Below are 115,343 nucleotides of genomic sequence, written 5' to 3'. Positions count from 1 at the left end.
GGAATTTCCTGCTGTCACCACACCGCTGTTCGGCTGGAACGACGGCGTCAGTCCGGCTAATTTCTCCATTGACGTATCTCTGCGAATTCCTTCATCTTTATCAAAAATGAACAGTCCGTCTTCCCCTTTCACCTCGATCGGGATAATTTCCCGTTGAAACCACCCTTTATCGGTCGCCTCTGCCGCTTTTTGATGGCTTTGAAGCGAAAATTCATCCAATTCCTCGCGGGAGAGGTTCCATTTTTTCGCGATCATTTCAGCGGATATCCCTTGTGGGACAATGTTGTACTTACTCGTTAAGTTTTTGCTAAATCTTCCCATATCACTTCCCATCGGTACTCTTGTCATGCTTTCCACACCGCAAGCGATTGCAATATCGATATCGCCAGCGAGAATGGCTTGTGCCGCTGTATGAATAGCTTGCTGGCTCGAGCCGCACATGCGATTTAGCGAAAAAGACGGCACTTCCACTGGAAATCCAGCCGCAAGTACGGCTTGCCGTCCAATGTTTCCGCCTTGCTCCCCCGTCATCGTGACACATCCGACGACTACATCTTCCACGGAACCCGCTTCAATTCCGTTTCGTTGTACGAGTGCCTGAAGAACTGGAACAAGCAAATCAACCGGATGCATGTTCGATAAGGAACCTTTGCGGCGGCCGATGGCCGTACGTACAGCGTCGACAATCACGACTTCTGGCATCATATCCTCCTCCTTTCTCCTGTTAAAATGTAAACAGCTCGATGCCCCCAGACACATTCAATCCAATCCCCGTGATATATTTCGCTTTGTCGGAACAGAGGAAGGTGATGGCATTGGCAATATCCTCCGGTTCTCCGGGACGCTTAAACGCCGTCCGTTGAATCATTCGTTCGTTCATTTTTGGATTGCCCATGCGGAACGCTTCTGTATTAATGATCCCGGGGACAATGGCATTGACCGTAATCCCGTAGCGCGCTCCTTCCAACGCCATACTTTTCGTAAAGCTGAGCAACGCACCTTTTGTCGCGGAATAGCTGGCTTGGCCGAATCCGCCAAGCGTTCCGGCGACCGAAGACATATTGATAATCCGGCCCCACCCCTGTTCTTTCATGTACGGCCACACCGCTTTCGTACAGTTATACGCCCCGGTTAAATTCACCTTTAAATCGCGTTCCCATAAATCATCGTTTTGCTTTTCAATTTGGGAAATATGGTCGAGTGTCCCGGCATTGTTAACAAGAATATCAATCGATCCGAACTCTTCTTTCACTCTCGCAAATACTTCTTTCACTTGTTCGCGGTCCGTCACATCCATCTTGATCGCTAAGGAACGGCGGCCCATGGCTTGAATTTCTTTTGCAGTTTTCTCGGCATACACGACTTTCGTGCTGTGCATCACTTGCGACAACGGCCCGTATTTTTGTGCCATGGCTCGGCTTTCCTCATCCGATTCAATAAGTATGTCGGTAATGACGACATCGGCTCCCGCTTCGGCTAGCGCTAAGGCGTCCGCACGGCCGATCCCGCGGGAGGCTCCCGTCACTACCGCGACTTTTCCTTTCAATAACTCAGCCCAAGAAGACATCTTCATCCCACCCCTTTTCAATGATTAGCGGAGAAATTGAGGTTTTTTCTTTTGGAAAAACGCCGCCAGCCCAATAGCGGGTTCTCCCGTCTTGAATGTTTCGGCAAAGGCACGCGCTTCCACGCTAAACCCGTCCTCAGACAGCCCTTCTGCCGCATGAATGGCCCGTTTGGCGAACCCCATGGCTTTGACTGCTCCTTCAGCGAGCTGCTCCGCAAACGCCGTCGTTTCTTCCACGAGCTTCTCTGGAGTTGTCACCTTGTTAATTAATCCGATTTGCAACGCTTCTTCAGGATCCAACCTTTTCGCCGTAAAAATGAGTTCGGTGGCTTTCGCGCGTCCTAACAATCGCGTCATTCGCTGTGTACCACCCGCTCCCGGAATCAAACCGAGCGACACTTCTGTCAGGCCAATTTTCCCTTTTGACATGATGCGGAAATCGCAAGCTAATGCCAGTTCGCAGCCTCCGCCTAACGCATGGCCGTTGATCGCAGCAATAACCGGTTTCGGCAAGGTAGCCAAACGGTCGAAACATCGTTGCATACGTGCACTTTGCTCGGCAATGCCAGCTTCATTCCCAGCGTATCGGCTACCGCTTTGGATCATCGCTTTTAAGTCCGCCCCAGCCACAAATGTCTTTTCGTGGGCAGATGTAATGACAACCACACGTACAGAAGGGTCCGCCTCAAGCTCATCTGCTGCACGTTCCAAATCGCGCATCAATTGTTCGCTGACGGCATTAGCCGGAGGATTGTCGATGACAACCCAGGCGACTCCTTTCTCTCTTCGATCAATGTGAATCGTTTCGTAAGACAACTTTTTTCCTCCTTTTCAAAATAACAGGTTCGAACAGCAAAAGCCCGGCCATCCTGCTTCAATGAATTGGTTTGCCTTCCTCTACGTTTAAACGTGCACTCCATAAGGAGCATAAAGACGGCGTGCTGTCACTAAACGTTGGATTTGCTGCGTCCCTTCGAAAATATCGAATACTTTGACGTCCCGGTACAATTTTTCCACGAGATGCCCGTCGAGACCGATCGGGCCGAGTAATTCCAGACATTTCGAACAAACATCGAGCGCCATTTTGCCAGCTACCGCCTTGCATATCGCTGCTTCCATGGCGTTCGGCTGGCCGATATCCGCTTTCCAAGCCGCCTCCCAAGTGAGAAGGCGCGCCGCATCAATATCTTGCTCCGCTTCGGCCAACAGTTCCGCCGCTTCGTAATAGAGCCGTCCTTGCTTCGGATATTCTTTTCTGACTAAATCAACGGTATATTCATACGCGGCGCGGGCAATGCCAATCGCCATCGCGGCCACGATTGGACGCGTGCTGTCAAATGTTTTCATGGCCACTTGGAACCCGGACGGCTTATTGCCGCTTGTGTTGTACAATTCTTCGCCACCGAGCAAGTTTTCCTGAGGGACAAAACAATTTTCAAACAACAATTCCGCCGTCTCATTCGCGCGCAAGCCCATTTTATGAACAAGACGGGTGCAGCTGAATCCAGGTGTGCCTTTTTCGACCACAAAGGCTCGATGTCCAGCACGTCCCATGTTGGGGTCGATCGTCGCAAACACCACGACCCAAGAGGCACGGGCACCGTTTGTAATAAAAATTTTTTGACCGTTCAACACGTACCCCCCATCCACCTTTCGGGCGGTAGTACGGATCCCCGATACGTCGGAACCGGCTTCGGGTTCCGTCAGTGCGTAAGCTCCCCAACGCGGCTCGTCTTTCGTAAATATGGACAGAAACCGCTCCTTTTGTTCGGGTGTACCGCTGCTTTGGACCGGGGGACCGCCAAGGCCTGCTCCCGGAAGAGATAACGTAATCGCCGGACATCCCCACGCCAACTCCTCAGTGGCGATGACCGCCATCCGATTTGCTTCCTTCTCCGATTTCTTTCCGTTTTTTTCTCCCGTTTTCGCCGTTCTTCCCCCGCCGCTAAAGGAAGAAGTGTTGAGATGGATCCCCATTTTGTTCACTTTATTCAACCACTCATCGGGCACCTTCCCTAACCGATCCGCTTCCATGGCGATCGGGCGAATTTCATGTTTGGCGAACCAGTGGACCAATTCTTTGATTTGCTTTTGCTGTGGCGACAGTTCGAATGAAATCATTGGGCGACCCTCTCTTTCTGTCTGTTCATGATTTGTTCACCGCGGCGGACCAACAAATCTCTTTCCCTACCATATAAAGCCACCTGCGCTTGTGCGTCCCTCATCCACTTTTCCACCGGATACTCTTGCACATACCCATGCCCGCCGAGCATTTGTACGGCACAATCGGTCACATGCCGAAGAGAACGATGAGCACGAGATAATGCTCGCAAGGCATGGCCTTCCGCGTCGCTTGCTTGTTCATCCACTTTGATCGCCGCCTGCCAGACGAGGTGCTTCGCCGCCTTAAATTCAAAAGCCATTTCGGCAATCGTGAAGGAAACCCCTTGAAATTTGGCAATTTCCTGGCCAAACGCTTGGCGTCCTGCGGTATATTCGATGGCGTAATTTAATGCCGCTTCCATTAATCCAACTTCTTTGGCGGCTTCGAGTACACGAAGGCGCTGTTGAACGTTTGCAATCAGTTCACTTGCTTCCTTTCCGCGAGCAATGACTTGTTCCGCACCAACATGGACATCAGGAAAGTGCAACCGGCCAAGTCCAGCTGCGAGTAATCCTAAACGAAAGTCTCCTTTTAACACTTCCCAATGTTTATTTTCCAACCATAAAACAACGCATTCACCTTTCGAATCGACAGCAGCAATAAGGACGTATTCAGCGGATGTGGCCAAACGAACCGGCTGCGATGTCCCTTTGACAATGTATTCGCTGCCATTTGCACGAATGTCGAGTTCCGACGCCCAAGGGGCGTCCCTATCCGTTGCATCAATGAAAGCCACACTCGGCCAACAACCGTTCCGACCGGATGATTTGTACGATTGAAGCAACGGATGATCCGGTTGAAGGCGGATAAATGACGCCGCATCTCCTGGTCCCGACAGTCCTTGAACAATCCCTAAATCCCCGTAACTCAATGCCTGTAAAATTTGCACTTGAGAAATTAACGGCAGTTCAAGTCCTCCCCAGCTTTCCGGAAGTTCAAGGGTCAAAAATCCTAATTCCCCAACCATTTTTATAATAGAAGCGCTTACAGAACGGTTCGCTTCACACTCCCTTGCCGCTGGACGAATATGTTCAACAGCGAAGTTTCTTGCTAAATCATAAAACGCTTGTTCTTCATCGGTAGGATGAAACGAGATCAAATCATTCTCCTCCTTAACTTCCGACGTTCCCGAATAATATTGTTAATATTCAGAAATTATCAGGCCAAAAATGCCTTTTTATGTTTGCGTAGCTGTCTCAAATTCCTTTGCCCATTCGCGAAGTTTCTTTTTATCGATTTTTCCGATTAAATTTTTCGGTAAGTATCCGACGATTTTGATGAATCGCGGACTTTTATGTTTCGCGACTTTCTTTTGGCAAAACTCTATTAATTCTTCTTTTGTCGTTTGTGCACCCTGGCGGAGCACGACATAAGCGGCCACTTCTTCGCCCATTCTAGGAGACGGTACGCCGACAACGCCGGCTTCGACGACGTCAGGATGAACCATGAGCAATTCCTCGAGATCGCGCGGATAAATATTAAATCCGCCGCGAATAATCACATCCTTTTTCCGGTCAACGATAAATACATAGCCTTCCTCGTCGATCCGGGCCATATCGCCGGTGTAAAGCCACCCATCCCGAAGAATTTCCCGGCTTTCTTCTTCCTTGCCGTAGTAACCTTTAAAAACATTCGGGCCGGAAACAATCAATTCCCCAACTTCATTGGGCGGAAGGCGATAGCCGTTTTCATCGACGACGGCGACTTCAATTCCCGGCAACGGCAATCCGACGGAACCGGGCTTTATCGGTTTCGATGGGTCAGTGGCTGTAACGATCGGAGCTGCCTCGGACAGCCCGTATCCTTCTAAGATGATACAGCCAAATTTTCGCTGGAAATCGTGCGCCAGCTGTTTCGGAAGAGACGCCGAACCTGAAACACAGACAATAAAGCTCGACGTATCATACTTGTCGGCATCAGGATGATGATACAAGGCGTGAAACATCGCCGGCACCATCGCTGAATGCGTCACTTTATATTTTTCAATGGCTTCTAGCACTTTCACGGGATCAAAATAAGGCAAAAGTACAATTTTATCACCTAATAAAAGCGCGACATTCATCATCGTAAAACCGAAAGCGTGGGAAAACGGCAACACCCCAAGCGCCACACGTTCTTCTCTCAATTGTAAAATTTGCGCTGTTTTCGATGCCGCTTCCGCATTGGAATACAAGTTTTTATGCGTCAACACCACCCCTTTTGGATTCCCTGTTGTCCCTGCTGTATACAGCAAGGCCGCCTCATCTTCTTCATAGATAGGTACATTTGGCGCAGCCGTCGGGGCATTTTCTATTTCCTTCCATAAAGAGTAGGGGGAATCGTGCCGATCCAATGTGAAGATTTTTGGTGGTGCCGATAAATTATAAACCGCCTCCTTCACCTTCGCCAAAAGCAGATCGGTGGTCAAAACAATTTTTGGCTGGCAATCTTGCAAAATATAATGAATTTCCTGCGCTTGCAAAAGAGGCATCACGGGAACGACTACGGCGCCTGCCTTAATAATCCCGCTAAACGCGATGACGACTTCAGGACAGTTCGGCATCGTGACAACCACGCGGTCCCCGCGTTCCACCCCCAACTCGATCAACGTATGCGCTAACTGGGAGGAAAGCTCATCGCAGTACGTATTCGTATATTCTTCACCCTCAAAAATGAGAACGGGATACATGCCGAATTTTTCGATATTATCAGACCAAATGTTTCTTAAATTCATTCCACGTCTCTCCTCAATGAGATTCATGTATAAGAAACCAGATGCCGGACATTTGATATGCTTTGAAGCTCAAGCCACCAGCTTCTTCCCGGCTTCTGGTTCTGCCCTTTCACCATTTACTGTTTGGCGTGGTTGTAGGCTGACAACACTTCTTGAAGCCGTAAAGCAAGGCCCATGTCTCCGTCGATTCTGAGCTTTCCGCTCATAAAGGCTTCTGTCCCGTTTAATTCTCCTTCCACCAATTTTTTAAAATCGTTCGAATCGATGGTGAGCGTACAATCGGACGCTTCCCGTTCGCCTTCGACAACAGAACCTGCATCAGGGCGAAGAATCACTTGGTAAACGCCAGCTTCTTCCCCGCTTAAGTTGAACTGATAGACGGCGACAATCCCATCAGCTCGAGAAGGATCCTCCTTGAGCTGCGAATCGATCATTTGAAAAATTTCTTTAACGGTTGTCATTGGATTCCCTCCTAAATTATTTAAATTATTTTCATGTTGGTTATAGTGTAAAGCATTTAGAATAATACTAGTATTCCGAAAAAAGTCGGAGTTTTTTTTCGCAAACTCCCGTTCCCCCCGATATTTATACGTATTTTCCTTTGTGGCCATGTTATCTCTTCCGCGATGAAAACAAGAGAGAAAGCAACCGTTGTTCGCCGATAAGTTCCAAGTAGCGGGGATATAAAGCAAAAGCGGGCATAATACTGTGCAGCATTTGTAACGCTTTCTTTTTCGACCCATTCACCTTTATTTTTCCCGTCATTAACGCTAGGGGGACATTTACATTTCCTCCCCAAAATTGATGCGCTATATCTCCCGTTGTTTTGACGGATACATCCAGTGATTTGATCGATTCACCAAGGTAAACCGTATAATTTCCCCCCTTTTTCGGCTGTCTGGCATCAATACAAATAAGAGCATTCGGTTGAGTAATTTCAAATTCAATGGCTATCCTAGATCTTCGAATTTTTTCGCCGATTTGATTCACTTGATCGACCTCATCACTATTTTCGTAATATGCTGGGCTATGTCCCCACCATTGCCTCAATTCCTGAATCGTTCTTGGACGGGAAGGGATCTTCATAAACTCGCCCACTACCCGATAAAAATGTTCCGCATCCTGAAAAACCGGCATGTCTTTTCCAACTCCTTCAATGGATTAAATCGTAATAGACAGTATGAAAGCATCTTTACGTACCTATTAAACTATTTTAAAAATGGTGCCTTTGCAACCCGTGGATTGAAGGGATTATCAAGATCAATTGGGATGATCCCCTCACTTTGGCGTAGTGAGACTGTGCTGCATTTGATATTTCGGTCACCGAAAATGAAGTGAGCACGTTTCGGATTGTAATCGTTTTTCTAATCTGTACGTACATACAATATTAGAATTTAGAAAATAAAGCCTTCGTTTTCTTAACCCATTTCCTAAAACAACTAAATACACAGCAAGGACAGCGGGCAGCTTTCGCTTTTGTCCTCTATTGACATGTTTTCGCTTTTTTAGTAGCAAAGAAAAAAGCAACCTTTTTTCATGTATTTTGAACATGAAAAAGGTTGCTTTAAAAATTTAGATCTTCATTAGATTTAGGTCATGTTTTTGCAAAACAAATCCATATTAAGCAATATTAGCCAATCTGACAACATCCCGCGCGATCATGACTTCTTCGTTTGTCGGGATGACCAATACTTTGACCGGGGAGTGCGGATAGCTAATGAACGCTTCCTTGCCGCGCACTTTATTCAACACTGGATCCCAATATACGCCCATAAATTCGAGGCCTCGCAGCACTTTCGCACGGATGACCTCACTGTTTTCACCGATGCCGGCGGTGAAGATGATCGCATCGACGCCGCACATGCGCGCCGCATAAGAGCCGATATATTTATGAATGCGGTTAGCGAACACTTCGAGCGCCAATTCCGCGCGTTCGTTTCCTTCGGCCGCCGCTTTTTCGAGGTCGCGCAAATCGCTCGACAGTCCGGAAATACCGAGCATGCCGCTCTTCTTATTTAACACTTCAATCACTTCTTCGGCAGTCATTCCTGTTTTTTCCATAATATATGGGATTAGGGCTGGGTCAATATTTCCGGAACGGGTACCCATCGCAACACCGGCAAGCGGCGTAAAGCCCATCGACGTATCGATCGATTTTCCGCCTTCGACCGCCGCGATGCTGGCGCCGTTGCCAAGATGGCAGGAAATGAGACGAAGCTGTTCAATCGGCCGACCAAGCAATTCAGCGGCTCGTTGTGTTACATATTTATGAGATGTGCCGTGAAATCCATATTTGCGAATACCGAACTTTGTATAGTATTCGTACGGTAGACTGTATAAAAATGATTGTTCTGGCATGGTTTGATGGAACGCCGTATCAAACACGGCCACAGCCGGCACATTTGGAAGCACTTCTTGAAACGCTTTAATGCCGACAATGTTTGCCGGATTATGAAGGGGAGCAAGCTCCGATACTTCTTCAATTTGCTTGAGCACTTCATCCGTAATCAGCACTGAATCGCTGAATTTCTCACCGCCGTGAACGACACGGTGGCCGATTCCATCAATTTCATCAAACGAACGGATAATGCCATAGCGGATGAGCTTATCAAGCAGCATCTTCACCGCTACAGCATGGTTTGGAATCGCTGTTACTTCCTGAATTTTCTCTCCGTTTATCGTAATCGTAAAAATCGCATCATTAAAGCCGATTCGTTCGACAATTCCTTTCGTTAACACCGTTTCACTCGGCATCTCAAACAATTGAAACTTTAATGACGAACTACCGGCGTTAATTGCTAACACCTTTGCCATTTTTTAACAGCTCCTTTTATACTTAACATGTTGTTACCATTAGTTTATTCGGTTTTGTATTATTTCACTATACCTTTTTCATTGTATGCTTGTTCGCCCTTTCTTTTCAAGCAAGTTCTTTGCTGTAATCGGTTGCAAATTTATGTTTTTATCTTTTGAAAATATAAATAGTTACTATCTTTCGAAAATAAAAACAGTTCCCGTCATGTACCGGGAACTGTTTTTATTTTCCTTTTTCTTCTGTAATCCATTCATCGATTTTTTTCATCATCGCCTGCATCGCCTGTTTATTGGAGAAACGAGGAAGTTCCACTAATAACGCTTTTTTCGGTGCTTTTACGTTTTCCCCTTTCTTTTGCAAAATAAAAATGCTTTTTGCCGCTTGTTCTGTTTTGAACATCGATAGCGGTAGTTGCAACAGCCCTTGAATCACCGCATGCTCTTTAATAAATTCATGCAATTTTGCCGCCTGGTCGCTTGAAAATAATGTATTTGGAATTAAGAAAAATAAGTAACCACCTTCTTTGGTATAATACAAGCTTTGCTCAATGAACAAATGGTGGGCGTATGAATGCCCTTCTTCTGCTTTTAATACAAAGCGAGAAGCGTTTTCTTTATTCGGATAATAACCAACAGGCAAATCGCACACGACTACATCAGCAAGCTCTACAAATAGCGGCTGCAAACCATCTTGATTAAAAAGCTGAATCGCGTGTTTTTGCAAATTCGCGTTCACATATGCTAGCTTAATTAATACATCATCCACATCCACACCGTAACTTTTCGTTTGCTTTCCTTTAAGGTGGTTAAGCACCGTTGTCAGCAAATTTGCGGTGCCGACTGCAGGATCAAGAATAGTAAGGGCAAGATGTTTGCGGGTAAATTGATTGACTAAATAGCTCATAAATAAACTAACCGCATCCGGGGTCATCTGATGATGCGGTTGTGTATACTCCTTCATTCCTTTTAACACCGCTAGCTGAAAAGCTTTGCGAATTTCTTCATTTGTAAAACGCTCTAACTGTATGTCTGTATATTGTTTTTTTAGACGTTTCGCGTTTACTTCGCTCACTTCTTCTTGAAGAACATCGCCGTGAAACACGTTTTCTCCCGTTTCCGCCACTGCTTCTAAATAAGTGCATTGTAATTCATCTTGCAAGATTTTGGCCGTTTCGTCGAATAATGTAAACAAGCGCTCTACTGGAGTTGCCATTGTTCCTCCACCTTTCCGTAAGTGTCCAATACTTTATTGTACGATGCGCACAATCCAATAGCAAGAAGGATATACAAACATGCGTGGATAAAACACGAAAAGACCTCGAACGAGTCGAGGTCTTTTCTTTATTTTGCTGATTTTGCCGCTTCAATTGCTGCTTCGTAATTTGGATGGTTCGTTACTTCCGGCACATACTCGACGTAAGTGACGATGTCATTGCTGTCAATGACAAATACTGCGCGCGCCAATAAACGCAATTCTTTAATGAGTACGCCGTACGCTTGTCCAAACGAAACATCGCGATGGTCAGAAAGCACTTGCACGTTTTCCACCCCGGCTGCCCCGCACCAGCGTTTTTGCGCAAACGGCAAATCCACGCTAATCGTTAATACTTTTACGTTGTCTAATTTCGCTGCTTCTTCGTTAAACCGGCGTGTTTGCGTATCACAAACTCCTGTATCGAGCGACGGCACCACGCTGATCAAGCGAACATGCCCTTTCGTATCCGCAAGCGTCACTTCGGATAAATTTTGATCCAATACGGTAAAGTCAGGTGCTTTATCTCCCACTTTTACTTCATTGCCGACCAACGTTACCGGTTTTCCTTTAAATGTCACTTGTGCCATTGGCTTTCCCCCTTAAAATATTATGTACTACTGTCATCATAAAGGGGATACCAAAAAATTTCAATGATTTTGATTTATTTAAATGTCAAGATCATTAGTTGGCGATGATCTTTCTGCACCATTTTTATTTTTCTTTAACATTGCTTGAATTTTTTCAATTGCCTGCGGCGCGACATCAAGAATTTTTTCATATAAATGCGTGCTCTCGTCAAGATGAAGCAGCTTGACCCCGGATGAGTTTACCACTAAAAATGCAATCGGAGTAATAGACACGCCGCCGCCGCTTCCGCCGCCAAACGGATGTTCATCTGTTTGATTTTGACTTGCTCCTTGTTGTGCTCTAGCGCCATTACTTTTTCCGTCGATCATAAATTCGCTTCCGCCTGCCGCAAATCCAAATCCTACTTTCGAAACGGTTAAAATAACGCTCCCGTCCGGTGTTTCCACAGGGTCGCCGATAATCGTATTGACGTCAATCATTTGTTTTAAGTTTTCCATTGCGGTTGTCATAAGCCCCTGAATCGGATGATTACTCATGCCAAATTCCTCCTAGTATCCTTCATTTGTTTGCTGGGTAGCAAACGCTTTTATTTTCGACAAACGGTTGCCACGCCAATGTTTGATCACTCGTATTCCTGCTAATATAGCATGCCCGATTCGAAAATCAATCATACATATAAATTTGGTTTCCGAAACTGCTTGATGAAAAGATGGAATAATCGTGATCATAGGAGTTGTTTTTAATTTCATATATTTACTGCATACCGCCAGCACGCTATATTTTAAAGACCATCCTAACCCGACAATCATCCCTGTCGCTGCCGCGTCCCCAATTCCGATTTTCGTCTGCCATTCGAATTTCGTGATCGATACATGGCGGAAAAAATTTTTCATAATGTCATACAGGCGTACAACCCGTTCCGTAAATTCTCTTGCTTTGCGGAAATTGTCCATGATTTCCTTTGGTGTGTATTTTTTTCGTTTTTCCTTGCTTTTCGGCGTATTTCCCATACTTGTCTTCTGGGCAATAACGATACTTGGAGAGGTTGTTTCTACTTTTACAAGCGGGATATGGATCGTATAGCGAACGATTCCGAATAACGTGCGAAACGTAATTTTCCATTCATCATCATCTTGAGCATGTTGAAAAAAAATAGTCACCGACAGTTTCATCATCGCTACCATAAACAAGAATAAACACAACACACCAATAACCGCCGCTACTATTATCAACCTTCGCACTCCCTTTCAACATACCATTGTCACCATGTGCCAAAAAAAATAAACCTGCCGCAAAGGCAGATTTATTCATGAACGACAATCGTATCAGCGAACTGGTCATGCATTCCTTTTTTCTTTTCCGAAAATGCGACAAACAAAAAACCAATAAATAAAATTGTTTTCGCAATAAACTTCCCGATTACTTCGCGAAACAGCACCGTCGACCATGTCAACGGCTTCCCCGACTCATCGGCGACCTTTAGACCAAACACCATTTTTCCCAGCGTCTGCTGAAAAAACTTTGTCATAAGTACAAAATACGTATAAAATACCACTGTCGTCACAATCGTCGCCGGCGCAAACATATTCGTTCTCTCTGTTGGAATGCCGAGCAGATGAAAAAGTGGAAACACCAAGAGACGATTAAGGCTTCCGACAACGAGCAAATCAAGCAAATACGCCCAGAGACGCATCCAAAACCCGGCATACCTTATATGAGAATGCGTGTTCGCGCGTGCCTCTTTTCTGATTTCTACAGGAACAGGCAAATATTCTCCAGTCATTTTTCCACTTCCTTTACTCCGCATATAAGTACATCAAACGCGGCGAAGACGGCTTTGAAAGCAACCGAATTAATTCACTTGCCTCATGTTTCGGCATCGCATTTCGATTTAGCGCCATTTGAAACAGGGAACCAAATGAAAAATCATTCGTATACTTCACCACTTGCGCATCCTCTAAATGATGGTCTTTTTTCAGCGCAGCGATCGTATCATCCAAATAACCAAACTCGTCAATCAAACGCAGTTGCTTGGCCTGTCTTCCGTCGTAAATCCGCCCATCGGCAATTTTCCGCACTTCGCTTTCCGGGAGATGTCGACCTTCGGAAATCACTTTCACAAACCCCTCATAAGAATTTTGAATTAGTTGCTGCAATATTTTCTTTTCTGCTTCCGTCATTTTTCTTGCCGGATTCATTATATCTTTATACGGCCCGCTTTTTATTGTAACGAGCTCGACGCCGTATTTTTTGGCAAGCCCTTCGTAGTTTAAGCTTTGCATAATGACGCCGAGCGATCCGGTAATCGTTTCCGGGCTCGCAAAAATTTTATCTCCTGCCGTTGAAATATAATATCCCCCCGAAGCAGCCATCGCTCCCATGGAAACGTAAATCGGCTTTTTTGTTTCTTTTTTCAGCTTTACCAGCTGGTCGTGTATCTCCGCACTTTCGACCACACCGCCGCCCGGAGAATTCACCCTTAGAACAATCGCTTTGACCGTATCATCCTTTTTCGCTTGCTCAATCATTCGCAAAAAAGACGGATGGTTATATCCCGATGCGGAAAATAGCGTTTCGGTATCCCCTGTATCTTGAATCACCCCGTTCACTTCAAGAACGACAATTTTTTGCAATGCATCTCCGTCTTCGATGACTTCTTCGCCAAATTCCTGCTCTGCCAGCGCCAGCCAGTTTTCCGACCATTTTTCTGCATTATTGGTTAATAGTGTAGTGATGACATTAACAAGCACAGAAATGACAAATAATGCAGCGGCAATTGCCAGAGCGATCCATCGCTTTCGGTTCATTCTTTTTCCCCCTACGAAAACAACGATATTTTTAGATTGACTGCAAAAGTGTTACACTAAATAATGTATACTTTCTTTATTGTACCATAATTACATATTCACTAAAATACACCAACAGGAGGTCTTCGCCATGGCAGACGGACGAAATCATCTTTATTTTTTTTATAAGCGGGATGAACAGCTAATCAAGCGGGTAGAGCCGCTCATTGCACTCGCCAAACAAGGTCCGTTCATCGTTGTCGACAATCATCAGGAAGCGAATATTATCATCAGCATTGGGGATGACGGCGCGTTTTTGCAGGCGGTGCGGCGGACAGGGTTTCGCAGTGATTGTTTATACGTCGGCATTTCTACGCTTCCTTCACGCGGATTTTACTGCGATTTTCAAATTGATGACATCGATCATATGGTAGAAGCAACGAAAAACTTGCAGCTCGAAGTAAGAAAATATCCGACGATTGAAATCACCATTGACGATGCGGCCTCGTTTTTCTGTTTAAATGAATGTTCGATCCGTTCGCAAATTATCAAAACAATGGCAATGGAAGTATTTATTGATGATTTGCATTTTGAAACGTTCCGAGGCGACGGAATCATCGTTTCGACTCCGACGGGAAGTACAGCATATAATAAATCGGTAAATGGAGCGGTCGTTGATCCGCTTCTTCCCTGCTTTCAAGTAAGCGAGTTGGCGTCGCTGAACAACAACCGATACCGGACGCTCGGTTCATCGTTTATTTTAAGTGGGTCGAGAAAGTTAACATTAAAAATTTTAGAAGAAACCAGCCACTTTCCAATTATCGGCCTTGATAACGAAGCATTAAGCATTCAACATATAGAGAAAATCGATATTAAACTAAGCGACCGGGTAATCAAGACCGTCCGCCTGAAAGACAATTCATTCTGGGACAAAGTCAAACGAATGTTTTTATAAGAGATTCATGCTAAGCGCGAAAAATGTGCTGCCTAAATATAAAAAGACTGTTTCGTGCACGAAACAGTCTTTTTTGTTTGATTATTGCCGCGCAAGGCGCAATTCCCGCTCGCGCAGTTCGACGCGGCGAATTTTTCCCGACGGTGTTTTTGGCAAATCGTCGACAAATTCAATTTTACGCGGGTATTTATACGGTGCGGTCAGCTGTTTGACATGCTCCTGCAACTTTGGAATCAGCGTCGGATCATTTTTGTCGACTCCTTCGCGGAGAACGACAAACGCCTTCACGACGTGACCGCGTATTTCATCTGGGCTCGCTACCACCGCACATTCTTTGACAGCCGGATGCTTGACAAGGGCATCCTCTACTTCAAACGGTCCGATCGTATAGCCGGAGCTGATGATAATATCATCCCCACGTCCTTCAAACCAAAAGTAGCCGTCTTCATCCTTTCTCGCTTTATCCCCTGTAATGTAATAATCTCCGCGGAACTGCATCGCCGTTCTTTCCGGATCTTTATAGTAATACTTAAACAGCGTTGGTGTGTCGACATGGACGGCGATATCGCCAACTTCACCGACCGCGCATGGCTCTCCGTTTTCGTTGATAATCTCAACGATGTTTCCTGGCGTCGGTTTGCCCATGGATCCTGGCTTTATCTTCATTCCTTTCATCACACCGACAAGCAATGTATTTTCCGTTTGTCCATACCCATCTCGGACTTGAATGTTGAAATATTTCTCAAACGTATCAATCACTTCACGGTTAAGCGGCTCTCCGGCTGATACGGCGCTGCGGAGATGAGGAAGCTGATAATCGCCGATGTTTGGCACTTTTGCCATCAGCCGATACTCCGTCGGCGTGCAGCAAAGCACATTTACTTCGTATTTGCTTAACAGCTGCAAATATTTTTCCGGATCAAACCGGCCATAATAGACGAATCCCGTGGCACCTGAACCGAGCGTCGATAAAAACGGGCTCCAAATCCATTTTTGCCAGCCTGGGCCGGCAGTAGCCCAAACAAGATCATTTTCTTCAATACATAACCAGTTTTTCGCAGCAATGCGCAAATGCGCATACCCCCATCCGTGCGAATGAACGACCCCTTTCGGATTTCCGGTCGTTCCCGACGTATATGATAAAAACGCCATATCATCGCGGAATGTGCCGGCTGCTGCAAGCACATCGCTTTCCGCCTGCATTGCTTTCTCTAAATTGATCCAGCCGTTTGGCTCTGTTTGTCCCACGACGAATTTCACGATATGATCGATGTTTTCGATCGGTTCAAATTGATCGACATACGGCTCATAAGCGATAATCGCTTTGGCCTCGCCGTGAGAAATGCGGTATTGCAAATCTTTGGTGCGAAGCATTTCCGAACTCGGAATGACTACCAGCCCCGCTTTTAACGTTCCTAAATATACTGCATATGCTTCGATTAAGCGCGGCATCATAACGAGCACTTTGTCGCCTTTTTCAAGGCCGCGATTTAATAAAGCGCTTCCAATTTGATTGGCGCGTTTGATTAAATCGCCATATGTAATTTCCCGTGTTTCCCCTTGCTCATTTTCCCACTTTAAAGCAAGCTTATTCGGATTAGCCACCGCATGTTTTTCGATCTCGGACGTTAAATTATAACGTTCCGGAGCGATGAAATCTTCCCGCTTCATGTGCTTTCCCCACTCCCTTTGCCATAATCGTTCAGCAATGAACAGGCGCCATCTCATTGCTTGCTATTCCAATTATACAAAAAAATTATTATATTTTGAATATTTTTTTAAAATAATAAAAGGCGGGGAAAACCCGCCTCTGTAGCCATGATATTCAATTAGAATGTTTGTTGAGTACCGCCTAATTGTTGTTGTGCCATCGCAACAAGGCGTTTTGTAATTTCACCACCAACAGAACCGTTAGCGCGAGAAGTAGTGTCAGCACCTAATTGGACACCAAATTCTTGGGCAATTTCATATTTCATTTGTTCAAGAGCTTGTTGCGCACCTGGAACAAGTAATTGATTCGAATTGTTGCTGCGTGCCATATGCTTTCACCTCCTTGTACCTATAGAATGTGTGAAAACATATGGCCTCATGCATCCATCATTTTGGTAAATTTTGAGATTTAGAATAACTGCTCAAACTCGTCTTCCGCTTCGAAATCTTCATCAATGACTATCGTTTCCGTATTGGCAATCGCCTTTTCTATCAATGGGTCTAAGTCGACAGCACTTTCATAACGAAGCACTTTCTCTTTTTTCGGTTTGGTTTTTGGCGATTTTGGCGTAAAAATGGTGCAGCAATCTTCATATGGAAGAATGGAAATATCGTGTGTATCAATTTTTTTCGCGATCTCGATAATTTCAATTTTATCCATCGACACAAGCGGGCGGAGAATCGGAGTTGTTGTCACCTCATTGATGACAAACATGCTTTCCAGCGTTTGGCTTGCCACTTGGCCAAGGCTTTCCCCTGTGACAATCGCTAGCGCTCGCTGGCGCCGACGCAAAGCATCCGTAATTTTTAACATCGCCCTTCTTGTCGAAATAAGTGAATATTCATCTGGCACTTGTTTGTAAATTTCCTGCTGCACTTCGGTAAATGGGACGATATGAAGTTTGATTTTCCCGCCGTACGTCGTTAATTTTTTTACTAAATCAATCACTTTTTGTTTTGCCCGCTCGCTTGTAAACGGAGGACTGAAAAAGTGAACCGCTTCAATCTCAAGGCCGCGCTTCATCGCCAAGTATCCGGCAACAGGGCTATCAATTCCGCCAGAAAGCATCAGCATCGCCTTGCCGCTTGTCCCGACCGGCAAACCGCCGGCGCCGAAAATATCGCGGCATGTCACATAAGTACCATCTTGGCGAACCTCGACGCGGACGTTAATATCGGGATTATGGACATCAACGGTTAATCCATCTGTATTACGTAAAATATAAGCGCCGATTTCATGATTTAATTCGTCACTTCCATATGGAAATCGTTTGTCTACTCTTCGCGCGCTTACTTTAAACGTTTTTCCTTCGTATGGAAGCTGTTTCACTGCTGCCAGCGCTGTTTCTTTTATTTCGTTTAATTCATTATGGCACTTCATCGCCAAACTAAAGGAATGAATGCCAAATACAGTTTTTAGCTTTTCAATAATTGGTTCGTGCGGTTCTCCGTTTAATAAAATGTACATGCGATCTCGCATGTATTCGATTTGAATATTAGGAAACATATGAAGCTTTTTAGAAACATTATTTTTTAGACGGCGAACAAACACGTTGCGATTTCGGCCTTTTGTCGTCATTTCACCATAGCGGATTAAAATGCGGTCATATTTCATAGCAATTACCTCGTTACCTCACTTAATTTTTCAATAGCTTTTTTTATCGCAGCAACGGCAAGCGGAATTTCCTCGAGCGTATTTTCAAAAGAAAGGCTGATGCGAATTCCGCTTTCTGCCCGTTCTTCCCCCACTCCCATCGCCAACAATGTTTTGCTTGGCGCTTTCTTTTTTGAGGAACATGCCGATGTCGTCGAAACAAAAATATCGCTTTTCGCTAACTCATGGACAAACACTTCCGGCTTCATGCCGTGTTTTAACGAAAAATTAATGATATGAGGAGCGGAGTGCTCCACCGGGGTATTGATTTGAATCTCTGGAATTGCTTTTAGTTCATTCAGCCATGCTTGCTTTACTTCATGCAGATAATCGATTTGTTTATCGTATTTTTCCAGCGCGATTCGCAGCGCTTTTGCCATGGCCACGATAGCCGGGACATTTTCCGTTCCAGAGCGGAGCTGCATTTCCTGCCCCCCGCCGGCGAGCAACGGCGAGAGCCGGATGCCTTGACGAACATATAAAATGCCTGCTCCACGCAATCCATGAAACTTATGGGCTGACATCGTGCACAGATCAATCCGTGCTTTTTTCATATCAAGCGGCACTTTGCTAATGCCTTGCACACGGTCGACATGGAAAATCGTTTTCGGATAATGCGCCAGCAGCGTGCCGATTTCTTCAACAGGCTGAATCGCGCCAACCTCGTTGTTGACATGCATGACGGAAACGAGAATCGTATCTTCGCGAAGCGCCTTTTTCACTTGCTCGGCCGTGACCATCCCATGTTCGTTTACCGGCAAATACGTCACTTCAAATCCTAGTTGTTCCAGCTGCTGACAAGGCTCCGATACGGATGGGTGCTCTATGGCCGTCGTGATAATATGCTTGCCGCGATGGCGATATTGAAACGCCACCCCTTTGATTGCAAAGTTATTCGCTTCTGTTCCTCCAGATGTAAAAACAATTTCACTAGGCTTTACCTTTAAAGCGGCGGCAATTTGTTCGCGCGCCTGCGTTAAGAGGCGCTCCGACTTCATCCCTAACTCATGCAGCGAGGACGGATTGCCAAAATATTTTGTTGCGACAGTGACAAACGAATCGATCACCTCAGGAAACGGTTTTGTTGTTGCGCTATTATCTAAATAAATCATCACGTCCATCCTCCGATTATCGTCCACCATGATACATTAGTAAATATAATAAAGAAAGCAATAAAACATCAACCAAAATATATTTTATTTACATTATTCACAAAAAAACCGATAAATATCTATTTGCATACAGCGATATTCATCGGTTCTCTTTACTATTTCTCACTCGAGCGCTCTTCCTGAAGCATTTGCTGAACACGTTGAAATGCGCCAGGCTCCACCTTTTCTAAAGTGGCTACCGCTTGCTCTAACGCCTGCTCATAATCGTAATGGCGAAATAAAGATTCTGCTTCCTCCAGCCCCTCCTGCACAGCCGGGTAACGGCGACGATAACGATTTCCGTACTGAATTACTTTTTCCACGAGCGAAGCTTGCTCAATCATTTCCTCCGTCCATTCGTATAGGCGCTGAACAGTTGTTTTTGCCTCTTCGAGCGCTTCGTTGACAGCAGGCATGTCGAGCGGTTTCTCTTCAAGCCGCAACATCACTTCTTCCAAACGGCCTTTTGCCTCGGACAACTGCAGCGTATACGACTCCGGAAGCCCTGGCAATCGGCTTTTTTGCACAAGCCGCAGCGCCTCGGACAATTTTTTCTTCATTTCCTCTAATTTTTCGCGGGCAACCAACTCATCTTTGCGCAACGCTTGCAACGTTTCACGAAACTGTTCATGCTCCTCTTTCATTATTTCTATTTGCGCTACAAGCTGTTCCAGTTCTTCTTTTAAAAGCGAATATGCCGTTTTCGCTTCGAAAATGCGGGTCTGAATGATGTCAAACCGCTTTCTTAACTGGTGTATTTGCTTTTCAATGCTGCGATATTTTTCTATATCTTTTGCAGGTAAACAGTAGCTTTGCTGCACAAATAGCGTTTCTTCACTCGTTTCCTTCGCTTCTTCATTCAGCATATGTAACATTTCTTCGATACGGGGCACTTCTGTCTTTATATATTGATGAGCAAGCACTTCTTTTTCCAGCAAATCATATAAAGCATCAATTTCTTCTTTTAATTCAGTAATCCCTTGTTTTGCTTCTTCAATCCGCAAATCGCGAATCATCTGTACGTATTGTTCGACTTTTTCCCGCTTTTCTTTGATTTGTTGCTCCATTTGTAAATGGTCAAGAATATAGCCTCCTTGCTCCATTTCCTGATATCCGTCAAAAAGCTCTTCCAGCTGTGCCGGAATCGTTGTCTGGCACTCTGTCAGCAATTCTGGAATCTCGTTCATCATCGCTTTCATTTCACTTAGCTCTTTTTTTAAGGAATGAACCACTTCCCTTGCAGCCAAATAGTTTCCCGTTGCGGTTAATTCTTCAAATTTTTTAAATAAAGTCTCCGCTTCTTCCAATTTTTCATCGAGCTTTGCTGCTGCAACGCCAAACGTATACCGGTAAGCGAGCAGCGTTTTCTTCGCTTCCCGATACATCGCCCGCAATTCTTCTATTTCAACCCGGTTTTGTTCTTTACTGCCAATTAATTCATGTACTTTATCAATCATCAATTGCACTTCTTCTTCGATCTGACGCAGCCATTGGTCGATGTCACGCAGCAGCGCTTTCGCCTGCGTATAGCGGTATTTATCAAGCAGCGTCTCCGCATCGAATAATTTTTCTTCCACATCCGGCAGTTGAACAGCGACGATATCATCCCATTTTTGCCGCCACTGTTCAAACAGGCGCTCTGTTTCCCCTGTCATGTTCAGCTGCTTCATTTTCGAAAGCTCATCGGGCACCGGCCGGTTCATCAGCGCTATTTTCCATGCTTCCAAGCGGTCAATTTCGCGATACATTTTTTTTCGATACATATGGTTATATATTATTGCTCCCGCAAGAAGGAGCAAAACAATAACTATAATTTTCATCAAACCACAAGCCTCCTTGCACTCGAGTTACTCATAAGCGAAAAATGAGATGAATCGAGCAGGCAAACATATTTACATAATGTTTTTTCAATGTTTTTATGATACCATGTTATCGACATTTTTTTGACCAAAATTTTTATTTTTTTTACAGAAATCTTCATTTTTCTTTCTATTATACAATTTAGGAGGGAGCCGTTGTGCGCGACGGACACATTCATACTCCATTTTGTCCGCATGGAAGCAGCGATCCACTAGAACGCTATGTGGAAAGGGCCATTGCGCTTGGTTACAAAGAAATTTCCTTCACCGAACATGCACCGCTTCCAGAAGGATTTACCGATCCGACGCCATATCAAGATAGCGCGATGCGCCGCGAACAGCTCGATCAATATTTCACAGCACTTGACGATATAAAAGCCCGTTATCGAAATGATATTATCATTCATACCGGACTTGAAGTCGACTTTATCCCTGGATTTGAAGAAAAAACAGCACGGTTTTTAGAAGAGGTCGGTTCTTTCTTAGATGACAGCATTTTGTCTGTCCATTTTCTTTACTGTAAAGGTCAGTATGTCTGCATCGATTACAGTCCGGAAATGTTTGGCGATATCATCCGGTTATTTAGCACCATCGACAACGTATATAAAACATATTACCATACTGTTTTACAGTCCATCCGCGCCAATCTTGGCCGATATAAGCCGAAACGCATTGGCCATCTTACACTCGTCCGCAAGTTCCAAAGACAGTTTCCATGCCCGATTTCGACGGACGGGCTAGTGTTGCAGATCCTCGATGAAATAAAAGAACGTGGCTATGAAATCGACTACAACGGTGCGGGAGTCACAAAACCGCTCTGTTTACAGCCTTATCCGCCAAATGAATTTATTCGTGAGGCAATGAAGCGAAACATCCGCATCATTTATGGTTCAGACGCGCACCGTGCGGATGATTTGCACCAAGGTACAGACGAGATGATCAAAGAAGCGTTTTCGTTTGACAAGTTTTCATCATCGCCATAAAATTAACTCCATAAAACAAAGGAGGCGGAACAATATTGTTTCACGTTACTGCTTACAACGGAACCCGGGAAGAAAATTATGAGTTGGTTATTCAGCAGCTGCGCTCATTAATCGACGGAGAAACAAACTTCATCGCCAATTTGGCCAATGCTGCGGCCTTATTGAATCATTTTTTGCACGAAATTAATTGGGTCGGCTTTTATTTGACCGAAGGCGACGAGCTTGTGCTAGGACCGTTCCAAGGACTTCCCGCCTGCGTGCGTATTCCGTTCGGCAAAGGTGTATGCGGCACTGCTGCCAAAAACAAAAAAACCATCATCGTTCCAGATGTTCACCTTTTTCCAGGGCATATCGCGTGCGACGCCGCATCCCAGTCAGAGATCGTCGTACCAATGACGAAAGATGGAAACGTCATCGGCGTTCTGGATATTGACAGCCCGATCAAAAACCGCTTTGATGAAACAGATGGGCAATATTTAGAGAAATTCGTTGAGACAATTATTTCCACGTTATAGACGAGGAAACAACAAGTGTGAAGAAAGGAATCCGCCTATTCGGATTCCTTTCTATGCTCTATATTGATGGACATAATCCTTGACGAAGATGCAGTTTTTTCCTGTCCTTTTTGCCATATAAAGCGCCTCATCCGCCCGTTTAAATAAATCGTCTACTTCTTCCAGGCGATTTTTTTTCCAATAGGAAATACCGCACGAAATCGTTACGGGAGGATGTGTCCCCGTCCTTACCTTTTCGGCAAGACGATGGGCGACTGAAATGCCGGTAGCCAATGACACTTTCGGCAAATAAACGGCGAGCTCTTCCCCGCCCCAGCGGGCGCCGATGTCGCTCGAACGAATATTGGTGCGAATAATATTGGCCACTTGCACGAGCACCTCATCTCCCGCTTGATGCCCGTATGTGTCATTAATTTGCTTAAAATTGTCAATATCCACTAAAATAAGCGTGCCAAATGTATGATGGCGCATCGATTTTTTTAGTTGTTCATCTAAGTACCGCCGTGTATATAACTTCGTCAAATAATCGGTGACCACCAGCTTTTCCAGCTCTTCTCTTAAAATCGCATTCATAAATGCAAGGGTAGAATGTTGAATAAGGGACTGCAGCAATTTAAACATTTCAAATGTAAAATGGTACGGTTTATGATGCAACACAATACAAATCCCTTTCATCGCCCCATTTTGCACCATCGGCACAGCCATTAAAGAGCGATAAACAGGAACAGCCGGAGAAGCTTGAACATCCGCATCCCCAACAAAAATAATATCCATTTCTGCTTTCAGTTTTCTTTCGACAAATTCCACATATTTCTTCGCTTGCCGAGACCGAAAAAATGGAGTGCTTCCAGGCAGCAGTTTGCGCTTTTTTCCCTCAAACAAGAAAAAACCGACTTCATCGGCGCAAAAAGACTGCTTAATTTGCTGTACCATAAATTCAATTGCATCTTGCAGACGCAAATTCGTATTAAGCCGATGCATCGATTCGTTAATCAGTTGCAAATCAGCAACAAGACGGCGCGACTGTTCATACAGCCTGGCATTTTCGAGAGCGCTTCCAGCTGTATTCGCTAACAGCGAAATAAAATTAATTTCCTTTTTTGGAAATTTCATAATGTACGGAGCCGTAATTTGAATCACACCGTAAACACCTTGTCCTCCTTTAATTGGTGCATATAAAATGGAGCGACGCGGCGAAATGGAGTCTTCAAGCTGAATTCTTCCTGTTAAAAATGCTTGCAATGCCGCCATATTTTCCGTACTTTCATCAAATTCAAGTGTTTTGATCGGCAAATAATCGCAGTGCTGATTATCGTGCGACAAAAGCAAGCGGTATGTAAAAGATGGATATACTTGCTTAAGCGTATTGACAATTTCTTCTAATACGTTATCAATTTGCATGGAAGAATGAATTTTTGCCGCAAACTGATGCAACCGTTCATAACGTTTTTCATTACTAAGTCCTTGGGAGATGATGCGAAGTTTTTGGAACAGCATAGAAAAATCTTGCCTGATTTTCTTTAATAGTTGCTCACTTATAGGTAAGTGGCGAGGGTACACAAATTGCAACATTCCGATTGTTTCTTCCGAAAGGTGAAGAAAAATGCGCGCGGTGGTATATTCTCCATCCTCACAAAATTGAATTGCTCGTTGTTCATCATCTGCGATCGCCGCTATATCAACCGGCAAGTCAGAGGGAACGAAAGGAGAGCGGATTGTTTCCAGCTCTGTCATCGCTTCCGGATAAAATGTTTTGCTTAAAGGATCAAACATAAAAAAAGAGACTTGTTCCATCATAAGTTCTCGTTTCAGCAGCAGCAACAACTCTTTTATCATGCTGGAAAAATTATCATAGCCCTCATATGTTAAAAACCAATGAAAAAATTTTTGCCTAAAGGCCTCATATACTTTCTCTTCTTCTAGTTTCATCGCCCTTTTCACCTAGACTGACGTTCTCATTCCAGTTAGAATGGAGTGATAACAAGACTTTTCTAAAAATTACATCTTTTATTATAGCATATTATCTCGAAATAAGGGAAATAAAATGTTGACTTTATCTGATAAAAATCATATAATACCCTTTGTGTAAAATATAGCAGCCTTAGTGCTCACCTTTATGGTTCCATTTTGTTCCTCGAATATCGAGGTGTATCGTGTAACTCTTAGCTGCTAGAGCGAGGATACATGAAAACAAAATGGCCATAATTGTTGATGCACGTCTGCTTTTATTTTACCCGAATAAAAGCAAAAGGAGGAGCAATAAATGGCTCGTTATACAGGTCCAACGTGGAAAATTTCCCGCCGCCTTGGAATCTCGTTAAGCGGTACAGGTAAAGAGTTGCAAAAACGTCCTTATCCGCCAGGCCAGCATGGCCCAGGTCAACGCAGAAAGCTTTCCGAATATGGTCTGCAATTGCAAGAAAAACAAAAACTTCGTCATATGTATGGCGTAAACGAACGCCAATTCCGCAAAACGTTTGAGGAAGCTGGCAAAATGCCTGGTAAACACGGGGAAAACTTTATGATTTTGTTAGAGTCCCGCTTAGATAACCTCGTTTACCGTTTAGGCTTTGCGCGCACTCGCCGTCAAGCACGCCAGCTTGTCACGCACGGTCACATTTTAGTCGATGGAAATCGTGTTGACATCCCGTCCTATCGCGTAAAACCTGGCCAAACGATTGCGGTTCGTGAAAAATCGCGCAACCTTCAAGTCATTAAAGAAGCATTGGAAACAAACAACTTTGTTCCTGATTATTTAACATTAGATGCAGACAAAATGGAAGGCACGTATACTCGTTTACCTGAACGCTCCGAATTACCGGCGGAAATTAACGAAGCATTAATCGTTGAGTTCTACTCTCGTTAATGAACGATATCCCTTCAGAGAAGGCTCTGAAGGGATATTTTTTTCACAAATAAATCCTGGCATTGCCAGGATTTATTTGTAACGGATTAAGTAATATTTTTTCTTTCCGCGGCGAATGACCGTAAAGCGTCCTTCGATGCGGTTTTCTTTGGCAATGACGGCATTGATGTCTTGCACGCGCTTGCCGTTGACATAAATCGCGCCATTGGCAATGTCTTCCCGCGCTTGCCGTTTCGATGGCACAATTTTCGCCATGACAAGCAGTTCTACTAACGGAACTTCTTCCCCTTCATATTCAAAAGAAGGGACATCTTTAAACCCTTGTTCAATTTCCTCTGCGGACAACTCCGACACACTGCCGCTAAAGAGCGCCTCGGAAATACGAATCGCTTGCTTAAGCGCATCTTCGCCATGGACTAGTTTTGTCATTTCTTCCGCGAGCGCTTTTTGCGCTGCCCGCTGTTCAGGAGCTTCCTGTAGTTTTCGCTCAAGTTCCTCGATTTCGTCTTTGGATAAGAAAGTAAAATACTTCAAGTATTTAATGACATCGCGGTCATCGGTGTTAATCCAAAATTGGTAAAACTCATATGGGGATGTTTTTTCTTTATCAAGCCAAATCGTTCCGCTCTCTGTTTTTCCGAATTTCGTCCCGTCGGCTTTCGTCACGAGCGGAATTGTCAATCCGAACGCTTTTGCCTCTCCTTCGGTTTTGCGAATCAATTCCAACCCGGCCGTAATATTTCCCCATTGGTCACTGCCGCCGATTTGCAAGCGGCAATTTTCTGTTTGATACAATTTAAGGAAATCAAAAGCTTGTAAAATCATATAGCTAAATTCGGTGAACGAAATACCAGTTTCGATGCGCGATTGTACTGATTCTTTGGCCAGCATGTAGTTTAGCCCGAAGTTCTTTCCAACATCGCGCAAAAAAGTAATCACATCGAGCGAGCCAATCCAGTCATAGTTGTTGGCGATTTTCGCCGGATTTTCTTTCGCATCAAAATCTAAAAATCTTGCCAATTGCTCTTTAATCCGATTGCTCCACTGTTGCACCGTTTCTTTTGGATTTAATGTACGCTCGCTTTTTTTTCCGCTTGGGTCTCCTATTAATCCCGTTGCACCGCCCACAAGCGCAATTGGACGGTGACCAGCTAGCTGAAATCGCCGCAGCGTCAAAATCGGTAATAAACTCCCGATATGCAAACTGTCAGCCGTTGGATCAAATCCACAATATAATGTTACCTTTCCCTCATTTAACAACTGGCGCAGCCCTTCCATATCGGTAGCTTGGTTAATGAGTCCGCGCCACTCAAGCTCTTGCAGTAAATCCATCTTTACCCCACCTCTTTTTTATAAAATAAAAAACTCGCCCCAAAGTGAAGGGACGAGTGACAACCGCGGTACCACCCTACTTAGAAAGCTTCGCGCTTTCTCATCTCATTTGGATAACGGCGCACACCGTCTTTTGCTACTTGGCTACTGCCGTTCGCAAAAGCTGCTCGAGGAGGTAATTCGCGTTTATCTATGTGCTAGTTCGCACCGACCACTAGCTCTCTGAAACAGGGAGATAAACACTACTTGTTCCTGTCATCGCTTTGTCCTATGTCATTTATGCTATACACTTTTTTACCACAACTTTTCTTGGTTTGTCAAATCGAGTTTTTCTCGTATACAAAATAGACGGAAAAATGACAAAATGCCGCAATATTCAACAAAAATATGATATAATTATTTATATTATTCGTTGTATAGGGGGGTGCTCATGGAGCATAAAAAGCAAACATTTTCCCTAGAGAAGGCATGGCGCTATTTTTTTATTACATATGAAGTCGTTTGGAATCTTTTCCTTATTTTTTTCATTCTTATTCTTTGCCTCATATGCTTTGCCGTCGGTCTTGGCGCTGGGTATTTCGCTTCTTTGGTAAAAGACATGCCCATCCCTTCCTATAAGGAGATGAAAAGGGATATTTACGACTACGAAGAAACGTCGCATATTTACTTTGCCAATAACGTTTATCTCGGCAATTTCCGCTCTGATCTAGAAAGGGAGGAAGTCAAATTACAAGATGTTTCTCCGTATGTAATTAAAGCGATTACAGCAACGGAAGACGAATACTTTTACGAACATCACGGGGTTGTTCCAAAAGCGATCATTCGCGCGCTGTTTCAGGAAGCGACGAACTCGCCGCTACAAACAGGCGGAAGCACGCTGACACAGCAGCTTGTCAAAAATCAAATATTGACGAATGAAGTATCATTTGAACGAAAGGCAAAAGAAATATTGCTCGCCCTTCGCCTTGAAAAGTTTTTTAGTAAAAATGAAATCTTAGAAGCCTATTTAAATGTCGTCCCATTCGGCCGAAACGCATCAGGCCGCAATATTGCCGGCATCCAGGCGGCTGCTCAGGGAGTATTTGGCGTAGACGCCAAAGATTTAAATCTAGCCCAAGCAGCATTCTTAGCCGGCCTCCCACAAAGCCCGTTTGTGTATACTCCGTTTACAAGCGACGGCAATGTGAAAAAAGACTTATCTCCGGCGCTGCACCGGATGAAGAAGGTATTGAATCGAATGAAGCAGGCGGGATATATTTCCGAAAAACAATATCAAGAAGCGTTGCAATACGATATCGCCAAACATTTTGCACCGCCAAAACCGTCACCATTTGAAAAATACCCGTGGCTGACGATGGAAATCGAAAAACGCGCTAAAGAAGTATTGGCCGAGGTATTAGCCAAAAAAGATGGGTATACAAAAGAGCAGCTGTTGCAAAATTCATCCCTTCACGAACGATATGCAGCAAAAGCGGAAAAACAACTGCGCCAAAACGGATACAATATTTACACAACGATCGACAAAACGATTTACGACCGCATGCAAAAAGTAGTGGCCGATTACCGCTATTACGGCGATGACAAAATTCAATATGTAAAAGACAAAGAGACGGGAAAAATGGTTGCCAAGCGCGAGCCTGTCGAAGTCGGTGCGATTTTGATTGAAAATTCAACTGGAAAAATCATTAGCTTTGTCGGCGGCAGAGATTACAAACGGGAGCAACTCAATCACGCGACACAAGCATATCGGTCGAATGGCTCGACGATGAAGCCGCTGCTTGTATACGCACCGGCAATGGAGATGGGCATCGTCCAGCCCGGTTCCGTCATTCCAGATATGCCATTGAGGGTTAATGGTTATACACCAAAAAATGCAGATGGAAAAACGCACGGCCTCGTTTCGGCGCGGCGCGCTTTACAGTATTCCTATAACATCCCTGCGATCCGCACTTATATGAAGATCATGAACCAACATCCAGTAGAATATCTGCATAAAATGGGCATTACCAGCGTGGCAAAAACAGAGGAAAACCACATCGCCTTAGCAATTGGCGGAACTTCCACAGGGGTAACCGTCGAGGAAAATGTCAACGCCTATGTTACTTTTGCTAATTACGGAACGTTTGTAGACGCTTATTTAATCGAAAAAATCGTATCAAATGATGGACAAGTCATTTATGAACATCAGAGCGATCCCGTTCCTGTTTTTTCTCCGCAGACGTCCTATTTAATGATTGATATGATGAGGGATGTCATTCGCGGCGGTACAGCATCTTCTCTCCGGTCTTATTTAAAATTCCAAGCGGATTGGGCTGGAAAAACAGGGACAAGCGAAAATCAACAAGACTCATGGTTTGTGGCAACAAACCCAAACGTGACATTTGGAGTGTGGATGGGATACGATACACCTGCACCATTGCAATCTACGTACAGAGGACTATCTTATAGCAAACGAACTCAGCTGTTATGGGCGCAATTAATGAATTCCGCCTACGATGTTAATCCGCAGCTCATCGCGCCAAACAATCGCTTCAACATGCCCGGCGGCATCGTGCGGAGAGCCTATTGTACCGTTTCAGGACTTACTCCGTCCAATGCGTGCCAAAAAGCTGGATTAGTTAGCTATGACTTGTACAACACAAAATTTACGCCAAAACAAGGAAAAGAACAGTATTTGATTGAAGGACGCTTCGTTGAGGTAAACGGCAAGCGGTACGCCGCGCTTGATACAACACCGAGCGAGTTTGTTTCCAGTGGAGTTATTTTAAATAGGGAAGTATTGAAAAGATGGGGGATGAATCGTTCAAGCGCTAGTGAATGGAATGGGATGCTGTTTGTTAATGAGTTAAAAGAAAATGGAAAAATCCCGGCACCACCGGCCATCCATCTGGCAAATGGAACCACCATCACTTGGCAGCCGCATTCGGAACACGATGTGATTGGCTATCGCGTATATCGCACTGGACAAGGCGGCGCGCCGTCCCAAGTTGTCGCGGTCGTCAAAGCTGGAAAAACACTATCCTTTGCCAAGCTGCAACCTGGAGCAACCTATTACGTCACAGCTGTGGATATCAGCGGCAAGGAGTCGGCGCCGTCCAATACGGTTGCAGCTCCATTGCCTAGCGCCGCGAACCAAGCCAAAGAAAAAACACAAACGCCTGAAAAACAAAAACATTAAAATAGCGAAAAAGCTGATCGAAACCGATCAGCTTTTTCTTAATCTTCCATCGTCGATAAATCGCCTGTCGGCAAGTTAAGCTCCCACGCTTTTAAAACGCGGCGCATAATTTTCCCGCTTCGCGTTTTTGGAAGTTTGTCGCGGAATTCAATTTCCCGCGGCGCTGCATGTGCCGCCAATCCTTTTTTGACAAACTGGCGAATGTCTTCTTTCAATTCCTCGGATGGTTCATATCCTTCCCGAAGCGAAATAAATGCTTTAATGATTTCCCCGCGCACTGGATCCGGCTTACCGATGACACCTGCTTCCGCTACCGCTGGATGTTCGACTAGCTTGCTTTCGACTTCAAACGGACCGACGCGTTCCCCTGACGTATTAATAACGTCATCGACACGTCCTTGGAACCAGAAGTAGCCGTCTTCGTCCATATAAGCGGAGTCGCCGGAAACATACCAGTCGCCGATGAAATACGATTCATATTTTTGCGGGTTGTTCCAAATCGTTTTCATCATCGACGGCCAGCCTTTTTTGATCGCTAAGTTCCCCATCCGGTATGGCGGCAGTTCGTTTCCTTGATCATCAATGATAGCTGCTTTGACACCAGGAATCGGTTTGCCCATCGAACCTGGCTTGATTTCCATACATGGATAGTTACAGATAAGATGCGCGCCCGTTTCCGTCATCCACCATGTATCATGAATGCGGCGCTGGAATACTTTCATTCCCCAGCGAATCACCTCTGGGTTTAACGGCTCACCAACGCTAAGGATGTGGCGAAGAGAGCTTAAATCATATTTTTTAACAATTTCATCCCCCGCTCCCATTAACATGCGAAACGCCGTCGGTGCACTATACCATACTGTCACGCCAAAATCTTGAATCGTCTGATACCAGGCATCCGGACTGAAACGGCCACCGACAATCACATTCGATGCTCCGCATAACCATGGACCGAAAATACCGTAAGAAGTGCCTGTCACCCATCCTGGATCTGCTGTGCACCAATAAATATCGTCTTCTTTTAAATCCAGCACCCATTTTGCCGTTTGATAGTGCTGAATCATCGCGTTATGAACGTGCAAAACTCCTTTTGGCTTTCCGGTAGAGCCGGAAGTATAATGCAAAATCAAGCCGTCTTGGCGGTCGACCCATTCGATATCAAAGTGCTTGCTCGCCTCATTCATCCGTTTCTTTAAGTCGATATACGGACCTTCTTCAACAATGTTATCCCCGACGAGGAAAACATATTTTAATTCCGGAAGATCGTTGACTGGAACGCGCGGCAGCAGTTCCGGCGTCGTGACGATTGCCTTTGCCCCGCTATCTTCGAGGCGGTCGCGCACCGCTCCTTCCATAAACGCCTCAAACAGCGGACCGACAATGGCTCCTGTCTTAATGATTCCGAGTACGGCGAAGTACAATTCCGGAGAACGCGGCATAAATACAAATACACGGTCTCCTTTTTCAATTTCCGCCACTTGTTTCAGCACGTTGGCCACTTTATTGGACATTTCCTTCATTTCTTTAAAGGTATATTTTTCGTTTCTCGATGCATCGCGGTAATAAAGCGCTACTTTATTTTTGCGGAACGATTCCGCATGGCGGTCAATGGCTTCATACGCCATATTGACTCTGCCGGTTTCAAACCAGGAAAACTCTTTCTCTACTTCTTTCCAATCAAAATGTTTATATGTGTCCTCGTAACTTTTTAAATTATAATCCCCTTGTACGACCGGTAGCACTTCTGTTTTCATTCTCCTAATCCCCCTTATGTAAGTGGTTACAATTTTATTATAGTATACAAAATCCGAATTCTCAATTTTTTAAATATTTGCATGACATTTTTTTTGAAATTTTTTTGAAATCCGTTTATCCATTTACTTTTTATGTATAATGAAAGAAGAAAGACCTATCCAGGTGGTGACCGAATGGAACATAAAAAAACGTATAATGCCAAAGAATTAAAAACACCAAAAGGAACGCTGATTATCGAAGGCCCGATATCAGCTGAGAAACTAGCAAGTTATGAATTTCACCATGACCTGACATCCTTCCGCCAGCCTCCTCAGCAGCATCAAGCATTGATCGAAATTGCGAAGCTGCCAGAAGGAAGAATCATTATCGCTCGTCATCATCACACGATTATTGGCTACGTAACGTTTCTATACCCCGATCCGCTTGAACGTTGGTCAGAAGGAAACATGGAAAATTTAATCGAGCTGGGCGCGATTGAAGTCATTCCGGAGTTCCGCGGTTATGGAGTAGGGAAAAATTTACTGATGGTATCGATGATGGATGACGCAATGGAAGATTATATTATCATTACTACCGAATATTACTGGCATTGGGATTTAAAAGGGACAGGGCTAACCGTATGGGAATACCGGAAAGTGATGGAGAAAATGATGAATGCCGGCGGGCTTGTTTGGTATGCTACCGATGATCCAGAAATTTGTTCCCATCCAGCCAACTGCTTAATGGCCCGCATCGGCAAACGGGTCGATCAAGAGTCTATTCAAAAATTCGACCGCCTTCGTTTTATGAATCGGTATATGTATTAAAAATCGTTCTTGACAACAAAGGGGAGAGGAATAAATGATTGTCGAACAAATTATGAAAACGCCTGTCATCACTCTGCAGCCGGCTAATACGATTGCCGAAGCGATTCAGTTAGTACGGCAACTCCGCATTCGTCATATTCCGATTGTGGATGCCGAAAACCATGTTGTTGGCATTGTGACCGATCGCGATATCCGCGATGCAAGCCCTTCCATTTTTCAAATTCATGAACACCTCGAAGACTTACAAAAACCAGTTAGCATGATTATGAAAACAGACGTTATCGTCGGACATCCCCTCGATTTTGTCGAGGAAGTGGCGGCGTTGTTTTACGAGCATAAAATCAGCTGTCTGCCGATCGTCAAAGACCGCAAACTCGTCGGCATCGTGACGGAAACCGATTTATTATACACTCTCATTCAGCTCACAGGCGCTCATCAGCCGGGCTCGCACATTGAAATTAAAGTGCCCAATGAAAGCGGGATGTTAAGCAAAGTAGCAGCGATTATCGCCAAGCGGCATATCAATATCGCCAGCGTTCTTTTATATCCCGATCAAGATGAAAATTACAAAATCCTTGTGTTTCGCGTGCAAACAATGAACCCAATCGGAATTATCAACGATTTAAGAAATGCCGGCTACACGGTATTATGGCCGAACTTGCCGGGGGTTTCATCATGAAAAAAGACTGTGTATTTATTTACAGCGACGATTTTCTTCAATATAAATTTCATGACGAGCATCCATTTAACCAACTGCGGGTTAAACTTACGTACGATTTGTTGCGCGCGATGAACGCTTTAGACGATGGACAAATTGTGGCGCCTAGAATCGCAATGGACGAAGAACTCGCTTTAATTCATGACCACTCCTATATCGAAGCGGTCAAGGCTGCCGGCAGAGGAGAGCTTTCTGAACAAATTGCCCTAAACTATGGGCTAGGGACAGAAGATACCCCCATTTTTCCGAATATGCATGAAGCAAGCGCTCTATTAGTCGGGAGCACCTTAACGGCGGTCGACTTTGTGTTATCAGGAAAAGCAACACATGCGCTAAACCTCGGCGGCGGGCTTCACCACGGCTTCCGCGGCAAAGCATCGGGCTTTTGCATTTACAATGACAGTGCTGTCGCAATCAAATACATTCAAGAAAAGTATGGGCTGCGTGTGCTGTATGTTGACACCGATGCCCATCATGGAGACGGTGTCCAATGGGCTTTTTATGACGACCCAAATGTGTGTACATTTTCGATTCACGAAACGGGGCGCTACTTATTTCCAGGGACGGGAAATGTAAATGAGCGCGGACACGGGGCAGGATATGGGTATTCGTTTAACATTCCCGTTGACGCATTCACCGAAGATGAATCTTGGATTGACGCCTATACGCAAGCGTTGCGGGAAATTGCCGACTTTTTTCGCCCTGATGTCATTTTGACGCAAAATGGCGCGGACGCCCATTATTACGATCCACTTACCCATTTATCCGTAACGATGAAAACGTACCGCGTGATTCCAAAGCTTGCTCACCAAATCGCCCATGAATATTGCGACGGGCGTTGGATTGCAGTTGGCGGCGGCGGTTATGATATTTGGCGCGTCGTTCCGCGGGCATGGGCGCTTATTTGGCTGGAAATGACAGAACAATCAAACGTTTCCGGCAACTTACCAAAATCATGGCTTGACAAATGGCAAGTGCTTTCGCCAGTCCCACTGCCGCAACAATGGGATGATCCAGAATCCCTATACCCGCCAATTCCGCGTAAAGCAGAAATTACGGAAAAAAATGCACAAACGGTGGAAAAGGCATTATATCCGATTCGAAGCCAGAGGCAAAAAGCGAATCAGTCCACATAAAGAAAAGGGGCTTGACCAATTTGGTTGAGCCCCTTTTCTTTATTTTGTGGATTCACGATATTCGATGCGATGTGGCAACACGACAATATGGTTTTCCACCTGTTCTTTGTTCATGTATTTGGTCAATAACCGCATCGCTACTGCACCGATATCATACATCGGCTGCACTACCGTTGTTAAACGAGGGCGCACCATCGTCGCCAGCCGCGTATTGTCAAAACCAACTACCTCTAATTGATCAGGAACGCGCACGCCATGGTCTTGTGCGCTATGGATAATGCCAAGCGCCATCTCGTCGGTTCCGGCGAACACAGCGGTTGGCTTCTCCGCTAACTCGGCGATTTTTTCATATGCTTCAATGCCGGAATCATAAGAGTTATCGCCTTCAATTACAAGCTCTTCGTCATAGGCTATTCCATGCGTTTCTAGAGCGCGCCGGTATCCTGCCAGTTTCTTTTGGTTAATCGGATCATCCGTCGGTCCTGTCACATAGGCGACCCGTTTGTTGCCTTTTTCTACAAGATAAGCAACCGCTTCAAAGGCAGCTTGTTCATAATCGATGTTCACTGATGGAATCGTATTGTTCGATTCAATCGTAGCCGCCAGCACGATTGGCACCGGCGATTTTTGAAATTCATTGACATGCTCTTCCGTAATCGTTCCGCCCATAAACAAAATGCCATCGACTTGTTTGGCCAACATCGTATTAAGCAAATGCAGCTCTTTTTCCTTATTTTGATCGGAGTTGCTTAAAATGATGTTGTATTTGTACATCGTTGCAATATCTTCGATGCCGCGCGCCAGTTCAGCAAAAAAGATGCTAGAAATATCAGGAATAATCACTCCGACTGTTGTCGTTTTTTTGCTGGCCAGCCCGCGCGCCACCGCATTTGGACGATAGCCTAAACGTTCGATCGCTTCCAATACCTTTTTTCTTGTGGATGGCTTTACGTTTGGGTTTCCGTTTACGACACGGGAAACCGTCGCCATCGATACGTTTGCTTCCCGCGCCACATCGTAAATCGTTACGTTCATTGGTTTCACTCCTCTTTTTTATAAATCAACATCCACATCGATTGGTATTTTCCCACCGTATGTAAAAATATCATACGATACATTATCGCTAAATCGCAACGAATTGGCAACTATTTTGCTACTCTGTTCACAAACAATTCATGAATGATACTATGTATATGTTACCCTCTGCCTGCTTTCTATTTTCATATGCAGCTCAATTTTTTCTGAAAGCAAAAAACTTCCCCCTCCGGCAGATTGCCGGAGGGGGGACCAATATTACGCTCTTACCATTTGCTGCTGGAACGTTCTTACCTCTTCCATAAATTCGTTAAATTGGGCAATATCCATTTGCTGCGCCGAGTCGGACAGCGCCACCGCCGGGTCTGGATGCACTTCGGCCATCACCCCGTCGGCACCGATCGCCAATGCAGCTTTAGCACAAGGGATGAGCAAGTCGCGGCGTCCCGTCGAATGTGTAACATCGACAAATACAGGCAAGTGGGTTTCTTTCTTCAAGATCGGCACCGCCGAAATGTCCAGCGTATTTCTTGTTGCCCGTTCATACGTGCGAATGCCACGCTCACATAGGATAATTTGCCCGTTTCCTTGCGACATAATGTATTCCGCCGCATTAATGAACTCTTCGATGGTCGCTGCCAGCCCGCGTTTTAATAAAATCGGCTTATTCACTTGACCAGCCGCTTTTAACAGTTCAAAGTTTTGCATGTTGCGCGCGCCGATTTGAATGACATCAATATAGTCAAGCGCGATTTCGATATCGGCGGGGGTGACAATTTCGCTGATCACTGCCAAGTCAAACTCATCGGCAATACGTTTTAAAATTTTTAGTCCTTCGACGCCTAGCCCTTGGAAATCATATGGCGATGTTCTCGGTTTGTAGGCGCCGCCGCGGAGCAGTTTTAGTCCTTGTTTTTTCACCGCTTCTGCAACCGCCGCAACTTGTTCATAGCTTTCCACCGCGCACGGTCCCATAACAAAATATTGTTTGCCGTCGCCGATTCTTTCTCCTTTTACCTCGACAATCGTGTTTTCCGGATGTTTTTTGCGCGATACAAGCAAGGCTTTACGGTGATCATCTTCTTGCAGTTCAAGGCCGGCTTTAAAAATTTCTTTAAAAATATGCTGCAGCGTTGATGTTTCAAACGGTCCGTCGTTATGCTCGGAAATTAAATCAAGCATCTTCCGTTCACGCACAGGATCGTAACGATAGGTCCCTTGCGTTTCCTTGATTTTCCCAATCTCTTGAACCAGTCTCCCGCGTTCATTAATTAATTTTAAAATTTGTAAGTTAATCTCATCTACCTTTGCCCGTAGCTCATCTAATCTCTCATTGCTCATGCTTTCTCATCCTTTCGTCAAATGTAGTACAGTTTTTGTAATTAGTCATTATTATAATGGATAGAGGAGCAATTGTCATCAAAAATTGCTTTATTTATTAAACGCTTTTAAGCGATAAAGTATTTTATGAGAAACGCTGTGGGAAAGTGAAGCGACCGGGGAATGGATGTCTAATTGCGCAGAAACACATAAAAAAAAGCACGAACCTCTCCCACCTTTATTCCATGAAGAGGTGAGAGTTTCTTACCATCTCCACCAAAGAAGCTTCTGCGCAGAAGAAGGCGGTCTCCTTCCACTCAATGAATGCAAAAGAGGCATTTTTCGTTGATGTTGCCACAGCTCTTTCCAATCCCCCAGCATTCCAGGACATAAAAGGAACAACATGGCGATGCCAACCACCATTAACGATATTCCTAACGCCACCACCGCTCTTTCCTTTAGTTTGCCGAAAACTACTATAAAGCAGGCATCCCGCCATGGAATGCCTGCTTATGATGCTTGAATTACTTGTTCTTTCAATGCATCATACGTAATATTCCAGTGTGATGTATGCCATACGACAGTTCCATTTTCAAACAATAGCGCTTGTGGCGATTCGTGTTTGACGCCAAACGTTTCGGCAATATAGTTCGAAAGTGGGCGCGCTTCTTGCACATACAAATAATAGGTATCCACTTCTGGATGATTGGAAACAAACTTCTCATATTCCCGAAACGCCGCCTGGCTGATTGGACAGGTGAGGCTATGCTTGATGAATAAAAACCGTTTCCCCGCTTTCATCACTTTTTCGAATTGCTCAATCGTCTCCAGTTTCTCCATTCCCATGGCCATCACTCCGCATCGTTTTGTTTTTGCATTTTTTGTTCAGCATCATTAAAAGCTTCCTCTGCCTCTTTCAGCAGCTTCTCGATATTTTCTTTATCCTTTTCACTTGCCGATGGCGGAATTGGAATCGACGGTGCTTCCGTCGTCGTTTCTGCGGTTGTCGAAGACATCTTTTCGTCTGTCTTTCCAAGCGGAATAAATTTTGTTACCTCTTTGGTTTTTTCCTTTGCTACTTCGAGCCACTCCGTCGCCGTCGTTTTCACCGGCTCCAGTTTTCCTGTTTCATTCATTTCCGCAAGCCATTGCTTTCCTTTTTCACTTGTTAAAAACATCGCCGTCATCGCACCGGCAATCCCGCCGACAATTGCACCTAGCCAAAATCCTCCATTATTCTTTGCCATCCAGTACAACCTCCTTCGTCTTTTTTTGTTTCCTTTCTCTCCATTTTTCCCATATTTCGATAAAAGCATTTCCCCACTGCATAACTTTTACCATTTTTTCGCGATGGGTTTCTACTTTCGTCGTCACCGCGGACGAAAATTGCCGCAGGGAACGGTTGAACGACTGGACGGTGGCACTGACATCACTGACGGCATGGACAAGCGAATCCAATCCCTCTACTTTTTTCTGCACATCATCAGCAAGTGCGTTCGTTTTCTTCAAAAGCTGCGTTGTCTCCGTCGTAATGCCCTGCACTTCCTTGTCTAAATGGTCGATAGTCGCCGTCAAACGGCGAATTGTTTCTTGCAATACCGTCAATGTTCTGGCAATATAAATGACTAATATGAAAAAAGAGACGGCAATAAGCGCGATGCTGGCGTATAAAATAATTTTCACCAAACTTCCTCCTTGCTAGTTTCGCTTTATCTCCCTACATCTGCATTCTTTTCAAACGTTCGACGCTAATGCGGTAAATTCCTGCAAATTCGACATCAATGTGGACAAAAAACGAGCCGGCCGATAGAATGCCTAGCTCGCTTGTTCTTTTTCCAGTCATCCTTGCCATATTATAAATGAACCGTGCGCTCATACGCTTCCTGAAACTTTTGAATATCTCCCGCACCCATAAAAATAAGCACAGCGTTGGCATGTTGCTTTAATACGGATGTATCATCCTCTTGAAGGAGGCGGGAGTTTGGAATTTGCGCCTGCAAGTCGTGAATCGACAGTTTGCCGTGATGCTCACGCGCTGAGCCGAATATGTCGCATAAATACACTTGATCGGCCCGTTGCAAGCTTTCGGCAAACTCTCGCAAAAACGCTTGCGTCCGCGTGTACGTATGCGGTTGAAAAATCGCCACGATTTCGCGGCCTGGATATTTTTGTCTTGCCGCCTCAATCGTTGCGATAATTTCCCGCGGGTGATGGGCATAGTCATCAATTAAAATTTGGTCGCCAAACACCTTTTCAGTAAAACGCCGCTTAACTCCTTGAAACGTTTTTAGCTTTTCTTGAATAATGCGGACGTCTATCTCTTCATAATGGCAAAGGGCAATGACAGCAAGCGCGTTTAAGACGTTATGGTCGCCAAAACGCGGAATTTCGAACGAAGCAAAAAACGTATTGCGGACAAACACGTCAAACGATGTACCTTTTGTCGTTTTCACCACGTTACGCGCTTGGAAATCATTATCATCGCCAAATCCGTAAAACAGAACAGGCACTTTCGCTTGGATTTTTTGTAAGTATTCATCATCCCCACAGGCGATAATTCCTTTTTTTACTTGCAAGGCCATTTCTTGAAACGCTGAAAATACATCGTCGATATTGGCAAAATAGTCGGGATGATCAAAATCAATGTTTGTCATAATTGCATAATCTGGAAAGTAGGATAAGAAATGGCGGCGATATTCGCACGCCTCAAATACAAAATATTTGCTTCCTTCTATCCCTTTTCCCGTTCCATCCCCAATTAAATACGACGTTGGATGCGCACCTTGCATCACATGGGCAAGTAAACCGGTCGTTGTTGTTTTTCCGTGTGAACCGGTAACTGCAACGCTGGTAAACTTTCGAATAAATTCTCCTAAAAAACGATGGTACCGGATGACAGGCACCCCTAATTCATGCGCAGCTTGTATTTCCTCATGTGTATCCGGAAAGGCGTTGCCTGCAATCACCGTATAGCCTGGCTTAATATTTTCCTTGCTAAAGGGCAAAATGGGAATTCCCCGCTCCTCTAATGCTTTTTGCGTAAAAAAGCGCTTCTCAACATCCGAACCTTGTACCGTATAATTCATATCGTGAAGAATTTGCGCCAACGCGCTCATTCCCGTTCCTTTAATGCCAACAAAATGATAAACTGTCATCGCTAAGCCCTCCAACAATCGTCTATCTGTAAGACAGTATATGATATTCATCTAGTTTTGCCATTTATTTCATTTTACGATATGCATGCTCACATTACACCATTATAACATGGCCCGTTCCTAAAAACTATCGCGTATCGGAAGCGAGGCGAAACTTTCCTTCTATATTGTACACAATAGGATCAATCCATTAATGATCATATCATACTATTTTCTTGCCAATTCGCCAATTCGTCTTCACTAATTAACACCTCTCGCGGTTTGCTGCCGCGCGCTTCGGAAATAATGCCTTGTTGCTCCATCATTTCAATTAAACGGGCGGCGCGGTTGTAGCCGATGCGGAAATGCCGCTGCAAACTGGACGTGGAAGCTCCACCTTGCTGAACGACAAATTGGCATGCTTCATAAAAAAGTTCGTCTTCTTCCTGTCCGATCGCCGTCTTTTTTACAAAATCGTCCTGTTGAAACAAATAGGAAGGCCCCATCTGCGCTTTTACATGGGCGACGACCCGTTCAATTTCCTCATCTGATACGAAACTTCCTTGCAGCCGAACTGCTTTGGATGAGCCGTTTTCTAAAAACAGCATATCGCCGCGCCCAAGCAATTTTTCCGCGCCGTTTGTGTCAATAATCGTACGCGAATCCACTTGCGAAGAAACAGAAAAAGCGATTCGCGTCGGAATATTTGCTTTAATTAAACCAGTAATCACATCGACGGACGGACGCTGGGTGGCGACGATTAAATGAATGCCGCACGCCCTTGCTTTTTGAGCGAGGCGGCAAATCGCCTCCTCGACATCAGCCGGGGCCACCATCATTAAATCAGCCAGTTCATCGATGATAATGACGATATACGGAAGATGGTGCTCTAGGCTGCCTTTTTGTTTCACGAGCTCGTTGTATTTTTCAATATCCCTGACGCCTGCATGTGCAAACAGCTCATAGCGCCGCTCCATTTCTTCCACTGCCCATTTTAATGCTCCTGTCGCCGCTTTGGCATCGGTAATGACCGGGCTGACAAGATGTGGAATGCCGTTATACGGGGCAAGCTCGACCATTTTCGGATCAATCAGCAGCAATTTCACTTCATGTGGGACGGCTTTGTACAGCAAACTGACAATGATCGCATTGATGCACACACTTTTCCCTGAACCGGTCGCTCCAGCAATTAATCCGTGCGGCATCTTTTTTAAATCGGTGACTGCCGGCTCCCCTGATATATCGAGTCCAAGCGCAACCGTCAGCGGCGATGGATTATTGCGGAACGCCCCGCTTTCTAAAATCTCGCGAATCAGAACGGGACGGCTTTTTACGTTTGGAACTTCAATGCCGATCGTACGCTTTCCCGGAATCGGGGCTTCGATGCGAATATCTTTTGCCGCCAAGTTCAATTTAATATCATCGGCTAAATTTGTAATTTTGCTCACTTTCACTCCTAAATCGGGCTGCACTTCAAAGCGCGTCACCGTCGGCCCTTGTGTCGTATTGACGACTTTCGCGCCGATATGAAAACTGGCAAACGTCCGGTTCAGCCGCTCACATTGCTCGCGAATCCATTGCTCATCGCTTTCGTGGCGCTGTTGTGGACTCTCTAGCAACGATAAATACGGAAACTGATATCCGCTGCTAACAGATTTCCTTTTTTCTTCCCGCTTTTTCCGGTCTTGCTTTAGCATGATGACATTGTAAGGAATGCGGGAACGCGACGGAGAAGGTCGCTGTTTTGTTTCATCGCCGTGTTTTGGCTCAGTTTCTTCCTCTGCCTTTTTAGGCTGCTCTGCTTCTTGGATAGAAGCTTCTTTTTCCCCATCTATCGTTTCTTGTTGTTCGTCGCTGCTGTTTGGCAAATCCGTTTCTTCTTTCTCTTCTTGAACCGCACCAGCGCTTATCTCCTTTTCATTGTTTAAACATTCCGGCGACAGCAAATGCCCACCTGTTTCCGCTTTTTCCGATACAGATGAATCTACTAGATCCATCGCATCATCTTTGGAATGAGATGGCAGCTCCCATTCAACGACAGGATCGTTCTTTTTCGCTGTTTTTCTATTATATCCATAAACAGGCGACAACACCTCGGAAGGACGGAACGTTTTTTTGTCATTGTCCCGCTCGCTTTGGTCGTATTTCGGTACATTGCGGCGGCGCGAAACAGCTTGACCGTTTTCCTCATATTCCTGCTCAAATGATGAAAAACCTCGTCTTGCTGGCCGCTCATCCGGAATAAGCGGAAAACGAAAGTTTCCTTTTGGGTATTGATACACTACTTTCGCATTCAGTTGTGAAGCCGCCGGCCGGTCACGGTGCTGCTGACCGGAGGAAGCTGTTGGTTCTTCGTCTGAATCCAGCCAGTAGCGAATCATCCGTTTAAGCCATTTCATTGTTAAATCACTCTTTCTGTTCCATTCGTTTTCGGAAAAAAAGTCACTAGAAACCAGTCTAGTGACTATCGTATTATTGCCAAGTAAATGGTTGTCCTACTTCGTACTCATCGGATAATACTAAAATGCCTTTTTCTTGTGGAGCGTTTGGCAATTCCAATTCCCTGGCCGAACAAATCATTCCGTATGACGGGACTCCACGCAATTCCGTTTCCTGAATGATCAGCCCGCTCGGCATGACGGCGCCAATTTTGGCGACCACAACTTTTTGCCCTTCTGCCACATTTGGCGCCCCGCATACAATTTGCAATGCTTCTGTTCCGACATCCACTTGGCATATACTCAGTTTATCGGCATTTGGATGTTTCTTTTTCTCTTTGACATAACCGACGACAAACTTTGGCGAAAGATCGGCTTCGATCGTTTCGTTCCACCCATTTTTTTTCAATATCTCGTTAATGACAGCAACAAGCTCTTCATTCAGCTCCAACAAGCCGTTGCCGGCAAAAGGATGATAGGTGGAAGCCCGGAAAATATTATAGCCTGCCGTTTCTCCCGTTTGTTCATCAAAGATGCGGACAACATCGCCCTTTTTTTCAAACGCCCTCTGCTCCGGCTGAATCGGTTTTACAGAAACAAGCAATACATCGCCGACACCTTCTCGATTGTAAAATACATTCACTGTAAGCCACCCTCTTTCTATTATTTTTTGCGATAATTTTTCCCTAAAATAAAAATCGGCTCTAATTTTCCTTCTTCATATAGAAATGATAATGCAGTAATCGGCACTCGCCCGTTGGCAAAAAAGCTCATCGTCATTTGCGCCAGCACATCATATCCGACTTCATTTCGCAAATCGGCAATAATGAGCACATCTTGATGAGGCACAGCGAGCGCCATTGTTCCTGTAATTTTCTTGCTCATTTTCGCCAAAAAAGCATCATTCAAAATCCGGCTTGCGTCATAGCCGTCATTGGTATTTACAAAATAAAACGTGTTTCCGGCAACTTTGTCTTCTTTGACGCTTACATCGAGCGAACGAACGTTAAAACGGGCGATTTGTTTTATTTGTTCCTTGTCCCATTGTTCCTGTTCCACCATCTTTTCATCAATGAGACGATAAGTATTGCCTAAATCAAGCGCATAATAAATGCGCGTTTCCGCCGTATGGTCGTCATAAAGAAGGGAAATTCCTTCTTTCGTTTTCGTCGGAAACGAAGTGGAACGAATCACCGGATAAATATCTTTTTCTTTGCCGGAAAGCGTATGCTCCTCATGCATCGTATTTAACGTTTGTTCTACATAATATACAATTTCGTTAATCGCTTCCTCTTTTTGTTCGTGCCATTTCGCAATGACGCCGGGAAGCGAAATGGTGACTCCTTTTTTCGTTTCTTTTGCTTCAATGCGGAGCGTATCGTTTTTCCGGTCCAATTGGAAAACCCAATTGTGATGATGGGCAAGCCGTTTTTTGATTTCCTCATACATTTGTTTGCTGTCCATCACTGCGCCCCCTAGCTATGACAGGCTGCGGATAAACTGCTCGACTTCCTCTTTCGTTTTGCGGTCTTTGCTGACAAATCTGCCGAGTTCTTTTCCATGGTCATAGGCAATAAAGCTTGGAATACCAAATACATTTTCTTGCTGGCATACTTCGAGCAATTGGTCACGATCGACATAATAAAACTCATAATTGGAAAACGTTTTTTCGATTTCCGGCAGAAACGGCTGAATAAAGCGGCAATCCGGACACCAATCCGCCGAAAATACAAAAATCGCTTTCGCTGTATTTTTCACCTTTTCATATTGTGCTGCTGTTTCAATGGTTTTCATCCGTGAAACCCCCTTCTGTACCCTTTTATCATATCGCGAATCAGCGGTTTTGACAAAAAAATTCATATTGACCGGCAAGAAGCTGGACAATGTGGCGAAACATGCCGGCTCTGTCGACATGGCCATTCGTAAACACGCCGATGGCTCCTTCCTGATGGCGAATGTTGCATTTTCCTGTATATTCCGCCATGACGTCGCCAAGCTCTCTGCCGCTGCGAATTCCTTTTGCCACTTCGGCAGGGAGGAGAATGCGCGCCCCGCTGGCGGCAATGACAGCACCGTCTCGGTCGACAAGCGCTCCCCAATTGCACAGCCATAGCTCTCCATCGATCTCCATTACACCGCCCTCCAACCCGATGCCGATATCGGCCTGCTCTTTTTCGAGCGCATGTTTGGCGCGATTGATTGCACCTTGACGCGTTTCCTCATCGGAGAGTGGTTGGGCGGAAACACCCGATGGCACATTCGTTGGGATGAGCGTATAACGATCTGGATCAAAAACTTCTCGAACCGCTGCTACTTTCGCTTGATTGGTTGTGCCGATTGCAATGGTTTGCAACGCATTTCACTCCTTTGCACGGAAAAAGAGAAGTCTTGTCGCGCAAGACTTCTCATCATGTTTAGCTATTTTTCTTAATCGCATTCACCGTCGCCCGATCGCAGCGCTTGACCAGTTCGACCAGCAGTTTTTTTGCGGCTGCATAGTCATCCACATGAATAATGGACGCATGTGTATGAATATAGCGGGAACAAATGCCGATGACAGCCGATGGCACGCCGCTGTTTGCGATATGTACGCGTCCGGCGTCCGTTCCGCCTCCTGGTGAAACGAAAAATTGATATGGAATGCCATGCGTTTCTGCTGTATCTAGCACAAATTCGCGCATGCCGCGATGGGTGACCATCGAACGGTCATAAATGCGGACAAGCGCCCCTTTGCCAAGGTGGCCAAATCCCTTTTCATCACCCGTCATATCGTTGGCAGGGCTTGCATCCAGCGCAAAAAAGATATCTGGCTGAATCATTGCTGCTGCCGTCTGCGCCCCGCGAAGTCCGACTTCTTCCTGAACCGTAGCCCCGGAGTATAATACGTTTGGCAGCTTCTCGTTTTTTAGCTCTTTCAGCAATTCAATGGCCAGCCCGCATCCGTAGCGGTTGTCCCACGCTTTGGCCAAAATTTTTTTTGGATTGGCCATTGGGGTGAACGGACAAATCGGCACGATTTGCTGTCCTGGTTTAATGCCCATTTTTTTCGCGTCTTCGCGATCGTCAGCGCCGACGTCAATCAGCATGTTTTTGATCTCCATCGGTTTGTTGCGCTGTTCTTCGTTTAGCAAATGCGGCGGAATCGAACTGATGACACCGATGACCGGGCCGTGGCTGGTAATAATTTGTACACGTTGCGCCAATAATACTTGATTCCACCAGCCGCCGAGCGGTTGAAAGCGGATCATGCCATTATCGGTAATGGCGGTGACCATAAATCCGACTTCATCCATATGCCCTGCCACCATCACGGTAGGGCCGTTTTCATCGCCGCGCTTAACGCCAAAAATGCTGCCAAGCCGGTCCTGCACCACTTCATCAGCGTATTTTTCCAGTTCCTTCCGCATAAAGTGGCGCACGGCATGTTCATTTCCCGACGCTCCCGGCAATTCCGTCAGTGTTTGAAACAATTGAAGTGTCTCCACATTCATCTCCACTAACCCCTTTTTCTTCTTGATTTTATTGTAGCGAATCGTGAAATGGTTTTCCACTTTTCTTACATTTTCCGCCAAAATGCGATATACTAAACGGTATCAAATGCACAGAGGAGGTTTTACGTCATGAGTTGGAAAAAGTTTATCACCGGCGCCGCTCTTGGATTTGCCGCCGCCTACGTCATCAAGGCACAATTGGACCGGCAGATGATTTCTGCAAAAAAAGCACTTTCTTTAGCAAAGGCGGCATTTGGGCAATCTGCGCCGATCAGCGGCTCCTGGATTCAAATCACACCAGAAACGTACGAAAAAAACAACATCCGCTATACTATTTATAAAGGCGGTATTTGCTGCGATGGCGCGCAGTATGAATTTGTCATCGACGCCTATACAGGAACGATGATCGACGTAAAACAGCTGTAGATGAGCGGATGCTTTTGGCAAGGCATCCGCCTACACAAGCCTTACGGACTAGTTACGCTTTACATGTTCGACGATGTTCCCGTTTTCATCCCATTTTAAGGCGCGATAGTACGCATCATGATAAAACGTAAACCAAGCCTGCTTTTCAATAGCATACGGAATCCATTTTTGTTTGGCAAAAATAGATGTCATCGGATAATCGTCGTATGCCATCACCCATAGTACGTTTTGGTGGGCGTGTGTCCCTAACAAATCAGCCATATGAATTGCCATTTCCCCGTCCGACTCCATCACGATAATCGAATGTCCGTCGCTATGCCCGCCTGTATGTATCATTTTGATGCCATCAACGACTTCCTTTTCTTTTTCAAACGGAACAACTTGCTCGGCAATCGGCTCCCAGTTTTCCTTCCAATATGTATTACGTGAGCGGATGTTTGGCTGTCTCATTTCATCCCATTCTACTTGAGACGTAATAATTTGCGCGCGCGGAAACGTCGAAACGAGCCGGTCTCCTTCCCATTTGGTCAAACCGCATGCGTGGTCAAAATGCATGTGTGTCATCATCACGATATCAATATCATCGGTTGTTAAACCGAGCTGGTCAAGTGATTGCTCGAGCGATGATTCTTCCGTAACGCCGAAATTGCGCTTTTGTTTATCCGACAATTTGCCATTGCCGATGCCGGACTCAATCAACATATTTTTTCCATCCGCTTGCACAAGAATAGGATCGGTGCGCAATTCAATTTGATTGTTGTCGTTGCACGGATATTTTTTCGACCAAAGCGGCTTGGGAACGACTCCGAACATCGCGCCGCCATCTAAATGAGTTACCCCTCCGTTTAACCATGTCAATGTGATTTTTCCTACTTTTAGTTGCTCCATTTCCCATCACCTCACCATTTAGTGTAACACTTCCGCAAATATTTCGAAAACAAAAAATAAAAGGCTTAGACAGCCTTTTACGCAAAGCGATGTTTCGGCGGATATTTTGCCTCACACCGATAAATTCGGTTCCCTTTTGCCGCAAATTTTTCCTCGTATTCGGTCATCACATTTCCGGCAAAATCGCTATGATGTAAATCTAAACTGACATACGTCAGCACTAAGCCATATTGGGAAAAGCTTACAAGCGAATATTCAAAAAAGCCTTGATTATCCGTTTTTAAATGAATTTCACCCTCGTCCACCAATACTTTTTCATACAGTTCCAAAAAAGCCCGATAAGTCAGGCGTCGTTTCTCATGCCGTTTTTTTGGCCACGGATCGGAAAAATTTAAATAAATGCGCTCGATTTCCCCTTCGGCAAAAAAATTGGTCAGATCTTTCGCATTGACATTTAATAACCGTACATTCGGCAGTTCATTTTCAATGAGTTTATCGAGTGCGGAGACAAGCACGCTCGGATATAGTTCAATGCCGATGTAATTAATATGGGGATGTAATTTGGCCATTTCAGTGATAAACTTCCCTTTGCCAGTACCAATTTCAATATGGATGGGATGATCATTTCCAAATACTTCTTTCCATCTTCCTTTATATTGTTCTGGATGAGGAATCACATAATGTGGATAAGAAGCAATTTTTTCTTTGGCCCATGGTTTGTTACGTAGACGCATACTGACACCTCTGTTTTTTGTTCATCGTTGTCAACAATACCACGAATACACATTCCTATGCAAGTCAATAATCGCAAAGCATAAAAAAACACAGCCGCACATACGACTGCAAAAGGTGGCAATCATAAACTCTGCTGTATAAGTGCATATTATAAAATGTACCGCATATTTTTTAAAGGATGGTGGTACCAATTGCCACTAGATCATCATCATCAAATCACCATATTAAAAGACATCTTATCGGAACACCAAGCCGACTGCTGCGGCACCGTTTCCGAATGCGAACAAATTGAGCGGCTTGTCAAATCATTGCTGGGAAATGAACAAGTGCATCCACAAGTCAAAAGCATTCTTCCCGATATCTACGCATATGGGCAGAACGGGAAATACAGCGCTGATTTAAACTCGCACATTTTATCCCACCAGCAGCAATTATCAGACTGGGTCAACCAGCTTACGTAGGAAATGCAGCGATTGTTGCATTTCCTTTTTTGCATTTTTTTTCTTTTGCCATACAAGCGAATAAAGCGTTTGTGCGATCGTATACCATTTCATGCGCAGACGTAGGCTGTCGGTTAGTTCCACCCCGTAAAGTTCCAGCCATTCTTCCCATTTTTCTTCCGGAATATAGGAGTAAAGAAGCATGCCTATATCAATGGCGGGATCGGCGATCATTGCACCGTCCCAATCAATTAAATACAGTTTGCCGTCTTCAGCAAGCAACCAATTGTTATGGTTAATATCGCAGTGACAGACAACATGCTCATCACATTGCAAGGAAGATAGGTGCTGTTCGAGCCAGTGGAACGCTTGATCGATGAATGGACTGGCCAACGCATAACGAGCAAAGGATCCCTTGAGTGTTTGCAACATCATTTCTGGCCGCAACGGAGTTTTGCCGAGCCGCTTCAGCATGATCACTAAGTCTTTGGAACGGTGAATTTTGCTCAGTAAACTCGCCACTTGTTCACTTCCCATCTCATGCGGCTTTAATTCTCTCCCGTTCAGCCACTGTTGAGCGGTAAATACATCCCCATTTTCCAATCGTTTCGTCCAAACTAATTTCGGGACAATTCCCTCCGCTGACAAAACCGCAAGAAATGGGGAAGAATTCCGTTTTAAAAACAACTTTCTCCCTTCATATTCCGCAAAATATGCATCTCCTGTTGCGCCGCCAGCCGGAGTGATGTCCCACTCCTTCCCTAGTAACTGTTCCAAAGCATGTTCACCTTCGACTTAAAAAAATAAGAGACAGCGATCACCTGATTCCGTATTTCAGACAATAGCTGTCCTACTAGTTTTCATACAGTTTCTGTAAATAAAAAGGACGGCTGAATCACGTCCTTATCCGTTCATTTTACTTGTATTATACTGAAATATGGTCACTTCTTGCAAATATTTTATGCCAATTGTAAAAAACAGGAAAATCACATTTGTTTTACAAGCACCCACGTTCCGATTCCATCGACGCTTATTTTTTTCTGCACAGAAAACAGCGGTGCCGTTCCGCTGCGAACCTCGTCGCAAAGCACATACCATTTATCTTCATCGGGAAGAAACACATCTTGCCTTTCCTCTTGATTATGGTGAATGACGACAATATCACGCCACGGCCCATATTGCTCCACACCGCGAAGATGATAAGCGATTATAGATGGAGGCATTGGTTCAAGAAAAAAAAGGTAATGATTTATTTCCTCGTCAGTAGAAAATCGAAAAGCACGATGGGATTTCCGCAGTTCAATCAGCCCTTGAATGTAGCGGATATCATCTTCATGCTCGCTTTTTCGGACCCAGTCAATTTGATTAATCGAATCAGGAGCATTATAGCTGTTGTCTATTCCTTGTTTTGTTCGGTAAAACTCCTGCCCGCTATGCAAAAATGGAATTCCTTGCGAGAGCAGAACGATCGCCGTTGCTAATTTTTGCCGTTTCTTCCGCGTTTGTTCATTTTCATGACCGTTTGCTGCCTCCATTTTATCCCAAAATGTATGGTTATCATGACATTCGACATAATTAACGGTTTGCAGCGGATGAAGAAACATTCCTCCTTTTTTGCGGATGCTTCCGCTAATTGCCACTTTCACCTTTTCCCGATGATCGCAATTGCCAAGGGCGAATCCTCTGTCAAGCAGCTGAAATGTGCTTCCTTTGACACTATCGCGAAAATAATCGTTAAAATAGCCGATGCGCGGCAGCTGTTCGGCATTATGCATTGTTGCTTTTTGCTTGGACGGAAGCGGTGTCGGCAAATCCCATCCTTCTCCAAATACAAGAATGAACGGGTCTAGCGCATCGATCGTTTCGCGAACCGCTTTCATTGTTTCTATATCTAAAATTCCCATTAAATCAAAACGGAATCCATCTACATGGTACTCCTCTGCCCAAAAACGAACCGAGTCCACGATCCATTTTCGCACCATTTTCCGTTCGGAAGCAATATCATTTCCAACTCCAGTGCCATTAGCGGGATTGCCGTACTCATCATAACGGAAGTAATATCCTGGAACGATTTTCTCGAAGGAAGACTGTTCCCGTATATAAACATGGTTGTAGACCACATCCATAATGACGCGGATGCCGTATTCCTGCAGCGTATGAATCGCGCGTTTCAACTCGCAGATGCGCGCATAAGGGTCCGTTGGATCGGTCGCATAGCTTCCTTCTGGTGCATTATAATGAACCGGATTGTAGCCCCAGTTATATTGCCGTAGCGGGTCGCGTTCGTCGATTCCGGCAAAATCGTTAAATGGAAGCAGTTCGACATGCGTGATACCCAACTCTTTTAAATAAGAAAGCCCGGTTGTCGTATGATTTGGCCCCTTTGTATTGAGTTCGGTCAATCCTAAATATTTTCCTTTATGGACTACGCCGCTGTCCGGATGAATCGTAAAATCGCGGATATGCATTTCATAAATAATCGCGTCAGTCGGTGAAGAAAGCGGAGGGAGAGGCGGCTTTTCCGTTCGTGTCTTCGCTAAATCGACAATCACTCCATACTCCCCGTTGACAGAGACGGCCACCGCATACGGATCCACCGCTTCGCGCCAAATTTTGTTTACACATACGACATAAGTGTAATACATTCCTTCCAAATCGCCGCATACAGTTGCCGTCCATACCCCTTTTTCCAGCCGTTTTAGCGGTATATAATCCACTTCGTTCGTTTGCGGTTGAACCAGCTTTACTTTTGCCTCTGTCGCCGTCGGCGCCCAAACGCGAAAAGTCGTTTCCTTCTTTGTATACACGACGCCTAAATCGCCGTCATAAAAAAATTGCTCATCAAATGCCGCTGTCCGCACGACCGCGCCAATTTGCAAATCGGTCGCTTCTCCTTGATGGTCATAAAGAAGATATTCCCTTCCTATTTCAATCGGAATCGGACATAAACATTCGTATTTCACGCTTTCTCCTAAATCCACTTTTCGCTCTATGGTTAAAGGATGTCGCTCCCCGTATGGCGTTCCTAGCGTAAATGTTTGCATTTCTCCATTGAAATACGACTTCGGCACTAACACCGTCACCACATTCATCGCATCTAAATATGCAGCAAAATTCCGATTTATATGAAGCAAATCTGCTCACCTCTCTTTTGGTGCAGGCTGTGTTATTATCATACGTGAAAGAAGAAATGCGGTGCCAAGGAAACGGATGACAACTGTAGCCATCTTGTATATCGAAGAAATTGATATGTAAACAAAATATAAACAATAAATAAAAAAAGGTGTAATTAGCTTTACACCTTCTCCTCATCCGTATTCCAAGCGGTTCGGATATCATAATGGCTATAGCAGTGACTCAACAGCGAAGAAGCTGCTTTTAGCTGGACATGCTTTAGCGGGAGTGTTAATTCCCTTAATGCTGAAAACCAGCGCGCATAATTTCGTTTATCAATGTATTGGACACCGCTAAGAGAATGGCGGTCATCGATATAGCCGTAGCGATTGATTACCGCTTTCCTCACAGGGAAATCGATATGATACCGTTTATATATATCAACAACAATTTTCTCCATTCGTTGCAGTGCAATAACCGGATTGATTCTCCTTCTTTCCCCCCGCTTCGTTATCTCCGTCCAAAAGCGGTCGGAAGAAGCGATAATAATATTATCTTTTTCTCCCTCGACAAAAGTGATGCACCATGTTGTGGTCGGGCTCAGCAAAAGGATATCTAATTCGACTCGGGCGTTTTTTACTAAAAATACTGGCTTATATAAACATAGGTCCGTATCGGGAAAACGCTGTAAAAAATATTTTAATGTTTCATCGTAGTAAAATTTTGATTCTACATTGGATTCATACCAAGCGGTAGAACTTGCCCACTTTAGCTGCATATGAAATAGTTCTTCTAAAAATAACATTTTTAGCTCATCGATATTGGCGGCCTTTATTGCAATATCGTTCTTATCAGCGCTTGAAACGTCCTCATCATCTTCCGATACGGAAGAACGCCGCACCCATTTTTTCATCCTCTCCAACAACGAAGGCTTTTCCAGCAGCCATTCCCACGTTTCCTCCTGGACGGGAGCAGCATTGTTTCTTCGGCCAGTCTCCCATTGTTCTTTCGTTTGCTCCCACTGCTTTTTCTTTAGGCGAATAAATTCAGGAGCATAGTGATATACATCGGTTTCATACCGAGAAATATAATCTTGCAGCTTAATTAATTGCCCCACACTTGCACACTTCCTTTTTAAGAAGTTGCTTTTTCAGAAAACGGAAATGAAGCGATCGCCTCATACTTCGGCGTTCTGTCTAAATGGGTTTGATACAACACAATTTCACGAACAGAAAAAGTCGCCGCTATCCTTGGTTTCTGTTTCAGCTCCTCCAGACGAAATGCCTCGCTTCCTTGCCATTTGCGGGCAATGGTAATATGTGGGGTAAATGGCCGTTTGTCTAAAGAAAAGCCGATGCCGGTGCAAGCCGTATACACATCACGCCGCAGCACCCACAGTTTTTCTTCTTTTTCTACCCCTTGCCATAAAATGCGCGGTGCGGTCCGGTCGCCAAATGTACGGATTTCCGATAAAGATAAAGAAAAAGGAGTGTGGCGTACCGCCACTTCGGCCATTTTTTCCCGCACTTCTTCCACTTTGGCCTGCGGAACATGTCCTAAAAACGCTAATGTAATATGATAATCTTCTTCGTGCACCCATGTCCGAAACGGAAAAGCAAAGGCGATTTGCTCTTTCCAGTGGGCAATTTGCTTTTTTACTTCCGCAGCAATTGGAACCGCGATAAAATAATGTGTTTGTTTCATCTTTCTTCACCTGCAGAATGATTTTTTTTACTTAGCCAATGGATCGCGATTAATGACAACATGCCGATAAATGTACATACACTAAAAAATAAGTATACCGCTCCAATATGATAGCGATCAAGAAGATATCCGCCGATAAAAGTGCAAAACCAGGCTCCAAATCCGTTCCCGGCAGCAGAATAAAGAGATACGGCTGTCGCCTGCACATGCTTCGGAGCAATATCGCGTGCATATTGAAGCGCCGCTGGGATCGACAAACCGACGGAAAAACCTTGCGCAATCGTTGTGATATATACGAAAACAAGCGGTGGTTCCCAAAAATACAGGAACCAGCGCAAGCCTGATACTGCCGTGGCAAAAATGAAGAGCGGAATCAGCCCAAAGCGGCGGATCAGCCTATCCGTCATTTTCATAAACGGCGCTTCACTTCCCGCTGCCAGTAGAAAGGCAAATCCAATTCCCGTCAATGTTCCGCCAAGCTGCTTAATGAAGATGCCAAAATAAGAATTATTGGCTAAAATCGGACCAAAAATGAGAAACGTAGAGAGCAGCAATAGCAAAAAATGCGGAATGGCAAGCAGCTGTCTGACACCGCGAAGCGTTCCCGAATTCATCGTCTGGCTCTGTTTGGGAAGCCGCCAAGCAAGAAAAGCAGCTAATATGAGCATCAACGAAAACAAATAAAAAATAGTCATAAAGGCAAAATGGTCAGATAACCAGCCGCCGGCTAATACGGCGACCGCAAAACCGAGCGACCCCCATAAGCGAATCGAGCCGTAGCTGCCGCCATCTTGTTGTACGTGATGAAGGGCAATGCTGTCCGAAATCGGCACGATGGCGCTTTGCATCGCCGCAAGCAAAACCGCGATTACCATAAGCCAGCGATATTCCACGGCCAATGAATAAACAAATCCGGTGACTGCAGTGGCCCATAATGCAACGGTTAGTACGAAAACGGGTTTACGCGTATAATCGGTAACCATTCCCCAAAGCGGCTGGATCAACATCATCACTACCGGGCTAATGGACATAATTGCCCCGATCTCTGTCCCGGAAAGTCTAACCTCTTCTTGCAAATAGACAGATAAAAGCGGAAATAGCGCCCCAAAGGCGAAAAATACGAAAAAATAAAAAAGCGGAAATACACTCTTGCTGGTCGATTCCCCTCGTTTCAGCGTTACTTCCATGCCGCCTCTCCCATCCTTTTGAAAAAAAGCACCGCTCAACAAAGAGCGGTTATCTTTATCGTAACATAAATTTGGCAATTTTTCACTTTGCTAATTCATAAATAGCTTGAGCATAAATAGCCGTTGCTTTTAGCAAATCATCAATGATGATGTATTCATCTTTTTGGTGTGCTACGTCTGGACGGCCTGGAAACAGCGGCCCAAACGCGACTCCCGCTTTTAAGGAGCGGGCATAGGTGCCGCCGCCGATGGAAAGCAGCGTAGCGCGCTCACCGGTTTGTTCTTCGTATACACGCTGCAGCGTCCGTACTAATTCATGATTTTGGTCGACATAATGCGGTTTGGAGTCACTGAAATGCCCGACCGTAAAGCCATACTGTGCAGCAACGGCTTCTAGTTTTTGTTTTGTTTGTTCTATTTCATTCGTAACCGGATAGCGGATGTTTAAGCCGATTTTTGCACCGCCTTGCCGGTCATACGATAAGATGCCAACGTTCACCGTTAAATCTCCGGTAATCTCATCATGGTAGGCAATACCTAGCTTGTTTCCGCGTGAATCAGCAAAGAAATAGTCGGTCACAAAATGGATAAATGACGCTGCTGGCGCATCCAGCTCGACACTCGAAAGCCATTTCGCCAGCCATAAGCCGGCATTTTTTCCATTGTCCGGCTCCATCGCGTGCGCGGAAACACCTTCTAGTTGAAAAGTGATTGTCTCCTCTTTGACAATGGCATTTCCTTTCATGTTTGCCTCACGCAAAAAATGATGATAATGTTTCTCTATTTTTTCTTTTTGTTCATCATTTACAGCCAATACTGCTTCGGCAAAATCAGGCACCATATTGTAACGGCGGCCGGAGCGGAACGAATACAGCTGAATTCCGCCTTGTTCACTCATTTCGGTAAGCGGCTGATACAAATCGAGGTCGACAATTCCTTTTTCTGCATAAATAATCGGAAAATCAGCATCCGGAGCAAATCCCATCGCCGGCATTTCTTCATGCTTGAAATAATGATCGACACAGCGCCAGTTGCTCTCTTCATCCGTTCCGATAATCATGCGCACCCGTTTTCGAAGCGGCAAACCGAGTTCTTTTACTATTTTCATTGCATAAAACGCCGCCATTGTCGGTCCTTTATCATCAATGGCGCCGCGGGCATAGATTTTCCCATCGCGAATTTCCGCCGCAAACGGATCACTCGACCAGCCGTCCCCAGGCGGCACGACATCGACATGGCATAATATACCGATGAGCTCATCGCCTTGTCCCATTTCCAAATGTCCAGCCAGTCCATCGAGATTTTTGGCTGTAAAACCTTCCTCCTGTCCACGCCGCAACAAAAATTGCAATGCTTCATATATTCCTCGGCCAAGCGGTGCTTCCTCTGTGGCACTTTCTTCGTCAAGAACGCTCGGAATGCGTAAAAGCGCCTGCGTATCTTGAATCAACTCTTCTTTCCGCTTTAATACTTCTTCTAGCCAGTTGATGCCCACACCTACTCTTCCTTTCTTTTTCATTGCTCTTTGTTGTCAACGTAACACAAATGAATCAAGAAAGTCAAAGTTTTCTTTTTTTGCAGTGATATTGCAACTTCTTCACAAAATGTTTAAATATTTCGTTAATATCGGCAAATGGGTAGCATTTTTCATCTATTTTCGTGTAAAATGATAGTAAAAAGACAAAAAGATATAATCTCTCATCTTGGAAAAAGTGATGTTGTGCCATGCGAATTATGCAAAGATAGGGAGTGGTCTTTTGAAACCTTCAACACATCGTATGCTAACACGAATTAAATCGGTGTACATGTACATTAGCGAGAAGGGAACCGTAACGACGCAAGAACTTGTTGATGAGTTTGGCACCACCCCAAGGACGATTCAGCGCGATTTAAATGTGTTAGCGTATAACGACCTAGTTCGCAGCCCTAGCAAGGGCAAATGGACGACAACCAACAAGAAGGTGCGTATATCTTCTTAACGGATGTGGAGAAGAGAGAAAAAGGTGAGAGGTTATAGCGAGATAAGAATAAGCCTCAACATGCCAAAAGCAGAATATGTATTTAGTTTGTATATAAAAAGGAACCCAACCTCGGTTCCTTTTTTTCCTCTTTCGCATTTTCCCTGAGAAGTCTTCCTTCCTCTAAACGGAATGAAAGGGGGAAAGATTCATGCGCGAAACTGTTTCAACATTTCCACCTCTTCATCGGTTAATTCGCGATATTGCCCGACATCCAGTGAAGGATCGAGAATAAGGGGCCCCATTTGAATCCGCTTTAAGTAAACGACCCGTTTACCTACCGCCCGGAACATCCGCTTTATTTGGTGGAACTTTCCTTCTGTGATCGTTACCTCTACATCGGAACGAAATCCAGATTTTAAAATAACGAGCTCCGCTGGCTTCGTTTTGTAACCGTCATCTAACACCACACCGCGGCGGAATGCCGCCACATCTTCCGCTGTCACCTCTCCGTCAATGACAGCAAAATACGTTTTTGGCACATGTTTTTTCGGCGAAAGTAATTGGTGGGCCAGCTGTCCGTCATTCGTCAACAATAAAAGCCCTTCCGTATCTTTATCTAGCCGCCCGACCGGGAATGGCGAAAACACGCGGTCTTCCTCTTCCAGCAAGTCAACGACCGTTTCTTCTATCATATCTTCCGTTGCCGAAATGACTCCCGGCGGCTTGTTCATCATTAGATAAATAAACTCTTTATACTCCACTTCTTCTCCCCGCACTGTCACGACCTGCTCTGTCGGGTTGACTTGTGTTTGCGGATCTTTGACCACAACTCCGTCAATTTTGACGACCCCTGATTTCAGCAATTTTTTTACTTCTTTTCTTGTCCCATACCCCATGTTGGCCAGCATTTTATCAATACGCAGCCCCAATATTTTCACCACCTTAAAAAAATTTGGGTCAAATTAGGCGTTTGTCTAGTCCGCATTCTTCCTATTTCCATACACTATGAAAGAAAAAAGAAGAAAGGAGATTGACCCATAATGAATTATTATTATTATCCTTCAATGACAGATGATTATCGTCAACAACCTACTCAACCTTTTGGCCCTGGCTTCCCAGGAGGTTTCCCAGGAGGTCTCGGAAACATTCAGCAACAACTGAATCGAATCGAACGGACGTTAGAGCGTCATGAAGATCGTCTCAATCGTCTTAACCGTCGCTTGCAACGAGTCGAACGCCGGCTTGGGCTTCCTTTTGAACAATTTTAATCTTTTAGAAAAGAAGGCGGCTAGGAGACCGCCTTCTTTTCCTTTTTACGGCGCAAAAATGCAAAGCGATCGCCAAACAGTGAGGCAAGCAGACCAAATCGATCGCTGAAAAAGAAATACACTCCTGCGCCGATAATTGCACCAATCGCGACGATCACGATCGATTCCACTGTTCCGCCACGATAATGAAGCATCGATTTCAAAAGCAGCTGTACAACCGCAACAAATATGGACATAAGCGCCGTTAATATTCCAATAAAAATCGTGCGGCGTATGACAAACTGATATCGGTATTTTGTGTATTTTTTAATAATCCATAAATTAAATATAACCGAAACCAAATAACCAGACATAGTCGCAAGTATCGCGCCAATCGTCGCAAATTTTGTAATAAGAAAAGTATTGAGTAAAAGTTTCACGAAAAGTCCCATCGTTAAGCTGACGACCGAAAAACGTTGTTGATTAATGCCTTGCAGCATCGCCGCTGTCACGGAAAACAATGCGAACAAAATCGCAGTTGGCGCATACCAGCGCAACACTTGCTCTCCAAGCGGATCATAACTATAAAACGCTGCATAAACCGGCCCTGCAAGAAGCGCCATGCCGACAACAGCAGGCAATGTTAAAAACATTACTACTTGAAACGTTTGGTTTAAATATTTTCGCAATGATTGTCGGTCTCTTTCCACATACGCCTTTGTAATCGTTGGAATTAGCGTCAAACTAAATGATGTCGCCAGCGTTACCGGAATAATGACAATTTTTTGCGCCCACATATTAAAAATAGAATAAGCATGTTCAGAAATTTTCCCAAGTCCTATGTTCGCCATCGCATGGTTAAACGTAAACTGATCAACTAACTGGTAAAGCGGCATCGCTAGTCCAACAAAAACGAACGGCGCTGCATACAGAAATAATTCTTTGTACATTTCTTTCAAAGAAAGCTTAACTTGTCCACGATCTCTTGCTAATAAATCATCCAGATACTTCTTTCGCTTCCACCAATACCAAATGAGAATAGCGAGCCCACCGAGTGCGCCGACAAAAGCGGCAAACGTTGCCACGCTGACTGCTGTAACGAGAGAGCCTTCAAGTACGCGCAAAACGACGTAACAACCGATCAACAAAAAGGCGATGCGGACGATTTGTTCGACCACTTGTGATAGCGCGGTCGGCCCCATCGATTCATGTCCCTGGAAAAAACCGCGGATTAAGCTCATGACAGGAACGATAATAAGCGCAAAACTCACCGCGCGAATAACGGTTACGACGTCATTAATAGAGTTGACGTTTGCACGTTCATCAATAACAAACGGAGCAAGCCACGGAGCAATGGTATATAAAACAACGCAAGAAACGATGCCGGTAACCATCATTAATCGTAATCCCGATTGAAATAACACATAACCGACACGATACTCTTCCAAAGCATTATATTTCGACACAAACTTGGAAACCGCCAGCGGCAGTCCCCCTGTAGCGAGACTAATGAAAATTTGGTACGGCACATATCCATACCCATAAAGCGCACCGCCTTGTTCCCCTACAAGATGATAAAAAGGAATGACATAAATTAAGCCGAGAATCCGGGAAATCATAACACCAGCTGTCAGAATAAACGTTCCGCGCAATAATTTTGAGGTAGACATACGATCCCTTCCCTAATTTGATCACATTGAAAATGATAACTATGATATTTTATCATATTTTTGATCATGTCGAGAAATTTTCCCCCGCTCCATTATAATCAAGAAAGAAAGGATAGTGAAGAAAATGACATATGAAGTTGTTGTTATTGGGGGAGGGCCATCGGGATTAATGGCGGCAATTGGCGCTGCGGAACAAGGAGCAAAAGTGCTTCTTATTGAAAAAGGGAACAAGCTAGGGCGGAAACTTGCCATTTCCGGCGGCGGACGATGTAACGTAACAAACCGTCTCCCTGTCGAAGAAATTATTAAACATATTCCTGGAAACGGAAGATTTTTATACAGCGCTTTCTCTGAATTTAATAATGAAGATATTATTCGCTTTTTTGAACGGTTAGGCGTACAGCTAAAAGAAGAAGATCATGGTCGCATGTTTCCGGTGACCGATAACGCGCAATCGGTTGTACAAGCGTTAGTGAACGAGTTAAGACGGCTGCATGTAGATGTTTGGCTCAACACGCCGGTTGCTGATGTTAGGTACGAGCATGGAAAAACGATAGGCGTCACGCTAAAAACCGGCGAATTTATCGAAGCCAAGGCAGTCGTCGTCGCTGTGGGCGGCAAATCAGTCCCACAGACCGGCTCTACCGGTGACGGCTATGCTTGGGCAGAAAAAGCGGGGCATACGATTACCGAGTTGTTTCCAACCGAAGTTCCGATTACATCAAAGGAGCCGTTCATTCAAGAACGGATTTTGCAAGGCTTGTCGCTGCGCGATGTCGCTTTAAGCGTCCTGAAACCAAACGGAAAACCGATCATTACCCATCGAATGGACATGCTGTTTACCCATTTCGGCATTTCCGGCCCGGCCGCCCTTCGCTGCAGCCAATTCGTTGTCAAAGCACTGAAAAAGTATGGCAAAGATGCGGTTATGATGAGCATTGATGCGCTTCCTGACCACAATAAGGAAGAACTGTTTCAGCACATTGCCCATCTATGTAAAGAAGAGCCCAAAAAAGCGGTCAAAAACGTGTTAAAAGGATTGCTGCCGGAGCGATATGTCTTATTTTTGCTAGAACAAAGCGGCATCGACCCGCAGGCGCTGGCCGCAACAGTGTCGCACGAAATGATTCGGACGTTTGTCCATCAGTGCAAACAGTTTACCTTTCACGTTCATGGCACATTGCCGTTGGAAAAAGCGTTTGTCACCGGCGGAGGTGTTTCGGTGAAAGAAATCCAACCGAAAACGATGGCTTCCAAATTCATGGAAGGTCTTTATTTTTGCGGGGAAATTTTAGATATTCACGGCTACACAGGCGGTTATAACATCACGGCAGCATTGGTGACCGGCCGGCTCGCCGGCGTCAATGCCGCCGCATACGCCATTTCCCACCGGACCTAATAGGCAACGTTAGGTCCGGTAAATAATCATTGCCGAAAAGCAGTAAATTTGTTCTCCTTCCGACTCCATCGCCGCCACGCTGTATTTGACGTCGATTAACTGTCCGTCTTTTAATCGTGATAAAAAATCGTTGACCGCTGCTTCCAAATCCTTTTCATGCTCTTTATCGAATACTTTGACTTTGTACATTTTTCTTCTCCCCCCGGTTTTTTCTTTTATTTCATTGTTTTCACCAACTATGTAGAAATTCCTTCACGCCTTTTTTTCAAAAAATGCAAGGAATGTTTGTCCGACTCTATCCCCGTACACCGTCTGTGGACCGTTCCAAAACACGTTATGATACCCGCGGCTATAATGGATGGTGAAGCGGATCATCGCATGTTTCCACCATAACTGAGTCGGTTAGGCACGTTTTTGTAAATCATACGCACTTTCTTCATACAAGACTGATTGCCCATAAATAAAACGCTAGCTGTCCAAACAAAAAACAGCCGTCACCTAATCGCCGGCTGACTTTTTGGCTATTTTACCATAGCGGTTGGCGGTGGAAATTGATCTTTGGCGACTTCTTTCGGCGCTTGGACATGGCCGAAAAAACTGGCACTCCTAACACCATTAACAATAACACGCTGATCATCGCTCTTTTTAAAACAATTCCTCCTAAATAGGTATAATTTTTTTTAGAAAATCATAGCTCATTTTATAATATTTGCTTGCTAGCTTATACTTGTGGCAGCGCTCGTAGTAGTCTGCTAAATACTCGGCGTATTGCGCCACATCTTCATATTTTTTGTGTTTTTGAAAATAGGGGATAACTTCATTTTTCATAAACATTTCGAATTCCTGTTCAGAAACATCGCGAGATAATAAATATTGATAGACAGTAAAATGAAGGTAATATTCATAGGAAATAGGTTCGGAATGCTGTTTTAAAAGCTGCAGGCTTTCTTCCACGCTTGCCAGCGCCTTGCGATAATTTTGTGAAACATAATATTCGCGAATAAGAGAAAATAACGTAATAAAGCGATCGGCAAGCGTAGCGTGTTTTTTATATACTAAACTATTTTCGTAGTGTCGAATCGCTTCCCGATGCTCCTTCTTCATCGATTTCAAGTAGCCCAAATTATGTTCAATAATGCCCAGCAGTTCAATATCGTTGACCATTTGCGCCGCCTTTTGCGCAAGGGAGTAACATTCGACCGCCTTGTCCAACTCGCCGTACCTTCGATAGCAAATTCCTAGCAACACATGACATTCCGCGCTTCGCTTTAAGTTATAATCTGCTTGGTAAATGGCTAGCGCGCACTGCACATAGTTGATGCAGCTTAACATTTTCCATAACCGGCTGTATGCAAGCGCTAACAAATAATACAAGTCTGCTTCTTCCCACTTTGGAAACGATTGAAGCCGAAACAGCTCCTCTGCCTTTTTGTAATACTCCAGCGCTTCTTCATATTTTTCTTTGCAATAATATAAAAGCCCGAAAAATTTGTAATAGTAGTATTTCATTTCGTGGTCAAATGCATTGTACAATTCGCGAATCTGCATCATTGCGGCTTCAGCGGCGGAAATATTTTTCATAAACAAATAATAGCGCATCTCCATTAGTAGAAAATAAATATTTGCTTCCGCATCGTTAAAATACTCTATCATTTTCTTTATTTTTTCATACATTTCCTCCGCTTTCCATTCGTTTTTATCTATTATTGCCTTATACCATAACATTATTTGCTTCATCAGTTCATTCATCCATTCGTGAAATAAGTTGTCAATCCCAAGCCGCTGACAAAGTAGGTGCAACACTTCCCTACTCGGCGTTACTTGGTTGTTTTCAATTTTCGACAAATACGATACGGAAATAATTCCTTCCGCCACTTCTTCTTGAGTCAATTCTTTTTTGAGACGGGTGAACTTTAAGCGATCGCCAATCTTCAATGAATATCTACCCCTTTGTCCATATGTACGAATAGTTTAAATTTAACGAAAATTATACAATCTTTTTACCGGGTTAGGAATCACCCATTGGTACTAAAGGGATAGAAAAAGAAACCGGTATCGCTCTTTTATGTCTTTTATTGTACTAAATCACGCTCTTTCGTTTACTGGGAAAATCAACGGGTTATAAGTGCAATCATTAGGAAAATATCGCCGTGTCGACGAAAAACGAGTTGCGACAAAAGCGGTTACCTTCTTGAAAAAAAACGCTCGGTCGCTTCTCATAAAGAAACAACCGAACGATTTTTTCTTTACTGTATCAAAAAGAATAGGATTCAGCCAAAACAATAGGCTATTTTTTTGGCACCGTATCTCCTTCCCATTCGAGCATCCCGCCGACCATATTGCAGACGCGGTAACCTAATTCCTGCAAATAACGGCAAACGTTTTCGCTGCGCCGGCCGGAGCGGCAAACGAAAATATACTCCTCCTCTTTATTGAATTCATCGAGCCGGCTTGGAATTTCTCCCATTTTGATATGTTTCGCTCCGGGGATCATGCCAAGTGCGACTTCCTCATCTTCGCGTACGTCGACGATGTTCAATTTTTCGCCACGATCAAGTCTTTCTTTTACTTCCGCCGCAGTGATTTCTTTAATTTCGTCCATCACTTCGTCTCCTTTCTATCGTATGCCCCTCGCAAAAGAGGGGCACTAGATTAGTTCGCTACAATATTTACCAATTTCCCAGGAACGGTAATGACTTTGCGCACCGTTTTGCCGGCGATATGCTCTTTAATTTTTTCATCCTGCAATGCCATTTGTTCAAGCTCCTCTTTCGATAAATCCGCGCGCACATGCAGTTTCGCTCTTACTTTTCCATTCACTTGCACAACGATTTCAACTTCCTCTTCCACTAGTTTTGATTCATCATAAGTTGGCCATGGCTCGTATGCGATCGTATCGTTATGGCCGAGTTTTTGCCATAGTTCTTCCCCGATATGCGGGCAAACCGGCGATAATAGTTTCACAAATCCTTCCATATAGGCTTTTGGCAGCTGCGGCGCTTTGTATGCTTCGTTAATAAACACCATCAATTGCGAAATCGCTGTATTAAAGCGAAGCGCTTCATAATCTTCGGTCACTTTTTTCACCGTTTGATGGTATACGCGCTCAAGTGTATCCGTTTCCGGATTGTCGACGATTTTCGGGTTCAGCTCTCCATTTTCTTCGACAAATAAGCGCCAGACGCGGTCTAGGAAGCGGCGCGCTCCGTCCAGCCCCTTAGTCGACCAGGCGATCGACGCTTCCAGCGGTCCCATAAACATTTCGTATAAGCGCAGCGTATCGGCACCGTGGCTTTCGATAATATCGTCCGGATTGACGACATTTCCTTTTGATTTGCTCATTTTTTCATGGTTTTCGCCAAGAATCATGCCTTGGTTAAACAATTTTTGGAACGGCTCTTTTGTCGGCACGACGCCGATGTCATATAAAAATTTATGCCAGAAACGCGCATACAATAAGTGAAGCACAGCATGCTCCGCACCGCCGATATACACATCAACCGGCAGCCATTTTTTCAATTTCTCCGGATCGGCCAGCTGTTTGTCATTATGCGGATCGATATAACGCAAATAATACCAGCAACTTCCTGCCCATTGCGGCATCGTGTTCGTTTCGCGGCGCCCTTTTTTGCCTGTTTTCGGATCGACGACGTTCACCCATTCCTTGATATTGGCAAGCGGTGATTCTCCTGTACCGGACGGTTTAATTTGATCGGTTTTTGGCAGCTTTAATGGCAGCTCTTCTTCCGGCACCGGCGTCATCGTTCCATCTTCCCAATGAATGATCGGGATCGGCTCGCCCCAGTAGCGCTGACGGCTGAACAGCCAGTCGCGGAGACGGTATGAAACTTTCTTTTGTCCTTTTCCATTGGCTTCTAGCCATTCAATCATTTTCTTGATCGCTTCTTCTTTGTTTAGACCGTTTAAGAAATCAGAGTTAATATGCTCTCCGTCTCCCGTATATGCTTCTTTCGCAATATCGCCGCCGGCGACAACTTCTTTGATTGGTAAATCAAATTTTTTCGCAAATTCATAGTCGCGCTCATCGTGTGCTGGCACGGCCATAATTGCACCAGTGCCGTAGCTCATCAGCACATAATCGGCAATCCAAATTGGCAGCTTCTCGCCAGTGACTGGGTGAATCGCATATGCGCCGGTAAATACTCCCGTTTTTTCTTTCGCCAAATCAGTGCGCTCAAGGTCGCTCTTGCTTTTAATCGCATCTAAATACGCTTCCACTGCCGCTTTTTGCTCTGGAGTCGTAATTTTTTCAACAAGCGGATGCTCTGGAGCTAATACAGTATACGTCGCACCAAATAGTGTATCTGGACGAGTGGTAAAGACGGTGAACGTTTCTTCATGGCCATCGACTTCAAACCGGATTTCCGCGCCTTCTGAGCGGCCAATCCAGTTGCGCTGCATTTCTTTAATGCTTTCCGGCCAATCTAACTCTTCCAAGTCTTCGAGTAAACGGTCCGCGTAGGCGGTAATGCGGAGCATCCATTGCCGCATCGGCTTGCGGATCACCGGGTGGCCGCCGCGTTCGCTTCTGCCGTTAATAACTTCTTCATTGGCAAGCACCGTGCCTAACGCCGGGCACCAGTTGACTGGGACTTCATCCATATAAGCGAGCCCTTTCTCATACAGCTTTAAGAAAATCCATTGCGTCCATTTATAGTAATTCGGATCGGTCGTGTTGATTTCCCGGTCCCAGTCGTACGAAAACCCTAGCGATTTAATTTGGCGTCGGAACGTATTAATGTTTTTTTCGGTAAACTCCGCCGGATCGTTTCCGGTATCAAGCGCATACTGCTCCGCCGGCAAGCCGAACGCGTCCCATCCCATCGGATGAAGCACGTTATAGCCTTGCATCCGCTTCATGCGCGCCAAAATATCAGTGGCGGTGTAGCCTTCTGGATGGCCGACGTGCAGTCCTGCTCCTGACGGATACGGGAACATATCTAGCACGTAAAATTTCGGCTTGTCATCGTCATCGACCGTTTTAAACGTTTTATTTTTTTCCCAATAATCCTGCCATTTTTTCTCTATTTCTCGATGGTTGAAGCTCATTGCCTTCCCTGGTTACTAAAATCTATAAAAATCGACACATCCCGATGGAACCAGCAAAACCGCTTGCTACTCGGGAAACACCTGAGTTCCATCAGGAAGGGAATCCCTCATGTCTCACCTGCTGTGAAAGACACCCCGTGGATCGCTGTCAGCGACAGCGCCTGTCGTGCACCATTCCTTCCATTGGTCCGTACACGACAACGATTTTAGCAACCAGGTCTACACCTCCCTTAGTTGAATTTGGTACTGGTTCAGCCAGCAGAATTTGTGCAAGATATTCCATAGTGACCATTCATGCTCTTGTTTGAAATTCTCGATTTTACGTAACATCATCACGATATATTGGCGTTGTTTCTTGCCGCTTTTCGATTGCTTGTAGGATTCTTCCATCGACCCTAACGCGGCAACCAAATGGCGTTTCACTTTCGTTTTTATGGTGTACACGAGTTTTTTTGGCAATCGTTCCTGATACCCTAATCCCCGCCAGCCAATCACCAAGGCGGCGCTTTCATGAACGGATAACCCGTATTTTTTCCTATACTTGAAACGACCGATGACGCTGGTATACGTCGGATTCACTTTTTTGACGCGAAACCCAAGCCGCATCCCCCGACGAAGGACGGTTTCTGTCAGTTTTTTCTTTTTGAATTGGTGGGTCAAGCGATGGAATCGTTTGTCCGTATCGTGCTGCTGTCTTAGTTGGATGTTTTCGATGACCACTTCCCTGACATTTTCTTGCATCAGCCAGTCATACACATCTCGTATGGTTTCTCCAACAATGTTGTTTCGCTTATTCGCTTTCACATATTCGAGTTCATGGCAGTAAAGCACCTTTGATTGAATGAAGTTTCCTTGTTTTGAAACGATGCTTACGGCGATGCGGTCCATATTGATATCCATCCCAGCAATTCGTTCCGCTTGAATCGGTTCGTCGTAGGCAAGTTCCCTGCCATACACTTCTTTCTCATAAATGAGATGCACATAATACTCTCCGTTTTTGCGTTTGATTTCAGCGGTATATGGTTGATATTCAATGATCGGCCTTCCTTTTGCATTCACGTCCACCTGCTCGCCCATGACGACATCAATGATTTCCCATTCATATTTTTCGGGGACCTGTACGGGAAATGTCAAGCGGGGAGCGGGTTTTCCTTCTTGTTGTCCAAGTGGATTCGCGATTTCTACATAACATTCACATGATTTTATACATTTTTATAGATGTTTAACAACCTGCTTATACCTCCTATCTTTTTTCTAGTACACATTGTTAACAAAAGCGAAAATAAAAAAACCTCTCAGCCCAAAAGGGACGAGAGGTGCCATTCCCGCGGTACCACCCTTCTTAGCATGCAAAACTGCATGCCCACTCTTATCATTAACGCAGATTCACGGCGGACATTACGAGGCGAAAGCCGCTCATGCCCGCAACTCCGAGGCGAGTTCGTGAACAAACTTCGGTTGACTCGCACCGACCGTCAACTCTCTGCCGTCCGTTTGGTTCACTACTACTCCTCTTCACCGTTATTTACCAATATTGTTCGTGTATAATATTTTAAAAAATTTGTCGGTTTATTGCAAGTGGGGAAAATGGAGCTTATATGGCGTTCATATCCTCACGTAACGGTATCATCCATCTATTTTATGCCACATTTCCCGCGGATTCAGCTCATAGATGCCGTTTTCGCGATACATATAGTTATTCATGATCCATTCGCGGCGAATGGTTGCGTAATCCTCATGGAACTTTTTAATATGCTCATTGATTTCTTTTTCTGTATACTGTTTTCCCGGCTGAAGCCCTTTCAGCATATGCTCAAGCACAATCAATTTTTTCTTTCTTTGCGCTGGAATATTTTTTAAACGGCCATCGCTTGTAAAAAAGTTTTCGATGACTTTTTGACGCTCAGCTGCTTTCTCTTTCATCTCTTTTTTCACCTCATTTTGTTCGGCCAAATCAAGCAATGCATACGCGTAATGCTTTACGACAGATGGCTGTAAATAAAAATAAATGATGTTTCCATCGCGCCGTTCACAAACAACGTTCATGTCGCGAAGTTTTTTTAGATGGTGGGTAATCGTTGCCGGAGTCAATCCGAGTTTCCCAGCCATTGCTTGACCGTGCAGCGGTCCTTGCGAAAGCATTTTTATAATGCGAAGACGCGTTGGGTCACCAATCGTCTTAAAAAATGTCACTAAACGATGAAGCTGCATGACTACACCTCTATATTTGATGGTTATCTAATTAGATTTATATCAAATTGGATGTTTGTTGTCAATCTCCCATATTTTTCATACATAAAATAAAAAATGGAGTAGAAAACATGTCTACTCCACTATAACCGTCTGTTTCTCCTTGTTTTGCTTCTTTGGCAAGTTCCAATCATAGAAGAACGTCGTGACAAGCGAAAGCACAGAAAAGAAAACAAGCACGGCGAACAGCGGTTTCATGCCAGCGTAATCAGCGATCAAGCCGCCGAGCACAGGTCCGATCGTTCTGCCTGCCATGGCCGTGCTGTTGACAAATCCCCCCTCCGGCCAAATCACTCCCGCATACGCAGCCGCTATTGGGAATACAATCCCGCTTCCCATCCCGATGATCGTTAAAAAGATGACGTAATGCGGCCAGCCATGAAAGAAAACAAGGCCAACGAGCACAGCCATCGTCGCGACAATTCCGATCATCATTGATTTAAAACCGCCAATTTTATCAAACAATAACCCTCCGACTAAGTTCCCAGCTACACTTGCCCCGGAGTTGAGCATGAGCACCATTCCAGCGGCAGAAAGTGATTTGCCGAGCTGTTCATGAACGTAAATCGTATTCAACGGCCACAAAAAGAAGCACCTGTCACATTCATGGCCATGCCTACCATTAATACCCAAAGCACACGGGGCATATGCATACGTATATCCTCCTTCAATATTTCGAGTACCAAAACAATTGTATGGATTCTACGAAAAAAGGCAATAAAAATGAGCTTGCCGAGGATTCGACAAGCTTTTTACTCTTCGACATGCTGCTTTGATTTTTGCGGCTGTCCGCCTGTTTGTTCATATGCTTTTTTCGCCTGCTTTACCGGATCAAAATCTTGGCTGAATTCGAGATCGTTATTATTTATTCCGTTTCTCGTTTTTTGTTCCGGGTTGTTTTGTTTCGACCGTTTTTTCACCACATACCCTCCCCTTAACGATCAAGTAAAATCATTTGATTTTGCAGCTGCTCAAGCTGCAGGCGCATCCGATGCAATTGTTCGCGCTGTTGGGCGTTGCAGCTGCGCGCTAAATGCGCCAAATCGTTGACGGTGCTCTCCAGCATTTGCTGCGCCTCTGTATATTCCGTTATGTTATAATGCTCTTGCTTTTGTGCTTCCGTGTATTGCTCTTTCGCATAACGAATGACATCTTCGCAATGCTGCAAAAATTCTTCAACCGATTGCCGCGTTGCCATTTCTTTTCCCTCCAACCGTATGATCGTTTGCCTCATTGTTTAGTCTGTGCATTTTATTTTCCGCCTACTACGTTAATGATTGGTAATAGTCGATTTTTTCCGCCAATCGTGATACAATGCTGAAATGATACGATTTTACAAACAAGGAGGGAACTGTGTTGGCACAGTTCAACCCATTTCCATATACAAACGACCATAAGCGTTACCATACGTGGAATTATCATCTGCGACAAACGTTCGGGCATAAAGTGTTTAAAGTCGCGCTTGACGGCGGCTTTGACTGCCCGAACCGTGACGGAACGGTGGCGTATGGCGGCTGCACGTTTTGCAGTGCGGCTGGATCGGGTGATTTTGCCGGCAATCGCTCTGATGATTTGGTGACACAGTTTCATACAATTAAGAAAAAAATGCACCAAAAATGGAAAGAAGGGAAATATTTGGCCTATTTTCAGGCATTCACAAACACACACGCACCGGTAGAAGTATTGCGGGAAAAATATGAAACCGTCTTAAACTTAGACGGGGTAGTCGGATTGTCTATTGCCACGCGCCCGGACTGCCTTCCTGACGATGTTGTGGAGTATTTGGCGGAGCTGAACGAGCGTACGTATTTATGGGTCGAGCTCGGTTTGCAGACGGTTCATGAACGGACTGCCCTGCTGATTAACCGCGCTCACGATTTTCAATGCTTTATCGACGGTGTTGAAAAACTGCGCAAGCACGGAATCCACGTCTGTGTGCATATTATTAACGGACTGCCACTTGAAGATTACGAGATGATGATGGAAACGGCAAAAACGGTAGCCAGCATGGATATACAAGGAATCAAAATCCATTTGCTTCATTTATTAAAAGGAACGCCGATGGTAAAGCAATATGAAAAAGGATTGGTGCAATTTCTATCCTTTGAAGAATATGTAAACCTTGTCTGCGACCAATTGGAAGTATTGCCGCCGGAAATGATCGTGCACCGCATCACGGGCGATGGCCCGATCGATCTCATGATCGGTCCGATGTGGAGCGTCAATAAATGGGAAGTATTAAACGCCATTGACGCCGAACTCGAGCGCCGCAACAGCTATCAGGGGAAGTATTACAAAAAAGAAGTGGTCGGGCGATGAAATTGGTGAAAATTCTTCCATTTACACGGGTATTAATGGACATGGCGGTAAAAGAAGGAGACATCGCCGTCGATGCCACGGTCGGAAACGGACATGACACACTTTATTTGGCAGAGCGCGTAGGGGAGAAAGGCCACGTATTTGGTTTTGACATTCAACAGGAAGCGATTGCATCGACATCCGCTCGTCTTCAGGAGCATCATTTGCTCGAGAGGGTAACGTTGTTTCAGGCAAGCCATGATCAATTGATCGAAAAAATCCCTGATGTCTATCACGGGCACATCGCCGGCGCAATATTTAACCTCGGCTACCTTCCCGGCGGTGACAAACGGATTGTGACAAAACCGGAGTCAACGATCCGCGCCATCGAACAATTGCTTCAGATCATGAAAAAAGAAGGAATCATCGTCCTCGTCGTTTACCACGGTCATCCGGAAGGCGTCATCGAACGGGATGCGCTTCTGCATTACGTCAAGGCAATGGATCAACAGCATGCTCACGTATTAAAATATGAATTCATCAATCAAAAAAATAATCCCCCGTTTATTCTTGCTATCGAAAAACGGTAAAGAGGCTGTCCCCTTTTAGGAAAGAGACAGCCTCTTTTGCTTCAAAGACGATGAAAGCTTGTTTTGCCATAAGCGATACGCTCTTCCGTTCCAGTAAAAAAACCAAGAAACGGCCCCGCCTGCACGGACAAGCTTCCTTGCAAGACAGCGAAGCTCCCGCTGTTTTTTCACTTTTTCATCCGATAAATATAGACCGAGAAGGCCTCGGTGAATAAGGCGGTGAAACTCTCCGTGCGGCAATGCATTCACATGACGGTCGGCTTCTTTAATAAAATGGTATAACCGTTCCAATAAAACAGACTGGCTTGGATAATAAAAACAGAAATTCAAATCTCCGCCTAACCGGTCTTCTTCCTGGTCAATCAAATAATCAAGCAAAATATGCAGCCCTTGTATATACGGAAAATAACCATCGCGTATTTGTTTGGCCATTTCCGCTTGAAATGTTTCGCTGAAGGCGTAAGCAACTAAACAAAAAATACCTAACGTAGAGCCGGAGCAGGCGGAAAACTCATACCATTCCATCGGCGGAAGCTGATCTTTATATTGTTTAAACCATTTTTCCAGGCGCGGCACACGCTCCTCGACGTGCACATGTTTATGCACCTGCAAATCGCAATAATATCCCGCTAGTTCGTGCAAAAATGGCACAATTTTATCGTAATGGACTGCTTTTTTCAAAACGTTTTGGCACGTGCGGACAAGGTCGCGCAAATAGCCGCCATCATCTTGTTCTTGGCGGTGGCGGTAATAATTCGCCACGTCGGCATCAAGCGATAGGGCAGCCGGCATCGATTCATGAAGGGCGCGGAAATCAAGCGGATCTAGCGACGTGCTTCGGTCACATAAATTATCCAAGTAATCGCTGATCGTTTGATACGCGACAATAAAGCGAATGCACTCTTCCATGTCCTCTCCGGCAAGCAGCGATAAAATGGCACCACCCTCGCAATGAAACGTTTTTGTTGCAATGCTGGTCAATGCTTGTCTACGCAACTCCGGGTCGGGAATACGCTCCGCTTTTTGTTTCCAATAAGCCAATTCGCGGTGTACAACGGGAAAAACGTCACAATATACTTTTTTCATTAATGTGATCGGATGCGTCGGTATTTTCAACAGGCTCACCTCAGATGCAGGAATGACATGATTTAACGATATAGCTGGCATTGTGTATCTAAAAATGATTTGGCGTAGAAAAAAACATCTTCCCGCTCTGGTTCATTAAAAATTTCATGGTATAATTGACTCCATTCTTTATACATTTTTTCCGAAATGGATAAACGATCAAACCATTCTTTTACCGCCTTTTTATCGATAATTTTATCGTCACCGCCCTGCATAAGCAGCAACGGAATATCAGGAAATTTCGCAATATGGTGAAACGCCAATTCCATCGCTTTCACCAGTTCGCGATACCAGCGGACAGATACTTTCGTCACATACAGCTCATCCTGTTGAGCGGTCTTGTGCACTTCTTTATTTCTTGTTACTAATTCAACAGACAAACCTGAGTCAAATAAAAGGGAAGGAGCGATATGATTCAATACTCTAGAGAGCAGATCAATCCCCTTGGACGGATGCGACACAAGCCCCAAACAAGGAGAAGATAAAATAACTCCACGGATCGGAAGACGTTTTTCCTGCAAGGTGCGGATTACTACAAGCCCTCCCATGCTGTGTCCAAGCAAAAATATTGGCACATGAAATTGTTGTGCTTCTTCAACCCACTCTGCCACTTCATTAATATATTCGTCAAACGATTGAATATGTCCACGTTTTCGCCGCGTTGTCCTTCCCTGGCCCGGCAAGTCTCCGGCGACGACATGATAGCCGCTTTGGATCAACTGCTCGATCAGCCATTGATACCGTCCGTGATGTTCAACCGCTCCGTGGACAATGACCACCGTTCCTTTTCCATCATTTGCCTCCCATTTCCACATGGCCAAATCTCCTCCATTTACGAATCGTGCCAATACTTGTACAATAATAATACCGAACCATTTTAGGAAAGGAAAGGAAAGAAGCTCATGATTTACCCGTATAAAGGAAAAATTCCAAAAATCGCTGAATCCGCCTTTATTGCCGATTATGTCACCATCACCGGTGACGTTATGATCGGGGAAGAAACAAGCATTTGGTTCAATACCGTCATTCGTGGCGATGTCGCCCCTACGATCATCGGTAATCGCGTCAATATTCAAGATAACTCAATTTTGCATCAAAGTCCAAATAATCCGCTTATCATTGAAGATGATGTCACCGTCGGACATCAAGTCATTTTACATAGCGCCATCGTCCGTAAAAACGCGCTAATCGGCATGGGCTCGATTATCCTTGATGGAGCGGAAATTGGCGAAGGGGCGTTTATCGGCGCCGGCAGCCTTGTTCCGCCAGGAAAAAAGATCCCGCCACATACCCTTGCATTTGGCCGCCCCGCTAAAGTCATTCGCGAACTGACCGATGAAGATGTCCGTGAAATGCAGCGAATCCGCCGCGAGTATGTAGAAAAGGGACAATACTATAAGGCTTTGCGGCTAAAACAAGGATAATCGTTCCTTATTCATTGTAGTTCCGATTAATGAAGGAGTAACGTTATGTCTACCGTCTTACTTCTTTTCATCATTGCTATCGCATTGTTTATTATATTTTTCCCAACAAAAGCATTATCGAAATCGGCACTTGTTTCTCTTTTTATGTTTTGTCTTCTTGCAGCACTGTTGCGCAATCAAGAAATGAGAGCAGCGATCGCACATTTAAAACAATCTTATTTAGCAAGGGAAGAAGCACTGATAGAGAATGTTATTTCTCCTTCTGCTGAAAAGAAAATCAAACCTTCTGTGCTGCTTGATGTGCCAGTCATTCGCCAACTTCCCGAATTGCCGCGCGGTTGCGAAGTAACGAGCTTGGCAATGCTTCTTGAGGACGTCGGTGTACAAGCCGATAAACTGACGCTTGCTAAACAAATAAGAAAAGACCCCACTCCGTTTCAGCGAAAAAATGGCAAAGTGTATTTTGGCAATCCAAACAATGGCTTTGTTGGCGATATGTACTCACTCACCACACCAGGCTTAGGTGTGTATCATAAGCCAATTAAGCAACTTGCTGAAACGTATCTACCCGATAGAATCATTGACTTAACAGGAAGCGACTTTTCCGTGTTGCAGCAATATCTTTCGAAAGGAGTACCGATTTGGATCATTACCAACAGCACGTATAAAGAACTGCCGGAATCCGCTTTTCGCGAATGGGAAACGCCGAGCGGACCAATTAAAATTACGTATTACGAGCACTCCGTTGTAATTACAGGATATGGCCAAGATTTTATTTATTTCAACGATCCACTTACAGGCGAAAAAAATAAAAAAGCACCCAAGACCGATTTTTTGGCTGCTTGGGTGCAAATGGGAAGACAAGCCATCACCTATCAACCTGATTAGCTTAATAGGAGGTGCTTGTCTTCTTTATATGCTTTTTTATATAGGTTGGAAAAATCATATTTTTTTTCGATATATACTTGGTGCCAAATCATAAAGACTAGCACAGTCCAGATTTTCCGGCTATGATCCGCTTTATTGGCGCAGTGCTCCTCTAACAGGCGATATAGCACATCTTTATGGAACAAGTGATCCGTTTCACTTTCTTTGATAACGGTTTTCGCCCAATCGTACATTTCATTTTTCAGCCAATGGCGAATTGGTACTGGAAAACCAAGCTTCTTGCGCTGAAGAACATGATCGGGAACAATGCCTTCTGCCGCTTTGCGTAAAATGTATTTCGTTGTATTATTAGCCGTTTTCATTTCTGGTGGAATTTTTGCTGCCACTTCAAAGACGGCTTTATCTAAAAACGGAACGCGCAATTCCAACGAATGTGCCATTGTCATTTTATCGGCCTTTAGCAAAATATCCCCGCGCAACCATGTATGAATATCAATATATTGCATACGGTTGACAGGAGGATAATGAGTGGTTTCCTCATAAAATGGACGGGTAATGATTGTATATTCCAGTCCGCGCTTGTATGCTTTTAGCAAGTTCTCTTTTTCTTCTTCGCTATACATTTTTGCGTTTCCTATATAGCGTTCTTCCATCGGCGTTAACCCGCGCTCGATGAAGCTTTTCCCTTTTACCCCTTCTGGAAGAATGCGGGCGATGATGCGCAATGCCGATTTTGCCGCGCCAGGCATCCACTCAAACATTTTTAATGACTGTGGTTCACGATAAATGTTATACCCTCCAAACAGCTCATCCGCTCCTTCTCCAGAAAGAACAACCGTTACATGCTTTCTTGCTTCGCGGGCGACGAAATAAAGCGGAACAGCCGCTGGATCGGCAAGCGGATCATCCAGATGCCAAATGATTTTCGGCAGTTCTTCCATGTATTCTTCTGGCGAAATAACGTAGCTGATGTTTTCCACCCCTAATTTCTCAGCCGTTTCTTTCGCTACCCCAATTTCGCTAAATCCTTCTCTTTCAAAGCCGACCGAAAAAGTTTTAAAGTTTGGATGAAATTGTTTGGCAATCGAAGCAATGAGCGAAGAATCGATTCCGCCGGATAAAAAAGAGCCAACCGGCACATCGCTGCGCATATGTACCCGCACGGAATCAAACAAAACATCGCGAATCTCTTTGACGAATTCATCTTCTGATTTCCATACTGGCTGAAACCGCGCTTTCCAATAACGGTGTACCGTTAATGGTTCACCGATTTTCTTTTTGATGTAATGACCCGGCTCTAATTTATTAATGCCAACAGACATTGTCATTGGCTCAGGCACGTATTGATATGTTAGGTAATGCTGAAGCGCGTCATAATCGAGAACATTGTTTTCCGTCGCATGCAAGATGCTTTTCTTTTCCGATGCAAAAAACGTCCGCCCTTCTTCTTCAAGATAGAAAAATGGTTTAATGCCAAATGGATCACGTGCGGCAAAAATCGTTTTTTCTTCTTTATCCCAAATGACAAATGCAAACATGCCACGAAGCTTCTCTACCGCTTTTTCTCTTTCATGGCTATATAGCGCAATAATCACTTCCGTATCAGAATGTGTGGCAAATTCGTATCCCTTCGCATACAACTCTTCGCGTAGCTCAATATAGTTATAAATTTCTCCATTAAAAATAATCCAATATCGCTCGTTTGCGTACGATAACGGTTGATGACCCCCTTCTAAGTCGATAATGCTCAACCGACGAAAGCCAAAATGGACATAGTCATCGAAAAAATACCCCTCGTCGTCTGGACCACGGTGCGTGATCATATTATTCATTTCTTCAAACGTTTTCTTCCATTGCTCGTCTAGCACTTTTGGATGATCATAAACACATCCAATAAACCCGCACATGTGTATTTCACCCATTTCTTTATATTCATTCAGCATGCTGATTATATCATAGATTTGAAGCAATAAAACTATAAAATTTCCTTTTTTAAATACACCGTTAACATATCGATTGCAAAACCACTGAAATAACTTAATCTGCTTTTTTGAACAAAAAAAAAGAGAGCTACAGTTGCTGTAACTCTCCTTTCCATATTCATTAATTTATTGTTGCTTCGACAAGGAAAAAGCTTGCTTTTTCAATGTTTCTGCTTTATCCGTGCGCTCCCACGGCAGGTCGATATCCGTGCGTCCAAAATGGCCGTAAGCAGCTGTTTGCTTGTAAATCGGACGACGCAAATCTAACATTTTAATAATGCCTGCCGGGCGCAGATCAAAGTTGTTGCGCACGACTTCAATTAAAATGTCTTCCGATACTTTTCCTGTGCCAAATGTGTCAATGAAAATCGAAACCGGTCTTGCTACCCCGATCGCATAGGCTAGCTGCACTTCGCACTTATCGGCAAGTCCTGCCGCCACGATATTTTTCGCCACATAACGGGCCGCATATGCCGCAGAACGGTCTACTTTTGTCGGATCTTTTCCAGAGAACGCACCGCCGCCGTGACGGGCATAGCCGCCGTACGTGTCTACAATAATTTTCCGTCCTGTTAAACCTGCATCCCCTTGAGGTCCGCCGATGACAAATCGTCCTGTCGGGTTAATAAAGTATTTTGTGTTTTCATCGATGAGCTCGTTTGGCACAACCGGCTTAATGACATGTTCTTTAATGTCGCGTTCAATTTGCTCTTGCGTAATTTCCGGATGATGCTGTGCGGATACGACAATCGTATCCACGCGTACTGGTTTGCCGTTTTCGTCATATTCTACCGTTACTTGTGTTTTGCCATCTGGACGTAAATATGGCAAAATATCCTTTTTCCGTACTTCAGCCAAACGACGGGCTAAACGATGCGCCAAAGAAATCGGAAGCGGCATTAATTCTTTCGTTTCATTGCAGGCAAATCCAAACATCAGTCCTTGGTCTCCGGCACCGATTGCTTCGATTTCCTCGTCAGTCATCTGACCTTCACGAGCTTCTAACGCTCGATCGACCCCCATCGCGATATCCGGCGACTGCTCGTCAATCGATGTCAACACGGCGCATGTATCCGCGTCAAAACCGAATTTGGCGCGCGTATAGCCGATTTCGCGAACCGTATCGCGAACGATTCTTGGAATATCCACATATGTCGATGTCGTAATTTCTCCGCTTACGAGCACAAGCCCTGTTGTCACGCTCGTTTCGCAGGCGACACGAGCATTCGGATCTTTTTCTAAAATCGCATCTAAAATCGCATCGGAAATTTGGTCGCAAATTTTATCCGGATGACCTTCTGTTACAGACTCTGAAGTAAATAAACGTCTTTTTTTTGACATTCGGCATTTTCCTCCTCTTTCCTTAATCAAACATCAAAAAATGATGATGCCGCAAACGGCGGGCGATACGGTACTCATTTCCCTTATTTCATTTTCTCATATAAAAAAACCTTTCCTGTAACGGTGAGGAAAGGTCATTGCAATCGTATTGCTCCTTTCACTCTTATCGTTCAAGGACATCGCCTTGCCACAGGTTAGCACCATTTCACATGTTTCCAGTTGTGACGGTTGCTGGGCTTCATTGGGCCTGTCCCTCCACCGACTCGGGATAAGAGTATCCGTTCAATGACTTATCTTATCGTAATGAAACGGGAAAAGTCAACAAAATATGGCGAATTTTTTTTGAAAAAAAAAGGAAAAATAAATAAAATAAATCGTCATAAATAGTATGGACTAATAACAAAAATGTGTTATACTATTTGAAGAGATTATTTAAATAAAAAAAGGCAGGTTTTGAACATGGGGATCGCAAAAATGACCAATAAGCTTTCATTATTATTGCAACAACCAAACGTATTTCATAATTTATCGGTAGCCCAGCTGGTGGAAAAAGTGTTGCAGCGAAAGGAAGGCCAGTTAACAGCTACTGGGGCGGTAGCGGTAACAACAGGAAAGTATACAGGACGCTCGCCGAAAGATAAATACATTGTCGAAGAAGCCGCAACGAAAGAAAAAATCGATTGGGGAACCGTCAACCAGCCAATTTCGGAAGAAGTGTTTGAAAACTTATATAATAAAGTGCTTGATTATTTAATGAAACAAGATGAGATTTTTGTCTTTAAAGGATTTGCCGGCGCTGATTCTAAATATCGTTTGCCGATTCAAGTTATCAACGAATTTGCTTGGCACAATTTATTTGCCCATCAATTATTTATTCGCCCAAGTGCAGAGGAATTACAAACACACGAAGCGCAATTTACGGTGATCTCTGCTCCAAATTTCAAAGCAGATCCTGCGGTGGACGGAACAAGATCAGAAGCGTTTATTATCATTTCTTTTGAACGCCGCATCGTATTAATTGGCGGCACAGAATACGCTGGCGAAATGAAAAAATCGATTTTTTCGGTGATGAACTATTTGCTTCCGGAACAAGGGATTCTTTCTATGCATTGCTCGGCCAACGTTGGCAAAGAAGGAGATGTTGCATTATTTTTCGGGCTGTCGGGAACAGGAAAAACGACGCTTTCCGCTGATCCAAACCGCCGCTTAATCGGTGATGACGAACACGGCTGGTCAAACCGCGGCATCTTTAATATCGAAGGCGGATGCTATGCGAAATGCATCAACCTATCCCGCGAAAAAGAACCGCAAATTTTTGACGCCATTGGGTTCGGAGCAGTGCTTGAAAACGTGGTGGTTGACGAACAGACAAGAATGCCAGATTACGATGATGCGACATTAACGGAAAATACGCGAGCTGCTTATCCGATTCAGGCCATTGCCAATATCGTGGATCCAAGCGTCGCCGGCCACCCATCAACGATTATTTTCTTAACCGCAGACGCGTTTGGCGTATTGCCGCCAATTAGCAAACTGACGCGCGAGCAAGCAATGTACCATTTCTTAAGCGGCTATACGAGCAAGCTCGCCGGCACTGAACGGGGAATCACTTCTCCGCAAGCTACGTTCTCTACTTGCTTCGGCGCTCCATTTTTGCCGCTCCCGGCCGTGCGCTATGCGGAAATGCTCGGCAAAAAAATCGTTGAACATAACGTGCGGGTATTCCTCGTCAACACTGGTTGGACCGGCGGGGAGTACGGAGTCGGCAGCCGCATGAAGCTGGCTTACACGCGAGCAATGGTGCAAGCAGCGGTCGAAGGAGAACTGGACAATGTCGAAACGGTGAAAGACCCTATTTTCGGCTTGGCCATTCCGCTTCATATTCCAGGAGTGCCAGATGAAGTGCTGCAGCCGCAAAATACATGGGCGGATAAAAATGCATATGAACAAAAAGCAAAAGAGCTGGCCGCAAAATTCCGCGCAAACTTCCAAAAATTCAAGCATATTGCACCGGAAATTGAAGCGCTTGGAGGTCCGCTTGTATAATCGAAAAGGAGGGAGCAATTCCCTCCTTTTTTAATTCGTTGAATGCAAGGCGACAAGCTCATACGTGACAATCGTCCGATTATCAGCAAGTTCCAGTTTTTTCACCACCGCTTGACCGCTCGCTTCGCTTTGCAGCGTTCTTCTAACCTCTAGCGGAATATCAAGAGGATAAAGGCGATATCCTTCTTTTTCTAAAATAAACAAATTATCTTTTACACGCCTTTCATTTCCTTTTGTGACAATCAGCGTTTGCAGCTCCAGCGGCATGCCCATTGCAACACACCCCTTTTCTTTTTATCATATCATACATTCGGCTGACTTTTCATCCATTCTGTCAACCTCCGGACGGTCTCGCGATTTTCTTTTGGTGGAAAATAATGCGTAAAATGTGGAAAATACCATGTTGTCACTTGCTTATTTAATTCTTTCAGTCTTTTCTCCAGACGATACGCATGCTCAATCGAAACATTGCGGTCTTTTTCCCCATGAATGATTAAGACAGGAGCATGAATTTTCTCCATTTCGTATAATGGCGTCCGCCAGCGGTATCGCTCTGGATATTTTGTAGGTGTGCCGCCGATGACCCGCTTCATCATTCTCCGCAAATCTTCCCGCTCCCAATAGGTAAGCGCTACATCGGATACTCCGCCCCATACGGCAACAGAACAAACCCGCGGCTCTAAAATCGCCGTATGCAGCGCCATCGCTCCCCCGCGGGAAAAACCAAAGACATGAATCCGCTTTTCATTCACGTTTGGATGCTGCTGCAGCAGCCGAAACGCGGCAAGCGCATCATAGCGGTCTTCCCCGGCAAAATCTTCATTTCCTTCCCCACCTTGGTTGCCGCGGTAAAACGGCGCCATCACGACAAATCCGTACGCGGCAAACTGGGTAATGCGCGCCAGACGTACTTTCCCGACATTTTTAATGCCGCCGCGCAAATATAAAAAACCGTCATACACTTCAGACGCTTTCGGTATGGCCAAAAAGCCTTTTATTTTTAATCCTTGGCATAAATAGGTGACAAGAAATACATCAATATGCGGATTAGGGGAAGGAAAGCGATATTGCTGGACAATATATCCATCCATCACCATTTCCTCCTTTCCATTAGGCATTCACACATTTTTTTTGTTTGCATACGATAAGGTGGAAGTAAGTTACTTGTTAAGGAGGCTGCCTGCATGAAAAAAGTGGCCATAATGTCGCTTTTTCTCTTTCTCCTTATTATTCCTCTGGCCGCTTGCGGACAACAAAAAGAGGAGGAAGTAAAAAAGATACGGCTTGCGGAAGTGACTCGCTCCATATTCTATGCCCCACAATATGTCGCTCTGGCAAAAGGATTTTTTAAAGAAGAAGGATTAGACATAGAACTCACCACCACGTGGGGCGGCGATAAAACGATGACTACCCTTCTTTCCGGCGGAGCCGATATTGCCCTTGTCGGATCGGAAACATCGATTTATGTCTACAGCCAAGGCACAAACGATCCAGTCATTAACTTCGCACAACTCACACAGACAGACGGGACATTCCTCGTTTCCCGCCATAAAATTGACAACTTCAGTTGGGATCAGCTGAAAGGAAGCACCTTTCTCGGCCAGCGCAAGGGCGGCATGCCGCAAATGGTCGGCGAATTTGTGCTGAAAAAACACGGCATTGATCCACATAAAGATTTAAACCTTATTCAAAATGTTGATTTTGCTAATATCGCCAACGCTTTTGCCAGCGGCACGGGCGATTTCGTCCAGCTTTTTGAACCAACGGCAAGCATTTTTGAACGGGAAGGAAAAGGATATATTGTCGCCTCATTTGGCACGGAATCCGGCCATGTGCCATATACCACTTATATGGCAAAACAAAGCTTTATCCATAAAAATAAAGATGCGGTTGAAAAATTTACACGCGCTATCTATAAAGCGCAGCAATGGGTAGAGTCGCACAGCGCGGCGGAAGTAGCAAAAGTGATTCAGCCTTACTTTAAAGATACGGATCTTTCCATCATTGAAAAAGTTGTTGACCGCTATAAAAGTCAAGGCACCTATGCTACGAATCCGATTTTAGATAGAAAAGAATGGAATAATTTACAAAATATTATGGACGAAGCAGGCGAACTGCCGAAACATATCGATCATAAAACACTTGTCGATAATTCATTTGCCGAAAAAGCGATGGCTAAATAACGAAAGCGGGTGAAAGGATGAGCTTTTTAGTCGTCGACCGCGTTTCCCACACTTATTTTACCGAAAAAACTGCCGTGGCGGCCCTTGAAAATATCTCTCTGACCGTAGAGAAAGGAGAATTTGTCTCCTTTCTCGGCCCCAGCGGCTGCGGCAAAACGACGTTGCTTTCCATTATCGCCGCTTTAATTGAACCGACGGAGGGAGCGGTATTTATTGAAGGGAAAAAATTAGGCCGCTTCCATCCAACGGCAGGGTATATGCTGCAGCAAGATTATTTGTTTCCTTGGAAAACCATCGAAGAGAATATTTTGCTCGGTTTAAAAATCATGGGGAGATTAACGGAAGAAACAAAAAGACGAGCCCTTGACTTGCTTGCCTACATCGGCCTAAAAGGCGTCGAATCGCATTATCCTAACCAACTGTCCGGCGGCATGCGCCAACGGGCCGCACTTGTGCGCACGTTGGCGACAGACCCAAAAATGCTCCTGTTAGATGAGCCATTTTCCGCCCTTGACCAGCAAACGAAATTAAAACTGGAAGAGTTAGTATGGAAAACATTAAAAGAATACGGAAAGACAGCGGTGCTTGTCACTCATGACATCGGGGAAGCGATTGCGATGAGCGACCGTATTTTTCTGTTCTCGGCAAAGCCAGGACGCATTATGCATACGTTTATGGTTCCCGATGAATTGCGGCGCTTATCGCCATTTGCCGCCCGTCAGCACCCTGCCTTTTCCGCGCTATTCCAATCCATTTGGAAGGAGCTGGATGAACTTGAAACAAACCAGTGAACGTATCCAGTCTCTCCATCAGCAATACATCGCTTTACTGAAAAAAGAAAAACGGGTCATTCGCCTGTTTCAGATCATAATCTTTATCGCCTTTTTCATCTTATGGGAGGCAGCCAGCCGCTTTCATTGGGTCGATCCGCTATTGTTTAGCTCCCCATCAGCGATTTGGAGCCTATTTGTAGAAAAGCTCAGCGATCACTCGCTTTTAACCCATACGTTCGTTACACTGTTTGAAACCATATTGGGATTTATTATCGGCACGGTAGCCGGAGCATTGTTAGGAGCGGTGCTCTGGTGGTTCCCGCGCCTATCGAAAACGCTCGATCCATATTTAGTCGTCTTTAACGCCATGCCAAAAGTGGCGCTTGGTCCTATTCTCATCGTCGCACTCGGTCCGGGATTCACTTCTATCATTGCGATGGGTGTGATTATTTCTGTCATCATCACCACGATTGTTGTTTACTCTTCCTTCCAGGAAGTGGATGCGAACTATTTGAAAGTATTGCAAACATTCGGCGCCACCCGCTTCCAATGCTTCAAGGAAGCGGTGCTGCCATCCTCGTTCCCGACGATTATTTCGACGTTAAAAGTCAATGTCGGCTTGTCCTGGGTCGGCGTCATTACCGGCGAATTTCTCGTTTCTAAACAAGGGCTCGGCTATTTGATTATTTACGGATTCCAAGTGTTTAATTTTACATTGGTGTTAATGAGTCTGCTTGTTATTGCCCTGTTGTCGACTGTGATGTATCAGATCGTCACCTTCATCGAAAAGAAATTGATAAAACATCGCTAGAGACGTTCGTGGCAAGATAAAGAACGTCTCTTTATTTCTTCTAATGCCCGCGGAAGCACCTCATCTTTCATTATAAAACTAAACCGTTTATCTGTACGGATGTTTTCCGGCAGTGTCGGAAGCAGTACCGGACCGTTTGTTTCTAAATAGGACGGCTGCTTCACCATCGCGGCGATTTCCGCAAAATAGATGTTTTTTACCATATCCGGTTCGACTTTATATTGGCCGATATAAGTGAGCGAACGAATCAGCCCTCCTGTTTCTTCCTTCACTTCCCGAATCGCCGCTTGCTCCGGTGTTTCTCCCTTTTCTACTTTCCCGCCTGGAAATTCTAATCCGCGTCTCGGATGATCCGTTAAAAGCCATTGTCCATGGTAGCGGCAAATAATCCATACGTGGCCCGGATGCGCAGAAAACGGATGATCCGTAAACGACAGCCTCACTCGATTGCCATAATAGTCGAAAAATGTATACATGATTTCCAACAACCTCGTTCCTGTTTATCTCTCTTTTCATTATACGACAAAATATTCATCAAAAAAGCCGCCAATATGAATGGCGACTTTTTTATGAATCGAGCTCCTCTTCTGGAATGATGCCAAGCGAACGGATATGTGCTTTTGCTTCTTCATTTCCAAGCTTGTAAATCAGCTGATAGATTTTCATTAAGGTTCTGTCGTAGGCATCATTCTCACGGTCATAATGGTATTGCACATACGGAACGTGGGCGCGGAAAAACGCTTGCCAGTCTGTAGAATAGTTTTGGTCAAAATACTCCCGCAATTGAATAATTTCATCATCTGTCGCTTCAATTTGAAAATCCCATGGAGAAGCGGTTTTTACTCGCGAGATTTCTCCCGTTGCAAGGGATACATAATACGTCTTTTTTTGCTGCTCCGCCACAGTTGTCATCTCCTTATGATATTTCCTTTATTGTTTTAGTGTGGGTGAAGGCAAAAAAAATTATGCTCAAAAAATCATTTTACTTCATCTTTGAACAATTCAATCGCCTTTCGCAAAACCGTAGGAATCGGAACACCCGCACGCCCGGCATTTTCTACAATAGAAATAAATTCATTCGCAATATAGAAAAAAATGATGATATCGCGAATAAAATGGCTGCCCCAGCCAATAGCGGTATCTAATAAATGCGAAACAGCAACTAAAACAAAAATAAGCAGCTTGCGGACAATGCCACGGAAACCGACTTGACTGGATAGCTTCCCCTCCATCGCACTTGCAATCATTCCTGTGACATAATCGACAGCGACAAAACAAAGCAAAATAACAACTAATGAATCCACTCCTCCGATGAAAAACGAAACAACGGAGCCTGCCAGCGAAAATCCCAGCATTGACGTATATTTGTGCACGCTCCTCCCCCCTTAAACAAGTGAGCACTACTATCGTATGCAGAAAAGAGGGAAGGAGTATAGACAACTCTCTAAAAAACCACTCCTTCATCCACCAAGGAGTGATCGGTTAGTATCCATTTTTTAACGTCCAAGAAATGATTTTAGCATCCATACATGTTTTTCCAAACTTTTATAAATGCCAAGCAGCATATCTTCTGTCGCCTTGTCACCTACTTCATCAGCAACCTGCATTCCTTCTTTTAATTCGCCGATCATTGTTTCAAAATCACTCACAATAGTCGCCACCATTTGTTCCGCCGATTCTTGCCCAGTCGCCTCTTTGACAGAAGCTTGTTCCAGGTATTCCTTCATCGTCGCCACCGGCGCTTCGCCAAGAGCAAGAAGGTGTTCGGCGAGATCATCAATATGATGTGCCGCTTCATCATATAGCTGTTCAAATTTTTCATGGAGTGTAAAAAATTGCGAACCCTTCACATACCAATGATAATTATGCAATTTAATGTAAAGAACGCTCCAGTTGGCAATTTGCTTATTTACAATATCCGTTAATTGTTTTGACATATCCCATTCCTCCTCTAATATGGATGTACCCAATTTGGATAACCTCGAGATATATTCATAATCGAACTATATTATTTCCTAATTGCCTAATGTATATTTATTACCAATAATTTACAAATTTGCACCATTTGTTTATTCATCGTGCAAAGCGTCATCACACCAATGCGATGGCAATATGTTACAATGAAAAGAAAAATGGTGAATCCGTGATGTATCTCACTTTAGCGGTTTTATTGATCATTGTCGCACTCATTCTTGCTTTGGCAGTGATTACGACATCAAAAGCAAACGAATACAAGCATACGATCGACCCGCCACCTGAAGAGGATCATTCGCAAAATAAGTAAGGCTATCATCATGTTGATGATAGCCTTACCAATTATCCAAATACTTTCTTTAACTCTTCCTTATCTTGCTCCAACCAGAAGCGCATGAGCCGCTTTGCCCCTTCCAGGTCGTGCAGCTTCGCTTGCCCGCATTGCCGCTCTGTCGCCGCTGGGACTTCCGTTGCGTTTAGCGCATCTTTCATCGTTTCCTCAAGCAAATCAATGATTTCATCCACTGTCGGTGATCCGCTCACAACAAGATAAAATCCTGTTTGGCAGCCCATCGGCGAAATATCGATGATATCAAAATGATCGTACTTTTCTGCATGTTTACGCATCGTGTAAGCGAGCAAATGCTCAAGAGTATGAATCGCAGCTGGCTGCATCGCTTGCTTATTTGGCTGGCAAAAGCGAATATCGAATTTATTGACGACACCATCGCTTCCAACTTTATGGACACCGCAATGTCTCACATATGGCGCTTTTACCGCACAGTGGTCCAACTCAAAACTTTCCACCGAAGGCATGTATATCACTCCTACTCTGTTTTCTCTTTTCATCATACACCGAAATCCGATTTTTTTCATCCTTTTTGTATAGATTGTCGCAGGATAATACGGTATTTGTTTCATATTTATGATACATTATGAATAGAATCATTTATTCGTTAGGTGTGTGGCAAATGGCAAAAAAATTACTGATTTTGTTCATCCGTTTTTATCAAATTTTTATTTCTCCGCTAAAACCGCCGACATGCCGATTTTATCCGACCTGCTCGCAATACGGCCTAGAGGCGGTGAAACGGTTTGGCGCCATTAAAGGCGGCTGGCTGACGATCAAACGAATTTTAAAGTGCCATCCATTCCACCCGGGCGGATTTGATCCTGTTCCGGAAAAACAGCAAAATAGCAAGAAATCGTGAGCGGTAATGGATGATATGGCATAACAATAAAATCTTTGCCTTTCATAGCTATCCCTTTCACCGTCTACGAGAACGGGAAAAAACATCTCATAACGCTATTATGCCTGATCTGTTTTTCGTTTAATTCCGTCAAAATAGAATTATTTTGAATGCACATAACAGAGTTTGGGCCGTTCATGAACGCCCCTTATTTTATTATATATATGTTATAAAACGAATATATGTTATAAAACGAAAATATTATCACCTATAAGATCAGCATCACTGTTTCTGTTTGGCCCATTTTCTTGTATGATTAACCATAAAAAATCGTAATGATTACGATTATTTATCGGAGAGGAGAAAATAACAACGAAAAGAATACCTGTTACTGTATTAAGCGGTTATCTTGGTTCAGGGAAAACGACGCTGCTCAATCATATCTTGCAAAATAGAGAAGGAAAGAAAATCGCAGTTATTGTGAATGATATGAGCAAAATAAATATTGATGCTGAACTGATTCGACAAGGCGGTTTTTCTCGCACCGAAGAAAAGCGGGTGCAAATTCAAAACGGCCGCATCTGTTGTACATTACGTGAAGATTTAATCAAAGAGGCGGAAAAACTAGTAGACGCTGGAAACATTAATTATATTGTCATCGAATCCAGTAGCGCAAACATTTACGTACATTGACGAAGGGCTAGGAATTGGACCTGACAAAAAAATGTCGCTTGGATACAATGGTTACAGTTCTCGGCGAGAATCGCTTTTGGGCTGATTTTGTATCAGGTGAAAGCTTGCTTGACCGCAAACAAGCTGTTGATGAAACGGATACACGTGAAGTGGCGGACTTGCTGATTGATCAAATCGAATTTGCCAACGTTATTATACTAAATAAAGTTGACCTTATTAGTCCTGAAGGTGAGAAAGAACTTGAAGGTGTGTTAAAAAAGTTAAACCCGGGAGCGAAAATTATACAAACGACATTCGGTCAAGTGCCACTGGACAAAATTTTAAATACCCATTTATTCGACTTTGAAAAAGCTAGTCAAGCTGCAGGATGGATTAAAGAATTGAATGAAGAACATACTCTAGAAACAGAAGAGTATGGCATCTCTTCGTTTGTTTATCGCAGAAGACGTCTGTTTCATGAATTGGCTTGAGAATTAGCCGGTTAAAGTTGTTCGCGTTCGCGCAAAAGGCTTTTTCTGGCTTGCTTCAAGAAATGACATGCGCGGTCTTTTATCACAGGCAGGAACATCCATTATGATTCAAGGAGCTGGTGAATGGGTCGCTGTTTATCCGGAAACTGAACGTCAACAAATTCTGAAAGAGGACCCTGAGTTGCACGCTAAGTGGGATGAAACATATGGAGATCGCATGACGGAACTCGTCTTTATCGGCATTGACATGAATCGCCAGGAAATTGAAACGTCCTTAAATGAGTGTTTGCTGACAGATGAAGAAATGAAACAAGATTGGGCAACATTTTTGGATCCTCTTCCTGAATTTGCTGTTGCCCAATAAATTTATTATTTTAGTTCTCAAATCGTAATGATTACGATATAATAGCAAATGGCCTTATTGCGCCGCCTGCATCATTCTAATGAGGAAGGGAATTGTTATGAAAATAAAATCACTACTTTTATCGCTACTGCTCGTTATATCTGGCATTTTATATGGCTGCAGCAAAGAAACAAAGGAGCAGCAAGGCAAAAAAGACGTTTTAATGATTTATACGACCGTTTATCCGCTTCAAGACTTTACAGAAAAAATTGGCGGAAAATATGTACATGTACAAAGTATTTATCCTCCAGGTGTCGAAGCACATACCTTCGAACCCACAACTAAAACGATGAAGCAATTGGCTGATGCCGACGCGTTTATTTATATTGGACAAGGGATGGAAAGCTTCGCCGATAAAGTAAAAGAAACATTAAAGAATGAACAGGTTCATTTTCTCGCTGCTACTAAAGGGATCGACTTGCTAGATTCTACTCATGAAGAGCACGAAGATGAGCACCACGGCGATAAAGACCCACACGTCTGGCTTGATCCGATTCGTTCCATCACTATAGCGGAAAATATCCGTGATTTGCTCATTGAACTAAAACCAGAAAAGAAAGAAACATTTATGAAAAACTTTGAAATATTGAAATCCAAACTGGAAAATCTTGATCAGCAATTCCAAACGGTCATAAAAGAATCGCCAAAAAAAGAAATTCTTGTAGCACACGCAGCTTACGGATATTGGGAAGACCGCTATGGCATTAAACAATTGAGCGTTTCCGGGCTTTCACCGACAAACGAACCATCCCAAAAAGAACTAGCTGAATTGATTAAAACAGCCAAACAACATCACATCAAATATGTCATTTTTGAGCAAAACGTCACATCCAAAATAGCAGAAATCGTCAAAAAGGAAATCGGTGCGGATGCATTGCGTTTCAATAATTTAGAGTCCCGCACAGATGAGGACATAAAAGGAAATAAAGATTATTTTGACTTAATGAAGGAAAATATTTCTGTACTAAAAAAAGCATTGCGATAAGGAGTTGTCCTGCCTTTCTGAATGAGGCAGAACAATTCTTTTTTTGTATAAATGCAAATATTTTCAATAAAACTGTTGATTATTTCCTTCATAAATTTTTTACAAACACCCAAACTAAAAACGTAGTTTATTTTCTTACTAACGAGGAGGAATAGAGATGGCAAAAGATGTTCTTTGTGAAGTAAGAAACTGCCATTATTGGGCCGAAGGAAACCGGTGCAGTGCGGAATCGATTTATGTCGTAAGCCATGCGGGGAAAATGGCGGCCGATTCGACGGAAACGGATTGCAAAACATTTGTCCCTGCGAACAACGCATAACTATTTTGATTGGATGCGCTGTCTTTTTGGCTTTTTAACGTCAAAAGACAGCGCTTACATAGTTTATTTAAAAAGAGAGGCGACGTATTATGGCAAAAAGAGACAGCTTAATTAAAGCATTCAAAGAAGAAGTAAAACGGACAAATCCAATGACATTTCCGATCTGCGTCGACTCATTTACAAATTTATGGCAATATGAATTCGGATCCTTGGAAGATCTGCCGCCGGAAGTGGAAAAATTGATTGCCCACCGAGCAATCGAATTAGGTTTAATGGACGAAGACAGATTTTAACAACTGGGCTTGTCCTAATCAAGCCCAGTTGTCATCGTTAGGTATAAGCGATTTTAACTGACGGCGCAACAATTTTTGCGACGCGTTGCGTGGAAGCTGGTCGACAAAATAAATTTGCTTTGGAACTTTATACTTGGCTAAACGTTCCTGGCAAAACTGTTTTAGCTGTTCAGCAGTGACAGAATAGCCGCTTTTTTGTTTGACAAACGCACATGGCACTTGTCCCCATGTTTCATCGTCGATTCCGGTTACTCCTGCTTCTTCCACCGCCTCATGGGAAAGAAGCACCGCTTCGACTTCCGCCGGATACACATTCTCTCCACCGGAAATAATCAAATCAGAACGGCGGTCTAATACGTATAGAAACCCGTCTTCATCAACATACCCGATATCTCCGGTGTAAAACCAGCCGTCCCGAATCGCTTCTTTTGTCGCCTCTTCCCGATGCAAATATCCTTTCGTCACATTTGGTCCTTTTACGACAATTTCCCCTGATTCATACGGACGGGCCGGTTGCCCATCTTTTTCAATACGAAGCTGCGCAGGAAAAAGAGGTTTTCCTGCGGAACCGAGCTTCGCTAAACTATATTCCGGCGCCAATGTGACAATTTGTGATGCTGTTTCCGTCATGCCATATGTCTGATAAACAGGAATCCCCTTTTCTTTGCATGCCTCTAGCAGCGGCTTTGGGGCAGGCCCACCACCAAGCAGCATGCAGCGAAACGTTTCTGGATACCGTCTTTCACCAAGATCGGCAAGCATTTTTTGCAGCATCGCTGTGACGACGGACATGATCGTTACTTTCCCATCCATGATTAAATCATTTGCTTTTTGCGCATCAAAGGAAGGCATCACATACATGCCCATCCCGTATATGACGCTTCTCATCATAATCGACAAACCACTGATATGAAACAGCGGAACAGCGGCTAGCCAGCAATCATTTTCATGCAACCCTAAATTTAAGGCCGAGCCGATGGCGCTCCACCAATGATTGCCGTACGTTTGCAATACCCCTTTTGGCTTTCCCGTCGTTCCTGACGTATACATAATGGTGGCGACATCATCGAAATGATAATGCGATTGAAACTCCACGTCTGTCTCCGGCAATGCCGCCAATTCCTTTATTGTCACCACGCGAATGTCTGACTTAACAAGATCTGCCAGCTTCTCATCGGCAATCACGCATACGGCACCACTATCGTTTAATTGCCACACAAGCTCATGGGATGTTAAACGTATATTTTGCAATAGCGCGATGGCTCCGATATAATGAAGCGCATGAATCGTTTCCACCATCGCGATGCTGTTTCTCATCAGCACCGCAATGATATCTCCTTGGCGCACCCCTATGCCTGCTAATTGCCGCGCCCGTTTTACTACAGACTCGTGAAGTTCGCCAAACGTCTTTTTCTGACATCCATCATCGACAGCAGGGCGTTGTGGCGTTAAAAAAGCGCGTTGCATCAACCAGTTTGGTATGACTGTTTGCATGATGACACTCTCCTTTTTTCCATAAAGAAACAGCTTGATGGAGTACATCAAGCTGCATTAGCAATGATATGTTTCCGCTTTTCTCACGGAAAACGCGGAAATTGTTGAAAGTTTGGTTTGCGTTTTTCTTTAAACGCATCTCGTCCTTCTTTCGCTTCATCGGTCGTATAGAACAATAATGTTGCGTCACCGGCCAGCTGCTGAATGCCGGCTAACCCATCGGAATCAGCGTTAAACGCTGCTTTTAAGAAGCGGATCGCCGTCGGGCTTTTTTCTAAAATTTCCTGCGCCCACTTGACGGTCTCTTCTTCTAATTGCTCGAGCGGTACTACTTTATTGACGAGCCCCATTTCCAGCGCTTCCTGCGCCGTATATTGACGGCATAAATACCAAATTTCACGAGCTTTTTTATGGCCGACAATCCGCGCTAAATAGCCAGCACCATATCCGCCGTCAAAGCTTCCTACTTTTGGACCAGTTTGTCCAAAAATTGCGTTGTCTGCCGCAATCGTTAAATCACATACGACATGCAATACATGACCGCCGCCGATTGCATATCCCGCCACCATCGCGATGACTGGTTTTGGGATCACGCGAATCAACCGTTGCAAATCCAACACATTTAAGCGTGGAATTTGATCCTCGCCGACATAGCCGCCGTGACCGCGAACCTTTTGGTCCCCTCCAGAACAAAACGCTTTTCCGCCTGCTCCCGTTAAAATAATGACACCGATTTTGGAGTCATCACGTGCATATGAAAAGGCGTCGATCATTTCAGCAACCGTTTTTGGACGGAACGCGTTATGTACTTCCGGGCGATTAATGGTGATTTTGGCAATGCCGTTATACGTTTCATATATAATATCCTCGTACTCGCGTTCCTTCACCCATTCAATAGCCATTTTACTCTCCTCCTCTAATGAACTCACTTACTATTTTAGCAAAAATCTCTCGTTGTTCCACATGAATTGCATGCCCCGCTTGGGAAACTGTGACCATTTTGCAATCTGGCAAATGCTCTTTCATTTCTTCAGCAATTCGACAAAACTTTTCATCCCACTCTCCGCATATCAGTAACGTCGGCGTGTTCACTTCTGACAACCGATTCCACCATGAAGGCTGTTTCCCTGTCCCCATTCCGCGCAGGCTATTGGCCAGCCCGATTTTATTATTTTTTAACCGTTCCTTACGTATTTCCTCCTGAACGCTAGACGGCAGCTGCTTTTGCGACGCAAACAGCGGCAGCTTTTCCCACTTATCGACAAAAGCAGCAATTCCACATTGTTCAATTTCCCGCGCCAACACCTCATCGTTCTCTCGCCGCTTCCATCTTTCTTGCTCTGTCTTTAAACCTGGGGAACTGCTCTCAAGCACCAACTTGCGAACACGATGAGGATAAAGGATTGCAAACGTTAAGGCAAGCCTTCCTCCCATCGAATACCCTAACACATGGACGTCCTCTACATGAAGATGGCGCAATAGTTCATTCAGATCAGCAGCCGCTCGCTCGATTTCATACCGCGCCGGGTCATGCGGCGAATCAGTAAGACCATGGCCGATGATATCGACCAGAATCAACCGAAATTCCCGCCAATATGGAAGAAACGGTTTCCACGTTTCCATGCTCCCAGTAAATCCATGCAAGAGCAAAAGCGGCTCGCCACTCCCATATTGTTCGACATGATAGGAAACACCGTTCACCAAAATGTTCATGCCATTCTCCTTTTTCCGAGAAATTCTGCTATTTCCTGGGAAACCCTTTCCCACAAAAGACGATGAGTTTTTACATTCGCCTCCCTGGATGTACATACCTCAATCACATGAAGGCCATCTGTGGTGAGCGAACGGGCAACATGATGACGAAATTCGTCCCATGTTTTGCTGTTTTGGTAATTCCCTTCGTACATGCGAACAGCGTGCATAAATTGCAAATCGGTCGGCGTGCCAAACAGCATTTCGAAATGTTTTTTATGGTTTGCTTGCGGCAGGAACGAGAAAATTCCGCCGCCATTATTATTGAGAACGATAATTGTCGCATGTAATCCATGCATTTTTGCCGCCAACAGCCCGTTTAAGTCATGATAAAAGGAAAGATCACCGATGACGAGCACGAGCGGTTCGGCAACGGCGCTGGCCCCCAGCGCGCTCGACACGACACCATCAATCCCGTTGGCGCCGCGGTTCGCCAAAATGCGAATTTGCTTGTCTGTCGTAAAGAAAAAGGTATCGGCATCGCGGATCGGCATGCTGTTGCCGACAAATAAAGTAGCGCCGCTTGGCAGCAGTTGTGAAAGTTCAGTAAACACTTTTCCTTCAAATAATTCGCTTTCCGCTTGTTCCTCTAGGAGAACGGATTTCGCAATATCGTTGATCGCTTTCCAAGTTGCGGACCATTCGCTTTTTCTCAATTTTCGTCCCGCCATTTCAATGAGTTGGCGGCAAAATTCTACTTCATCGCAGTGTACCATATATGATGCCATCAATGTCGGTTCCCGCCATCCTCCGCCGCCATCTACTACAATTTGCCGGATGGATGGATATCGTTTCAGTAGCAGAAATAACGGTTTGGAAACCGGCATGGCGCCAAAACGGATCACGACATCCGGCACCAATGAAGCAGCAATCATTTCATCTTTTAATATCGCATCATAGCAATCAATAATATACTCTTTGGAATGAGATCCACTGCGCAACTGGGAAAGCGGATCCGCTAAAATCGGATAGTCCAACATTTCCGCTAACTCGGTAACCGCCTCGGTAAATTCCGGATAGTCCATTGGCCCGCAGACGATTAATCCGTTTTTGACGGAAACGAGTTGGTGATATAATTCACCAAGCTGTTTTCTATCAACGGTTGCTTTTCCGGCAATAACCTTTGTATAAGACGGTTCTTTCGCTTCGATCTGTTGCCATGTTTCTTTCTGAATCACCGGCATAAGCGGTTCACGAAGCGGAAAGTTTAGATGAACCGGCCCCGCCGGAGCACTCATTGCTATGCTCGCTGCTCTTGCTGCCATCGTCCGTGCATAGCGAAGCATCTCTGGTGTTCTTTCCGGAAGAGCCATTTCGACAAACCATTTGGCATACTTTCCATATATGTTTAATTGATCAATGGCCTGCGGCGCGCCAACATCGCGCAATTCGTGCGGACGGTCCGCCGTAACGACGACAAGCGGGATCCGTGAGTAATACGCTTCCACTAGCGCCGGAAAATAATTGGCAGCCGCCGTTCCTGACGTACAAAGAAGGGCGACCGGATGCCGTTTTGCTTTTGCCATACCAAGGGCAAAAAAGGCAGCAGAACGTTCATCTAAGTTCATATGTATGCGCATTTCCGGATGCTCCACCATCATGATCGCCAGTGGGGTCGAGCGTGATCCTGGACTGACAACAACGTCTCGTACTCCCGTTTTTGCTAATTCATCCACAAACGCAGCAATATATAAGGTTAGTGACTCATTCATCTTGTCCCACTCCTAGCGCCGATAACATTGGAATAAATTTCACTTTCGTCTCCTCATACTCGCTGATTGGATCGGAATCACCGACGATACCGCAGCCGGCAAAAATCGATACCTCTTGTCCTTGCAACAGACCCGAACGGATGGCGACGGCGAATTCCCCGTTCCCTTCCGTATCCATCCATCCGATTGGACCGGCATACCATCCTCTGTCTAACGGCTCCACCTCGCGGATTTCTTTGACTGCTGCTTCTCGCGGTGTTCCACCTAACGCAGGGGTTGGGTGCATCTTCGCCACCATCGATAAAATAGAGGAAGCGCGGCAATGCTCTCCAATAACCGGCGTATATAAGTGTTGAATGTTTGGCAATTTTAACAGCTGTGGAGAAGGCGGCATGTAGACGCGTTCGCAAACCGCTTCCATCGCCTCTTTGATCATTTGGACAACAAAGTGATGTTCGTGAAGATTTTTTTCATCATGCAGCAGCCACTCGCCAAGCTGTTCGTCTTCCTGAACGGTTTTTCCGCGACGGATCGATCCCGCTAAACAAGTAGAGTAACATGCATCGCCTTCCTTTTTTACCAGCTGCTCCGGAGAAGCGCCAATAAAGCATTGCCCTTCTTGTTCAAACGCAAACAGATAGCTAAACGGCTGCTGTTCGCGTAGTTGCCGGAGCACCACGCTTGCCTCCACCCGATCCGCAAACGATAAGCGCGCCTCCCTCGCCAGCACCACTTTATCAAACTTCCCGCTATGAATGTTGGCGATCGTTTGTTTCACCGCATCGAACCACTGTTCCGTTTGTTTTTCTTCATATTTCCTCACGGAAGGCAAAGAATGGATCGGCGCCCGCCCTTCATGTAACAGCCGAAACAACGTTTCTATTTTTTCCATGATTTCCCCACTCTGTCCGGAACGCACTGTCACGGTTAATGTCGCTTTTCCACCTTTGCTCGCTAAAAGAACAGCTGGCACCAGCATTTTCGCATGCGGAAAAGCGCGCCATTTTTCCGTGTGCGGTTTGTAAGGATCAAACGAAAAGCCTCCAAATAGGATGGGCCCCATCTTTATTCCGTTAGAATAATGATCTGTCTGTTCTACCCATTGCTTCCACTGTGTTTCTACCGTATGAAACCGCTCTTCTTTTTCTTCCGTTTCGATCACATACGTGCAACCAAGTCCAACATAAACGGTCTCATTGGTGCGGTCCCCCCAAAAAAAGCGCTCACGGAAAGAGCATATTGGTCCTAATGAAAAAAAATAAACCGGATCTACATCGTTCAATTCCTCCGTCCAACTAATAAACGGCCGCTTTGTTCTTTTCTCGATGAGATGCAATCGTTCGCGAATTTTATGCTGGTATAAAATTGCCACTGTAATCCCGCTTTCTTCATTAAGTTTATTACCTATTTCCTATCTTCCATTATATATAATAGGAAATAATTTATCTATTCGAAAGGGGTTGACACCTTATAAACGTTTTCCTACACTTATTGTGAATGTTTATCGAACATTATTCTATCCGAATATGAGGGGTATGATTATGCAACCATCATTACAAACAGATCGCTATTCATCGATCCACCGCCGCCGCGATTGGCGAGTTTGGTGGAGGCTTACCCGTCCACATACATTGACTGCTGCATTTGTGCCTGTTTGTATCGGCACTGTATTAGCACTTCATGAAACAGCCATTCACATCTCTTTATTTATCGCCATGCTCGTCGCTTCTTTGTTGATTCAGGCAGCAACCAATATGTTCAATGAATATTATGACTACAAGCGCGGGCTCGACTCCCCGGAATCGGTAGGAATTGGCGGGGCGATTGTCCGTGAAGGAATACATCCAAAAACCGTTTTATATTTAGCCGTTGCTTTGTTTGCTGTTGCGACGCTGATCGGTGCCTATATTTGCATGAATAGCAGCTGGTGGCTTGCATTGATCGGTTCCATCTGCATGGCAGCGGGATATTTCTATACAGGCGGCCCGGTGCCGATTGCCTATACCCCGTTTGGCGAACTTGCAGCCGGATTTTTTATGGGACTGGTAATTATTTTAATTTCCTTTTTCATTCAAACGGGCGAAGTAACAAAAACAGCAATTCTCATCGCAATTCCGATTGCCATTTTAGTTGGGGCGATTTTACTAGCCAATAATATCCGTGACCTTGATCGAGACAAAGAGAAAGGGAGAAAAACGCTGGCGATTTTAGTCGGCCGGAACAATGCGGTCCGCATTCTTGCCGGTATGTTTGCCGTTTCGTTTATTTGGCTGACGGTGCTGGCTTTCTCTCATATCGTTTCTTTCTGGACGATGCTTGTCTTTTTCAGCGTCCCGAAAGCGGTAGCAGCAGCGAAAGGGTTTATCGGCAAGACGAAACCAATTGAAATGATGCCAGCGATGAAAGCAACGGCACAAACAAATACACAATTCGGGTTTTTATTAGCTGTCGGCCTGCTGATCAGCCATTGGCTATAACACGGTTGGAAATAAGCCGTGTTTTTTTTTATTTTTGGTTCATACTACAAGGTAAACGGTTTATTTTAGGAAGGAGTTAATCATGATGTTAACGAATGAACAACTAGCCGCCTTCCGCAAACAACTTCTTCAGGCAAAACAGGAAATTCAAGAACGACTGCAAAACAACGATCACTTTGGCAAGCTGCGGAGCCATGCGCATGATGCGGTCGGCGAACTTGCAAGCTATGACAACCACCCTGCAGACGATGCAACCGAGCTGTATGAACGGGAAAAAGATATCGCACTGAATGAACATACGGAACGGGAATTAAAAGAGATTGAACATGCACTTGAGGCGATGGACAACGGCACATACGGCATCTGTGAAGTTTGCGGCAGACCGATTCCCTATGAGCGGCTGCAAGCTCTCCCAACGACTACCTTTTGTAAAGAGCACAGCCCTGACCATACCGTTTCGCAAAAGCGGCCGCTGGAAGAAGGTGTGTTGATGCCCCCGTTTGGAAAGTTTGATTTGGATGACCGCGATGAATCGGTGGCATATGACGCAGAAGATGCCTGGCAGGAAGTCGCGCGCTACGGCTCCTCCGATACCCCTTCCGATTTAGGAAAAAATGTTGATTATTATGGTGAAGTGTATGCCGAATCAGAGGAAAATGTCGGATATGTCGAAGATTTGGAAAATTTCGCGGCAGTCGATTTACACGGAAAAAATGTGAAAGTATATCCAACAAGGGAACACGAACTGTTAGAAAACATTTTGGATGATGAAGGAATTATGTCGAATATCGGTGATTTGCCCGCCTATGAAAAAGACCCATATACGGAAAAAGAAGACCATCGACGTTGATGGTCTTTTTTTGAAACAAAAAGAGGTTCCCGTCCGTATAAAGAATATATAGCATAGAAATGATGAGATGGAGGAGAAAAATATGAACGCACATGAAATTGACTACAAATTATATGGTGATGACATGCAATTTGTAGAAATTGAACTAGATCCGCAGGAAAGCGTCATCGCTGAAGCAGGCGGAATGATGATGATGGAAGACGGGATCACGATGGAAACCGTATTTGGAGACGGATCTCAGTCCGAAAAAGGATTTTTGAACAAATTGGTTGGTGCAGGGAAACGATTATTGACAGGAGAAAGTTTATTTATGACGGTGTTTACGAACAACGGCACCGGAAAACGCCGCATTTCGTTTGCCGCCCCATACCCTGGAAAAATTATTCCAATGGACTTGAGCGAGCTTGGTGGCAAAGTGATTTGTCAAAAAGATGCCTTTCTTTGTGCAGCCAAAGGCGTTTCGGTCGGCATCGATTTTCAGCGCAAACTTGGCACCGGCTTTTTCGGTGGCGAAGGATTTATTATGCAAAAACTCGAAGGGGACGGACTTGCCTTTTTACATGCAGGCGGAACCATTTATAAGCGCGAGCTGCAGCCCGGCGAAAAGTTGCGCATTGACACCGGCTGCCTTGTAGCGATGACAAAAGAAGTTGATTACGATATCGAATATGTCGGCAAAATTAAAACCGCCTTTTTTGGCGGCGAAGGCTTGTTTTTCGCAACATTAACCGGACCGGGAACCGTCTGGGTGCAGTCGCTTCCGTTCAGCCGGCTTGCTGACCGAATTATCGCCGCCGCGCCAAGCACGGGCAGCCGTTCTGTTGGAGAAGGCAGCATCCTCGGAAGCATCGGCGACTGGTTGGATGGTGATGATTAAGAGAGAGGACAAAACCTCTCTCTTTTTTATTTAACTGGATGAATGTCCCATATTTCATTCGCATACTCCTGAACTGTCCGGTCGCTTGCAAAATAACCAGAATGGGCGATATTGGTCACGCTCATTTTCAGCCACCGTTCTCGCTCTTGATACACTTGTTCTACTTTTTCCTGCGCCTCGACATAAGCGGCGAAATCGCGCAAAACAAAATATTCATCGTTCTGTGCTAAAAGCGAATCGTAAATCGGCTCGAAATGGTCGTGGGCATCTGGGAAAAACCCGTTGATAAGCTGATCGACAACTTGTTTAATCCGCTTGTCATGATGGTAATATTCATGGGAGCGATAACCCCCGTTTTCATAGTAGCTTAGCACTTCATCCGCCGTAAGCCCAAACAGAAACATGTTTTCTTCTCCAACCGCTTCCAAAATCTCGACATTGGCGCCGTCTAGCGTGCCAAGCGTAATCGCTCCATTCATCATAAACTTCATATTGCCAGTGCCGGACGCTTCTTTGCTGGCCGTGGAAATTTGCTCGCTTACATCCGCGGCAGGAAAAATTTCTTCCGCTAGCGAAACACGATAGTTTTCCAAAAAAATAACTTTCAGCTGTTCGTTTGTCTGTTTGTCCTTATTGACTTTTTCGGCGATAGAATGGATCAGCTTAATAATGCGCTTCGCATAATAATATCCCGGCGAAGCTTTGGCGCCGAAAATAAAAGTGCGTGGATAAATGGAAAAGCTTGCATCTTCTTTCAGCCGATTATACAAATACATAATGTGAAGAACATTTAACAACTGCCGCTTATAAGCATGAAGACGCTTCACTTGCACATCAAAAATCGATGATTCATTCACGACGATCCCCGTCTTTTCATAAATGAGCTTGGCTAATTTTGCTTTACGCTGCTGTTTGACTTTCGCGAGCGCCTGCTGAAACACAGAATCGGAAGCGTACGGTTTTAACTCGATCAACGCCTGCGGCTCTTTTATCCATCGTCCGCCAATGGTATCGGTAATTAATGCAGAAAGCTCGGGATTAGCCTTTAACAGCCAGCGGCGATGGGTCACTCCGTTTGTCTTGTTATTAAATTTTTGCGGTTCGAATTCGTAAAACAGCCTCATTTCCCGTTTTTTTAAAATCTCGGTGTGCAGTTTGGCAACGCCGTTGACGCTATGGCTGCCGACAATCGCCAAATGCGCCATTTTAACAAGTCCGTGGGCGATGATCGCCATTTCTTCAATTCGTTTCCAATTACCAGGATAATAATTCCAAAGGTCGCGGCAAAACCGTTCGTTAATCTCCTCGATAATCATGTAAATGCGCGGCAACAGCGGCTGAAAAATGTGAATCGGCCATTTCTCCAGCGCCTCGGATAGCGTCGTATGGTTTGTATACGAAATCGTGTTTGTTGTAATATGCCAAGCGTCTTCCCAGCTCATTCCTTCCTCATCTAATAAAATCCTCATCAACTCCGGAATCGCTAAGGCCGGATGCGTATCGTTGACATGAATGGCGACATATTTATGTAGTTCATACAAATGCCCGTGCTGGCGGCGATGGGCGCGAACGATGCTTCCAATGCTAGCGGCGACGAGAAAATATTGTTGTTTTAGCCGCAAAATCTTCCCTTCTTCATGGGTATCATCGGGATACAAAAACTCAGAAATCGCCTCCGTTTCCCGTTTATATTGCATCACATCTTTATGGACCGGAAATGTTTTCGCCGGCTCCGCGCTCCAAAGCCGCAATGTATTGACCGTTTTTGTATGGTAGCCGATGATTGGCATGTCATAAGGAACAGCCATAACCTTTTCGCAGTCGACATGGCGGAACGTCAGCCTGCCGTTTTGCTGCGATATTTCCACTTTCCCCCAAAAGTTCACTTCTACTGCTAATTCTTCTTTGCGGATCTCCCATACATTTCCATGGCGCAGCCATTGTTCCGGAAGTTCCACTTGATATCCGTCGACAATTTTTTGATCAAACAATCCATGCTTATACCGAATCCCGCAGCCATGTCCAGGCAAATCGAGCGAAGCAAGCGAATCTAAAAAACAGGCGGCAAGGCGGCCGAGACCGCCATTGCCTAACCCCGCGTCCGCCTCGCATTCCTCGATATCCTCAAGGCAAATACCTAAATCGCGCAATCCTTCTTCGACGACATCGCGAATGCCGAGATTCAACAAGTTGCTGCCGAGAAGACGCCCTAATAAAAATTCAATCGACAAATAATAGACTTGTTTCTGCTTGCGCGCCCGATTTTGCTCGTTCGTCTGAATCCAGTTTTTGCTGATATATTCACGGACCATGTTCCCTAGCGTGTTGTATTGATCGCGCGGTGTCGACTCTTCAAACCGTTTGCCGCACAACGTCTCCAGCCGTTTTAAAAACGCTTTTTTAAACTCGTCTTTATTCGAGAACATGGCGCTACCCCCTGTTTACTAAATCCATATATACTTCGTTGTACTTAGCCGCCGATTGAGCCCAGCTATAATCGCGGCTCATCGCCTCCTTCATCAGCTTTTCCCATATCGTCTTATCGTTATAAAACGAAAGCGCGCGGCGAATCGTATATAACATATCATGGGCGTTAAAGTTCGTAAAACTAAATCCGTTTCCTTCTCCCGTAAATTCATTATACGATTGCACCGTATCGTTTAGTCCTCCTGTTTCCCGCACGATCGGGATCGTTCCATAGCGGAGCGCAATCATCTGGCTGAGACCGCACGGTTCGAACAGGGAAGGCATTAAAAACAGATCCGCCCCCGCGTAAATTTGATGAGCCAATGGTTCGTTGAACCCAATATATGCTTTTACTTTATCGGAATATGCGGCTGCCATCTGGGAAAAAAACTGTTCAAAATGCCAATCCCCTGTCCCAAGCAAAATAAATTGAACGTTCTCGGCCATTATTTCATGAAAAACACATTTGACTAAATCAAGTCCTTTTTGCGTTGTCAATCTAGTGACCATGGCAATGATCGGGACGTCTTCCCGCACAGGCAAGCCAAAATATTGTTGAAGCGCATGTTTGTTGAATCGTTTTCTCGAAAGTGTCCGTGCGTCATATTTCATTGCAATAAAAGGGTCGGTTTGCGGGTTATATATGTCCTCATCAATACCGTTTAAAATCCCGATGAAATCACGCTGCCTCGCCCGCAGCAGCCCATCAAGCCGCTCCCCATAATATTCGGTCTGAATTTCTTCTTTATATGTAGGACTGACCGTTGTAATGACATCAGCAGAAACAAGCGCTCCTTTCATAAAGCTGACATTCCCGTAAAATTCCAAGTGTTCTATTGTAAAATAACGGTCGCTTAAATTTAATAGATCTCCTAAAATTTCGCGTGGGAAAATGCCTTGAAACTGCAAATTATGAATCGTAAACACCGTCCGGATCGGCGCATAAAAAGAATCCTGCCGATATTCTTCCCGCAATAAAAACGGAATCATGCCTGTATGCCAGTCATGGCAATGAATAATGTCGGGACGGAACGGAATGACAGGGAGAGCGTCTAAAACCGCGCGGCAAAAATAAGAAAACCGTTCCCCATCGTCATAATGACCGTATAACTGATGGCGCTTAAAGTAGTATTCATTATCGATAAAATAGTAAACAACCCCTTGATGCTCCAGCATTTCGATTCCGCAATACTGCCGGCGCCACCCGACTCTGACGACAATCTCGGCAATTTTTTTCATCGCTTTTTTAAATTCCAGCGGAATTGTTTCATATTTAGGCATGATGACGCCGACATCCGTCCCTAATTTCCGCAATTGTTTCGGCAGCGCTCCCGCTACATCCGCCAGACCTCCCGATTTGGCAAATGGGACGCATTCTGATACAACAAATAGCACCTTCACTGATTCATCAACTCTCCTTGTACGGTTCCTTTGCGAATCACAAACGGATGCCGCTCTGTTCCTCGTAAAGAAACTCCGTTTTCAATTTTTGCATCTTTATCCACAATGACCGAATCAAGATAGCACTGTTCGCCAATTTGACTTTTTTGCATAATGATGCTGTTTTTGATCACTGCTCCCTTTCCAATTTTAACAGAACGGAAAATAATGCTGTTTTCTATATGTCCTTCAACAATGCAGCCGTTGGCAATCATCGAATTTTTTACAACCGCTTTTTCCGTATATTTCGTCGGCGGCTCATCCTTTACTTTTGTGTAAATCGGGCGCGACTTTATAAATAATTGCTGCCAAATATCTCTATTTAGCAATTCCATGCTATGCCGAAAATAACTTTCGATCGAATCAATGACAGCTGCATATCCATCATATTCATAGTCACAAATTTTCAAGGAATGACGATGATCTCGGACAACATCAACAATACTGTAATAGCCGGTTTGTCGGTGATTAGCGATTAAATCGAGCAACAATGACGTTTCTAGCACAAACATTTCAAGCGAACGCCCTTGATGGCGAACTTCGGTAATATCGCATTCGTTCGCAATATGGCGCTCTAACACCGCTTCATAATCGATATTGCAAATCGTATAGCTATTACAAATAACGGCATATTTTTGTTTGCTGCGCAAAAAATAGTCAATATGTTGTTCAAAATGCGCAAATGCGCCAACGTGAGGTTTTGGAATCGATAAATCAGGAGATGGGAAGAAAAATAATCCGTCACGTTTGCGGTTTAAATCCCAGTTTTTCCCCGAACCTAGATGATCCATTAACGAACGGTATTGATATTTTGGAAAAATAGCCACACTCTCGATCCCGGAGTTCACCATGCTCGACAATACAAAATCTATCAATCGGTACCTCCCCGCAAACGGCACTGCCGCAACAGAACGATGCAACGTTAACGGCTGAAGCGGTTCGATATACGTCGTTGCATCAATAACTCCTAGCATCCATTTATTACTCATTGCTGCTCATCCTTTCCAACTATCTTCTCTGCTCCTGCAGCCATTCTTTTGTGACAAGAAGAACATCATCAGAGCGAATAACCGCATATGGCGGAATTTCGATATTCGGCGGCACGATCGCCCGTTCGATATATACCCCTTCGCCAATCACTGCATCCGGCATAATGACGCAATCTTTCACCACCGCTCCCTTGCAAATATGAACACCTTGAAACAATACGGAGTGCTCGACATTCCCTTCTACCACACATCCCTCATTCACAAGCGAATGAATGACGATAGCTTCATCGGAAATGTATTGTGGCGGCCGATTCGGATTGACAGAATAAATCCGCCATGAGCGATCAAATAAATTTAATTGATTTTCCTCGTCCAACAAATCCATATTCGCTTCCCATAAGCTTTTCACTGTGCCGACATCTTTCCAGTAGCCTTTAAACGGATAAGCAACGAGCCGCTTTTTCTCGCGGAGCAGCAACGGAATCACATCTTTGCCGAAATCATGGCTCGAATGCGGGTCGGCGTTGTCAATTTGCAAATATTCCTTTAAAATCAGCCAATTAAAAATATAAATTCCCATCGAAGCGAGGTTGTTTTTTGGATTCGCTGGCTTTTCCTCAAATTCGATAATTTCCATTTGTTCGTTTGTATTCATAATGCCAAACCGGCTTGCCTCCGACCATGGTACTTCGATGACGGAAATGGTTACATCCGCTTGTTTCGCAATATGATAGTCCAGCATTTTGCGATAATTCATTTTATAAATATGGTCGCCTGATAACACTAGCACGTAATCAGGATCATATTGTTCAATATAATTGATATTTTGATAGATCGCATTTGCCGTTCCCTCATACCACTTCACACCGGATGATACCGAGTACGGCGGAAGAACGGTAACACCACCATTTTTCCGATCCAAATCCCAAGCACTGCCGATGCCGATATAAGAGTGGAGAAGAAGCGGCTGATACTGTGTTAACACTCCGACCGTATCAATGCCTGAATTAGTGCAGTTACTCAATGTAAAATCGATAATTCGATATTTCCCGCCAAACGGAACGGCAGGTTTCGCAATGTCTTTTGTCAAAGAACATAAACGGCTACCTTGCCCTCCGGCCAATAACATGGCAACACACTTTTTCTTCCCCATCCTTCTTTCTCTCCCCTCTCTTTTTCACTGGCCGTAAAATGGAAATTCCAAACGGCGGAATCGTCATCTCAATATGGTATGGTTTTCCATGAAACGGTTCTTCCATTGCTGCCATTCGTTTTGTATTGACATTTCCCCATCCCCCGAACTCGACGGCATCGCTGTTGAGAATTTCCCGATATGTTGTAAACAGCGGGACACCAACTTTATAATTGTGATACGTTTTGTTTGTGAAATTGCAAACAATAACAAGCAAATCATTTTCTTTTTTTCCGCGGCGAATGAAAGAAAAAATGCTCTGTTCGGCATTATGCACATCAATCCACTCGAATCCTTCTGGAGAATGATCTAGTTCATAGAGAGGACTATAACGCTTATAGCATTTTAATAATTGCTTCATATAATGATTCATATTGCGGTGCATGTCAAAATCAAAAAGCATCCAATCAAGCTGTTCCAGGTCTTTCCATTCATCGAATTGCGCGAATTCCCCTCCCATAAACAGCAGCTTCTTGCCGGGGTGCGCCAACAAATACCCATACAATAACCGTAGCTGCGCAAACTTTTCCTCATAGGATCCGGGCATTTTATTTAATAGCGACTTCTTGCCGTGTACCACTTCATCGTGAGAAAAAGGCAAAATGAAATTTTCCGAATACGCGTACAAGAGGGAAAACGTTACTTTATGGTGCACATATTTGCGCTGTTCCGGCGGAGTTTCCATATACGTCAAAATGTCGTTCATCCAGCCCATGTTCCATTTATAGTTGAACCCTAATCCACCGTCATACGTTGGCGCCGTCACGCGCGGCCAGTCTGTTGAATCTTCAGCAATCATTAATATGTTCGGATCATAGGTGAACACCGTTTCGTTTAATTTTTGAAAAAACTCGACTGCATACGTATTTTTGTACGGCACGTCACTGTTTGGCCAATATAACATATTGGCGACGGCATCTACGCGAAATCCGTCCACATGGAAATATTCCATCCAAAATAACGCATTGGAAATCAAAAAGCTTCGGACTTCCGGCCTGCCAAGGTCAAAGTTTGCCGTTCCCCATATGTAGTTTTCTCGATCCTGTATGTTGGCATATTCATAGGTAGGAGCGCCGTCAAACATATATAGACCGTGGGCATCTTTGCAAAAATGCCCCGGAACCCAATCAAGAATGACACCGATCCCCGCTTGATGACAGCGGTCAATAAAGTGCATCAAATCGTGCGGTGTCCCGTAGCGGCTCGTCGCGGAGTAATATCCCGTTCCTTGGTATCCCCAAGATCGGTCGAGCGGGTGCTCGACAAGCGGGAGCAACTCAATATGAGTAAACCCGTGTTCCAACACATACGGAATTAACTCATCTGCCATCTCTTGATATGTATAGAAACTGCCGTCCGCTTTCTTTTTCCACGAACCAAAGTGGAGCTCATAAATGAACAAGGGATTTTTATAAATCCGCTTCCGCTTCTTCTTCCGCTGCCAGGCCTGATCTTTCCATCGATATCCTTTCATATTGTAGACAATGGAGGCAGTATGAGGACGCAACTCGGAGTAAAATGCATAAGGGTCGGATTTTAACAAAACATTTCCATCCTTCGTAACAATCTCATATTTATATAAATGCCCTTCTAAATTTTCCGGAATAAAAATCGTCCATACGCCTTGATCGCTGACTTTGATAAGATGAAAATTAGTTCCGTTCCATTCGTTAAAACTGCCGACTAATCGCACTTCGCGTGCATGCGGAGCCCATACGCAAAAACGCGTTCCAACCATTCCATCCTGTTTAATGACATGAGCGCCAAACAGTTCATAGCTTTTATACAAGCTGCCTTCATGAAACAAGTAAATTTCGAAATCAGTAGGGCTGACGACAATCAATTAGTATCGCATCCTTTCCTAAAGATTCTTACAGTATGTTACTTATATTCTATAAACATGGATAAATTCCTTGATAAGGAATTTTATATTTTTTGACAATATTCAACATTTGCTATTTTCCCTTCGACAAAAATTTTTTTGCACCTTTTCCAGGAATTATATTATAATATATATAAATTAATAATTATTATAAAAAAGAGGTGTACTATGTCACCAATTCAATACGATTACCATCATCTTCCGCATGTCAAAACACAAACCCAATCGAAAAAAGCGCTTTGGATTACCCTTGCATTAACATTGTTTTTTACGATTGTGGAAATTGTCGGGGGATTGCTGTCCAATTCTTTAGCGCTGCTTTCCGATTCCGCTCATATGGCATCCGATGTATTGGCGCTCGGGCTTAGCATGGTTGCTCTTTACCTTGCGACACGTCCTCCCAACCGACGCTTTACCTTTGGCTATTTGCGCTTTGAGATTATTACATCGTTTTTAAACGGGCTTACGTTAGCCATTATTGCCATTGGAATTCTTTGGGAAGGAATTCAACGGTTTATTTCTCCTGAACCTATTAACTTTCGCTTAATGTTGATGATTTCTTCCATTGGTTTCGTCGTGAATCTCATATTAACCATCGTCCTGAGCCGAAGCACAAAAGAAGAGGAAAATTTAAATATTAAAAGCGCCTTATGGCATTTTATCGGCGATTTGCTCAGCTCGATCGGCGTAATTATTTCAGCGGTACTGATCTACTTGACCGGCTTCTACTTTTTTGATCCGCTCATCAGCATTATTATCGCCGGCATCATTTTTACCGGCGGGGCGAAAATTATTCGCGAATCTTATCTCATTTTAATGGAAGCCGTTCCCGAACAGTTTGATCTTGACCAAATTCGCAAGGATATTCACCAAATTGAAGGCGTCGAGGATGTGCACGACATGCATTTATGGGCCGTTTCCACCGACCATTATTCGTTAACCGCACACGTATTTATTAACGAGCATATCCAGCCGTTTTGCGTTATCTTAGCCATCAACGAGATTCTAAATGAAAAATACGGCATTAAGCATACCACCATCCAAGTCGAACATGCCATGATTCATGACCACGGCAGCTACGGAAAGGCGTTTCTTCATAAAAAGAACCAAGGACAATGACAAAGACCGCCAATGCCAACGGCAAAGGCGGTCTAATCGTCATTCGATAAGCTCCATATTTATCGCTTACTTCACACGGAAGTTACAGTTTGGCTAGCTTTGATTGCTTGTTTTAGATCATATAGAATATCATCAATTGCCTCTGTGCCAACCGATAAACGAATAAGTCCTGGCGTAACGCCAGCAGCTAATTGCTCTTCACTGCTTAATTGCTGATGCGTAGTGCTAGCAGGATGAATAATTAATGATTTAGAATCGCCAATATTGGCTAAGTGAGAGAATAGCTGAACAGAATTAATTAATTTTTTCCCTGCTTCAACGCCACCTTTAATTTCAAAGGTTACGATGGCACCTTGCCCTTTTGGCAAATACTTTTTCGCCAACTCATAAGAAGGATGGCTTTCTAAACCAGGGTAGCTTACTGATTCAACGGCTGCCTCTTTTTCTAAAAACTTCGCTACCTCTAAAGCATTTTGGCTATGACGTTCTAAACGTAAATGTAAAGTTTCAAGCCCCTGTAAAAATAAGAATGCATTGAATGGTGACAATGCTGCACCAAGATCTCTAAGCAGCTGGACGCGTGCTTTCGTAATATAGGCCGCTTCTCCAGCAGCTTCTGTATAAATAAGGCCATGATAGCTTGGATCTGGCTCGGTGAATTCCGGGAACTTTCCGCTCTTCTTCCAGTCAAACTTTCCACTATCGACAATAATTCCACCGATTGAAGTTCCATGCCCTCCAATAAACTTTGTTGCAGAATGCACAACAATATCGGCGCCAAAGTCAATTGGACGAAGCAAATACGGGCTAGGAATGGTGTTATCAACAATTAGCGGAATAGAGTGATTATGAGCAATTTCCGCAACTGCTTCAATATCTAAGACATCACATTTTGGATTTCCGATCGTTTCAGCAAACAGGGCTTTTGTTTTGCTTGTAATCGCCCGTTCAAAGTTTTTCGGATCGGTGGAATCCACAAATTTAACGGTAATTCCGAATTTAGGCAGCGTATGAGCAAATAAATTATACGTTCCGCCATAAATGCTTGACGAAGAAACAATTTCATCTCCAGCTGAAGCAATATTGATAATGGAATAAAAAACAGCTGCTTGACCAGATGAAAGCGCAAGCGCCCCCACACCGCCTTCAAGAGCAGCAACCCGTTTTTCAAACACATCGTTTGTTGGATTAATAATTCTCGTATAAATATACCCTTCTTCTTTCAAGCTAAACAAATCAGCAGCATGTTGACTGTCATTAAATACAAACGAGCTTGTTTGATAAATCGGTACAGCTCTTGATAAAGTTGTAGGATCTGGCACTTGCCCTGCATGCACCGCTAACGTTTCAGGCTGAAGCTTTCTTTCGTTTGACATAATCATTTTCTCCCTTCTAAATGTAATTTTGATAAATTTTTCAAAAGAGACACCTATCTTCTTGGCATAAGAATAAAGATGAAGATATCTTTAATTAAAGTATGTCAGATTTTATTTTACCTACTAAACTAATAGGTTTAGTTCTATATACAAAAAATTTACTCCTAAAATCTATAAATGTCAATTCATTTTCCTAAACTTTCTAAAAAGCGGTAGTATTGCAAAATTAGAGTAAAAGCATAAGGATGCAGGACCACACATTCATGAAATCCATACCATCACGGCGGTTCCAGCTCGCTGCTCATAGAATACTGATTATATGAAATTGAGAATCTAACCATTCTCATAATCACTTCATCACCACTTTTCGAATCATTTGCCGCTCAAAAACACCTGTGCTACTTGCTCACCCAGTTCTTTTTTTTTTTTGTTTTTTCTCCTGTAAATAACCATTTACCAGCCGTTCCGTGACAGCAACGATGGCCTCTGCTGCCACCCATGTATCTACTCCTTCTTTTACCATTCAAATTGCAGGGTTGTCCCAGAACCAAAGAAGCAGCATACATGCGGCTCCTTTTTTGCATAACTGCACTTTCTAGCTGAATAAGATGACAGTAAGCCATCTTTTTGTCAGCTCATGGTCTGATAAGCATTGTTGAGGAGGGAAAGCATGTCAGATTATGTATTTCCTAAGTTATCATCCGATCAAATGATTTCTATCATCAGAAACGGACTTCCAAAAACCAAAATTCCCAAGAAGATCATCATTGTTGGCGCGGGTATGGCAGGACTAGTCGCGGCCTCCTTGCTTAAGCAAGCTGGACACCAGGTAACAATCCTTGAAGCTTCGGAAAGGGTGGGAGGGCGAGTCTATACGTTGCGATCCGATTTTAGGGATGAGCAGTATCTTGAAGCGGGTGCGATGCGCATTCCTCATATTCATTCTTTGACTTTGGAATATATAAGAAAATTCCGCCTCCCGGTTAATCGGTTTATCAATACGACTCCTAATGACATTATCTATGTTAGAGGAATTAAAACCCGTTTAAAGATATATGAAAGGAACCCAGATATTTTGGGCTTTCCGGTAGCCCCGCATGAAAGGGGAAAAACCGCGACACAATTGCTTCAATCAGCAATAAAGCCCGTAACCGATTTTATTAACCAAAACCCGCGGAGAAATTGGCCTTTGGTCATAAGAGAGTTCGATAAATACTCGATGGACGCTTATTTGAGATATAACCCGTTTGGAGTCAGATTATCTTCGGGTGCTATCGATATGATCAAAGTACTTCTTACACTAGAAGGATTTCCGGAGCTTTCTTTCCTGGAAGCGTTACGTGAACTAATGATCTTGTTTACTCCTAATATTGTCTTCTATGAAATCACGGGCGGGAACGACCAACTTCCTAAAGCATTTGTCCCTCAATTAAAAGAGAATATCATCTTCGGGCAAAAAGTACAGAAAATTGTGCAGCACGACAACCAAATAACGATTCATTCTGTCCATACAAAAATCTTGGAACCATTTCAAATCACCGGTGATCTTGCGATTGTGACCATTCCTTTTTCCGTCTTGCAATTTGTAGAGGTCGAACCACATGACTCTTTTTCTTATAACAAATGGAAGGCGATTCGGGAACTTCACTATGTAGGATCTACGAAGACCGGCATCCAATTTAAAAGCAGGTTTTGGGAAAAAGAAGGCATATATGGCGGGAAGGCCATTTCTGATCTTCCTATTACGTATACTCAATACCCAAGCCATGACCTCGGTACAACAGGATCAGGAGTTGTTTTGGCTAGTTATACATGGGAGGATGACACTATACCTTGGGATAGTTTGAGCGATGAAAATCGTTTGGAATATGCATTAAAAAACTTGGCCACTATTCATGGTAAACAAGTATATCGTGAGTTTGAAACAGGAGTGAGCCACAGTTGGGTTCGATATCCTTATTCTGCCGGAGCTTTCACCATGTTTAAACCAGAACAGGCGACAGAACTATCTCCTTATATTTCCACTCCCGAAGGAAGAGTTCATTTTGCGGGCGAACATACCTCCTCTACCCACGGTTGGATCCAAGGTGCCATCGAATCCGGAATACGTGTTGCATATGAAGTCAATGACTTGCCAAAAACTTTCTTTCAGTCCTAATCCCCCATAAAAAAGCGGGGAATGTAGAAGAGACATTTCCCGCTTACAATTAGTAAGCATCCTTTTGATTATTTTTTCCTCATAATTTTTAGCATAGTATTGGTGTTCTTTTGAAATTCATAAGGAACTTTCATTTCTTCTGCAATCCATCCTAAATGGTGTATATCACGGATTAGTTCATCCAAGTATTTATATCTTTCACAAGCAAAGTTAGTTGTAGGAAAAATCCTTACTTCATCTTTGGTTACACGCATAAGTTCTTTTATAGTCTGTAAATGAAAGTCATAGTCCAGTTTATCTTCATAAAGAAATAGAAAGTTTGCTGAAAGTGTCAAGTCAAACTGCTTATCATCAAACGGTAAGGTCGGTAAAACGGCAGGAATATAACGATTCTTATTCCGTTTCATGTCTGAGATACATTGATTCATTGCTTGTGTTCTTATCTGTTTCAACTCATCAACTGATTGAAAATAATCCCACAAAAAATTTTTTTGAATATCAGCCCTTTCCATGTTAGACATGGTGGTTTCAATATCTTGTAAGCCTTTTTGTTCTAATTGTTCAATAGGAAGATAATAAGCCATATCACAGGCTTAACATCCATTCCAAGTTGATTGGATACTGCCGTAAAGGAACATGCCCCAGCAGCAATCAAGAATCTTACGTCCCGCTAATTCTTTCTTTGACGAGGCCGAACATTCGCATATATTCACCCCAAATTCTACCAATAAAGACAATGCGATTCAAATCCCACTTGTTCACTGCCTCAGATTTACTCATCTCCACTCACCTTTCTTAACTAATCTAAACTAAGCTCTGTAAATACATATACCAAATATACACAATTTAGCACACATCAAATAGCTCTTTAGTTAAATGCGTTATACCGCTCGTTAGCCAATCACGAAACGAGCTTCACCACAGATGATGGAAGTTAATTTGTTCTTCCATGGGAGTTGAGTTCTTTGTATTTTGCTACTAAATATCTAATAATGGCAGTAGTATGTCTTCGACCCACTGTATAAATTTTTTATGTGCCTCATCATAATTCCTCGCTTTGAATATTAAAGCACCAAAATCTTTATCTATTTCATATGTTGTACCGAATAATTCCGTCAGCTTATTATTGTCAAATTCATTAAAAAGCACCTCCCAGTTTCCTTCATCATCATTCCAGAAACCCGTAGCAGAAGTATAAAAGCCTGTCTGTTCTTGATAATAATCTAAATGCCAATGTCCATAACTCTCTTCAATCATAAAAATCCCACCTTATTTTTATAACGTTTATTCAACCTTCCCCGTTAATCGAACAAAGATAACTATGCCTTATTTCAAGCATCGTTACCGTTAGTCGAGAGTTAACCTCTTTTTATTCTCTTATTTTAGGTTCTTTATATGAAATTACGTCAATTATATGATTTCATCGTACATTCCTGCAAAATTTTTATAACTCTGCCTTTGCATAACCCGTACTTTTGCTAATTTAATACCTCACCTTTAAGATTATTTCAACTAGACATGATCCTAAAAGGTGCTTAACAATACGATGGAAATGTCATCTTTTTTGTTCACACGATTAGCCTTTTGCTTTAGTTCGTTAAAAAACAAAAAAGCCAATGCTCTGAGTCGCTCAAAGCATTGGCTTTACAAGCTTTTGGTTATGTATGGTGCCGATGGTGGGAGTCGAACCCACACTCCCTCACGGGAACACGATTTTGAGTCGTGCGCGTCTGCCAATTCCGCCACATCGGCGTAAAACACATATCTGATTATACAATAGCAACAATAGAAAGTCAACAACTTCTTTCATGCCGAGGGCCGGACTCGAACCGGCACGGTAGTTACCTACCCCAGGATTTTAAGTCCTGTGCGTCTGCCAATTCCGCCACCCCGGCGCCACATCAGTGGAGGCGGCACCCGGATTCGAACCGGGGATAAAGGTTTTGCAGACCTCTGCCTTACCACTTGGCTATGCCGCCACAGAAAGCGGAAGACGGGACTCGAACCCGCGACCCCCACCTTGGCAAGGTGGTGTTCTACCACTGAACTACTTCCGCATTATGGCTGGGGTAGCTGGATTCGAACCAACGCATCACGGAGTCAAAGTCCGTTGCCTTACCGCTTGGCTATACCCCAACAATAGAAGGAAAGGGCGACTAGTGGGAATCGAACCCACGCATGCCAGAGCCACAATCTGGTGCGTTAACCACTTCGCCATAGTCGCCACAAGCTGTTATTCTTTTATGGCAGGGGCAGTAGGAATCGAACCCACACCGGAGGTTTTGGAGACCTCTGTTCTACCATTAAACTATGCCCCTGCGTGAAAAATGGAGGGGGACGGATTCGAACCGCCGAACCCAAAGGGAGCGGATTTACAGTCCGCCGCGTTTAGCCACTTCGCTACCCCTCCGTAATTGATGGTGCCGACTGCAGGACTTGAACCCGCAACCTACTGATTACGATTCAGTTGCTCTACCAATTGAGCTAAGTCGGCATATGAGGATTAATATACACTCTTGACATATTGAAGTAAAAAGTATATGGTGGCTCGGGACGGAATCGAACCGCCGACACAAGGATTTTCAGTCCTTTGCTCTACCGACTGAGCTACCGAGCCGATATATTTATGAGTGGCGGTCCCGACGGGACTCGAACCCGCGATCTCCTGCGTGACAGGCAGGCATGTTAACCACTACACTACGGGACCTATTCGGATTGCGGGGGCAGGATTTGAACCTGCGACCTTCGGGTTATGAGCCCGACGAGCTACCGGACTGCTCCACCCCGCGACGATATGTGGTGGAGGATGACGGGATCGAACCGCCGACCCCTTGCTTGTAAGGCAAGTGCTCTCCCAGCTGAGCTAATCCTCCAGCAAAAAGAAAGTGACCCGTACGGGATTCGAACCCGTGTTACCGCCGTGAAAGGGCGGTGTCTTAACCACTTGACCAACGGGCCATGTGTAATTAAGTAGTGGCGGAGAGCAAGGGATTCGAACCCTTGAGGCGCTATTCACGCCTACACGATTTCCAATCGTGCTCCTTCGACCACTCGGACAGCTCTCCAAGATGGCTCCGCAGGCAGGATTCGAACCTGCGACCAATCGGTTAACAGCCGATTGCTCTACCACTGAGCTACTGCGGAACGAGATAAAGATTAAGCTATACTCAATTTTATTTTATATTGCCTCTTCCTCTTCTAGCAAACCCAAAGATGCTTGATACGTCGAGGCAACTCGCAGCGGATTCATGGAAGCATAAGCTAGTTGCTCCCCACTGAGCTACTGCGGAATAATTTGGACAAGTATTATTATAATGACCAATGCTGCTGTGTCAAGAGTTTTTTTATTTCATTCCTTCAAAACTAGATAACCGTCTGCCAGGAAGAAACCGAGCGCCTCCGCTTTTCGCGCTGTCTAGCTCCGGACGCCATCGGCTCGCGACGCTTCGGTCCCGTTGCGGCGGCAACAGCCTCCTCACGGGCCCTCCAGCGCGTGTCGCCGATAGGCGGGCGTCCTCCGCTTTTCTTGGTTAAGTCCTCGATCGATTAGTATCCGTCAGCTCCACGTGTCGCCACGCTTCCACCTCGGACCTATCGACCTCGTCATCTTCGAGGGATCTTACTCGCTTAACGCGATGGGAAATCTCATCTTGAGGGGGGCTTCACGCTTAGATGCTTTCAGCGCTTATCCCTTCCGCACATAGCTACCCAGCGGTGCCCCTGGCGGGACAACTGGTACACCAGCGGTGCGTCCATC

112 protein-coding genes, 16 tRNA genes, 1 rRNA gene, 2 pseudogenes, 1 riboswitch and 2 other annotated features (1 of these 134 running past the window's edge) are annotated in these 115,343 nt (G+C 44.4%); of the genes and pseudogenes, 32 read left to right on the top strand and 99 right to left on the bottom strand.

The window, feature by feature from the left end:
• The 15 genes from HT574_RS11220 to sppA all read right to left on the bottom strand — a co-directional run.
• Positions 1-702 carry the 5' portion of a thiolase family protein gene (locus tag HT574_RS11220; protein ID WP_175244895.1) on the bottom strand. It extends 441 nt beyond the left edge of the window, so the window shows 702 of its 1,143 coding nt (coding positions 1-702); its start codon is at positions 700-702; its stop codon lies off the left edge, out of view.
• Positions 703-724: 22 nt separating this feature from the next.
• Positions 725-1,567 carry an SDR family NAD(P)-dependent oxidoreductase gene (locus HT574_RS11215; protein WP_017434965.1) on the bottom strand — a complete coding sequence of 281 codons (843 nt, stop codon included), beginning with the start codon at positions 1,565-1,567 and terminating at the stop codon, positions 725-727.
• A gap of 24 nt (positions 1,568-1,591) precedes the next feature.
• On the bottom strand, positions 1,592-2,383 hold the full coding sequence (locus HT574_RS11210) for an enoyl-CoA hydratase/isomerase family protein (protein WP_017434964.1): 792 nt from the start codon (positions 2,381-2,383) through the stop codon (positions 1,592-1,594).
• A gap of 87 nt (positions 2,384-2,470) precedes the next feature.
• Positions 2,471-3,688: an acyl-CoA dehydrogenase family protein gene (locus HT574_RS11205; protein WP_175244674.1), complete on the bottom strand. Its 1,218-nt coding sequence runs from the start codon at positions 3,686-3,688 to the stop codon at positions 2,471-2,473.
• Complete coding sequence (locus HT574_RS11200) at positions 3,685-4,830, bottom strand: acyl-CoA dehydrogenase family protein (protein WP_175244673.1); 1,146 nt, start codon at positions 4,828-4,830, stop codon at positions 3,685-3,687. Before HT574_RS11200 ends, HT574_RS11205 begins: the two co-directional genes overlap by 4 nt.
• 78 nt (positions 4,831-4,908) lie before the next feature.
• The gene (locus HT574_RS11195) at positions 4,909-6,444 is read right to left on the bottom strand and encodes a class I adenylate-forming enzyme family protein (protein ID WP_175244672.1); all 1,536 of its coding nucleotides are present in this window, start codon (positions 6,442-6,444) and stop codon (positions 4,909-4,911) included.
• Positions 6,445-6,560: 116 nt separating this feature from the next.
• Positions 6,561-6,905 carry an SCP2 sterol-binding domain-containing protein gene (locus tag HT574_RS11190; protein WP_175244671.1) on the bottom strand — a complete coding sequence of 115 codons (345 nt, stop codon included), beginning with the start codon at positions 6,903-6,905 and terminating at the stop codon, positions 6,561-6,563.
• A gap of 151 nt (positions 6,906-7,056) precedes the next feature.
• Entirely contained in the window at positions 7,057-7,581 is a 525-nt protein-coding gene (locus tag HT574_RS11185) for a hypothetical protein (protein WP_175244670.1), read from the bottom strand.
• 483 nt (positions 7,582-8,064) lie between these two features.
• The gene (locus tag HT574_RS11180; RefSeq protein WP_175244669.1) at positions 8,065-9,258 is read right to left on the bottom strand and encodes an acetate kinase; all 1,194 of its coding nucleotides are present in this window, start codon (positions 9,256-9,258) and stop codon (positions 8,065-8,067) included.
• Positions 9,259-9,481: 223 nt separating this feature from the next.
• Positions 9,482-10,471, bottom strand: a complete 990-nt coding sequence (locus HT574_RS11175; RefSeq protein WP_175244668.1) for a class I SAM-dependent methyltransferase — start codon at positions 10,469-10,471, stop codon at positions 9,482-9,484.
• A gap of 128 nt (positions 10,472-10,599) precedes the next feature.
• A complete protein-coding gene (gene tpx, locus HT574_RS11170; protein ID WP_042407624.1) occupies positions 10,600-11,100 on the bottom strand; it encodes a thiol peroxidase in 501 nt (166 codons plus the stop codon).
• Positions 11,101-11,178: 78 nt separating this feature from the next.
• Positions 11,179-11,637, bottom strand: coding sequence for a GerW family sporulation protein (gene ytfJ / locus HT574_RS11165; protein ID WP_175244667.1), 459 nt, complete (start codon positions 11,635-11,637; stop codon positions 11,179-11,181).
• Positions 11,638-11,649: 12 nt separating this feature from the next.
• On the bottom strand, positions 11,650-12,342 hold the full coding sequence (locus HT574_RS11160) for a DUF2953 domain-containing protein (RefSeq protein ID WP_375154104.1): 693 nt from the start codon (positions 12,340-12,342) through the stop codon (positions 11,650-11,652).
• Positions 12,343-12,404: 62 nt separating this feature from the next.
• Positions 12,405-12,884 (bottom strand): RDD family protein, encoded by a 480-nt coding sequence (locus HT574_RS11155; protein ID WP_175244665.1) that lies wholly within the window; start codon positions 12,882-12,884, stop codon positions 12,405-12,407.
• A gap of 13 nt (positions 12,885-12,897) precedes the next feature.
• Positions 12,898-13,908 (bottom strand): signal peptide peptidase SppA, encoded by a 1,011-nt coding sequence (gene sppA, locus HT574_RS11150; protein ID WP_175244664.1) that lies wholly within the window; start codon positions 13,906-13,908, stop codon positions 12,898-12,900.
• Between the two features lie 130 nt (positions 13,909-14,038).
• On the opposite strand from sppA, the gene HT574_RS11145 reads away from it, so the two are divergent.
• Complete coding sequence (locus tag HT574_RS11145; protein WP_175244663.1) at positions 14,039-14,842, top strand: NAD kinase; 804 nt, start codon at positions 14,039-14,041, stop codon at positions 14,840-14,842.
• Positions 14,843-14,923: 81 nt separating this feature from the next.
• On the opposite strand, the gene mbcS is transcribed toward HT574_RS11145, so the two are convergent.
• The 5 genes from mbcS to ezrA all read right to left on the bottom strand — a co-directional run bounded on the left by mbcS (position 14,924) and on the right by ezrA (position 21,177).
• Positions 14,924-16,513: an acyl-CoA synthetase MbcS gene (mbcS, locus tag HT574_RS11140; protein WP_175244662.1), complete on the bottom strand. Its 1,590-nt coding sequence runs from the start codon at positions 16,511-16,513 to the stop codon at positions 14,924-14,926.
• Between the two features lie 158 nt (positions 16,514-16,671).
• Positions 16,672-16,881, bottom strand: a complete 210-nt coding sequence (locus HT574_RS11135) for an alpha/beta-type small acid-soluble spore protein (RefSeq protein ID WP_175244661.1) — start codon at positions 16,879-16,881, stop codon at positions 16,672-16,674.
• 80 nt (positions 16,882-16,961) lie between these two features.
• The gene (gene thiI / locus HT574_RS11130; protein WP_175244660.1) at positions 16,962-18,167 is read right to left on the bottom strand and encodes a tRNA uracil 4-sulfurtransferase ThiI; all 1,206 of its coding nucleotides are present in this window, start codon (positions 18,165-18,167) and stop codon (positions 16,962-16,964) included.
• A gap of 5 nt (positions 18,168-18,172) precedes the next feature.
• A complete protein-coding gene (locus tag HT574_RS11125; protein ID WP_175244894.1) occupies positions 18,173-19,318 on the bottom strand; it encodes a cysteine desulfurase family protein in 1,146 nt (381 codons plus the stop codon).
• Between the two features lie 155 nt (positions 19,319-19,473).
• Positions 19,474-21,177, bottom strand: a complete 1,704-nt coding sequence (gene ezrA, locus HT574_RS11120; RefSeq protein WP_175244893.1) for a septation ring formation regulator EzrA — start codon at positions 21,175-21,177, stop codon at positions 19,474-19,476.
• Positions 21,178-21,374: 197 nt separating this feature from the next.
• On the opposite strand from ezrA, the gene hisJ reads away from it, so the two are divergent.
• Positions 21,375-22,199, top strand: a complete 825-nt coding sequence (hisJ, locus tag HT574_RS11115) for a histidinol-phosphatase HisJ (protein ID WP_175244659.1) — start codon at positions 21,375-21,377, stop codon at positions 22,197-22,199.
• 35 nt (positions 22,200-22,234) lie between these two features.
• Positions 22,235-22,714 carry a GAF domain-containing protein gene (locus HT574_RS11110; RefSeq protein ID WP_017434944.1) on the top strand — a complete coding sequence of 160 codons (480 nt, stop codon included), beginning with the start codon at positions 22,235-22,237 and terminating at the stop codon, positions 22,712-22,714.
• A 51-nt stretch (positions 22,715-22,765) separates the two neighbouring features.
• On the opposite strand, the gene HT574_RS11105 is transcribed toward HT574_RS11110, so the two are convergent.
• Positions 22,766-24,643, bottom strand: coding sequence for a sensor domain-containing diguanylate cyclase (locus HT574_RS11105; protein ID WP_175244658.1), 1,878 nt, complete (start codon positions 24,641-24,643; stop codon positions 22,766-22,768).
• Positions 24,644-24,977: 334 nt separating this feature from the next.
• Between HT574_RS11105 and rpsD the strand changes: the two genes are divergently transcribed.
• Positions 24,978-25,580 carry a 30S ribosomal protein S4 gene (rpsD, locus tag HT574_RS11100; protein WP_175244657.1) on the top strand — a complete coding sequence of 201 codons (603 nt, stop codon included), beginning with the start codon at positions 24,978-24,980 and terminating at the stop codon, positions 25,578-25,580.
• 72 nt (positions 25,581-25,652) lie between these two features.
• On the opposite strand, the gene tyrS is transcribed toward rpsD, so the two are convergent.
• Positions 25,653-26,912, bottom strand: a complete 1,260-nt coding sequence (gene tyrS, locus HT574_RS11095; RefSeq protein WP_042407658.1) for a tyrosine--tRNA ligase — start codon at positions 26,910-26,912, stop codon at positions 25,653-25,655.
• Between the two features lie 45 nt (positions 26,913-26,957).
• Positions 26,958-27,180 (bottom strand) — a binding site (T-box leader).
• A gap of 162 nt (positions 27,181-27,342) precedes the next feature.
• On the opposite strand from tyrS, the gene HT574_RS11090 reads away from it, so the two are divergent.
• On the top strand, positions 27,343-30,090 hold the full coding sequence (locus HT574_RS11090; RefSeq protein ID WP_175244656.1) for a transglycosylase domain-containing protein: 2,748 nt from the start codon (positions 27,343-27,345) through the stop codon (positions 30,088-30,090).
• A 38-nt stretch (positions 30,091-30,128) separates the two neighbouring features.
• Here the strand turns inward: HT574_RS11090 and acsA are convergent, their stop codons facing one another.
• Positions 30,129-31,844: an acetate--CoA ligase gene (acsA, locus tag HT574_RS11085; protein ID WP_017434939.1), complete on the bottom strand. Its 1,716-nt coding sequence runs from the start codon at positions 31,842-31,844 to the stop codon at positions 30,129-30,131.
• Between the two features lie 174 nt (positions 31,845-32,018).
• On the opposite strand from acsA, the gene HT574_RS11080 reads away from it, so the two are divergent.
• From HT574_RS11080 to HT574_RS11070, 3 genes are read left to right on the top strand one after another with little or no spacing between them, the layout of a single operon-like run.
• Entirely contained in the window at positions 32,019-32,651 is a 633-nt protein-coding gene (locus tag HT574_RS11080) for a GNAT family N-acetyltransferase (protein WP_175244655.1), read from the top strand.
• Positions 32,652-32,685: 34 nt separating this feature from the next.
• Complete coding sequence (locus HT574_RS11075; protein ID WP_175244654.1) at positions 32,686-33,330, top strand: acetoin utilization AcuB family protein; 645 nt, start codon at positions 32,686-32,688, stop codon at positions 33,328-33,330.
• Complete coding sequence (locus HT574_RS11070) at positions 33,327-34,505, top strand: acetoin utilization protein AcuC (RefSeq protein WP_175244653.1); 1,179 nt, start codon at positions 33,327-33,329, stop codon at positions 34,503-34,505. The genes HT574_RS11075 and HT574_RS11070 overlap by 4 nt, the downstream gene beginning before the upstream one ends.
• 39 nt (positions 34,506-34,544) lie before the next feature.
• Here the strand turns inward: HT574_RS11070 and ccpA are convergent, their stop codons facing one another.
• The 14 genes from ccpA to HT574_RS11005 form a co-directional block, all read right to left on the bottom strand.
• A complete protein-coding gene (gene ccpA / locus HT574_RS11065) occupies positions 34,545-35,540 on the bottom strand; it encodes a catabolite control protein A (RefSeq protein WP_175244652.1) in 996 nt (331 codons plus the stop codon).
• A 258-nt stretch (positions 35,541-35,798) separates the two neighbouring features.
• Positions 35,799-36,881: a bifunctional 3-deoxy-7-phosphoheptulonate synthase/chorismate mutase gene (locus tag HT574_RS11060; RefSeq protein WP_175244651.1), complete on the bottom strand. Its 1,083-nt coding sequence runs from the start codon at positions 36,879-36,881 to the stop codon at positions 35,799-35,801.
• A gap of 217 nt (positions 36,882-37,098) precedes the next feature.
• Positions 37,099-37,359, bottom strand: a complete 261-nt coding sequence (locus HT574_RS11055; protein ID WP_175244650.1) for a hypothetical protein — start codon at positions 37,357-37,359, stop codon at positions 37,099-37,101.
• 11 nt (positions 37,360-37,370) lie between these two features.
• Positions 37,371-37,706 (bottom strand): bacillithiol system redox-active protein YtxJ, encoded by a 336-nt coding sequence (gene ytxJ, locus HT574_RS11050; RefSeq protein WP_017434932.1) that lies wholly within the window; start codon positions 37,704-37,706, stop codon positions 37,371-37,373.
• A 5-nt stretch (positions 37,707-37,711) separates the two neighbouring features.
• Positions 37,712-38,107 (bottom strand): YtxH domain-containing protein, encoded by a 396-nt coding sequence (locus tag HT574_RS11045; protein ID WP_017434931.1) that lies wholly within the window; start codon positions 38,105-38,107, stop codon positions 37,712-37,714.
• On the bottom strand, positions 38,094-38,543 hold the full coding sequence (locus tag HT574_RS11040) for a DUF948 domain-containing protein (RefSeq protein ID WP_175244649.1): 450 nt from the start codon (positions 38,541-38,543) through the stop codon (positions 38,094-38,096). Before HT574_RS11040 ends, HT574_RS11045 begins: the two co-directional genes overlap by 14 nt.
• 34 nt (positions 38,544-38,577) lie before the next feature.
• Complete coding sequence (locus HT574_RS20235; protein ID WP_256410711.1) at positions 38,578-38,712, bottom strand: hypothetical protein; 135 nt, start codon at positions 38,710-38,712, stop codon at positions 38,578-38,580.
• A 1-nt stretch (position 38,713) separates the two neighbouring features.
• Positions 38,714-40,015, bottom strand: a complete 1,302-nt coding sequence (murC, locus tag HT574_RS11035; RefSeq protein ID WP_175244648.1) for a UDP-N-acetylmuramate--L-alanine ligase — start codon at positions 40,013-40,015, stop codon at positions 38,714-38,716.
• A 197-nt stretch (positions 40,016-40,212) separates the two neighbouring features.
• Positions 40,213-42,393 carry a DNA translocase FtsK gene (locus HT574_RS11030; protein WP_175244647.1) on the bottom strand — a complete coding sequence of 727 codons (2,181 nt, stop codon included), beginning with the start codon at positions 42,391-42,393 and terminating at the stop codon, positions 40,213-40,215.
• Positions 42,394-42,466: 73 nt separating this feature from the next.
• Entirely contained in the window at positions 42,467-43,075 is a 609-nt protein-coding gene (ytpR, locus tag HT574_RS11025) for a YtpR family tRNA-binding protein (RefSeq protein ID WP_175244646.1), read from the bottom strand.
• Positions 43,076-43,095: 20 nt separating this feature from the next.
• A complete protein-coding gene (locus tag HT574_RS11020) occupies positions 43,096-43,896 on the bottom strand; it encodes a DUF1444 domain-containing protein (protein ID WP_175244645.1) in 801 nt (266 codons plus the stop codon).
• A 15-nt stretch (positions 43,897-43,911) separates the two neighbouring features.
• Positions 43,912-44,292, bottom strand: a complete 381-nt coding sequence (locus tag HT574_RS11015) for a thioredoxin family protein (protein ID WP_254698658.1) — start codon at positions 44,290-44,292, stop codon at positions 43,912-43,914.
• Positions 44,267-44,785, bottom strand: a complete 519-nt coding sequence (locus HT574_RS11010; protein WP_175244643.1) for a DUF84 family protein — start codon at positions 44,783-44,785, stop codon at positions 44,267-44,269. The genes HT574_RS11015 and HT574_RS11010 overlap by 26 nt, the downstream gene beginning before the upstream one ends.
• 61 nt (positions 44,786-44,846) lie before the next feature.
• Complete coding sequence (locus HT574_RS11005; RefSeq protein ID WP_175244642.1) at positions 44,847-45,923, bottom strand: M42 family metallopeptidase; 1,077 nt, start codon at positions 45,921-45,923, stop codon at positions 44,847-44,849.
• A 129-nt stretch (positions 45,924-46,052) separates the two neighbouring features.
• Here HT574_RS11005 and HT574_RS11000 point away from each other — a divergent pair, with 129 nt between their 5' ends.
• The gene (locus HT574_RS11000; RefSeq protein ID WP_175244641.1) at positions 46,053-46,349 is read left to right on the top strand and encodes a PepSY domain-containing protein; all 297 of its coding nucleotides are present in this window, start codon (positions 46,053-46,055) and stop codon (positions 46,347-46,349) included.
• 48 nt (positions 46,350-46,397) lie between these two features.
• Here the strand turns inward: HT574_RS11000 and HT574_RS10995 are convergent, their stop codons facing one another.
• Both HT574_RS10995 and trmB read right to left on the bottom strand, forming a co-directional pair.
• On the bottom strand, positions 46,398-47,237 hold the full coding sequence (locus HT574_RS10995; protein ID WP_175244640.1) for a YtnP family quorum-quenching lactonase: 840 nt from the start codon (positions 47,235-47,237) through the stop codon (positions 46,398-46,400).
• 77 nt (positions 47,238-47,314) lie between these two features.
• Positions 47,315-47,971 carry a tRNA (guanosine(46)-N7)-methyltransferase TrmB gene (gene trmB / locus HT574_RS10990; protein WP_017434919.1) on the bottom strand — a complete coding sequence of 219 codons (657 nt, stop codon included), beginning with the start codon at positions 47,969-47,971 and terminating at the stop codon, positions 47,315-47,317.
• 192 nt (positions 47,972-48,163) lie between these two features.
• Here trmB and HT574_RS10985 point away from each other — a divergent pair, with 192 nt between their 5' ends.
• Positions 48,164-48,433, top strand: a complete 270-nt coding sequence (locus HT574_RS10985; RefSeq protein ID WP_017434918.1) for a YtzH-like family protein — start codon at positions 48,164-48,166, stop codon at positions 48,431-48,433.
• Here HT574_RS10985 and HT574_RS10980 read toward each other — a convergent pair.
• The 6 genes from HT574_RS10980 to pepV form a co-directional block, all read right to left on the bottom strand.
• Positions 48,407-49,189, bottom strand: a complete 783-nt coding sequence (locus HT574_RS10980; protein ID WP_175244639.1) for a phosphotransferase family protein — start codon at positions 49,187-49,189, stop codon at positions 48,407-48,409. The genes HT574_RS10985 and HT574_RS10980 overlap by 27 nt on opposite strands.
• 209 nt (positions 49,190-49,398) lie before the next feature.
• Positions 49,399-51,546 (bottom strand): type I pullulanase, encoded by a 2,148-nt coding sequence (gene pulA, locus HT574_RS10975; protein WP_175244638.1) that lies wholly within the window; start codon positions 51,544-51,546, stop codon positions 49,399-49,401.
• A gap of 161 nt (positions 51,547-51,707) precedes the next feature.
• A complete protein-coding gene (locus tag HT574_RS10970; RefSeq protein ID WP_175244637.1) occupies positions 51,708-52,643 on the bottom strand; it encodes an NERD domain-containing protein in 936 nt (311 codons plus the stop codon).
• Positions 52,644-52,660: 17 nt separating this feature from the next.
• On the bottom strand, positions 52,661-53,230 hold the full coding sequence (thpR, locus tag HT574_RS10965) for an RNA 2',3'-cyclic phosphodiesterase (RefSeq protein ID WP_175244636.1): 570 nt from the start codon (positions 53,228-53,230) through the stop codon (positions 52,661-52,663).
• Positions 53,227-54,417 (bottom strand): MFS transporter, encoded by a 1,191-nt coding sequence (locus tag HT574_RS10960; protein ID WP_175244635.1) that lies wholly within the window; start codon positions 54,415-54,417, stop codon positions 53,227-53,229. Before HT574_RS10960 ends, thpR begins: the two co-directional genes overlap by 4 nt.
• Before the next feature lie 82 nt (positions 54,418-54,499).
• The gene (gene pepV / locus HT574_RS10955; RefSeq protein WP_175244634.1) at positions 54,500-55,912 is read right to left on the bottom strand and encodes a dipeptidase PepV; all 1,413 of its coding nucleotides are present in this window, start codon (positions 55,910-55,912) and stop codon (positions 54,500-54,502) included.
• Positions 55,913-56,174: 262 nt separating this feature from the next.
• Between pepV and HT574_RS10950 the strand changes: the two genes are divergently transcribed.
• Positions 56,175-56,396: a DeoR family transcriptional regulator gene (locus HT574_RS10950; protein ID WP_015864852.1), complete on the top strand. Its 222-nt coding sequence runs from the start codon at positions 56,175-56,177 to the stop codon at positions 56,394-56,396.
• 188 nt (positions 56,397-56,584) lie between these two features.
• Here HT574_RS10950 and HT574_RS10945 read toward each other — a convergent pair whose 3' ends face one another.
• Positions 56,585-57,307 (bottom strand): pseudouridine synthase, encoded by a 723-nt coding sequence (locus tag HT574_RS10945; RefSeq protein WP_175244633.1) that lies wholly within the window; start codon positions 57,305-57,307, stop codon positions 56,585-56,587.
• A gap of 111 nt (positions 57,308-57,418) precedes the next feature.
• Here HT574_RS10945 and HT574_RS10940 point away from each other — a divergent pair, with 111 nt between their 5' ends.
• The gene (locus HT574_RS10940) at positions 57,419-57,646 is read left to right on the top strand and encodes a hypothetical protein (RefSeq protein ID WP_043905823.1); all 228 of its coding nucleotides are present in this window, start codon (positions 57,419-57,421) and stop codon (positions 57,644-57,646) included.
• Between the two features lie 20 nt (positions 57,647-57,666).
• Here the strand turns inward: HT574_RS10940 and HT574_RS10935 are convergent, their stop codons facing one another.
• Positions 57,667-59,295, bottom strand: coding sequence for a putative polysaccharide biosynthesis protein (locus tag HT574_RS10935; RefSeq protein WP_175244632.1), 1,629 nt, complete (start codon positions 59,293-59,295; stop codon positions 57,667-57,669).
• A gap of 124 nt (positions 59,296-59,419) precedes the next feature.
• Here HT574_RS10935 and HT574_RS10930 point away from each other — a divergent pair, with 124 nt between their 5' ends.
• Positions 59,420-60,694: a BaiN/RdsA family NAD(P)/FAD-dependent oxidoreductase gene (locus tag HT574_RS10930; RefSeq protein WP_175244631.1), complete on the top strand. Its 1,275-nt coding sequence runs from the start codon at positions 59,420-59,422 to the stop codon at positions 60,692-60,694.
• A 9-nt stretch (positions 60,695-60,703) separates the two neighbouring features.
• Here the strand turns inward: HT574_RS10930 and HT574_RS10925 are convergent, their stop codons facing one another.
• The 10 genes from HT574_RS10925 to HT574_RS10880 all read right to left on the bottom strand — a co-directional run bounded on the left by HT574_RS10925 (position 60,704) and on the right by HT574_RS10880 (position 69,212).
• The gene (locus tag HT574_RS10925) at positions 60,704-60,883 is read right to left on the bottom strand and encodes a sporulation protein Cse60 (RefSeq protein WP_017434907.1); all 180 of its coding nucleotides are present in this window, start codon (positions 60,881-60,883) and stop codon (positions 60,704-60,706) included.
• A 63-nt stretch (positions 60,884-60,946) separates the two neighbouring features.
• Positions 60,947-61,069, bottom strand: a complete 123-nt coding sequence (locus HT574_RS10920; RefSeq protein WP_175244630.1) for a hypothetical protein — start codon at positions 61,067-61,069, stop codon at positions 60,947-60,949.
• A gap of 285 nt (positions 61,070-61,354) precedes the next feature.
• Positions 61,355-62,629, bottom strand: a complete 1,275-nt coding sequence (locus HT574_RS10915) for a helix-turn-helix domain-containing protein (protein WP_175244629.1) — start codon at positions 62,627-62,629, stop codon at positions 61,355-61,357.
• A 352-nt stretch (positions 62,630-62,981) separates the two neighbouring features.
• Entirely contained in the window at positions 62,982-63,296 is a 315-nt protein-coding gene (locus tag HT574_RS10910; protein WP_017434904.1) for a rhodanese-like domain-containing protein, read from the bottom strand.
• Positions 63,297-63,346: 50 nt separating this feature from the next.
• A complete protein-coding gene (gene leuS / locus HT574_RS10905; protein WP_175244628.1) occupies positions 63,347-65,764 on the bottom strand; it encodes a leucine--tRNA ligase in 2,418 nt (805 codons plus the stop codon).
• A gap of 219 nt (positions 65,765-65,983) precedes the next feature.
• Complete coding sequence (locus HT574_RS10900) at positions 65,984-66,898, bottom strand: IS200/IS605 family accessory protein TnpB-related protein (protein ID WP_254698657.1); 915 nt, start codon at positions 66,896-66,898, stop codon at positions 65,984-65,986.
• A gap of 168 nt (positions 66,899-67,066) precedes the next feature.
• Positions 67,067-67,292: a binding site (T-box leader), on the bottom strand.
• Between the two features lie 98 nt (positions 67,293-67,390).
• A complete protein-coding gene (locus tag HT574_RS10895) occupies positions 67,391-67,975 on the bottom strand; it encodes a DUF2087 domain-containing protein (RefSeq protein ID WP_175244627.1) in 585 nt (194 codons plus the stop codon).
• 114 nt (positions 67,976-68,089) lie between these two features.
• A complete protein-coding gene (locus HT574_RS10890; protein ID WP_375154103.1) occupies positions 68,090-68,599 on the bottom strand; it encodes an MFS transporter in 510 nt (169 codons plus the stop codon).
• 167 nt (positions 68,600-68,766) lie between these two features.
• Positions 68,767-68,934 (bottom strand): glycogen biosynthesis protein GlgD, encoded by a 168-nt coding sequence (locus tag HT574_RS10885; RefSeq protein WP_175244626.1) that lies wholly within the window; start codon positions 68,932-68,934, stop codon positions 68,767-68,769.
• A gap of 14 nt (positions 68,935-68,948) precedes the next feature.
• Complete coding sequence (locus HT574_RS10880) at positions 68,949-69,212, bottom strand: YtzC family protein (protein ID WP_042407747.1); 264 nt, start codon at positions 69,210-69,212, stop codon at positions 68,949-68,951.
• A 158-nt stretch (positions 69,213-69,370) separates the two neighbouring features.
• Between HT574_RS10880 and mnmL the strand changes: the two genes are divergently transcribed.
• The gene (mnmL, locus tag HT574_RS10875) at positions 69,371-70,333 is read left to right on the top strand and encodes a tRNA modification radical SAM protein MnmL/YtqA (RefSeq protein ID WP_175244625.1); all 963 of its coding nucleotides are present in this window, start codon (positions 69,371-69,373) and stop codon (positions 70,331-70,333) included.
• A complete protein-coding gene (mnmM, locus tag HT574_RS10870; protein WP_175244624.1) occupies positions 70,330-70,902 on the top strand; it encodes a tRNA 5-(aminomethyl)-2-thiouridylate-methyltransferase MnmM in 573 nt (190 codons plus the stop codon). Before mnmL ends, mnmM begins: the two co-directional genes overlap by 4 nt.
• 15 nt (positions 70,903-70,917) lie before the next feature.
• Here mnmM and HT574_RS10865 read toward each other — a convergent pair whose 3' ends face one another.
• Together HT574_RS10865 and HT574_RS10860 are read right to left on the bottom strand one after the other, a co-directional pair.
• Positions 70,918-72,018, bottom strand: a complete 1,101-nt coding sequence (locus HT574_RS10865) for a tetraprenyl-beta-curcumene synthase family protein (RefSeq protein ID WP_175244623.1) — start codon at positions 72,016-72,018, stop codon at positions 70,918-70,920.
• A 32-nt stretch (positions 72,019-72,050) separates the two neighbouring features.
• Positions 72,051-72,842 (bottom strand): alpha/beta hydrolase, encoded by a 792-nt coding sequence (locus tag HT574_RS10860; protein WP_175244622.1) that lies wholly within the window; start codon positions 72,840-72,842, stop codon positions 72,051-72,053.
• 87 nt (positions 72,843-72,929) lie between these two features.
• Between HT574_RS10860 and HT574_RS10855 the strand changes: the two genes are divergently transcribed.
• Both HT574_RS10855 and HT574_RS10850 read left to right on the top strand, forming a co-directional pair.
• On the top strand, positions 72,930-73,451 hold the full coding sequence (locus HT574_RS10855) for a gamma carbonic anhydrase (RefSeq protein WP_175244621.1): 522 nt from the start codon (positions 72,930-72,932) through the stop codon (positions 73,449-73,451).
• Positions 73,452-73,496: 45 nt separating this feature from the next.
• Positions 73,497-74,339 carry a C39 family peptidase gene (locus tag HT574_RS10850; RefSeq protein ID WP_175244620.1) on the top strand — a complete coding sequence of 281 codons (843 nt, stop codon included), beginning with the start codon at positions 73,497-73,499 and terminating at the stop codon, positions 74,337-74,339.
• Here HT574_RS10850 and asnB read toward each other — a convergent pair.
• Together asnB and metK are read right to left on the bottom strand one after the other, a co-directional pair.
• Positions 74,336-76,246: an asparagine synthase (glutamine-hydrolyzing) gene (gene asnB / locus HT574_RS10845; RefSeq protein ID WP_175244619.1), complete on the bottom strand. Its 1,911-nt coding sequence runs from the start codon at positions 76,244-76,246 to the stop codon at positions 74,336-74,338. The genes HT574_RS10850 and asnB overlap by 4 nt on opposite strands.
• 201 nt (positions 76,247-76,447) lie before the next feature.
• Positions 76,448-77,662, bottom strand: coding sequence for a methionine adenosyltransferase (gene metK / locus HT574_RS10840; RefSeq protein ID WP_175244618.1), 1,215 nt, complete (start codon positions 77,660-77,662; stop codon positions 76,448-76,450).
• A 160-nt stretch (positions 77,663-77,822) separates the two neighbouring features.
• Positions 77,823-77,937, bottom strand: a riboswitch (SAM riboswitch).
• A 184-nt stretch (positions 77,938-78,121) separates the two neighbouring features.
• Between metK and pckA the strand changes: the two genes are divergently transcribed.
• Positions 78,122-79,708: a phosphoenolpyruvate carboxykinase (ATP) gene (gene pckA, locus HT574_RS10835; protein ID WP_017434888.1), complete on the top strand. Its 1,587-nt coding sequence runs from the start codon at positions 78,122-78,124 to the stop codon at positions 79,706-79,708.
• Between the two features lie 30 nt (positions 79,709-79,738).
• On the opposite strand, the gene HT574_RS10830 is transcribed toward pckA, so the two are convergent.
• On the bottom strand, positions 79,739-79,981 hold the full coding sequence (locus tag HT574_RS10830; RefSeq protein ID WP_175244617.1) for a DUF2584 domain-containing protein: 243 nt from the start codon (positions 79,979-79,981) through the stop codon (positions 79,739-79,741).
• A 29-nt stretch (positions 79,982-80,010) separates the two neighbouring features.
• Positions 80,011-80,799 (bottom strand): alpha/beta hydrolase family protein, encoded by a 789-nt coding sequence (locus HT574_RS10825; protein ID WP_175244616.1) that lies wholly within the window; start codon positions 80,797-80,799, stop codon positions 80,011-80,013.
• Between the two features lie 93 nt (positions 80,800-80,892).
• Here HT574_RS10825 and HT574_RS10820 point away from each other — a divergent pair, with 93 nt between their 5' ends.
• Genes HT574_RS10820 through HT574_RS10810 form a run of 3 tightly spaced genes read left to right on the top strand, consistent with a single transcriptional unit; the run spans position 80,893 to position 83,475 of the window.
• The gene (locus HT574_RS10820; RefSeq protein WP_175244615.1) at positions 80,893-81,891 is read left to right on the top strand and encodes an ABC transporter substrate-binding protein; all 999 of its coding nucleotides are present in this window, start codon (positions 80,893-80,895) and stop codon (positions 81,889-81,891) included.
• A gap of 17 nt (positions 81,892-81,908) precedes the next feature.
• A complete protein-coding gene (locus HT574_RS10815; protein WP_175244614.1) occupies positions 81,909-82,682 on the top strand; it encodes an ABC transporter ATP-binding protein in 774 nt (257 codons plus the stop codon).
• The gene (locus tag HT574_RS10810) at positions 82,660-83,475 is read left to right on the top strand and encodes an ABC transporter permease (protein WP_375154102.1); all 816 of its coding nucleotides are present in this window, start codon (positions 82,660-82,662) and stop codon (positions 83,473-83,475) included. The genes HT574_RS10815 and HT574_RS10810 overlap by 23 nt, the downstream gene beginning before the upstream one ends.
• Here HT574_RS10810 and ytkD read toward each other — a convergent pair.
• From ytkD to HT574_RS10790, 4 genes are all read right to left on the bottom strand, one after another.
• Positions 83,472-83,951 carry an RNA deprotection pyrophosphohydrolase gene (gene ytkD, locus HT574_RS10805; protein WP_175244612.1) on the bottom strand — a complete coding sequence of 160 codons (480 nt, stop codon included), beginning with the start codon at positions 83,949-83,951 and terminating at the stop codon, positions 83,472-83,474. The two genes, HT574_RS10810 and ytkD, sit on opposite strands and share 4 nt — an antisense overlap.
• Before the next feature lie 91 nt (positions 83,952-84,042).
• Complete coding sequence (locus HT574_RS10800; RefSeq protein ID WP_175244611.1) at positions 84,043-84,378, bottom strand: hydrolase; 336 nt, start codon at positions 84,376-84,378, stop codon at positions 84,043-84,045.
• A 74-nt stretch (positions 84,379-84,452) separates the two neighbouring features.
• Positions 84,453-84,830, bottom strand: coding sequence for a phage holin family protein (locus HT574_RS10795; RefSeq protein WP_217499512.1), 378 nt, complete (start codon positions 84,828-84,830; stop codon positions 84,453-84,455).
• A 141-nt stretch (positions 84,831-84,971) separates the two neighbouring features.
• Positions 84,972-85,412, bottom strand: a complete 441-nt coding sequence (locus HT574_RS10790) for a Dps family protein (protein ID WP_175244609.1) — start codon at positions 85,410-85,412, stop codon at positions 84,972-84,974.
• A 209-nt stretch (positions 85,413-85,621) separates the two neighbouring features.
• On the opposite strand from HT574_RS10790, the gene ytzI reads away from it, so the two are divergent.
• Positions 85,622-85,759 carry a YtzI protein gene (ytzI, locus tag HT574_RS10785; RefSeq protein ID WP_175244608.1) on the top strand — a complete coding sequence of 46 codons (138 nt, stop codon included), beginning with the start codon at positions 85,622-85,624 and terminating at the stop codon, positions 85,757-85,759.
• Positions 85,760-85,791: 32 nt separating this feature from the next.
• On the opposite strand, the gene HT574_RS10780 is transcribed toward ytzI, so the two are convergent.
• Positions 85,792-86,265 carry an S-ribosylhomocysteine lyase gene (locus HT574_RS10780; RefSeq protein WP_017434878.1) on the bottom strand — a complete coding sequence of 158 codons (474 nt, stop codon included), beginning with the start codon at positions 86,263-86,265 and terminating at the stop codon, positions 85,792-85,794.
• 155 nt (positions 86,266-86,420) lie between these two features.
• Between HT574_RS10780 and yidD the strand changes: the two genes are divergently transcribed.
• From yidD to HT574_RS10755, 5 genes and pseudogenes are all read left to right on the top strand, one after another.
• Positions 86,421-86,660, top strand: a complete 240-nt coding sequence (gene yidD / locus HT574_RS10775) for a membrane protein insertion efficiency factor YidD (RefSeq protein ID WP_017434877.1) — start codon at positions 86,421-86,423, stop codon at positions 86,658-86,660.
• Between the two features lie 345 nt (positions 86,661-87,005).
• Positions 87,006-88,166, top strand: a pseudogene (locus HT574_RS10770) (CobW family GTP-binding protein).
• Positions 88,167-88,263: 97 nt separating this feature from the next.
• Complete coding sequence (locus HT574_RS10765) at positions 88,264-89,190, top strand: metal ABC transporter substrate-binding protein (RefSeq protein ID WP_175244607.1); 927 nt, start codon at positions 88,264-88,266, stop codon at positions 89,188-89,190.
• Between the two features lie 157 nt (positions 89,191-89,347).
• Positions 89,348-89,509, top strand: coding sequence for a DUF1540 domain-containing protein (locus HT574_RS10760; RefSeq protein WP_070104515.1), 162 nt, complete (start codon positions 89,348-89,350; stop codon positions 89,507-89,509).
• A gap of 89 nt (positions 89,510-89,598) precedes the next feature.
• The gene (locus HT574_RS10755) at positions 89,599-89,802 is read left to right on the top strand and encodes a hypothetical protein (RefSeq protein ID WP_042407771.1); all 204 of its coding nucleotides are present in this window, start codon (positions 89,599-89,601) and stop codon (positions 89,800-89,802) included.
• A gap of 18 nt (positions 89,803-89,820) precedes the next feature.
• Here the strand turns inward: HT574_RS10755 and HT574_RS10750 are convergent, their stop codons facing one another.
• The 5 genes from HT574_RS10750 to HT574_RS10730 all read right to left on the bottom strand — a co-directional run bounded on the left by HT574_RS10750 (position 89,821) and on the right by HT574_RS10730 (position 96,132).
• Positions 89,821-91,296: an o-succinylbenzoate--CoA ligase gene (locus HT574_RS10750; protein WP_175244606.1), complete on the bottom strand. Its 1,476-nt coding sequence runs from the start codon at positions 91,294-91,296 to the stop codon at positions 89,821-89,823.
• A gap of 83 nt (positions 91,297-91,379) precedes the next feature.
• Positions 91,380-92,198, bottom strand: coding sequence for a 1,4-dihydroxy-2-naphthoyl-CoA synthase (menB, locus tag HT574_RS10745; RefSeq protein ID WP_017434871.1), 819 nt, complete (start codon positions 92,196-92,198; stop codon positions 91,380-91,382).
• 1 nt (position 92,199) lies between these two features.
• Positions 92,200-93,009: a 2-succinyl-6-hydroxy-2,4-cyclohexadiene-1-carboxylate synthase gene (gene menH / locus HT574_RS10740; protein WP_175244605.1), complete on the bottom strand. Its 810-nt coding sequence runs from the start codon at positions 93,007-93,009 to the stop codon at positions 92,200-92,202.
• Entirely contained in the window at positions 93,006-94,760 is a 1,755-nt protein-coding gene (menD, locus tag HT574_RS10735; RefSeq protein ID WP_175244604.1) for a 2-succinyl-5-enolpyruvyl-6-hydroxy-3-cyclohexene-1-carboxylic-acid synthase, read from the bottom strand. The genes menH and menD overlap by 4 nt, the downstream gene beginning before the upstream one ends.
• Positions 94,753-96,132 carry an isochorismate synthase gene (locus tag HT574_RS10730; RefSeq protein WP_175244603.1) on the bottom strand — a complete coding sequence of 460 codons (1,380 nt, stop codon included), beginning with the start codon at positions 96,130-96,132 and terminating at the stop codon, positions 94,753-94,755. The genes menD and HT574_RS10730 overlap by 8 nt, the downstream gene beginning before the upstream one ends.
• A 169-nt stretch (positions 96,133-96,301) precedes the next feature.
• On the opposite strand from HT574_RS10730, the gene HT574_RS10725 reads away from it, so the two are divergent.
• From HT574_RS10725 to HT574_RS10715, 3 genes are all read left to right on the top strand, one after another.
• Positions 96,302-97,237 carry a 1,4-dihydroxy-2-naphthoate polyprenyltransferase gene (locus tag HT574_RS10725; protein WP_175244602.1) on the top strand — a complete coding sequence of 312 codons (936 nt, stop codon included), beginning with the start codon at positions 96,302-96,304 and terminating at the stop codon, positions 97,235-97,237.
• A gap of 85 nt (positions 97,238-97,322) precedes the next feature.
• A complete protein-coding gene (locus HT574_RS10720; protein WP_017434866.1) occupies positions 97,323-98,087 on the top strand; it encodes a yteA family sporulation protein in 765 nt (254 codons plus the stop codon).
• 82 nt (positions 98,088-98,169) lie between these two features.
• Positions 98,170-98,964, top strand: a complete 795-nt coding sequence (locus HT574_RS10715) for a TIGR00266 family protein (RefSeq protein ID WP_017434865.1) — start codon at positions 98,170-98,172, stop codon at positions 98,962-98,964.
• 26 nt (positions 98,965-98,990) lie between these two features.
• On the opposite strand, the gene HT574_RS10710 is transcribed toward HT574_RS10715, so the two are convergent.
• The 5 genes from HT574_RS10710 to glgB are packed head-to-tail and all read right to left on the bottom strand — an operon-like array spanning position 98,991 to position 106,894.
• Positions 98,991-101,390 (bottom strand): glycogen/starch/alpha-glucan phosphorylase, encoded by a 2,400-nt coding sequence (locus HT574_RS10710; RefSeq protein ID WP_175244601.1) that lies wholly within the window; start codon positions 101,388-101,390, stop codon positions 98,991-98,993.
• A 4-nt stretch (positions 101,391-101,394) separates the two neighbouring features.
• Positions 101,395-102,831, bottom strand: coding sequence for a glycogen synthase GlgA (gene glgA / locus HT574_RS10705; protein WP_175244600.1), 1,437 nt, complete (start codon positions 102,829-102,831; stop codon positions 101,395-101,397).
• Complete coding sequence (gene glgD, locus HT574_RS10700) at positions 102,828-103,859, bottom strand: glucose-1-phosphate adenylyltransferase subunit GlgD (protein ID WP_175244599.1); 1,032 nt, start codon at positions 103,857-103,859, stop codon at positions 102,828-102,830. The genes glgA and glgD overlap by 4 nt, the downstream gene beginning before the upstream one ends.
• A gap of 19 nt (positions 103,860-103,878) precedes the next feature.
• Positions 103,879-105,012 (bottom strand): glucose-1-phosphate adenylyltransferase, encoded by a 1,134-nt coding sequence (locus HT574_RS10695; RefSeq protein ID WP_175244598.1) that lies wholly within the window; start codon positions 105,010-105,012, stop codon positions 103,879-103,881.
• The gene (gene glgB, locus HT574_RS10690) at positions 104,963-106,894 is read right to left on the bottom strand and encodes a 1,4-alpha-glucan branching enzyme (protein WP_175244597.1); all 1,932 of its coding nucleotides are present in this window, start codon (positions 106,892-106,894) and stop codon (positions 104,963-104,965) included. Before glgB ends, HT574_RS10695 begins: the two co-directional genes overlap by 50 nt.
• Positions 106,895-107,101: 207 nt before the next feature.
• Between glgB and HT574_RS10685 the strand changes: the two genes are divergently transcribed.
• The gene (locus HT574_RS10685; RefSeq protein ID WP_175244596.1) at positions 107,102-108,052 is read left to right on the top strand and encodes a cation diffusion facilitator family transporter; all 951 of its coding nucleotides are present in this window, start codon (positions 107,102-107,104) and stop codon (positions 108,050-108,052) included.
• A gap of 71 nt (positions 108,053-108,123) precedes the next feature.
• Here HT574_RS10685 and HT574_RS10680 read toward each other — a convergent pair whose 3' ends face one another.
• Positions 108,124-109,428 carry a homocysteine synthase gene (locus HT574_RS10680; protein WP_175244595.1) on the bottom strand — a complete coding sequence of 435 codons (1,305 nt, stop codon included), beginning with the start codon at positions 109,426-109,428 and terminating at the stop codon, positions 108,124-108,126.
• Positions 109,429-110,098: 670 nt separating this feature from the next.
• On the opposite strand from HT574_RS10680, the gene HT574_RS10675 reads away from it, so the two are divergent.
• The gene (locus HT574_RS10675; protein WP_175244594.1) at positions 110,099-111,586 is read left to right on the top strand and encodes a flavin monoamine oxidase family protein; all 1,488 of its coding nucleotides are present in this window, start codon (positions 110,099-110,101) and stop codon (positions 111,584-111,586) included.
• Positions 111,587-111,654: 68 nt separating this feature from the next.
• Here HT574_RS10675 and HT574_RS10670 read toward each other — a convergent pair.
• From HT574_RS10670 to HT574_RS10580, 20 genes and pseudogenes are all read right to left on the bottom strand, one after another.
• Positions 111,655-112,366, bottom strand: a pseudogene (locus HT574_RS10670) (SAM-dependent methyltransferase).
• Positions 112,367-112,564: 198 nt separating this feature from the next.
• A complete protein-coding gene (locus tag HT574_RS10665; protein ID WP_175244593.1) occupies positions 112,565-112,843 on the bottom strand; it encodes a hypothetical protein in 279 nt (92 codons plus the stop codon).
• Between the two features lie 408 nt (positions 112,844-113,251).
• Positions 113,252-113,338 (bottom strand) — tRNA-Leu (locus tag HT574_RS10660).
• Between the two features lie 57 nt (positions 113,339-113,395).
• Positions 113,396-113,481: transfer RNA gene (locus HT574_RS10655), tRNA-Leu, on the bottom strand.
• Between the two features lie 10 nt (positions 113,482-113,491).
• Positions 113,492-113,565: transfer RNA gene (locus tag HT574_RS10650), tRNA-Cys, on the bottom strand.
• 6 nt (positions 113,566-113,571) lie between these two features.
• Positions 113,572-113,643 (bottom strand) — tRNA-Gly (locus HT574_RS10645).
• A gap of 4 nt (positions 113,644-113,647) precedes the next feature.
• Positions 113,648-113,722, bottom strand: a tRNA-Gln gene (locus HT574_RS10640).
• Positions 113,723-113,737: 15 nt separating this feature from the next.
• Positions 113,738-113,810: transfer RNA gene (locus HT574_RS10635), tRNA-His, on the bottom strand.
• 20 nt (positions 113,811-113,830) lie between these two features.
• Positions 113,831-113,904 (bottom strand) — tRNA-Trp (locus tag HT574_RS10630).
• Positions 113,905-113,914: 10 nt separating this feature from the next.
• Positions 113,915-113,996, bottom strand: a tRNA-Tyr gene (locus tag HT574_RS10625).
• 8 nt (positions 113,997-114,004) lie between these two features.
• Positions 114,005-114,080, bottom strand: a tRNA-Thr gene (locus tag HT574_RS10620).
• A gap of 47 nt (positions 114,081-114,127) precedes the next feature.
• Positions 114,128-114,203: transfer RNA gene (locus HT574_RS10615), tRNA-Phe, on the bottom strand.
• 14 nt (positions 114,204-114,217) lie between these two features.
• Positions 114,218-114,293: transfer RNA gene (locus HT574_RS10610), tRNA-Asp, on the bottom strand.
• Between the two features lie 8 nt (positions 114,294-114,301).
• Positions 114,302-114,375, bottom strand: a tRNA-Met gene (locus tag HT574_RS10605).
• An 8-nt stretch (positions 114,376-114,383) separates the two neighbouring features.
• Positions 114,384-114,459 (bottom strand) — tRNA-Val (locus tag HT574_RS10600).
• Between the two features lie 13 nt (positions 114,460-114,472).
• Positions 114,473-114,544: transfer RNA gene (locus HT574_RS10595), tRNA-Glu, on the bottom strand.
• Between the two features lie 16 nt (positions 114,545-114,560).
• Positions 114,561-114,651: transfer RNA gene (locus HT574_RS10590), tRNA-Ser, on the bottom strand.
• A gap of 4 nt (positions 114,652-114,655) precedes the next feature.
• A tRNA-Asn gene (locus tag HT574_RS10585) sits at positions 114,656-114,730 on the bottom strand.
• Between the two features lie 200 nt (positions 114,731-114,930).
• The gene (locus HT574_RS20230; RefSeq protein ID WP_256410670.1) at positions 114,931-115,053 is read right to left on the bottom strand and encodes a hypothetical protein; all 123 of its coding nucleotides are present in this window, start codon (positions 115,051-115,053) and stop codon (positions 114,931-114,933) included.
• 59 nt (positions 115,054-115,112) lie between these two features.
• A 23S ribosomal RNA gene (locus HT574_RS10580) occupies positions 115,113-115,343 on the bottom strand; the annotation flags it as partial.

Source organism: Parageobacillus sp. VR-IP (genome assembly GCF_013357975.1).
Classification (GTDB): Bacteria; Bacillota; Bacilli; order Bacillales; family Anoxybacillaceae; genus Saccharococcus; species Saccharococcus caldoxylosilyticus.
The sequence above is the reverse complement of the archived record's forward strand: the minus strand, read 5'-3'. Positions and strand labels throughout refer to the sequence as shown.

Excerpts from the sequence above, each read along its gene's own strand:
- HT574_RS11000 (WP_175244641.1), top strand. The coding sequence starts at position 46,053 with ATGAGTTGGAAAAAGTTTATCACCGGCGCCGCTCTTGGATTTGCCGCC.
- ccpA (WP_175244652.1), bottom strand. The coding sequence starts at position 35,540 with ATGAACGTAACGATTTACGATGTGGCGCGGGAAGCAAACGTATCGATG.
- HT574_RS11015 (WP_254698658.1), bottom strand. The coding sequence starts at position 44,292 with ATGAATTTTTTTGTCAAAACCGCTGATTCGCGATATGATAAAAGGGTA.
- thpR (WP_175244636.1), bottom strand. The coding sequence starts at position 53,230 with ATGAAACAAACACATTATTTTATCGCGGTTCCAATTGCTGCGGAAGTA.
- murC (WP_175244648.1), bottom strand. The coding sequence starts at position 40,015 with ATGACAGTTTATCATTTTGTTGGCATTAAAGGAACGGGAATGAGCGCG.
- HT574_RS11075 (WP_175244654.1), top strand. The coding sequence starts at position 32,686 with ATGATTGTCGAACAAATTATGAAAACGCCTGTCATCACTCTGCAGCCG.
- HT574_RS11020 (WP_175244645.1), bottom strand. The coding sequence starts at position 43,896 with ATGGACAGCAAACAAATGTATGAGGAAATCAAAAAACGGCTTGCCCAT.
- HT574_RS10750 (WP_175244606.1), bottom strand. The coding sequence starts at position 91,296 with ATGCAAACAGTCATACCAAACTGGTTGATGCAACGCGCTTTTTTAACG.
- HT574_RS10935 (WP_175244632.1), bottom strand. The coding sequence starts at position 59,295 with ATGTCTACCTCAAAATTATTGCGCGGAACGTTTATTCTGACAGCTGGT.
- HT574_RS10720 (WP_017434866.1), top strand. The coding sequence starts at position 97,323 with ATGTTAACGAATGAACAACTAGCCGCCTTCCGCAAACAACTTCTTCAG.
- HT574_RS10685 (WP_175244596.1), top strand. The coding sequence starts at position 107,102 with ATGTCACCAATTCAATACGATTACCATCATCTTCCGCATGTCAAAACA.
- glgD (WP_175244599.1), bottom strand. The coding sequence starts at position 103,859 with ATGAGTAATAAATGGATGCTAGGAGTTATTGATGCAACGACGTATATC.
- HT574_RS11190 (WP_175244671.1), bottom strand. The coding sequence starts at position 6,905 with ATGACAACCGTTAAAGAAATTTTTCAAATGATCGATTCGCAGCTCAAG.
- ezrA (WP_175244893.1), bottom strand. The coding sequence starts at position 21,177 with ATGAAAATTATAGTTATTGTTTTGCTCCTTCTTGCGGGAGCAATAATA.
- mbcS (WP_175244662.1), bottom strand. The coding sequence starts at position 16,513 with ATGAAGCGGGAAGATTTCATCGCTCCGGAACGTTATAATTTAACGTCC.
- sppA (WP_175244664.1), bottom strand. The coding sequence starts at position 13,908 with ATGAACCGAAAGCGATGGATCGCTCTGGCAATTGCCGCTGCATTATTT.
- thiI (WP_175244660.1), bottom strand. The coding sequence starts at position 18,167 with ATGAAATATGACCGCATTTTAATCCGCTATGGTGAAATGACGACAAAA.
- HT574_RS10765 (WP_175244607.1), top strand. The coding sequence starts at position 88,264 with ATGAAAATAAAATCACTACTTTTATCGCTACTGCTCGTTATATCTGGC.
- metK (WP_175244618.1), bottom strand. The coding sequence starts at position 77,662 with ATGTCAAAAAAAAGACGTTTATTTACTTCAGAGTCTGTAACAGAAGGT.
- HT574_RS10920 (WP_175244630.1), bottom strand. The coding sequence starts at position 61,069 with ATGATCCGCTTCACCATCCATTATAGCCGCGGGTATCATAACGTGTTT.
- HT574_RS11125 (WP_175244894.1), bottom strand. The coding sequence starts at position 19,318 with ATGATTTATTTAGATAATAGCGCAACAACAAAACCGTTTCCTGAGGTG.
- leuS (WP_175244628.1), bottom strand. The coding sequence starts at position 65,764 with ATGAGCTTCAACCATCGAGAAATAGAGAAAAAATGGCAGGATTATTGG.
- tpx (WP_042407624.1), bottom strand. The coding sequence starts at position 11,100 with ATGGCACAAGTGACATTTAAAGGAAAACCGGTAACGTTGGTCGGCAAT.
- HT574_RS10760 (WP_070104515.1), top strand. The coding sequence starts at position 89,348 with ATGGCAAAAGATGTTCTTTGTGAAGTAAGAAACTGCCATTATTGGGCC.
- HT574_RS10830 (WP_175244617.1), bottom strand. The coding sequence starts at position 79,981 with ATGGGCATGCCGCTGGAGCTGCAAACGCTGATTGTCACAAAAGGAAAT.
- HT574_RS10675 (WP_175244594.1), top strand. The coding sequence starts at position 110,099 with ATGTCAGATTATGTATTTCCTAAGTTATCATCCGATCAAATGATTTCT.
- HT574_RS10715 (WP_017434865.1), top strand. The coding sequence starts at position 98,170 with ATGAACGCACATGAAATTGACTACAAATTATATGGTGATGACATGCAA.
- menH (WP_175244605.1), bottom strand. The coding sequence starts at position 93,009 with ATGAACATTTTGGTGAACGGTGTTTCCTATCATGTCGAACAATATGGG.
- pckA (WP_017434888.1), top strand. The coding sequence starts at position 78,122 with ATGGGGATCGCAAAAATGACCAATAAGCTTTCATTATTATTGCAACAA.
- HT574_RS10780 (WP_017434878.1), bottom strand. The coding sequence starts at position 86,265 with ATGCCTTCGGTGGAAAGTTTTGAGTTGGACCACTGTGCGGTAAAAGCG.
- HT574_RS10860 (WP_175244622.1), bottom strand. The coding sequence starts at position 72,842 with ATGTGGAAATGGGAGGCAAATGATGGAAAAGGAACGGTGGTCATTGTC.
- rpsD (WP_175244657.1), top strand. The coding sequence starts at position 24,978 with ATGGCTCGTTATACAGGTCCAACGTGGAAAATTTCCCGCCGCCTTGGA.
- HT574_RS11070 (WP_175244653.1), top strand. The coding sequence starts at position 33,327 with ATGAAAAAAGACTGTGTATTTATTTACAGCGACGATTTTCTTCAATAT.
- ytzI (WP_175244608.1), top strand. The coding sequence starts at position 85,622 with ATGTATCTCACTTTAGCGGTTTTATTGATCATTGTCGCACTCATTCTT.
- acsA (WP_017434939.1), bottom strand. The coding sequence starts at position 31,844 with ATGAAAACAGAAGTGCTACCGGTCGTACAAGGGGATTATAATTTAAAA.
- HT574_RS11045 (WP_017434931.1), bottom strand. The coding sequence starts at position 38,107 with ATGGCAAAGAATAATGGAGGATTTTGGCTAGGTGCAATTGTCGGCGGG.
- HT574_RS11080 (WP_175244655.1), top strand. The coding sequence starts at position 32,019 with ATGGAACATAAAAAAACGTATAATGCCAAAGAATTAAAAACACCAAAA.
- HT574_RS11205 (WP_175244674.1), bottom strand. The coding sequence starts at position 3,688 with ATGATTTCATTCGAACTGTCGCCACAGCAAAAGCAAATCAAAGAATTG.
- HT574_RS10755 (WP_042407771.1), top strand. The coding sequence starts at position 89,599 with ATGGCAAAAAGAGACAGCTTAATTAAAGCATTCAAAGAAGAAGTAAAA.
- HT574_RS10710 (WP_175244601.1), bottom strand. The coding sequence starts at position 101,390 with ATGTTCTCGAATAAAGACGAGTTTAAAAAAGCGTTTTTAAAACGGCTG.
- HT574_RS10910 (WP_017434904.1), bottom strand. The coding sequence starts at position 63,296 with ATGGACGAAATTAAAGAAATCACTGCGGCGGAAGTAAAAGAAAGACTT.
- HT574_RS10940 (WP_043905823.1), top strand. The coding sequence starts at position 57,419 with ATGAATTATTATTATTATCCTTCAATGACAGATGATTATCGTCAACAA.
- HT574_RS11090 (WP_175244656.1), top strand. The coding sequence starts at position 27,343 with ATGGAGCATAAAAAGCAAACATTTTCCCTAGAGAAGGCATGGCGCTAT.
- mnmM (WP_175244624.1), top strand. The coding sequence starts at position 70,330 with ATGAAATTGGTGAAAATTCTTCCATTTACACGGGTATTAATGGACATG.
- HT574_RS10825 (WP_175244616.1), bottom strand. The coding sequence starts at position 80,799 with ATGGATGGATATATTGTCCAGCAATATCGCTTTCCTTCCCCTAATCCG.
- HT574_RS10665 (WP_175244593.1), bottom strand. The coding sequence starts at position 112,843 with ATGATTGAAGAGAGTTATGGACATTGGCATTTAGATTATTATCAAGAA.
- HT574_RS11155 (WP_175244665.1), bottom strand. The coding sequence starts at position 12,884 with ATGACTGGAGAATATTTGCCTGTTCCTGTAGAAATCAGAAAAGAGGCA.
- HT574_RS11175 (WP_175244668.1), bottom strand. The coding sequence starts at position 10,471 with ATGGCAACTCCAGTAGAGCGCTTGTTTACATTATTCGACGAAACGGCC.
- HT574_RS10930 (WP_175244631.1), top strand. The coding sequence starts at position 59,420 with ATGACATATGAAGTTGTTGTTATTGGGGGAGGGCCATCGGGATTAATG.
- asnB (WP_175244619.1), bottom strand. The coding sequence starts at position 76,246 with ATGTGCGGGTTTATTGGATGTGTTTATGATCATCCAAAAGTGCTAGAC.
- HT574_RS10850 (WP_175244620.1), top strand. The coding sequence starts at position 73,497 with ATGTCTACCGTCTTACTTCTTTTCATCATTGCTATCGCATTGTTTATT.
- HT574_RS11145 (WP_175244663.1), top strand. The coding sequence starts at position 14,039 with ATGGCAGACGGACGAAATCATCTTTATTTTTTTTATAAGCGGGATGAA.
- HT574_RS11060 (WP_175244651.1), bottom strand. The coding sequence starts at position 36,881 with ATGAGCAATGAGAGATTAGATGAGCTACGGGCAAAGGTAGATGAGATT.
- ytkD (WP_175244612.1), bottom strand. The coding sequence starts at position 83,951 with ATGTATACATTTTTCGACTATTATGGCAATCGAGTGAGGCTGTCGTTT.
- HT574_RS10880 (WP_042407747.1), bottom strand. The coding sequence starts at position 69,212 with ATGGCAACGCGGCAATCGGTTGAAGAATTTTTGCAGCATTGCGAAGAT.
- HT574_RS11005 (WP_175244642.1), bottom strand. The coding sequence starts at position 45,923 with ATGAATGTGGAGACACTTCAATTGTTTCAAACACTGACGGAATTGCCG.
- ytfJ (WP_175244667.1), bottom strand. The coding sequence starts at position 11,637 with ATGAGTAATCATCCGATTCAGGGGCTTATGACAACCGCAATGGAAAAC.
- HT574_RS10790 (WP_175244609.1), bottom strand. The coding sequence starts at position 85,412 with ATGTCAAAACAATTAACGGATATTGTAAATAAGCAAATTGCCAACTGG.
- HT574_RS10820 (WP_175244615.1), top strand. The coding sequence starts at position 80,893 with ATGAAAAAAGTGGCCATAATGTCGCTTTTTCTCTTTCTCCTTATTATT.
- HT574_RS11180 (WP_175244669.1), bottom strand. The coding sequence starts at position 9,258 with ATGGCAAAGGTGTTAGCAATTAACGCCGGTAGTTCGTCATTAAAGTTT.
- HT574_RS20235 (WP_256410711.1), bottom strand. The coding sequence starts at position 38,712 with ATGGCAAGGATGACTGGAAAAAGAACAAGCGAGCTAGGCATTCTATCG.
- HT574_RS10855 (WP_175244621.1), top strand. The coding sequence starts at position 72,930 with ATGATTTACCCGTATAAAGGAAAAATTCCAAAAATCGCTGAATCCGCC.
- HT574_RS10695 (WP_175244598.1), bottom strand. The coding sequence starts at position 105,012 with ATGGGGAAGAAAAAGTGTGTTGCCATGTTATTGGCCGGAGGGCAAGGT.
- HT574_RS10960 (WP_175244635.1), bottom strand. The coding sequence starts at position 54,417 with ATGGAAGTAACGCTGAAACGAGGGGAATCGACCAGCAAGAGTGTATTT.
- ytxJ (WP_017434932.1), bottom strand. The coding sequence starts at position 37,706 with ATGGGAATGGAGAAACTGGAGACGATTGAGCAATTCGAAAAAGTGATG.
- HT574_RS10680 (WP_175244595.1), bottom strand. The coding sequence starts at position 109,428 with ATGTCAAACGAAAGAAAGCTTCAGCCTGAAACGTTAGCGGTGCATGCA.
- yidD (WP_017434877.1), top strand. The coding sequence starts at position 86,421 with ATGGCAAAAAAATTACTGATTTTGTTCATCCGTTTTTATCAAATTTTT.
- HT574_RS11215 (WP_017434965.1), bottom strand. The coding sequence starts at position 1,567 with ATGTCTTCTTGGGCTGAGTTATTGAAAGGAAAAGTCGCGGTAGTGACG.
- HT574_RS11055 (WP_175244650.1), bottom strand. The coding sequence starts at position 37,359 with ATGGCGGGATGCCTGCTTTATAGTAGTTTTCGGCAAACTAAAGGAAAG.
- HT574_RS10895 (WP_175244627.1), bottom strand. The coding sequence starts at position 67,975 with ATGCAGCTTCATCGTTTAGTGACATTTTTTAAGACGATTGGTGACCCA.
- HT574_RS11135 (WP_175244661.1), bottom strand. The coding sequence starts at position 16,881 with ATGGCACGCAGCAACAATTCGAATCAATTACTTGTTCCAGGTGCGCAA.
- HT574_RS11030 (WP_175244647.1), bottom strand. The coding sequence starts at position 42,393 with ATGAAATGGCTTAAACGGATGATTCGCTACTGGCTGGATTCAGACGAA.
- trmB (WP_017434919.1), bottom strand. The coding sequence starts at position 47,971 with ATGCGTCTACGTAACAAACCATGGGCCAAAGAAAAAATTGCTTCTTAT.
- HT574_RS10810 (WP_375154102.1), top strand. The coding sequence starts at position 82,660 with ATGAACTTGAAACAAACCAGTGAACGTATCCAGTCTCTCCATCAGCAA.
- HT574_RS11185 (WP_175244670.1), bottom strand. The coding sequence starts at position 7,581 with ATGCCGGTTTTTCAGGATGCGGAACATTTTTATCGGGTAGTGGGCGAG.
- menD (WP_175244604.1), bottom strand. The coding sequence starts at position 94,760 with ATGAATGAGTCACTAACCTTATATATTGCTGCGTTTGTGGATGAATTA.
- HT574_RS10925 (WP_017434907.1), bottom strand. The coding sequence starts at position 60,883 with ATGTACAAAGTCAAAGTATTCGATAAAGAGCATGAAAAGGATTTGGAA.
- menB (WP_017434871.1), bottom strand. The coding sequence starts at position 92,198 with ATGGCTATTGAATGGGTGAAGGAACGCGAGTACGAGGATATTATATAT.
- HT574_RS10815 (WP_175244614.1), top strand. The coding sequence starts at position 81,909 with ATGAGCTTTTTAGTCGTCGACCGCGTTTCCCACACTTATTTTACCGAA.
- HT574_RS11195 (WP_175244672.1), bottom strand. The coding sequence starts at position 6,444 with ATGAATTTAAGAAACATTTGGTCTGATAATATCGAAAAATTCGGCATG.
- HT574_RS10725 (WP_175244602.1), top strand. The coding sequence starts at position 96,302 with ATGCAACCATCATTACAAACAGATCGCTATTCATCGATCCACCGCCGC.
- HT574_RS11105 (WP_175244658.1), bottom strand. The coding sequence starts at position 24,643 with ATGAAACTAGAAGAAGAGAAAGTATATGAGGCCTTTAGGCAAAAATTT.
- tyrS (WP_042407658.1), bottom strand. The coding sequence starts at position 26,912 with ATGGATTTACTGCAAGAGCTTGAGTGGCGCGGACTCATTAACCAAGCT.
- HT574_RS10795 (WP_217499512.1), bottom strand. The coding sequence starts at position 84,830 with ATGCTGGGATTTTCGCTGGCAGGCTCCGTTGTTTCGTTTTTCATCGGA.
- HT574_RS10995 (WP_175244640.1), bottom strand. The coding sequence starts at position 47,237 with ATGGAGCAACTAAAAGTAGGAAAAATCACATTGACATGGTTAAACGGA.